This window comes from Enterobacter sp. WCHEn045836, assembly GCF_003965585.1.
Classification (GTDB): domain Bacteria; phylum Pseudomonadota; class Gammaproteobacteria; order Enterobacterales; family Enterobacteriaceae; genus Enterobacter; species Enterobacter dissolvens.
Genome location: NZ_RXPT01000005.1, coordinates 114,085 through 229,427 on the forward strand (window position 1 = coordinate 114,085; position 115,343 = coordinate 229,427).

Below are 115,343 nucleotides of genomic sequence, written 5' to 3' on the forward strand. Positions count from 1 at the left end.
CCTGACCCGGATGTCGAAATTCACTTAGATTACCAGGCACAAGGGCGTGAGGCGCGCATCAGTGCTGTTTCCTCATCAGGCAGTTCCTTACTGGCGCGTTTAGCCGGTTGAGCGTAGGGATGACGGGATGATAAATCGCGTTAAAGGTTGGTTAGTGGCTGCCACAGTGCTGCTGTGCGCGCAGGCTGGTGCGGCAAGCCTCTCGGATATTCAGGTGTCGAACGGGGAGAGTCAGGCCCGGATCACGTTCAGTTTTATGGGCGACCCTGAGTATGCTTTTTCACAACCAGACAGCCGCAGTGTGGCGCTGGATATCAAACAAACCGGTGTGATCCAGGGGTTGCCGTTGCAGTTCAGCGGGAACAACCTGGTCAAAAGTATCCGTTCGGGGACGCCAAAAGACAGCCAGTCATTGCGCCTGGTGGTCGATCTGACCGAAAAGGGTAAAACGCGGGCGGTGAAGCAGCAAAACGGCGCAAATTATACGGTGGTGTTTACCATCAACGCTGACGCGCCTCCACCACCGCCACCGCCGCCGGTTGTGGCGAAGCGCGTGGAAGAGCCGGTTTATACCCCGCGTCCATCTCAACCTGCGCGTAATCCGTTTAAAACCGACAACGATCGCATGACCAGCGTCACCAGCAGTAACACCGTGACGCGCCCGGCAGCCAGCGCGCGTCGTGTGGTCAGCGGTGATAAAGTGATTATCGCCATTGATGCCGGTCACGGCGGGCAGGATCCTGGGGCAATTGGCCCGGGCGGTACGCGCGAGAAAAATGTGACCATCGCCATTGCCCGTAAGCTACGGACCCTGTTGAACGATGACCCGATGTTTAAAGGCGTATTAACCCGTGACGGCGATTACTTTATCTCCGTGATGGGACGCTCAGACGTGGCGCGTAAGCAAAATGCCAATTTCCTGGTCTCCATTCATGCGGATGCCGCGCCAAACCGTAACGCCACGGGGGCATCGGTATGGGTGCTTTCGAACCGTCGGGCGAACAGTGAAATGGCCAACTGGCTTGAAGAGCATGAGAAGCAGTCCGAACTATTAGGTGGTGCGGGCGATGTGCTGGCCAACAGCCAGTCTGACCCGTATCTCAGCCAGGCGGTGCTCGATTTACAGTTCGGTCATTCCCAGCGCGTCGGGTATGATGTCGCCACTAATGTACTGAACCAGTTGCAAGGCATCGGGGCATTGCACAAGCGCCGCCCGGAGCATGCGAGCCTCGGGGTTCTGCGTTCGCCGGACATTCCATCGATCCTCGTGGAAACGGGCTTTATCAGCAATAACAGCGAAGAGCGTTTGCTGGGCAGTGACAGCTACCAGCAGCAAATTGCCGAAGCGATTTATAACGGTCTGCGTAAATACTTTGAGGCACATCCGCTGCAGTCTGCGCCGCAGGGCGGTGCAGCCCAGACGGCCAGTGCCGTGCTGCCGGGTGAGATGACCGCGACCAACTAAGGAGAATTCATGCCGATTCAGGTTCTACCGCCGCAGCTTGCGAACCAAATCGCCGCCGGTGAGGTGGTGGAGCGCCCTGCGTCGGTGGTGAAGGAGCTGGTCGAAAACAGTCTCGATGCGGGAGCCACCCGCATCGACATTGATATCGAACGTGGTGGCGCAAAGCTGATTCGCATTCGTGACAACGGGTGTGGCATCAAAAAAGACGAGCTGGCGCTGGCGCTGGCGCGTCACGCCACCAGTAAAATCGCCTCTCTGGACGACCTTGAAGCGATCATCAGCCTCGGATTTCGCGGCGAGGCGCTGGCCAGTATCAGCTCGGTTTCCCGTTTAACGCTGACCTCCCGTACGGCCGAACAGCAGGAAGCCTGGCAGGCCTACGCCGAAGGGCGTGATATGGACGTTACGGTCAAGCCTGCGGCGCATCCTGTCGGCACGACGCTCGAAGTACTGGATCTCTTCTACAATACTCCCGCCCGCCGTAAGTTTATGCGCACCGAGAAGACCGAATTCGGTCATATCGATGAGATTATCCGCCGTATCGCGCTGGCGCGTTTCGATGTCACCATCAACCTCAGCCATAATGGCAAGGTGATGCGTCAGTACCGCGCGGTAGCGGAAGGTGGGCAGAAAGAGCGTCGTCTGGGCGCTATCTGCGGTACGCCGTTTCTGGAACAAGCGCTGGCCATTGAATGGCAGCACGGCGATCTGGCCCTGCGCGGTTGGGTTGCCGACCCGAACGCCAGCAGTGCCGCCTTCGCGGAGATCCAGTATTGTTACGTGAATGGTCGTATGATGCGCGACCGTCTGATCAACCACGCCATTCGTCAGGCCTGCGAGGATAAGCTTGGCGCGGATCAGCAGCCTGCGTTTGTGCTTTATCTGGAAATCGACCCGCATCAGGTTGATGTTAACGTCCATCCCGCCAAGCATGAAGTTCGGTTCCATCAGTCGCGACTGGTGCACGATTTTATCTATCAGGGCGTGCTGAGCGTCCTGCAGCAGCAGGTTGAACCCACTCTGCCGCTGCAAAACGAAGAGCCCGCTCCGCGTCCGATACCGGAAAACCGTGTTGCGGCGGGGCGCAACCACTTTGCCGAGCCTGCCGTCGCGCGTGAAGCGGAAGCGCCGCGTTTCTCATCGGCGGGGAGCGCGCCGCGACCCACCGGCGCGAACTATCCTAACGCCCAGCCCGGCTATCAAAAGCAGCAGGGGGCGTTGTACCGTAAATTGCTGGAAACCCCCGCAGTTACGCGTAAAGAGCACATTGAGGTGCAAACGCCTTCGCTGGAAGGGCATAGCCAGAGCTTTGGCCGGGTGCTGACGATTATCGCCCCGGATATGGCGTTACTCGAACGTGAGGGCAAGCTTATGCTGCTGGCTCTGCCGGTTGCGGAACGCTGGCTTAAACAGGTGCAACTGACCCCGGGTGAAAACGCGGCTTGCGCTCAGCCGTTACTGATCCCGGTTCGGCTAAAAATATCCGCTGACGAAACAAGGGTATTGCAGCGCGCAGAGGCCCAACTGGCGCAGATGGGGATAGAAATGGTACTGGAATCACAGCATGTGACAATTCGTGCAGTGCCTTTACCCTTACGCCAACAAAATTTACAAAACTTGATTCCTGAACTGATAGGCTACCTGGCGCAGCAAACGTCGTTTGATGCCGCCAACACCGCGCAGTGGATCGCCCGCCATTTGGCCAGCGAACATACGCCGTGGAGTATGGCGCAGGCGATTAGCGTGCTGGCAGAGGTGGAACGCCTTTGCCCGCATCTGGTGAAAGCACCGCCGGGTGGATTATTACAACCTGTTGATTTACAAACGGCGATGACCGCCCTGAAACATGATTGATATCAGTAAGGCGAGCCTGCCTAAGGCGATTTTTTTGATGGGCCCTACGGCCTCCGGCAAAACGGCGTTAGCTATTGAGCTTCGTAAAGTTTTGCCTGTAGAGTTGATTAGTGTCGATTCTGCCCTCATCTACCGAGGAATGGACATCGGCACAGCGAAGCCAGACGCAGACGAACTGCGCGCGGCACCGCATCGTTTGCTGGATATTCTCGACCCGGCTCAGGCCTACTCCGCAGCGGATTTTCGCCGCGATGCCTTAGCCGAGATGGCCGAGATAACGGCGGCGGGACGTATACCGCTGTTGGTTGGCGGAACCATGCTCTATTTCAAGGCGTTGCTGGAGGGGTTATCTCCTCTGCCATCAGCGGACCCTGAAATAAGAGCAAAAATTGAGCAGCAGGCGGCAGAGCAGGGATGGGACGTTTTGCATCAGCAACTGGCAGAGATTGACCCGGTTGCCGCAGCACGGATCCATCCAAATGATCCGCAAAGGCTTTCCCGGGCACTGGAAGTTTTTTTCATTTCGGGTAAAACTTTAACGGAACTGACGCAAACGTCAGGAGACGCTCTGCCGTATCAGGTGCATCAGTTCGCCATCGCCCCGGCGAGCCGTGAACTGCTCCATCAACGAATTGAGCAGCGTTTTCATCAGATGTTGGCTTCAGATTTTGAAGCAGAAGTGCGGGCGCTATTTGCCCGTGGAGATTTGCATACGGATATGCCTTCCGTTCGTTGTGTGGGATACCGCCAGATGTGGTCATACCTTGAAGGCGAGATTTCATATGATGAAATGGTTTATAGAGGTGTTTGCGCCACGAGACAGTTAGCGAAGCGCCAGATCACCTGGTTGCGCGGTTGGGAAGGAGTTCACTGGTTAGACAGTGAAAAACCGCAACAGGCGTTAAACGAAGTGATTGAGGTTGTTGGTGATATCGCTCACTGAATGTGTACAATTGAGACGTATCGTGCGCAATTTTTCAGAATCGCAAGGTTCTAAGTACAAAACAAGCATATAAGGAAAAGATAGAATGGCTAAGGGGCAATCTTTACAAGATCCGTTCCTGAACGCATTGCGTCGGGAACGTGTTCCAGTTTCTATTTATTTGGTGAATGGTATTAAGCTGCAAGGTCAGATTGAGTCTTTCGATCAGTTCGTGATCCTGTTGAAAAACACGGTCAGCCAGATGGTCTACAAGCACGCTATTTCTACTGTTGTTCCGTCCCGTCCGGTATCCCATCACAGCAATAACGCTGGCGGCGGCACTGGTAGTAACTACCATCATGGCAGCAACGCGCAGGGTTCTTCTGCTCCTGCGCAGGACAGCGACGAAACCGAATAAGGTTTCGCACTGTTATCCACACGGGGAGCCAGGGATCCTGCGTTCCCCGCTGATCTTTTTAGAGGGTTTTACGCTTGTTTGACCGTTATGATGCCGGTGAGCAGGCGGTGCTGGTACACATCTATTTTTCGCAAGACAAAGATATGGAAGACCTCCAGGAGTTTGAATCTCTGGTCTCTTCCGCCGGTGTCGAAGCAATGCAGGTGATTACCGGTAGCCGTAAAGCGCCGCACCCAAAGTATTTTGTTGGTGAAGGTAAAGCAGTAGAAATTGCGGATGCCGTAAAAGCAACCGGTGCGTCAGTCGTGTTGTTTGATCATGCGCTGTCTCCGGCGCAGGAGCGTAACCTGGAAGCGCTTTGCGAATGCCGTGTTATCGATCGCACGGGGTTGATTTTAGATATTTTTGCTCAGCGTGCACGCACCCATGAGGGTAAGCTGCAGGTTGAGCTGGCGCAGCTGCGCCATCTGGCCACGCGTCTTGTACGTGGCTGGACCCACCTTGAACGACAAAAAGGCGGGATTGGTTTGCGCGGTCCGGGTGAAACCCAGCTCGAAACCGACCGCCGTTTGCTGCGTGGCCGTATTACCCAGATCCTCTCACGTCTGGAAAGAGTCGAGAAACAGCGTGAGCAGGGACGTCGGGCGCGCACGAAAGCCGACATCCCGACGGTGTCGCTGGTGGGGTATACCAACGCCGGTAAATCCACCCTGTTTAACCAGATTACCGAGGCCCAGGTCTATGCCGCAGACCAGCTGTTTGCGACCCTGGACCCGACGTTGCGTCGTATAGACGTGGCGGATGTGGGGGAAACCGTGCTGGCGGATACCGTAGGGTTTATCCGCCATCTGCCGCATGACCTGGTGGCCGCGTTTAAAGCCACCCTGCAGGAGACGCGTCAGGCGACCCTGCTGCTGCACGTGATTGATGCTGCAGATGTTCGCGTGCAGGAAAACATCGACGCGGTGAATGTGGTGCTGGAAGAGATCGAGGCCCACGAGATCCCAACGCTGTTGGTGATGAACAAGATCGACATGCTGGATGAATTTGAGCCGCGTATCGATCGTGATGAAGAGAACAAACCGATTCGGGTCTGGCTTTCTGCCCAGACCGGTATTGGTGTGCCACTGCTTTTCCAGGCTTTGACAGAACGTCTTTCCGGTGAGGTAGCCCAGCACACGCTGCGACTGCCGCCACAGGAAGGCAGGCTGCGCAGCCGGTTTTATCAGCTTCAGGCGATAGAAAAAGAGTGGATGGAGGATGACGGCAGCGTGGGGATGCAGGTGCGTATGCCGATCGTTGACTGGCGTCGCCTCTGTAAACAAGAACCTGCGCTGGTCGACTATATCGTCTGATCGGAAAGGGTATGCCTGAATAATTCGCCCTTGCATAACAAATATGGAGCATATACATGGCGTGGAATCAGCCCGGTAATAACGGACAGGACCGCGACCCGTGGGGAAGCAGCAATAATCAAGGCGGCAACTCTGGGGGAAATGGCAACAAAGGTGGTCGCGATCAGGGGCCGCCGGATCTGGATGATATCTTCCGCAAGCTAAGCAAGAAGCTTGGTGGGCTCGGTGGAGGAAAAGGGTCTGGCTCGGGTGGCAATTCTACCCAGGGCCCGCGCCCGCAAATGGGTGGCCGCATTGTGGGCATTGTGGCCGCTGCCGTGGTCATCATCTGGGCTGCCAGCGGGTTCTACACCATTAAAGAAGCCGAGCGCGGCGTGGTCACCCGTTTTGGTAAGTTCAGCCATCTGGTTGAGCCGGGCCTGAACTGGAAACCGACCTTCATTGACGACGTGACCGCAGTGAACGTGGAATCGGTGCGTGAGCTGGCCGCTTCCGGCGTGATGCTGACCTCTGACGAGAACGTGGTGCGCGTTGAGATGAACGTACAGTATCGCGTGACCGATCCAGAACGTTATCTGTTTAGCGTGACCAGCGCAGATGACAGCCTGCGTCAGGCCACCGATAGCGCCCTGCGCGGTGTGATCGGTAAATACACCATGGACCGTATTCTGACCGAAGGTCGTACCGTTATTCGTAGCGATACCCAGCGTGAGCTGGAAGAGACCATTCGTCCGTACAACATGGGGATCACCCTGCTTGACGTCAACTTCCAGGCCGCTCGTCCGCCGGAAGAGGTGAAAGCCGCGTTTGATGATGCGATTGCCGCGCGTGAAAACGAACAGCAGTACATCCGTGAAGCAGAAGCGTACACCAACGAAGTTCAGCCTCGTGCTAACGGTCAGGCGCAGCGTATTCTTGAAGAAGCACGTGCCTATAAGACTCAGACGATCCTGGAAGCACAGGGTGAAGTGGCTCGTTTCGCGCGCATTCTGCCGGAATATAAAGCGGCTCCGGAAATTACCCGTGAGCGTCTCTATATCGAGACCATGGAAAAAGTGCTGAGCCATACACGTAAAGTGCTGGTTAACGACAGCAAAGGTGGAAACCTGATGGTACTGCCGCTGGATCAGATGCTGAAAGGCGGTTCTGCACCGGCAGCGAAAGACAACAGCGGTGCGAATAACCTGCTGCGTCTGCCACCTGCATCGTCCGGTAGCTCAAGCGCAACAACCACGCCTTCTTCGAACGATGGTGACATTATGGACCAACGCCGTGCTAACGCGCAGCGTAACGACTACCAGCGTCAGGGGGAATAAGGATGCGTAAGTCAGTTATTGCGATCATCGTCATCGTACTGGTCGTACTTTATACCTCTATCTTTGTGGTGAAAGAGGGCGAGCGCGGGATTAAGTTCCAGTTCAGCAGCGTCGTCCGTGACAGTGACAAGCGTCCGGTGATTTATGAGCCGGGTCTGCACTTCAAGGTGCCTTTTATCCAGTCTGTGAAGACGCTTGATGCGCGTATCCAGACCATGGATAACCAGGCTGATCGTTTCGTGACCAAAGAGAAGAAAGACCTGATCGTTGACTCCTACATTAAGTGGCGTATCAGTGATTTCAGCCGTTACTTCCTGGCAACAGGCGGTGGTGATGTTTCTCAGGCGGAAGTGCTGTTGAAACGTAAATTCTCTGACCGTCTGCGTTCTGAGATTGGTCGTCTGGATGTGAAAGACATCGTGACCGACTCCCGTGGTCGTCTGACCCTGGAAGTACGCGATGCGCTGAACTCCGGTACTGCAGGTACGGAAGACGAAGTGGAAACGCCAGCGGCGGACGATGCGATTGCCAAGGCGGCTGAACGTGTTCAGGCTGAAACCAATGGCAAGGTACCGGTGATCAACCCGAACAGTATGGCTGCACTGGGTATCGAAGTGGTGGATGTGCGTATTAAGCAGATCAACCTGCCGGCAGAAGTGTCTGAGGCGATCTACAACCGTATGCGTGCAGAACGTGAAGCGGTAGCCCGTCGTCACCGTTCACAGGGTCAGGAAGAGGCTGAGAAACTGCGTGCAGCCGCGGACTACGAAGTGACCAAGACGCTGGCGGAATCTGAGCGTCAGGGCCGTATCCTGCGTGGTGAAGGTGATGCGGAAGCCGCGAAGCTGTTTGCCGATGCGTTTAGCCAGGATCCAGACTTCTACGCCTTTATCCGTAGCCTGCGTGCTTACGAGAATAGCTTTAAGAGCAACCAGGATGTGATGGTGCTCAGCCCGGACAGCGATTTCTTCCGTTATATGAAGACGCCAACTAACGCAACGCGATAAACTCAGGTTAGTTTGAGTATTCAAACCACCGCTCCCAACGGAGCGGTGGTTTTCTTTTATAAGGATTAAAAATGAATTCAACGATCTGGCTGGCCCTGGCGCTGGTTTTAGTCCTGGAAGGCCTGGGGCCGATGCTTTATCCGCGCGCCTGGCGTCGGATGATCGCCACCCTGAGTCAGTTGCCGGATAATATTTTGCGCCGATTCGGTGGCGGTCTTGTGGTTGCTGGCATTGTTATCTACTACATGTTGAGGAAAACGATTGGCTGATCAAAAAGTGATCGGATTTGGCATATTTTGGGGTCAAAAAGTGCTGTATATCTGAAAAAGCGATGGTAGAATCCATTTTTAAGCAAACGGTGATTTTGAAAAAAATGGGTAACAACGTCGTCGTACTGGGCACCCAATGGGGTGACGAAGGTAAAGGGAAGATTGTTGATCTTCTGACTGAACGGGCTAAATATGTTGTGCGCTACCAGGGCGGTCACAACGCAGGCCATACTCTCGTAATCAACGGTGAAAAAACCGTCCTCCATCTTATTCCATCAGGCATTCTCCGCGAAAACGTCACCAGCATCATCGGTAACGGCGTAGTGCTGTCTCCGGCTGCGCTGATGAAAGAGATGAAAGGTCTGGAAGACCGTGGTATCCCGGTTCGCGAGCGTCTGCTGCTCTCCGAAGCCTGCCCGCTGATCCTTGATTATCACGTGGCACTGGACGTTGCGCGTGAAAAAGCGCGTGGCGCGAAAGCGATCGGCACCACCGGTCGTGGTATCGGCCCGGCTTATGAAGACAAAGTAGCTCGTCGCGGTCTGCGCGTGGGCGACCTGTTTGATAAAGCGACCTTCGCTGAAAAACTGAAAGAAGTGATGGAATATCACAACTTCCAGCTGGTGAACTTCTACAAAGCTGACGCTGTTGACTACCAGAAAGTGCTGGATGACGTCATGGCGATTGCTGACATTCTGACCGGTATGGTTGTTGATGTGTCCGATCTGCTTGACCAGGCACGCAAGCGTGGCGATTTCGTCATGTTCGAAGGTGCGCAGGGTACGCTGCTGGACATCGACCACGGTACCTATCCGTACGTAACCTCCTCCAACACCACCGCAGGTGGCGTGGCGACGGGTTCTGGCCTGGGTCCACGTTATGTGGATTACGTTCTGGGTATCATTAAAGCGTACTCCACTCGCGTGGGTGCGGGTCCATTCCCGACCGAGCTGTTTGATGAAACCGGCGAGTTCCTGTGCAAGCAGGGTAACGAGTTTGGCGCGACCACCGGTCGTCGTCGTCGTACCGGCTGGCTGGATGCGGTTGCTGTGCGTCGTGCAGTGCAGATCAACTCCCTGTCTGGTTTCTGCCTGACCAAGCTGGACGTACTGGACGGCCTGAAAGAAGTGAAAATCTGCGTCGGCTACCGCATGCCAGATGGCCGTGAAGTGACCACCACGCCGCTGGCTGCTGACGACTGGGAAGGCATCGAGCCAATCTACGAAACCATGCCAGGCTGGTCTGAGACCACCTTTGGTGTGAAAGAGCGTAGCGGCCTGCCGCAGGCGGCGCTGGATTACATCAAGCGCATTGAAGAACTGACCGAAGTGCCGATCGACATTATCTCTACCGGCCCGGATCGTACTGAAACGATGATCCTGCGCGACCCGTTCGACGCATAATCTTCGTGACTGCTGGCCTGCGGGGAAACCCGTAGGCTGGATAAGCGTAGCGCCATCCGGCGACCGCTCCTGGATCTCCGCTTTTTCGCCCCGTCTGTCAAATAAATTAGCCGCTAACTATCTGGCTGGTTTATCATCATTAATGAATCACTTTGCGGTCTATCCGCGTTTTCCTTTTTTCCTGAGGTTGATGTGCAGTTAACAAGTTTCACCGATTACGGCTTACGTGCGCTGATCTACATGGCGTCGTTACCCGATGGGAAAATGACCAGTATCTCTGAAGTAACAGAGGTCTACGGCGTGTCCCGTAATCATATGGTCAAAATAATCAATCAACTTAGTCGTGCCGGATACGTTGCTGCCGTCCGCGGGAAAAATGGTGGGATCCGTCTCGGTAAACCGGCGCAAAGTATTCGTATCGGGGATGTGGTACGTGAACTGGAGCCATTATCTCTGGTGAACTGCAGCAGCGAGTTCTGCCACATTACGCCCGCTTGTCGCCTGAAACAGGCGCTTTCTCTGGCCGTGCAAAGTTTTCTCAAGGAACTGGATAACTACACGCTGGCCGATTTGGTTGAAGAGAATCAACCGCTTTATAAATTATTGCTGGTGGAATGAAGAAAATTTCCACCGGAGCTGACAACGGAGGAACCGATATGTCACATGATCCTTTCCAGGAACGCGAAGCTGAAAAATACGCGAATCCTATTCCCAGCCGCGAGTTCATCATTGAACACTTAACAAAACGCGAAAAACCCGCCAATCGTGAAGAACTTGCTGTTGAATTAAACATTGAAGGTGAAGAGCAAATTGAAGCCCTTCGCCGCCGACTGCGTGCTATGGAGCGCGACGGGCAACTGGTCTTTACCCGCCGCCAGTGCTATGCGCTACCAGAACGCCTCGACCTGCTGAAAGGGACCGTCATTGGTCACCGCGACGGTTACGGTTTTCTGCGCGTAGAGGGCCGTAAAGACGATCTCTACCTCTCATCCGAACAGATGAAAATGTGTATCCATGGCGACCAGATCCTGGCGCAGCCGCTGGGTGCCGATCGTAAAGGTCGTCGCGAAGCACGTGTGGTTCGTGTGCTGGTGCCAAAAACCAGCCAGATCGTTGGCCGCTACTTTACCGATGCCGGTGTAGGCTTTGTGGTACCGGATGACAGCCGTCTGAGCTTCGATATCCTGATCCCGCCTGAAGAGGTGATGGGCGCGCGCATGGGCTTTGTGGTGGTGGTGGAGCTTACCCAGCGTCCAACGCGTCGCACCAAAGCGGTAGGGAAAATTGTGGAAGTGCTGGGCGATAACATGGGTACCGGCATGGCTGTTGATATGGCCCTGCGTACGCATGAGATCCCTTACATCTGGCCAAAAGCGGTTGAAGAGCAGATTGTGGGCCTGAAGGAAGAGGTTCCGGAAGAGTCCAAAGCGGGACGTGTGGACCTGCGCAGTCTGCCGCTGGTCACCATTGATGGTGAAGACGCCCGCGACTTCGATGACGCCGTATACTGCGAGAAAAAACGCGGTGGCGGCTGGCGTCTGTGGGTTGCTATCGCGGACGTGAGCTATTACGTTCGTCCCCACACGCCACTCGATAACGAAGCGCGCAGCCGTGGTACGTCGGTCTACTTCCCGTCTCAGGTGGTACCGATGCTGCCGGAAGTGCTCTCCAATGGCCTCTGTTCCCTGAACCCGCAGGTTGATCGCCTGTGTATGGTTTGCGAGATGACCATCTCCAGTAAAGGTCGCTTAACCGGTTACAAGTTCTACGAAGCGGTGATGAGTTCCCATGCGCGCCTGACCTATACCAAGGTCTGGCATATGCTGCAGGGGGACCAGGATCTGCGTGAGCAGTATGCGCCGCTGGTCAAACATATCGAAGAGCTGCATAACCTCTACAAAACGCTGGATCAGGCACGCGAAGAGCGCGGCGGGATCTCGTTTGAAAGCGAAGAGGCGAAGTTCATTTTCAACGCTGAACGCCGCATTGAGCGTATCGAACAGACCCAGCGTAATGATGCGCATAAGCTGATCGAGGAGTGTATGATCCTGGCGAACATTTCGGCGGCCCGTTTCGTCGAGAAAGCCAAGGAACCCGCGCTGTTCCGTATCCACGATAAACCGTCGACGGAAGCGATCACCGCGTTCCGCTCCGTACTGGCTGAACTCGGTCTGGAGCTGCCTGGCGGTAACAAGCCAGAGCCGCGCGATTATGCCGAGCTGCTGGAATCCATTGGCGATCGCCCGGATGCAGAAATGCTGCAGACCATGCTGCTGCGCTCCATGAAGCAGGCGATTTACGATCCGGAAAACCGTGGTCACTTCGGTCTGGCGCTGCAGTCTTACGCCCACTTTACATCGCCGATCCGTCGTTATCCGGACCTGTCTTTGCACCGCGCGATCAAGTATCTGCTGGCGCAGGAGCAGGGCCATAAAGGAAACACGACTGAAACCGGCGGGTACCACTATTCCATGGAAGAGATGCTGCAACTGGGTCAGCACTGTTCCATGACCGAGCGCCGTGCCGATGAAGCGACGCGCGAAGTCTCTGACTGGCTGAAATGCGACTTTATGCTGGATCAGGTCGGTAACATTTTCAAAGGCGTCATTGCCAGTGTGACCGGGTTTGGTTTCTTTGTTCGTCTGGACGAGCTGTTTATCGACGGTCTGGTGCATGTCTCCAGTCTGGATAACGACTACTACCGTTTCGACCAGGTCGGGCAGCGTCTGATTGGCGAATCGGGTGGACAGACCTATCGCCTTGGCGATCGGGTGGAAGTGAAGGTCGAAGCCGTCAACATGGACGAGCGTAAGATTGACTTCAGCCTGATCTCCAGCGAGCGCGCGCCGCGTAACGTAGGGAAAACCGCGCGTGAGAAGGCGAAAAAAGGCGGTAACGGCAACGCGAGTGGCAAACGGCGTCAGGCGGGCAAGAAAGTAAACTTCGAGCCAGACAGCGCATTCCGCGGTGAGAAAAAGCAGAAGCCAAAAGCGGCGAAGAAAGAGGCTCGCAAGGCGAAAAAGCCGTCCGCGAAAACGCAGAAAATTGCTGCTGCGACCAAAGCGAAGCGCGCAGCGAAGAAACAGCAGGCGGAGTAAATCCTCCCCTCACCCTGACCCTCTCCCCAACGGGGAGAGGGGGAATTACCTATTATGAGAATCATCAATGAGTGAAATGATTTACGGCATCCACGCGGTGCAGGCCCTGCTGGAGCGCGCACCGGAGCGTTTTCAGGAAGTGTTTATTCTGAAAGGGCGTGAAGACAAACGTCTGATGCCGCTGATCCACGCACTGGAAGCGCAGGGCGTGGTGATCCAGCTGGCCAATCGCCAGTTCCTGGATGAGAAAAGTGAAGGTGCGGTTCACCAGGGAATTATTGCCCGCGTGAAGCCAGGTCGTCAGTATCAGGAAAACGATCTGCCGGATCTGATCGCTGCACTGGATAACCCGTTCTTCCTGATCCTTGATGGCGTGACCGATCCGCATAACCTCGGCGCGTGTCTGCGTAGTGCTGATGCGGCAGGCGTTCATGCGGTGATCGTGCCGAAAGATCGTTCTGCACAGCTGAACGCGACGGCGAAGAAAGTGGCCTGTGGTGCAGCGGAAAACGTTCCACTGATCCGCGTCACCAACCTGGCGCGCACCATGCGTCTGCTGCAGGAAGAGAATATCTGGATCGTCGGTACCGCCGGTGAAGCGGATCATACTCTGTATCAGAGCAAAATGACCGGCCGACTGGCGCTGGTGATGGGGGCGGAAGGTGAAGGCATGCGTCGCCTGACGCGCGAGCACTGCGATGAGCTGATCAGCATCCCGATGGCGGGCAGCGTGTCGTCCCTGAACGTTTCTGTTGCAACGGGTATTTGCCTGTTTGAAGCGGTACGTCAGCGCGCAGAATAAACAGCAAGGCCGTCCTGTGGACGGCCTTTTGTGTTTTCTCCCTCTCCCGGTGGGAGAGGGCCGGGGTGAGGGCACCAGACGGTGACAACCTCACTCCTCCAGCGCCCGCAAATGGTCATCCTTCCTGAGCGTCATCAGCGCCACAATACTCACTACCGCCGTCGCCATGACGTAATATGCCGGAATATCGAGGTTTCCCGTCTCTTTAATCAGCCCGGTAATGATCAGCCCCGCACACCCCGAGAAAATGGCATTCGACAAGGAATACGCCAGCCCAAGTCCCGTATAGCGCACGCGCGTCGGGAACATCTCTGAGAGCATTGCCGGCCCTGGACCTGCGAGCATGCCCACCAGACCGCCCGCAATCAACACCATGATCGCTTTCACCGCCAGGGTACTCGACTCCGCCTGCAGAATTTTCAGCAGCGGCAGGGCGAGGATCAGCAGTAACGCGGTGGCGATAATCATTACCGTGCGGCGGCCGATCCTGTCGCTCAGGATCCCCGACGGAATAATGGTGAGCGCAAAGCCGATATTCGAAATCACGGCTATTAACAGTGCCTGGTTAAATCCGGTGTGCAGTGCCGATTGCAGATAGGTCGGCATAATCACCAGATAGGTATAACCCGCCGCCGACCAGACCATCACCCGGCCAATTCCCATCACGATCGCTTTAATTGTGGCGACGGTACTGGCCTGTGCGATGAGCGGTTTTTCCTGCTGCTGCACGAAGCTCGGCGTCTCTTCCATACTCACCCGCAACCAGAGCGCCACCACACCCATGGGTAACGCCAGGAAAAATGGAATGCGCCAGCCCCAGTCATGCAGGGCTTCCGGTGTCAGTAATGCAGAAAGCAAGGCGACAATACCCGCGCCCGCTAACAACCCCAGCGCCACCGTGAACGACTGCCATGCGCCATACAGACCGCGTTTACCGCGGGGTGCAAATTCCGTCATCAAGGAAACGGCACCACCGTACTCACCTCCCGCAAACAATCCCTGCAGGATGCGCAGCAGCGTGACGATCAGTGGGGCGGCGATACCGATGCTGGCATAGACCGGCACAATGCCGATGGCGGCGGTGGCGAGCGTCATCAGCACCAGCACAATGATCAGCGTCGGTTTACGGCCAATACGGTCACCAATACGGCCAAATACCACCGCCCCCAGCGGACGGAAAAAGAAAGCGATGGCAAACGAGGCATAGGTGAGGATCAGGCTGGTCAGCCCTGACTCACCTTCAAGCTGGAAGAAGTTTTTCGCAATCACGGTGGCCAGAAAGCCGTAGACCGCAAACTCATACCACTCGATGAAATTACCAATGGAGCCTGCAATTAACGCACGCTTATGCGCATTCGGTTGCATAACTTTCCTCACTGAAAGGGGTAAGAATAAATTATTCAATAAAAGTGAAGTGATGAAATAGTTTATTCTTATGTTCTGTGAGCTATTTCACGAATGATATCAGCGGGATCGCTACCGTGTGACCTTACTCCCATGCAGCGTGCACGCGGTCTGTCCATACTTATCTTCATTGCCACTGAAGGAGGGAGACAGCATGCACTGGCAAACACATACCGTTTTTAACCAACCCGCACCGCTTTCGAACAGCAACCTTTTTCTCTCTGATTGTGCCCTGCGTGACGCGGTGGCTCGCGAAGGCGCGGAGTGGGATAGCGAGCTGCTGGCCAGTATCGGCCAGCAGTTAGGTACGGCGGAGTCACTGGAGCTTGGCAGGCTGGCGAACGTCAATCCGCCGGAGTTACTCCGCTATGACCCCACCGGTGAGCGGCTGGATGATGTCCGTTTTCACCCCGCCTGGCATCTTCTGATGCAGGGGCTGTGTGCTAACCGGGTGCATAACCTGGCGTGGGAAGAGGAGGCGCGTAAAGGCTCCTTTGTCGCTCGCGCCGCGCGCTTCGTGTTGCATGCTCAGGTTGAGGCCGGAACGCTGTGTCCCGTTACCATGACGTTTGCCGCCACGCCGCTGCTGCAACAGGCGCTGCCTGAATCTTTCCAGAACTGGCTCACGCCGCTACTGAGCGATCGTTATGATCCTCACCTTGCCCCTGGAGCCCAAAAGCGCGGCCTGCTGATCGGCATGGGGATGACGGAAAAACAGGGCGGCTCGGACGTGCTCAGCAACACCACCAAAGCGGAAAAGTGCAGCGACGGCAGCTACCGGCTGGTGGGTCATAAGTGGTTTTTCTCCGTGCCACAAAGCGATGCGCATCTGGTGCTGGCGCAGGCGAAAGGCGGGTTGTCCTGCTTTTTTGTTCCTCGCTTTTTGCCTGACGGGCAGCGCAACGCCGTGCGCCTGGAGCGGCTGAAAGACAAGCTCGGTAACCGCGCTAACGCCAGCAGTGAAGCGGAGTTTCTGGATGCGTCCGGTTGGTTGTTAGGGGAAGAGGGGGAAGGGGTACGACAGATCCTGCGCATGGGCGGGTTAACGCGTTTTGACTGCGCTCTGGGCAGCCATGGGTTGATGCGTCGGGCATTATCCGTGGCGCTGTACCACGCCCATCAGCTACAGACGTTCGGGAAAAACCTCATCGATCAGCCGCTGATGCGCGACGTTCTGAGCCGCATGGCGCTGGTGCTGGAGGGGCAAACGGCACTGCTGTTTCGCCTTGCCCGGGCGTGGGATAAACGCGCCGATCCGCAAGAGGCGGCCTGGGCGCGGCTTTTCACACCAGCCGCGAAATACAGCGTCTGCAAAGCGGGTATCCCGTTTGTGGCAGAGGCGATGGAGGTGTTGGGCGGCATCGGGTACTGCGAGGAGAGTGAACTCCCCCGCCTGTATCGCGAGATGCCGGTGAACAGCATCTGGGAAGGCTCAGGGAACATCATGTGTCTGGATGTTCTGCGCGTTCTGGCGAAGCAGCCGGGTATGTTCGATCTGCTGGCAGAGGATTTTGCGCAGGTAAAAGGCCAGGACAGGCACTTCGATCGCAGCTGGCGACAGTTACAGCAAAAGCTGCGTAAACCGCAGGAGGCGCAGGGCCGGGAGATTGCGCATCAGCTATTCCTGCTGGGCGCCGGAAGCCAGATGCTGCGGCACGCATCCCCACCTGTCGCGCAGGCCTGGTGCCGTATGATGCTGGATACCCGTGGCGGCACACTGATGACAGAGCAGGTTCAAAGTGATCTGCTGCTGCGCGCCACGGGCAGAGTGGGCTAGTTTTTAAGCTGGAACAGGCTCACCAGCTGGGTCAGGTGCGACCCTTTCTCGCGCAGCGATTGTGCCGTTTGCTCGCTGCGCGAGACGCGATCGGCGTTGATGTGGGAGGCTTCACCAATATGGGTCATGGCCAGATTCACCTGACGGATCCCCGCCGACTGTTCGCGGGATGCATGGTTGATCCCGGTCACCAGTTGGTTGATGTTATCGATGTGCGCGATGATGGCATCCATCGCCAGACGCGTCTGCTCTGAGAGCGCATGGCCTTCACTCACCTTGTTCAGCGTGTCGCCAATTAGCTGCTCAATTTCTTTCACGGCGTTAGCGCTGCGTGCCGCCAGGGCGCGCACTTCCTGCGCGACCACAGCAAACCCTTTTCCGTGCTCGCCGGCGCGTGCAGCTTCAACCGCTGCATTAAGCGCCAGAATATTGGTCTGGAAAGCAATCGACTCAATCACGCGCGTGATGTCCTCGATGCGCTTTGAGGCGTCGCGAATAGCATCCATGGTGGAGACTGCGTTCGTCACCGTCTCGCCCCCCTGATGCACCGCGCGTGAGGTTTCCCCCACCAGCTGCTGCGTTTGTTCCATATTGGCCGCGTTTTGCTGCACGGTTGCGGCGAGTTGTTCCATACTCGCGGAGGTCTCTTCAACGCTGCTGGCCTGTTTGTTGATCTGCTCTGAGATCTCACCGGTATCAGAGGCCAGGGCGTTAGTCCCCAGATGGATCTCGCCTGCGGCCTCGCGTACCTGCAGGACAATTTTTTCCAGACCGCCGCCGATCCCGTTGATGGCGTCGATAAGTTGGCCAACCTCGTCCTGACGGGTAACGGCCAGGCTGGCACGCAGATCGCCCGCAGCATACTGCCGGGCAAGGTGAATGACGTTACGCAGCGGGCGCGTCAGCATGCGACGAATGATGATGACAAACAGCGCGGCAAACAGGACTGACAGCGCCACGCCTGCCAGCAGGAAGCGATCCCGCATCGTGGTGACGCTTGAGAGCAGGACCGATTTATCCACTTCCCCCACAATGGTCCAGTTCCAGCCCGGCAGCGGCGTGTAGGCCATTTTCACGATACGACCGTCCTCACTTACGCGTTCCAGCGTACCCGGGGTATTGCTCAGCAACTGCTGCTGGGTGGCGCTGTCCCACTCAGGCAACTGGCCTTCTCTGCTCGTGTGGAACAGTAACTGTCCGCGCGTTTTACCGTTGCTGCGATCCAGCACGAAGAAGTGTCCACTGTCACCTAAACGGCGATTGAGGATTTTTTCGCGCATTACGTTCCAGGAGTGAGTGATATCCACACCAACAAAAATGATCCCAATGACCTGGCCGTCTGCGTTTTTGAACGGCTGATACTGGGTGATATAGCGCTTGCCGAACAGCAGCGCCAGACCGCGATAGACCTCGCCTTTAGTGACGGCCGCATAGGCCGGGCTGGCAGTGTCCAGAACGGTACCCATTGCCCGATCGCCATTCTCTTTGCGCAGGGAGGTGGCGACACGGACAAAATCATTACCGCTACGCACAAACAGGGTCGAGATTGCCCCTGTACGCTTGAGGAAATCGTCAGAAAGGGCATTGTTTTCATGCAGGCCCGTTTCTCCCCCTTTCAGAAGGGGCACGCTAAGCCCGTTAATGGTCTGGAGTTGACTACTGTCGACGCTCAAAGGTTGCGGTAAAAAGGTGGTGAACAGCCGGGTATAGCTCTCGACCTCTTCGCTCAGACTGGTGTTAAACATCTGTACCATATCAACCATACCGGTGGACTGGTTATGCAGGTCTTCTACCGCAAGGGCTTCAAGCTGCTGGCTGGCTTTATGGCTGAGCAGAAAAGTGAAAAGCAGAAACAGCGTGGCGACACTCACACCGGTAAGAAGCGATAACTTTGCGCCCAGACCCGCACGGCGAAAAAAGGTGATCATAAATTGCTCATTATTGAAAAGGTATGGCTTTTCAACGGCAGGGCAGAGCTAACATTTACTTAAAAAATGTAACAAAATCTTATCAAGTTGTTTTTTATGGCTTTGAAGGGAGATAAAAAATTTGCAAAAACGAAAAGCCACTAAAAATAAGTGGCTTTTATCGGAGATGATTAGACATAGAGAATAGCTTGTACGCGCCAATGATCGCTACGGTTATCTTCCTGCATCTGTACAATGCGATACCAGGAAGCGCCCTGTTCATCGGCTTTTAATGCCACGACACGTTCAACATCTTGCGGGCTCCCCGAAATGTTATTGACGGAGATCTGGCCAATTTCATTAAGGCCAGTGACGCAATCAGCACTGGCGAATTCTGCTGACTGTGCAGTCGTGCTCACAAGGCCTGCCGAGAGCAACAGAGAGGTCAAAGCAAGAGTTCGTTTCATTGTCAGCTCCATTTCACATTTCTCCGGTATCCGCCGGGCACTCCTTCGCAAATAAACTCACTTCCATTGTCGCGGGCATGGAGTTTATTGTGGACAGGAAAATGTCTATGGACGCAAAGCAGTGTAAATGTCGTTCAAATGAAGATCGTTATTTACGGTACAAAATAGCCTGTGAGTACCACTGGCCCGTAATGATGGTTTCATCGATCATAATGATGACGTAATAATCTGCTTTAGCGGCGGCAGCTTGCGCCTTTATTGACTCCTCTGCGTCATCCGGGGATCCGCGAACCAGCGCGGAGACGGTACCCATTCGTTGTAATCCTTCCGTCTGATTACGACGAATCTCCTGCGGATGATCGGCGACCGGGGGAGCGGGTTGCGGTGTCCCCTGTAGCGCACTACAGCCACTGAGCAGAACCAGCAACAATAAAGTAGCAAACCTGCGCATAACCATATCTCGTTTCCTGATAGCCATAGTGTAGTTGTCTGCGAATTTAGTTTTGGGGGAATGTTCCCGAAGTGTTATCTGGTACGTATATTTCGAATGAAAATATCGTGAAAGCGTAATCCAGTTCTCAACATTATGAATCATTCATCAGCACAGGGTCGACAATGATTGAAATTGAAACTCGCCGCCTCGGCAATCATGAAATATTACACGCTATCCCTGCGGGGAAACATGCGCAACCGCTGCCTGTTGTGGTTTTTTATCATGGCTTTACCTCATCAAAGCTGGTTTACAGCTACTTTGCGGTGGCGCTGGCGCAGGCCGGTTTTCGGGTAGTGATGCCGGATGCGCCCGATCACGGTGCACGTTTTACCGGTGATGAACAGGTGCGACTGGGGCAGTTCTGGCAGATTTTACACGGTAGCCTGAGCGAATTTGCCGGGCTGCGCGATGCGCTTTACCAGGCGGGGCTGGTGGCGGATCAACGGCTGGCGGTGGCCGGCGCATCAATGGGGGGAATGACGGCGCTCGGGATCATGGCCCGTCACCCTGAGGTGAGCTCTGTGGCGTGCCTGATGGGCTCGGGCTATTTTACGTCATTGTCAAAAACGCTGTTTCCACCGCAAGACGCGACGGAGATTGACGCGTTGCTGGCCGAATGGGAAGTGACCCGGGCGTTACCGCGTCTGGCCGATCGCCCGTTGCTGTTGTGGCATGGTGACGCGGATGATGTGGTGCCCCCTGGCGAAACCTTCCGTCTCCAGCAGGCACTACAGCGCGAAGGGCTGGACGGCAACCTGACCTGCCTGTGGGAAGCGGGGGTTCGCCACCGTATCACGCCAGCGGCGCTGGACGCGACGGTGGATTTTTTCCGCCAGCATCTTTAAACGCGCAGAATTTTGACGCCCTGATCTTCCAGCTTCTGGAGGATCTCTGGATTGGCATGTTTGCCGGTGATCACCATGTCAATCTGCTCGGCGCGGCTGAACAACATCCCTGCACGCTCGCCGACTTTGCTGCTGTCGACCAGTACGACGAGCTTGCCCACGACGTTAAGCATATTTTGCTCTGCCATCGCAGTTAACATGTCGGTTTTGTAGAGCCCATCCGCTGTCAGGCCTTTGCCGCTGGTAAACATCCAGTGCCCCGCATAGAGGCTGTTTTCGCTATCCTGGGGACTGAGGGTAATGGACTGGCTCTTATTATACTGGCCGCCCATGATCACCACGCTTTCATGTTCCTGATCGATGAGATAGTTAGCCAGCGGCAGATAGTTGGTGATGATTTGCACCGGTTTACCGCACATCTCGCGGCCCAGCAGAAATGCCGTGGAGCCGCAGTTGATCACCACACTCTCACCCGGGTTGACCAGCTGCGATGCGGCTCTGGCAATGCGCACTTTTTCATCGTGGTTTTGTGCCTGATGGATATTCATCGGCGTCCAGCGAGGGCGCTGCTGGCTGATGGCTTCCGCGCCGTTACGGACTTTTTTCAGCTTACCGCTCTCATCCAGCTTATTGATGTCTCGTCGCGCCGTCGCGGGGGAAATCCCTAAACGTTCGATCACTTTCTCGACGGTGATAAACCCTGTTTGCGCCAGGAGTTCCAGTAATATTTGATGCCGTTGCGCTTCCGTCATGAGCTATTCCGATAAGAATTGATTTGAAAAGATGATATTTGAAATAGCGTGAAATTACTAAAATAAATATGAAATCGCCAGACGCAAGGTCTGGCGATGGGGTTTCACAATCAGAGGAATGACTTGAACGGCAGGTCTGGCTCAATGGTGAAGCAATCATCGAAACCGCGTGGGTAGTGATACTCGAAATTATCTTTGTCCAGCGGCCAGGTGAACTTACCGCCTACCTGCCAGATAAATGGCTTGAAGCCATACTTCAGACGGTCTTTTTTCATCTCCCACAGTACGCGGATTTCCTGCGGATCGGCCTGGAAGTTTGACCAGATATCGTGGTGGAAAGGAATCACCACTTTGGTGTTCAGTGCTTCCGCCATGCGCAGCATATCGGCGCTGGTCATTTTGTCGGTAATGCCGCGCGGGTTCTCGCCGTAGGAGCCCAGCGCCACGTCAATCTGATGCTCGTTACCATGCTTCGCATAGTAGTTGGAGTAGTGAGAATCACCACTGTGGTACAGGGAACCGCCAGGGGTTTTAAACAGATAGTTTACTGCTCGCTCATCCATGCCGTCTGGCAGGACGCCAGCGGCTTTCTGGTCAGCGGGCAGGGTGATCAGCGCGGTGCGGTCAAAGGCGTCCAGCGCGTGGATTTCAATGTCTTTAATTTTCACCACGTCGCCTGGCTTCACGACGATGCAGCGCTCTTTCGGCACGCCCCAGCCAATCCAGAGATCCACGCAGGTCTGCGGCCCGATAAACGGCACGTCCTCCGCACAGTTTTGCATCACCGCTGCCGCCACGTTTACATCGATGTGATCGTTATGATCGTGGGTGGAAAGGACGGCGTCGATCTGGCGAATGGCAAAAGGATCAAGAACAAACGGCGTGGTACGCAGGTTTGGCTGCAATTTTTCTACACCTGCCATGCGCTGCATCTGATGACCTTTTTTCATCAGCGGATTGCCGTGGCTCTGCTTGCCGGTACCGCACCAGAAATCAACGCAAATATTGGCGCCACCCTCGGATTTCAACCAGATGCCGGTGCAACCCAGCCACCACATTGCAAACGTACCAGGAGCAACCTGTTCCTGCTCAATCTCTTCATTCAGCCAGCTGCCCCATTCCGGGAAGGTGCTCAGAATCCATGATTCACGGGTGATGGTGTTCACTTTACTCATCGTTTTGACTCCTGGTTTAATCAAAAGTAATCATTTGGTGATTTGTTGTGATTAATGCTGGCACTCTTTGAATCGGTTTGCAACGAGTAAATTGAGGAAATTTATCTTCTCCATGTCACAGGACATCCATTTTTACGTTGTTAGAATATCCGCTATCAATGATTAATTGTATGAATTGTAAGAAATAATTTATTCGTCAGAATCGGTAGTGAAAATCATTACTAACAGCATGGAAATAATTTGCGTGATACGTCACAAATAATCAAATGCAATCTTGTGGTGATTATTTGTGATTAATAGAGTGATGACACCAACCGAACAGGGATTACCCCTCGTGTTCTCATTTCTGGAGAGAGTTATGGAGATCCTCTACAACGTCTTTACCGTGTTCTTTAATCAGGTAATGACTAACGCCCCGCTTTTGCTGGGTATCGTGACGTGCCTGGGCTACATCCTTCTGCGCAAAAGCGTCAGCGTCATCATCAAAGGCACAATCAAAACCATCATTGGTTTCATGCTGTTGCAGGCGGGTTCAGGCATTCTGACCAGTACCTTTAAACCCGTTGTTGCCAAAATGTCTGAAGTGTATGGCATCAACGGTGCCATCTCTGACACCTACGCGTCGATGATGGCCACCATTGACCGCATGGGAGATGCCTACAGTTGGGTGGGCTACGCGGTACTGCTCGCGCTGGCGTTAAACATCATTTACGTTCTGCTGCGCCGCATTACCGGCATCCGCACCATCATGCTGACTGGTCACATTATGTTCCAGCAGGCCGGGCTGATTGCGGTGTCTCTCTATATCTTCGGCTACCCCATGTGGACCACGATTATCTGCACCGCTGTGCTGGTATCGCTTTACTGGGGTATCACCTCCAACATGATGTACAAGCCGACGCAGGAAGTGACTGACGGCTGCGGTTTCTCCATCGGCCATCAGCAACAGTTCGCCTCGTGGATCGCTTACAAGGTTGCGCCATATCTGGGCAAAAAAGAGGACAGCGTTGAAGACCTCAAGCTGCCGGGCTGGCTGAATATTTTCCACGACAACATCGTCTCCACGGCGATCGTAATGACCATTTTCTTCGGCGCCATTCTGCTCTCCTTCGGGATTGACGTAGTACAGGCGATGGCGGGTAAAACGCACTGGACGGTCTATATCCTGCAGACCGGTTTCTCCTTCGCGGTGGCGATTTTCATCATTACCCAGGGCGTGCGCATGTTTGTTGCCGAGCTCTCTGAAGCCTTCAACGGGATCTCTCAACGCCTGATTCCTGGTGCGGTACTGGCCATTGACTGTGCGGCTATCTACAGCTTTGCGCCAAACGCGGTGGTATGGGGCTTTATGTGGGGCACCATCGGCCAACTGATTGCGGTAGGCATTCTGGTCGGCTGCGGCTCATCCATTCTGATTATTCCTGGCTTTATCCCGATGTTCTTCTCCAACGCCACCATTGGCGTCTTTGCTAACCACTTTGGCGGCTGGCGTGCAGCGCTCAAGATCTGTCTGGTGATGGGCATGGTGGAGATCTTCGGTTGCGTGTGGGCGGTCAAGCTCACCGGTATGAGCGCCTGGATGGGCATGGCGGACTGGTCAATCCTGGCCCCGCCAATGATGCAGGGCTTTGCGTCCGTCGGGCTGGCCTTTATGGCCGTCATTATCGTGATTGCCCTGGCTTATATGTTCTTCGCTGGCCGTTCTCTGCGAGCTGAAGAAGATGCGGAAAAACAAACAGCAGAAGTTTCTGCTCACTAAGGAGTTTCGATTATGACCGTACGTATCCTGGCTGTGTGTGGCAATGGGCAAGGTAGCTCCATGATCATGAAGATGAAAGTGGACCAGTTTTTAACCCAGTCAAACATTGACCACACGGTGAACAGCTGCGCGGTGGGTGAATACAAAAGTGAACTGAACGGCGCCGATATCATCATCGCGTCTACCCATATCGCCGGTGAAATTAGCGTTTCTGGCAACAAGTATGTCGTGGGGGTACGCAATATGCTCTCCCCTGCGGATTTTGGCCCAAAACTGCTGGAAGTGATCAAAGCGCACTTCCCGCAAGATGTGAAGTAAGGACGCCACATGAAACTACGTGATTCGCTGGCTGAGAATAACTCCATCCTTTTACAGGCCGAGGCCAGCACCTGGCAGGAGGCGGTGAAGCTGAGCGTGGATCTGCTGGTTAAGGCCGATGTTGTCGAGCCGCGTTATTACCAGGCCATTCTTGATGGTGTGGCGCAGCATGGTCCTTATTTTGTGATTGCGCCAGGACTAGCGATGCCGCACGGCCGCCCGGAAGAGGGCGTGAAGAAAACCGGCTTCGCGCTGGTAACGCTGAAAACGCCTTTGGTGTTTAACCATGAAGATAACGACCCGGTCGACATCCTGATCACCATGGCGGCCGTCGATGCCAATACCCATCAGGAGGTTGGCATCATGCAGATCGTTAACCTGTTTGATGACGAAGCGAATTTTGATCGTTTACGCGCCTGCCGCACCGAGCAGGAAGTGCTGGATTTAATTGATAACGCCACAGCGGCGGCAGTTTAAGAAGGAATTGAAAATGTCATTACCAATGTTGCAGGTCGCGCTGGATAACCAGACTCTGTCCGATGCGTATGAAACCACCCGCTTGATTGCGGAAGAGGTGGATATTATCGAAGTTGGCACCATTCTGTGCGTAGGTGAAGGCGTGCGCGCCGTTCGCGATCTGAAAGCGCTCTACCCGCATAAAATCGTGCTGGCCGATGCCAAGATTGCCGATGCAGGCAAAATTCTCTCCCGCATGTGTTTTGAAGCTAATGCCGACTGGGTCACCGTGATCTGCTGTGCAGATATCAACACTGCGAAAGGTGCGCTGGATGTGGCGAAAGAGTTCAACGGCGATGTGCAGATTGAACTGACCGGTTTCTGGACCTGGGAACAGGCCCAGGCGTGGCGCGATGCTGGCATTCAGCAGGTCGTTTATCACCGCAGCCGTGATGCGCAGGCCGCCGGCGTGGCGTGGGGAGACGCAGATATCAGCGCCATTAAACGTCTTGCTGACATGGGCTTTAAAGTGACCGTTACCGGTGGCCTGGCGCTGGAAGATCTGCCGCTGTTTAAAGGTATCCCTATTCACGTCTTTATCGCGGGTCGCAGCATTCGTGATGCCGCGTCTCCGGTGGAAGCGGCACGTCAGTTCAAACGTTCAATCGCTCAGCTTTGGGGCTAAGGAGCGGGTATGTTGTCTAAACAGGTCCCGCTTGGCATTTATGAAAAGGCACTCCCCGCGGGGGAGTGCTGGCTGGAGCGGCTGAAACTGGCGAAACAGTTGGGCTTCGATTTTGTCGAAATGTCCGTGGATGAGACCGATGAACGTCTTTCTCGCCTCGACTGGAGCCAGGAGCAGCGTCTGGCGCTGGTGAGTGCGGTCGCCGAAACGGGCGTGCGCGTGCCGTCCATGTGCCTTAGTGCCCACCGTCGTTTTCCGCTTGGCAGTGAAGATGATACGGTGCGTGCGCAGGGGCTGAATATCATGCGTAAAGCCATTCGTTTTGCGCAGGATGTGGGTATTCGCGTGATACAGCTTGCCGGGTATGACGTTTACTATCAGGAAGCCAATGACGAAACGCGTCGTCGTTTTCGTGACGGCCTGAAAGAGAGCGTTGAGATGGCCAGCCGCGCGCAGGTGACGCTGGCGATGGAGATCATGGACTATCCGTTAATGAACTCGATCAGCAAGGCGCTGGGCTACGCGCATTACCTGAACAATCCGTGGTTCCAGCTCTATCCTGATATCGGCAACCTGTCGGCGTGGGATAATGACGTACAAATGGAACTGCTGGCGGGGATGGGCCATATCGTCGCGGTTCATGTCAAAGATACGCGTCCTGGGGTATTCAAAAACGTTCCGTTCGGCACCGGGGTGGTGGATTTCGAACGGTGCTTCCAGACGCTCAAACAGGCGGGGTATTGCGGGCCTTACCTGATTGAGATGTGGAGCGAAACGTCAGATGACCCTGCAGGTGAAGTGGCTAACGCTCGCGACTGGGTACGGGAACGTATGGCACGGGCCGGCTTACTGGAGGCTGAACATGCGTAACCTTAAGCAGCAGGTCTTTGACGCTAATATGGATCTTCCGCGCTATGGACTGGTGACCTTCACCTGGGGAAACGTCAGCGCCATCGACCGTGAGCAAGGGCTCGTGGTGATTAAGCCCAGCGGCGTGGCATATGACGCCATGAGCCCTGACGATATGGTGGTGGTTGATCTTGAGGGTAACGTTGTCGACGGCAAATGGCGCCCTTCTTCAGATACAGCCACCCATCTGGCGCTCTACCGGCGTTACCCTTCTCTTGGCGGCGTAGTGCATACCCACTCTACGCATGCCACAGCCTGGGCACAGGCGGGGCGGGCAATTCCGGCTCTGGGAACCACGCATGCGGACTACTTCTTTGGTGACATTCCCTGCACGCGGGCACTCACGCAGACAGAAGTGGAAGGCGAGTACGAGCTCAACACGGGTAAGGTCATTATCGAAACGCTGGGTGAGAGCGAACCGCTGCACACGCCGGGCATTGTGGTCTATCAGCACGGTCCGTTCGCCTGGGGAAAAGATGCGCATGACGCCGTCCATAACGCGGTAGTCATGGAGGAGGTGGCCCGTATGGCGTGGATTGCTTGCGACATCAACCCACAGCTTCAGGGCATTGATGATTACCTGATGAACAAACACTTCATGCGCAAGCATGGGCCTAGTGCTTATTACGGGCAGAAGTGAGTCAGAACCAAAAAAAAAGCCCCCGGGCAGGGGGCAAGTCAAACTATGGCTATGTTCTCTTTGTTGGCTTTCCTGGTGCTAGCGTTAAAAGGTTATCGGTAAATATCTGCACTGGCATGCATATTGCCGTTGCTGCCGGGCTCACGCATCAGTATGACGTGATAGTAATTTGCCCCCTGAGCATCGGTTTCTTTATTAAGAGCCTGATCTGCTTCGCTCTCTGTGGCGAAATTATGATTGATGTAAATTACGCCTAAGCTCTGCACATCATCCATGTTTCTGGCCTGTCGGCTGTCTATCTTGATGGCTGCCATCGCGTTTGCACTGAGCAAAAGCGCAGCCATTACGGCAATTGCGATTTTTTTCATGATATGCGCTCCACGACTGCGTGCTGTGAGACGGTTGATTGCTCTCCTTCGGTGTTTAAATGGTCTCTGATTAAAGTGTAATCACTTATCCGGCGAGGATGCGTGACCATTTCTGATGCAGTTGTTCAAAAAAACAACGCTTCCTGATGCGATTAATTTTAAATCACCCACTTAGACCAGCTTTGCGGTTTGTGCGAATTATTTGTGCAATCAGCTTGAGTTTCCAGGGGCGCGCAAGTATTATGACGCGTCAATTTTTCAGCCGACCTTTAACACGTTCCTTGCCTCCCCGGGCCTCGGCTGACCCAGACAGGAGGCTGAATAATCCGTAAGGAGCAATTCGATGCGTCATTACGAAATCGTTTTTATGGTCCATCCTGACCAGAGCGAACAGGTTCCGGGTATGATCGAGCGCTACACTGGTGCAATCACTGCAGCAGCGGGCACGATCCACCGTCTGGAAGACTGGGGCCGCCGTCAGCTGGCTTACCCGATCAACAAACTGCACAAAGCACACTACGTTCTGCTGAACGTTGAAGCTCCGCAGGAAGTGATCGATGAGCTGGAAACTAACTTCCGCTTCAACGATGCCGTTATCCGCAGCATGGTTATGCGTACTAAACACGCAGTTACCGAAGCATCTCCGATGGTTAAAGCGAAAGACGAGCGCCGTGAGCGTCGCGATGATTTCGCAAACGAAACCGCAGATGATTCTGATGCTGGGGATTCTGAAGAGTAATTTCTGATGACCAACCGTCTGGCGTTGTCCGGCATCGTATGCAGGGCTCCCCTTCGAAAGGTCAGTCCATCAGGAATTCCGCATTGCCAGTTCGTGCTTGAGCATCGTTCTGTGCAAGAGGAAGCCGGGTTTCACCGGCAGGCGTGGTGCCAAATGCCCGTTATCATTAGCGGACACGAAAACCAGGCCATTACTCACAGTTTAACGGTCGGTAGTGCAGTAATCGTTCAGGGGTTCATCTCTTGCCACAAGGCAAAGAACGGTCTGAGCAAAATGGTTCTGCATGCCGAGCAGATTGATTTGATAGATTCTGGAGACTAGCCATATGGCACGTTATTTCCGTCGTCGCAAGTTCTGCCGTTTCACCGCGGAAGGCGTTCAAGAGATCGACTATAAAGATATCGCAACGCTGAAAAACTACATCACCGAAAGCGGTAAGATTGTCCCAAGCCGTATCACCGGTACTCGTGCAAAATACCAGCGTCAGCTGGCTCGCGCTATCAAACGCGCTCGCTACCTGTCTCTGCTGCCGTACACTGATCGTCATCAGTAATCGGGCACGGTCCATTAATACGACTTTAAGAGGATAAGGTAATGCAAGTTATTCTGCTTGATAAAGTAGCAAACCTGGGCAGCCTGGGTGATCAGGTAAACGTTAAAGCGGGCTACGCTCGTAACTTCCTGGTTCCACAGGGCAAAGCTGTTCCTGCTACCAAGAAAAACGTAGAGTTTTTCGAAGCACGTCGTGCTGAACTGGAAGCCAAACTGGCTGACGTTCTGGCGGCTGCTAACGCTCGCGCTGAAGCAATCAACGCACTGGGCACTGTTACCATCGCTTCCAAAGCTGGCGACGAAGGTAAACTGTTCGGTTCCATCGGTACCCGCGATATCGCTGATGCAGTTTCTGCAGCAGGCGTTAAAGTGGCTAAGAGCGAAGTTCGTCTGCCGAACGGTGTTCTGCGTACCACTGGTGAGCACGAAGTTGACTTCCAGGTTCACAGCGAAGTGTTCGCTAAACTGGTTGTTAACGTTGTAGCTGAGTAATTTTTTACTCTGCTCGCGTCAAAGCGCCGGCCTTGTGCCGGCGTTTTGCTTTTTAAAGCCTGCTGAACGTCACTTTACATCTTGTATGGTAGCTATTCCTGACGCATTCTCTGATAATAAAATGAAACGCAATTTTATCTTTGAGATTTGCCATGGATACTGCTCTGCCCACGCCCGTCTTTGCCCGTCGCAATGTAGCCTACGCCTGCGCCACGCTCTGCTGTCTGCTCTGGGGTAGCTCTTACCCGGCCATTAAAAGTGGCTATGAACTCTTTCAGATCGCAACCGATGATATTCCGTCAAAAGTCGTCTTTGCCGGGTACCGTTTTCTGTTCGCCGGGGCATTGCTGCTGCTGTTTGCGCTGGCTCAGCGTAAACCCATCGCCAGGCTCACGCCCACGCAGTTTGGTCAGCTTACGATCCTGGGGCTGACGCAGACCACCATTCAGTACACCTTCTTTTATATCGGGCTGGCGTACACCACGGGCGTTAATGGCTCGATCATGAACGCCACCGGCACCTTCTTCAGCGTACTGCTGGCGCATTTTATCTACCTCAACGATAAGCTCAGCTATAACAAAACGCTGGGCTGTATTCTGGGGTTTGCCGGGGTGATGCTGGTGAACTTCCACAGTGGTCTCAGTGATTTCCGTTTTGTCTGGAATGGTGACGGGTTTGTGGTGCTGGCGGCGTTCATCCTCTCCGCCGCCACGCTGTACGGAAAACGTATCTCCCAGACGGTCGATCCGACGGTGATGACCGGCTGGCAACTGGGTATTGGTGGTCTTGCCCTGGTGGCAGGGGGATATGCCACGGGTGGGACGCTGGAAGTGCATAGCCTCACCGCGGTGGCGGTATTGGGGTATCTGACGTTGCTCTCATCCGTCGCCTTCGCTCTGTGGAGCGCCCTGCTGAAAGTGAACCGCGTCAGTATGATTGCCCCGTTCAACTTTGTGATCCCCGTCGCCGGGACGGTACTGTCCGCTATTTTCCTGGGGGAAAACATCCTGGAGATTAAATACGCGATTGCGCTGGTGCTGGTCTGCTCGGGGATCTGGTGGGTGAATAAACGGAGTGCCTGAGAACAAAAGTGCCGGGTGGCGGCTTCGCCTTACCCGGCTTACGCCATTACCGTGCTCTGATAAAACTGCCGTCTGGCTGGCGGGTAAACAGCACCTGTTGGCCATTACCCGTATCAATCGTTAGCCCGGTGACCACGCCGCTGGCATTCTGACGGATCTGCACCATCTGGCCGTTCTGCAGGTTACTGAGCGGCTTGCCCGCACCTTCTACCTGGGCCATCGCATAGACATCGGTTGGTGGCAGGTTGTGGTCGCGGAACAGCTGAGCAAGCGTTTTGCCCGGCTCTACGCGGTAGGAACGCCACTGCTGCTCAATACCGGTGGGCTGCTGTGTCTGTGGTTCAGACGGGGTGACGGCCTGCTCCTGCGGTTGTTCTTCCTGAATCGGCTCTGGCTCAACCGGAGCAACCTGACCCGGATCGTTAGACGGCGTCACAAGCTGTGTCTGCATAGGCTGCGCGTCAGGTTGCGGACGCGTTTGCGACTGAAGATCCAGTTGCGCATTGCGGGTGACTGGCGCGGTGTCCACATCATCGCCGCCAGAAGGGAGCAGGAAACCGACGATCACCAGCAGCGCACCAATGATGATCCCTCTGCGATGCAGGGGAGGTAGCGGGTCCATAATGCGAAAATTGTCCGGCGCCTGCCAGATTTTCGCCAGGGTAGGTTTCAGTTCAAATCGCCCGGGCATGGCTCTCCTCCTGCTCCGCGTCTTTTTTATCCTGTGCTCAGAAGTATAGTTCGCTAACTGCCTGAACGGCGTAGCAAACCCGACATCCGTGACATCCGTTCGGGATTAATCCTGGTTACCTCTATTGTTTCTGTTTCGTCGCAGTTTGTCACCTTAACTTCAGACAAAGTTTTACCCATAAGGGCATGGCTGCTATGCTGCCCGCTACTTTAAATGTGATGGAAGGAAAACCCATGACCACCCCGACTTTTGACACTATCGAAGCGCAGGCAAGTTACGGTATCGGCTTGCAGGTAGGACAGCAACTGAGCGAATCCGGCCTGGAAGGTCTGTTACCAGAAGCGCTGGTGGCGGGTATCGCTGACGCGCTGGAAGGCAAACAGCCAGCCGTTCCGGTTGATGTTGTCCACCGTGCGCTGCGTGAAATCCACGAACGTGCTGACGCAGTGCGTCGCGCGCGCTTCGAAGAGATGGCGGCAGAAGGCGTGAAATATCTGGAAGAGAACCGTGAGCGTGAAGGCGTGAACAGCACCGAGTCTGGCCTGCAGTTCCGCGTAATCAACCAGGGCGACGGCGCTATCCCGGCACGCACTGACCACGTTCGCGTGCACTACACTGGTAAACTGATCGACGGTACGGTGTTCGACAGCTCTGTTGCACGCGGTGAACCGGCTGAATTCCCGGTTAACGGCGTTATCGCAGGCTGGATTGAAGCCCTGACCCTGATGCCAGTCGGCTCCAAATGGGAACTGACTATCCCGCACAACCTGGCGTACGGTGAGCGTGGCGCTGGCGCGTCCATCCCGCCATTCAGCACCCTGGTGTTTGAAGTCGAGCTGCTGGAAATCCTGTAATCGGCTTTTCTTATTTCCTCTCTCCGTCCGGGGAGAGGAAAATAGTGTTAAAACCTATAGTTACGGCGGAATCAATATTTTATCTTGCAAACGAAACTGTTGCGTGTATTTTTGTGAGCTGTTTCGCGCTGTATGAGTGATATGACACTCACTTCCAACATATTATTAACATAATATCTAAATCATAGTATTCATCCCGCCGATTCTTACCTAATATCGATAAACCCTTACAGAGGGACCGTCATTTATTTGACGTTTTAAAGGCCAGAAGAGCCTTAACAACACAGACAGGCATAAACAGGAAAATTACATGGTAGATCAGGTCAAAGTCGCCACGACAGAAGAGGCGACGTCTGAACAGTCGCTACGGCGCAATCTCACAAACCGTCATATTCAGCTTATCGCCATCGGGGGTGCCATCGGTACCGGGCTGTTTATGGGCTCAGGCAAAACCATCAGTCTTGCCGGGCCGTCGATCATTTTCGTTTATATGATCATCGGTTTTATGCTCTTTTTCGTGATGCGTGCAATGGGTGAATTGCTGCTCTCCAACCTCGAATACAAATCTTTCAGCGATTTTGCTTCCGACCTGCTCGGCCCCTGGGCGGGTTATTTCACCGGCTGGACCTACTGGTTCTGCTGGGTCGTGACCGGCATGGCGGATGTCGTCGCCATTACCGCCTATGCGCAGTTCTGGTTCCCCGGTCTGTCGGACTGGGTCGCCTCGCTGGCGGTGATTGTTCTGCTGCTGAGCCTCAACCTCGCTACCGTTAAGATGTTCGGTGAGATGGAGTTCTGGTTCGCGATGATCAAGATTGTCGCTATTGTGGCGCTGATTGTGGTGGGCCTGGTAATGGTGTTGACGCATTTCCAGTCGCCAACCGGCGTACAGGCTTCGTTTACCCATTTGTGGAATGACGGCGGCTGGTTCCCGAAAGGCATCAGCGGCTTCTTTGCCGGCTTTCAGATTGCGGTGTTTGCCTTTGTGGGAATTGAGCTTGTCGGAACCACCGCCGCGGAAACCAAAGACCCGGAAAAATCCCTGCCGCGTGCAATCAACTCCATCCCGGTTCGTATCATCATGTTCTACGTCTTCGCGTTGATCATTATTATGTCCGTGACGCCGTGGAGCTCCGTTGTGCCAAGCAAGAGCCCGTTCGTTGAGCTGTTCGTGCTGGTGGGGCTGCCTGCGGCAGCGAGCCTGATTAACTTCGTGGTGCTAACGTCGGCTGCGTCGTCGGCGAACAGCGGTGTGTTCTCAACCAGCCGCATGCTGTTTGGCCTGGCGCAGGAAGGCGTTGCGCCGAGCGCGTTTGCCAAACTCTCTAAGCGTGCCGTACCGGCGAAAGGGCTGACCTTCTCCTGCATGTGCCTGCTGGGTGGTGTGGTAATGCTCTACGTGAACCCGAGCGTCATCGGTGCGTTCACCATGATCACCACCGTCTCGGCGATCCTGTTTATGTTCGTCTGGACGATCATCCTCTGTTCCTACCTGGTGTATCGTAAACAGCGCCCACACCTGCACGAGAAATCAATCTACAAGATGCCATTGGGCAAGCTGATGTGCTGGGTGTGTATGGCATTCTTCGCGTTCGTGCTGGTTCTGCTGACGCTGGAAGATGACACCCGTCAGGCGCTGATCGTCACGCCGCTGTGGTTCATTGCGCTTGGATTGGGCTGGCTGTTCATTGGTAAGAAACGAATGGCAGGCGTAAGGTAAAAGCAAAACGGCAACTTCGGTTGCCGTTTTTAGTTTTTGCACCCTCTCCCTGTCATCAGGCTTCAGTGGCCTTTTTTATTCCCCTGCCAATGCTCGCGGGAACAGAACGTTGTTCTCAAGACTGATGTGTTCCATCAGGTCGTCGATCATCTCGTTAATACCGTTGTACATCGCTTTCCATGTGGTGCAGGCTTCTGGCGGCGGCGTGACGTTATTGGTGGTGTGTTTGATGACTTCCAGCAGCTCACCCGCGTCGTCATGTTCGCTTTCCATCACGCTAATTGGCCCCATCGCCTGGCTGCCCATTCCCTGTTTGACCATCGGGAAGAGGATCTGCTCTTCTTTCATCATGTGGCTGGTGAGTTCTTCATGCAGCATGGTCAGGTATTTCGCCAGGCCGCGCGGCACGGAAGGTTTGTCGGCGTGTACGCGCTCCACTTTGGTCGCCTGCAGGATCAGCTCCGGCAGCTGTTCACGGTGGCGGTCGTGGTAACGCACGATAATGTGGTCGATGATTTCGGCAAGCGGGGCCGTGCGCCAGTCTTTGTCGATGGGCTGCTCTGCCAGCTGCGCCAGTTCCGCTTCAATGAGCCCGACATCCAGTTCTTTGCGCGAGGCCGCACGTGCCAGGGTTTGCTTACCGCCGCAGCAGTAATCCATGTCGTATTTACGAAACAGCGCAGAAGCGCGAGGGATGGAGAGCGCCAGCTCGCCGAGGGGTTGGTCGCGGAAGGCCATAGCAGTTACCTCATCATCAAGAATATAAGATGCATATTAAATGCATCTTTATGGCAGTGCTATAACCCTTTAGAGGCAAGGGTGAAAATGCGATGTGGATCACAAAAAAATTCCCGCGTTTAACTCACTGAATGAACGCAGAAAATGACTTTAGAAACTTTTTTACAGTGGAGAAACAGTAAACAACCCGCCGCGCCTGCCGATATATCCACGTCAGACAACCTGCATATAACAAAGGCAACGCATGTTTAAACGTATAAAAGTCATTACCCTTTTGATTTCGGTGCTGCTTGTGCTCGGCATCATGCAACTCGTCTCCGCCGGTATCTTTATTAACGCGCTGAATAACGACAAAGATAACTTCACCGTGTCGCAGCTATCCAGCAAGAATGTGGCGGAGTTTACCGATGCATGGATTAGCCTGAACCAGGCACGCGTCACCCTGAACCGCGGCATGCTGCGTCTGCAAAGTAGCATGGCTTCGCAGATTAACGGCGGGCAGCTCAACGAGCTGGTGAACACGGCGAAAAACCTGCTGGCCAATGCCCAGTCTCATTACGACAAATACTATGCCTTACCGAATACCCCAGGGCTGGATCCCAACCTGGCGAACCGCCTGGAAGAGCAGTATCGCAATTACTCCGCGACGCTGACCCAAATGAACGTTTTGCTCTCTCAGGGCAATCTGGAAGAGATGTTCAAGCAGAATGCGGAGCAGAAACAGACCGCGATGCAAAACGTGTACCGGGAATGGCGTGAAGCCCAGGCCGTGCTTACGGACAAAGGGATCAAAGATAACGAAAGCGATTACAAGCGTATCCTGTGGATCCTCTCTGCGGTCATGCTGCTGGTGATTATCGTGATTATCTCCAGCTGGATTGCCATGCGCCGCGTGCTGCTGTTGCCGCTGCAGGATGTGATAAGCCATATCCGCGCCATTGCCGCCGGTGATTTAACCCAGCCGATCCATGCTGAGGGTAAAAACGAGATGGCCGTGCTGGCGCAAAACGTCCAGGAGATGCAAACCGCGCTGGCAAACACCGTGGGCGTGGTGCGTGAAGGTGCGGATACCATTTACACCGGTGCGGGGGAAATCTCTGCGGGCAGTAACGATCTCTCTTCCCGTACCGAACAGCAGGCTGCCTCGCTGGAAGAGACGGCTGCCAGTATGGAGCAGCTGACGGCAACGGTGAAACAAAACGCCGACAATGCCCGTCAGGCTTCCCGTCTGGCGCTTGATGCCTCCTCAACGGCGAAGAAGGGCGGTAACGTTGTGGAAGGCGTCGTCCGTACCATGGACGAAATCGCCACCAGCTCCAGCAAAATTGCTCAAATTACCAATGTCATTGACGGCATTGCCTTCCAGACGAACATTCTGGCCCTGAACGCGGCGGTTGAAGCGGCGCGCGCCGGTGAGCAGGGGCGTGGCTTTGCGGTGGTTGCGGGTGAAGTGCGTACGCTCGCTCAGCGCAGCGCCCAGGCGGCGAAAGAGATCAAAGCGCTGATTGATGACTCTGGTGAGCGGGTTAACGCAGGCTCGCAGCTGGTGAACGAGGCCGGGGCCACTATGGCGGAGATTGTTAACGCCGTGACTCGCGTCACTGACATTATGGGCGAAATCGCCTCTGCGTCTGATGAGCAGAGCCGCGGGATCGATCAGGTGGGCCAGGCGGTAGCAGAGATGGATCGTGTTACCCAACAGAACGCCTCGCTGGTGGAAGAATCTGCGGCCGCAGCGGCCGCGCTGGAAGACCAGGCGGCACGCCTGAACGAAGCGGTAGCGGTGTTTAAAATTGCCCGCAGCCAGGCGGTTAAGGCGGCTCAGGTGAAAACCTATACGCCAAAGGCGCAGCCCGTCGCTTCTGCGTCTGAAGCTAACTGGGAAACGTTTTAAAAGCTTGCCCGGTGGCGGCTACGCCTTACCGGGCCTATGTTTTTGCAGGCCCTGCAAACGCCTCACATCTCCGACGCCGGAACGACCATCGGTTTTTCCGGCTTCGCTCTTACCGCCATCACTACCCCCATCACCAGCAGCACTATTCCGCAGGCCGTTAACAGCGGCGGTACGCTCTGGCGCATCAGGAAGGTGTACAGCAGCCCGGCCAGCGTTTCGAAGACAATCAGCGGCCCTAAGATCACCGTTGGCAGTTTCTGGCTGGCGATATTCCAGCACAGTGCCCCCACCCAGGAACAGAGCACAGCGATAGCGATCATCAGCCCGACAAAGACCCACGGCCGCGGCCCGAAGGGCAGGGCGAAGTCCGGCTGTTGCTGAGCAGACCAGATACAGGCCCCGGCATAACCCACCAGCGAGACTGGCAGCGTCACCAGCGCCTGCGCCGTTGCCCACATCATTGGATGTTTATCCGGATTCTCCCGCAACCAGCGCGCATTACGCAGGGCATACCAGGCCCAGCAGGCGACGGAAATAAACGCTAAACCGATCCCCGAGCCATAACGCCAGACGCTGAAATCAGTGAGCCCGTGGCGAAGCTCAGCAATGTTCACACAGACCAGCCCGACCCCCGTGCAGATCAACGCGGGCACCATTTTTGACCATGCCAGTTTGCCATCGCGCTGGCTGTACAGCAGGTTTGCAAAGACGGGGATGACGACGGGCAGCGTGCCGATAATCATGGTCGACACCGGGGCACCGGTACGCTGAATGGCGCTCGCCAGACAGACGTAATAGATAAGGTTGCCCATCATGGTCAGCGCCAGCGCGGTCATCCAGTCCTGGCGGCTGAGCTGACGTAAACGCGTACGACCCAGCCAGGCCAGCGGCAGGGCAATCAGCCCCAGCGCCAGATAGCGGCCGGTCGATTGCAGGGCTGCCGGATACTCGGGCACAATCAGCGGGCCAACAAAAATCAGCCCCCACATCAGCCCTGCCAGCAGGGCATACAACACGCCACTAATCATTTTTCCATCCACATCGGTTTACTTTGTACTCAGTGTAGAAGGGGGGATTGCACGCGTATTGTATGAGATTGCGCATCAGCGCCGGGTGACCTGCTTCTGGTAGCGGACGGGGGTGATGCCGTAGCGGCGGGTAAACGCGCGGGTTAAATGCGACTGATCGGTCAGCCCGGTCGCGGCGGCCACTTCAGCGGCAGGCATGCCGTGCGTAAGAAACACTTTGGCGCGCCACAGGCGAATAGCCATCAGCATCTGGTGCGGCGTAACGTGGAAATGGGCTTTGAACTGGCGCTGAAAATGGTAAGGGCTGAGGGAAACCACGTTGGCCAGCTCGTCCAGCGTCAGGGCGTGCATATAGTTGTCGTGCAGATACTCGCGCACTCGTTCGAACCGGTGCGCGCCTTCCTTAATTATTGGGGCGTGATGGGCCAGCGGCTGGAAGGTCTCAATCAGATCCAGCAGCAGTCCTTTTTGCGCAAGCGGGTCCTGGGTATGCCACAGGCCGTAGATCAGCTGGCCGATTTGCTGTGAACGCAGCGGGTCGTGGCGGGTCACGTCGCTAAACCACCAGTGACGCAGGCCAGTCACCTCTTCCAGTAAAGCGGGTTCGATGTAGACCATCCGGTAGCGCCAGCCATCCTCGGTTGCCGACTCTCCGGTGTGGATCTCGTCCGGGTTCATGGTGACAACGGATTTTTCAGCGGCCAGGTGCTGGGTACCGCGATAGCGAAAGCGCTCGGCACCGGTTTCGATGGTGCCGATGCCGAAGGCTTCGTGCGTGTGAGGCTCAAAGGCGTAGTCAGCGATATGCGCGTGATAAAGTTCCAGACCCGGCAACTGCGCCAGATGGCGAAAGCGCGCGCTGTCTCTCTCATCGCTAAATTGTTCCGGTACGCCTTGCACGCTGATTCTCCTCGGGGGCAATCTTGTGATTATCAGAGATGATCCGGGATTATGCACTAAACATCTTTGCGCGAACGGTCTTACGATAATCCCCCGGTGAAACTGTGGTTTTATGTTTAAACTGGCGATTAAAGTGCGCGATATCCTGATACCCAACCGCGTTGGCGATTTCCTGAATACAGAGGTTGGTTGATTGCAACATATTCATGGCTAACTCAATTCTGGCGGTTAATAAATATTGCAGAGGGGACATGTCAGTGGCGTTTTTAAAACGACGATTAAAGTTGCGCAAACTCATGCCAGCCATATCTGCAAGATTTTGCATTGATATATCTGAGGCGCAGTTGGCTTTAATCCAGGTCTGAATTTGCACAATATCTTCATCGGGATGGGGTTTGTTTTCTTCGCTGTAGCACTGGCGATCAAACTGGCTACGAATTTCATGGAAAAATGTCCGTTGAGTATGTGTGGCTATCCGTTTTCCATATATCGTTTCAATAAAATGAATTGTCAGATCTGACAAGGCCTTAACGCTGGCGGCGCAGTAAATATTTTCGGCCTGGGTGAGAAAATGTTTGGTTTGTAATTTAACGCTGGGGTAATCGCGTGAGAATTGCCGGAAGTAGTGCCAGTGAGTGGTGGCGGGTTTCCCGTTAAGCAACCCTGATTCCGCCAGAAAACAACAGCCGGTTCCGACGGCAGCGATGCGGGTGCCTCGTGCGGCCTGCTCAGAAAGCCACGCCAGCAGCTCAGGCTGCTGTCTGACCACCGCGCGAGGGTTGCGCCACAGGGCCGGAATATAAATAACATCGTAGTGTCTGTCGTCGGCAAGCGTGGTGTCGGCAGTAATACTGAAGCCACTGTGCGTGCGGATCGGCAAACTGTTTATGCCGATGGTATTGACCTTCAAAATGCTTTCGGGTCGACAGAGCCTGAAACGCGATCGCTTTGCCAGGGGCGTATCTGTGTTGGCGTTTGTTTTTTGCTCAGCTAAATAGCTACTGGCCGCTGATTTCCACATTTCAATCGGTAGACTGAGGCCGGAACTTAGCATGCGTTCACATAACACAAATCCTATTTGTGTATTTGTCATTTTTGATTAATACCTGTTTTGACTATTATTTTTGGTAGCTCATCTTTAACCTGGCCAAAAAAGTCAGCATTTTGGCTGGATTTTCATATTAGCTTTTGTTGGCGATTTGTAAACTAATATCTGTAAATTGTCTTAGCTTGATAACAAAATAAATTCACGACCAATACAGGATGGATTATGGTGAAATTACCCGTAATAACAGCATTTGGTGGCTATGGTCCGGCTGGTCGTAGTTCTTCACATCATGCATTTCGCCGAATGGTTATTGAGTCATTATCCGAAGAGGAACGGCAGCAGACGTTATTATCGCTCGCTATCCTGATGGGCATTCTTAAATATGATGAAGGCGGATATTGTGACATTTCCGGTAAAAGATTCACGCCCGATCAGGCTGCCGCGACGATAAAGAACGAGGCGCTTGAAGGATCCCTTATCAGAAAAATCACGGACGATTATTTTGATGTTGATGGCATCGTTAGTCATGCAAAATTGAATATGGCTTCGGACGAAAACGGTTTTAGTTTTAATATCTCTTCCAGACAATTACCTCAACCCTTACCGCAGGGATGGCATGCTGAGGAATTAACGGATCAGCGCGTGCGCATTACCGTCCGGGGTGATATGGACTGTAGAATTGAGACGCTGTTGCGAACGGAAGTTCAGGCCGCAGGTTTGCTGCCGCAAGGATTCCGGCCGGGTGACTATTACAATTCACAGTTTCACCCGCGGGCGTTGCAAATGGCCGTTGTCGGGGCGTCAGATGCGATCAACGCTCTGGGGATCCCGTGGCGGGAGATACAGGCGAAAATTTCGCCGGATCAGCTGGGTATCTACTCGGGCAATATTATGGGACAGCTCGACGAGTATGGCTTTGGCGGAATGTTGCAGTCGCGTCTCAAGGGCCATCGCGTCAGCGCCAGGCAGTGTCCGCTGGGCCTGAACAGCATGTGCGCCGATTTTCTCAATGCCTATGTGCTGGGTAGCGTGGGCCACACCAGCGCCACGCTGGGAGCATGCGCCACGTTTCTTTATAACCTGAACGCGGCCGTCGAAGACATAAAAGCAGGGCGCATTCGCGTGGCCGTGGTAGGCAGCGCAGAAGCACCGGTTACGTCAGAGGTGATTGAAGGTTTTGATGCCATGGGTGCGCTGGCGACAGAGAGCAAACTCAGGCATATCGATCAGACGGAGACGGCCGACTGGCGCAACAGCAGCCGTCCGTTTGGCAACAGCTGTGGGTTTGTGATCGCCGAGTCCAGCCAGTATATCGTGTTGATGGACGACGAACTGGCGATGCAGTTCGGCGCAGAGATCCACGGTTCTGTGGGAAACGTCTTTATCAATGCTGATGGCTATAAGCGTTCGATTGCTTCGCCGGGGCCGGGGAATTACATCACTATGGCGAAAGCTGTCGCCTCTGCAGTGTCGATGGTTGGACTGGAGACGGTGCAAAAGGGATCGTTTATCCAGGCTCATGGTTCAAGCACGCCGAAAAATTGTGTCTCGGAAGCGGATATTTTTGACCGTGTTGCGCAAGCCTTTTCGATTCACGACTGGCCGGTGACGGCAGTGAAATCTTACCTGGGGCACTCCCTGGGGCCTGCCAGCGGGGACCAGTTGATAAGCTGTCTCGGTGTCTTCCGCTATGGCATTTTACCGGGCATTAAAAGCGTGCCGCACATCGCGCCGCAGGTGAATAACGCGCGTTTACACATCCCTGTTCAGGACTGCAAATTAGAGGATGAACAGGGGCAAATTGCGTTTATTAATTCAAAAGGCTTCGGCGGTAATAATGCCACGGGGGTGGTTTACTCGCCGAAGCTTACCCAACAATGGTTGCGCAAACGCTATGGCGAACCGGCCTTTGCAGATTATCAGCAGCGTAACCGCCAGGTGCAACGACAAGCCCGTGCTTACGATGAAGCTGCCTCTCACGGCGAATTAAACGTTATTTATCTGTTTGGACAGCAGGGGATAAATGAAGACGATATCAATATTGATATGAATGGCATCACTATTCCCGGCTTTGAAAAGCCTATTTCGTTTGCGAGGGAAAAAGAATATAGCGATTTTTAAACGTCATATTCGGACTAACAAGTAATAAACCAGGGTGCCTGACGTTCTTCAGGTGCCTTATATTTGTGCACAAAAATCAGGAGAAAAAGAGTGGCTAATCTCAGTGCAATACTGATTGCCTTTGGCTGGAGTGGTATTGTTGTCGGTATATTAATGGGTGGATTAATGGGAATGTATGCCTTTAAGGGACCTTTCCGCGCTCCTAAAGGCCATGAAAATTATACTGATTTAAATCGCCGGATGTTAAGGTTGGCACATATCGCGTTTATTATGTTGCCCTTAATATCCATGCTCTATGGAATGTGTATTGATAGCCTCGCGGTTCCTTATCTCTATAAATATTACGCGGTTATTTGCATGATGATACTTTCGGTGGGTATTCCGGTACTGTTGATTGCATCATGTTTTTATCTACCGTTTAAGTATGTGCAAGTTATCCCGTTTAGTTGTGGAATGTATGCGTTAGTTGTAATGGCAATTGGCAGAGTCTCTGCCCTGTAAATTTTCACTCATCTGAGATATTAAAATGACATCATTACTGAATACCCGCCAGTTGGGCCGGGACGCTATTGTCTCGACGGTTGATCAGCGCGTTTACCGCGAGAATCGTGCATTTGCCAACCGGCTTATCGACAGGGTTGAATCTCATCCGCTGATGCGCAACCCCATTCTCTCAAAAATGACCAGCGGCGAATTTGATATTCAACAGATGCGTGTATTTCATCTGGAGTTTTATCACGCGTTTGCACAGGTCTTCACCGATGCTGTGATTGAAGCCTTGAGCGCGACGAAACAACTGGAAGCACCGCTGGGTGCACAAGCGAAAATGGCAGCGCGTTTTCTGCTGCAAATCAACCTGCTGGATGAGCTCGGCTTCCATCCGGGTGAAGACAACGAAGGTAATTACAACGGCCAGCCTGCGCTGGCGCACTACGTACAGTTCTTTAATACCATCCAGCAACTGGGGATGACTGAGCAGGAGGTGAAAGCCTGGCTGCCGATGTCCAGCTCACTGGCCTGCCGCGCGACGTTTGAGAACGCATATGGCGATTATACCCGGTTGGTTGGGCTGCTGGCCGTGGCAGAGACGGTATTCCATGACTTCGCCACGCCGTGGGCAAAAGGCGTGGATAAAGCGACGGATATTGACGTCACACAGGGCTATCACAGCATTCATGTGGAAAGCGAGACGGGAGAGTCCATTGAAGATGGTCACTCTGAGGATGCATGGATCCTGTTCTGTCAGGCAATTACGGAAGACCGCTATCGCGAAATGGAACAGCACGTCGATCTGTGGCTGAAAGTCTGGAACGACTTCTGCAACGACCTGCTGGCAGGCCGCGCCGGAAAATAATCTTCTCACCTTCATTATCTTTAAAAATATAGAGCGAATTATGATGCCGTCTCTTCAGTTGTTTAACAGGGGATATCATTCCTTCAACCAGCTATTGCCCGAACTTGCTGTTCAACAGACTTCGCAGACGGCATTTGAATTCGTACGCAGCGCCAGAGATATTCACAGTCAAAATTATCAGCAATTACATCAGCGTGCCGCATCGCTTGCCGATGCATTAATGCAGTACGGGCAGCGTGGTGACCGGGTAATATTGCTTTACCCTGATGGTGAAGATTTTATTGGCGCTTTTTTTGGCTGCCTTTATGCCGGAATGGTAGCCGTCCCCGTCCCGATGCCCGCCAAATCGTCGGGAAGTGCGTGGGAGCGTTTCGTTGGCGTATTGCGCAATGCGCAAACGGAATTTATTGTTACGACCGCCAAAGGGGCTGAGACGTTAATCCAACTGGCGTTGCCGCTTTCCCCACTTATTTTTACCTTCGATCTGACTGATAACATCGCACTGCCTTCCGGTTATCGCCTGCATTATCTGGAGCGTCATTTCTCCGGGGCATTTCACCCGGTTTCGGTCACTGAAAACGATCTCGCCTTTTTACAGTACACCTCAGGGTCGACGGGCGCGCCAAAAGGGGTGATGGTGACACATGGCAACCTGTGGTCGAACTCGCTCGCCATCCACCACTTTTTCGGTCATCACAGCGAAAGCCGGGGCATGATTTGGCTGCCGCATTTTCATGATATGGGGCTGATCGGCGGATTATTGCAGCCCGTGTTTGGGGCGTTCCCCTGCCGGGTGATGTCACCCATGATGTTAATGAAGAACCCTTTTAACTGGCTTAAGCAAATTTCTGATTACCAGGCGACAACCTCCGGCGGGCCAAATTTCGCCTACGATTTGTGCGTACGTAAGATCAGCAGAGATCAGGTTGAGGCGTTAGATCTCTCGCGCTGGGATGTCGCGTTTTGTGGTGCAGAGCCCATTCGTCCCGCCACGCTGCAACAGTTCAGCGAGCACTTTGCACCTGCCGGATTCCGTTCTGGATCGTTCCTGCCGTGCTATGGCATGGCAGAAACCACGCTCATTGTCACCGGTATGGAAAAAGGGCGGGGACTGCGCGTGGCTGACGATGCCGGGGTGGTTTGTTGTGGGCACGCCCTGTCCGACACCAGTGTTTGCATCGTGGATCCTGAGCTCCACCAGCCGCTGGCTGAAGGGGAAAGTGGCGAGATCTGGTTACGTGGACCGGGTGTGGCCGCTGGGTACTGGAATAATAATACCGCCACGCGTGAAGCATTCCAGGCGCGTCTGGCTGATAATCCGCATCCGTGGTTGCGCAGCGGCGATATGGGGTTTCTCCAGGGCAGCCATCTGTTTGTCACCGGGCGGCTTAAAGAGTTGCTGATAGTGAATGGTCAGAATCACTATCCCACGGATATAGAAGAGACGATACGCCAGTCCGACCCTGTTCTGGCGGAAGCGACGGTCTGTGTCTTCGCCAGCGAAGCCGAACGCCCGGTTGCGCTACTTGAGGTGATGACACGCACTAAAAATAGTCTTGATATGCCGACGTTGGCACCGCGCATTCATGCCGCTGTGGCGGAGCGTCACGGCATCACGCTGGATGAGTTACTCCTCGTCGGACGCAGGGCGATACCCCGTACTACCAGCGGAAAGTTACAGCGTACCCGCGCAAAAGCGATGTACCAGCAGGAGATGCTCGAAGTGGAGTGGCGCAGCCGCCAGGCATCTATGACACCCGCCACGGCAGAAAGCACGCAGGGGTTGGCGGCGCTGATCGCCGGGATAATCAGCACTGCGACGAATGCCACAATCAGCGAATCTCAATGGGATGAGGCGTTTATCGGCTTTGGCATGAGCTCGCTTCAGGCGGTCGGCGTGATTGGCGAACTGGAGCAGCATTTGGGGCGCGAGCTCTCTCCGGCGTTGATCTATGACTATCCCACCATCAATCAGCTGGCCACTGCGTTGGGACAATCCGCAACAGCACAGCCTGTCCAGACGGCTGGCGCAGACAGCGCCATTGCGGTGATCGGTATCGGCGTCGAACTGCCCGGACATAGCGGCGTGGAGGCACTGTGGACGCTGCTGCAGCAAGGTCACAGCACCACCGGTGAAATCCCGGCACACCGCTGGCCGGACTCCATGCTTGAGGGATTCAACCGCAAAGGCAGCTTCTTTGAACATGTCGACGAGTTCGACGCTGGCTATTTTGGTATTTCGCCACGTGAAGCGGTGTATATCGATCCGCAGCATCGCCTGCTGTTAGAAACGGTACAACAGGCGCTCACCGATGCCGGGCTTAAAGCCTCCTCCCTGCGCGGCAGCGATACAGCGGTTTATGTCGGGATCAGCGCCAGCGATTACGCTCTGGCCTGCGGCGATAACGTCTCGGCGTACAGTGGTTTAGGGAACGCGCACAGTATCGCGGCCAACCGAATTTCCTATCTTTATGATTTAAAAGGTCCAAGTGTTGCGCTCGACACGGCCTGTTCGTCGTCGTTAGTGGCGATAGAGGGGGCAATGCAAAGTCTGCGGACTGGACGTTGTTCACTGGCGATTGCCGGGGGCGTCAATCTGGCGCTGACGCCGCATCTGCAAAAAGTCTTTACCGAAGCCCAGATGCTGGCCCCCGACGGTCGCTGTAAAACCTTTGACGCCCGTGCTGATGGCTATGTTCGTGGTGAAGGGTGTGGCGTCGTAGTGCTCAAACCGTTGACGCAGGCGCTGGCGGATGGCGATCGCGTATATGCCACGCTGGTGGCGAGCGCCGTGAATCAGGATGGCCGCAGTAACGGTATTACCGCACCGAATGGCCCGTCGCAGCAGGCTGTCATCCGGCGGGCGATGGCAGAGGCCGGGGTCGATAGCGACAGCATCGACTATATCGAAGCCCACGGTACGGGGACGGCACTCGGCGATCTGATCGAGTATCAGGCGCTGGAAACGGTATTCACCGATCGCAAGACTTCGGTTCCGGTGCAGGTGGGGTCAATTAAAACCAACATTGGCCATCTGGAGGCGGCGGCGGGTGTGCTGGGCGTGGTGAAAACCTCGTTGATGTTGTATTACCAGCAATATGTGCCGCACCTCAATTTTGCACAGAAAAACCCACATATCGCTGCAATTAGCCGCCATGTCGACGTTTGCGGGGGGCAAACCATCCCTTGGCACTCCGCTTCCGGTGTGCGCTACGCGGGCGTCAGCAGCTTCGGTTTTGGTGGCACAAACGGGCATGTGATATTGCGCAGCGCGCCGGCGGTTAAAAAATGCCAACAGCCCGCGACTCCACATACCGTGCTGCTGATCAGTTCGCATGATGAAAAGGGATTTTACCTTCAACGGGAGGCCATTCAGGCCGGATTATCCGCCCGTCAGGAGAGCGAGACTGCCACCTGGTGTCGTCTGGTGAACACCCGCTACGATGCCGCGCGGTATCGCGGCGTGGCGTTTGGCACGGATCGCACACAGCTGACGGAGAGCCTTGCACAGCTTGCTGCCAACGAGGCAGGTAAAGCTCAACCTCAGGTCTGGCTCTTTCCGGGGCAGGGCACCCAGCAAATCGGTATGGGGGCGGAGCTGTATCACCACCTGCCAGGCTATCGCGAGCGTTTTGATGCGCTGGCGGCGACCATTCAGCAGCGTTATCGGATTGATATCACCCAGGCGTTGTTCGCCCGTGACGAGGGCTGGCAGCGCTGCGCCAGGACCTGCCAGCTCTCACTCTTTGCCTGCAGTTACGTGCTGGCACAGAGCGTAATGCACTTTGGTCTGCGCCCGGCTGCGGTCATGGGTCACAGTCTGGGAGAGTATTGCGCAGCGGTCATCGCCGGTCATCTCTCGCTGGATGACGGGCTGGCCATGGTTCATCAGCGTGCGTGTCTGATGTCGGCCCTGACGCAGGAAGGGGCGATGGCGGTGGTGTTCAGCGGAGAAGCCGATGTGCGCCAGGCGATTGCACCCTGGGCGGGCGATATTGATATTGCCGCCTTCAACACGCCGACGCTCACAACCATTGCAGGAAGTACGGCCGCGATTGATGCCTGTCTTCATGCCCTCTCAACCCAGGGCGGCCATGCGCGAAAAATTAAAACCACCAGCGCATTTCACTCTTCCATGATGGATCCGATCCTCGGAGCCTGGCGCGAGTGGCTGGTCAATAACGTCACCTTCTCCAGTGGAAATATTCCGTTTTACAGCAACCTGAACGGGAAGATGTGTGAACGAACTGATGCCGATTACTGGTGCCAGCAAATTCGCCAGCCCGTGCATTTCCTGCAGAGTGTGCAAAACCTGCTGGCGCAAGGTGAGTTCACCTTTATCGATCTGAGTGCGGACAGTTCGCTGGGCAAATTTGTGAGTGCAACCGACCGTCGTCACCGGGTGCTGGCCGCAGGCGACCGACGACATGAGTACAAATCACTGCTGACGCTGCTGGGTACGTTGTGGCAGCAAGGGCACGACATCGACTGGAACAGGCTCTATTGCGCGACCACGCGGGAGACATTACCCCTGCCTGCTATCCAGTTCTGCCGCAAACGTTACTGGCTGGCGGGTAAGACGCCAGCGCAGACCCCATCTGCAAAAGAGGACGCTATGTCACATCAACACCATTTAGCCGCTGAAATAAAAGCGATTATCGCTGGTTTTCTTGAGGCGGATCCCGCCACGCTTGACGATTCACTGCCCTTCCTGGAAATGGGGGCAGATTCGCTGGTTTTGCTGGATGCCATCAATACCATTAAAGACCGCTACGGGGTTGCGATCCCGGTTCGTGCGCTGTTTGAAGAGCTCAATACGCTGGAGGCGGTGATCGCCTTTGTGGTGGAGCATGCACAGACAGAGACGGCTGCGGTGCCGGTCAGTGTCACGCACACCGCCAGCCCTCCGCCGCAGCCCAGCGGGGCGATGCCAGTGCAGGCCAGCAAGCCGGAGGCGGAGCATGTTCAGGCGCTGATCGCCCGCCAGCTGGAGCTTATGTCGCATCAGCTCCAGCTGCTGAACGGTACGCCGCACCCTGTCCCGCAGACTGCAGCCACAACAATGTCGGTTGTCACGCCACCTGCGCCAGTTGTGGCTCCGACCGCACCGGCAAAAGCCAGTGCGCACAGCAGCTGGTTTAAAAAAGAGACCAAAAAAGTTTCTCTGGGCAGCGAGCGCGATCGTCATCTGACGCAGCTCACCCAACAGTTCGTCGACAAAACGGGCGGTTCGAAACGTAATGCCCAGCAATACCGTGCCGTACTGGCGGATAACCGGGCCTCTGCCGGCTTTCGTTTATCCACCAAAGAGATGCTTTATCCCTTAGTGGGAGAGCGCTCTGAAGGTTCTCGCATCTGGGACGTCGATGGCAACGAATATATCGATTTTACGATGGGGTTTGGCGCCAACCTGCTGGGGCATGCTCCGGCGTGCGTGCAGCAGGCCGTTGCCGACCAGCTGGCGCAGGGGATGCAGATTGGCCCTCAAAGTGCATTGGCAGGCGAGGTGGCAACCCTTATCAGCGAGCTAACGGGACAGCCGCGCGTGGCGTTTTGTAACTCCGGATCTGAAGCGGTAATGAGCGCGGTGCGCCTGGCGCGCGCCGTGACGGGAAAAAATAAGGTCGCACTGTTTGGCGGCTCGTACCACGGTGTATTTGACGGCATTCTCGGACGTCAGCAGGGCGGCAAAACTCCTGAGCGCGCTACACCGATCGCCGCAGGTACGCCGCAATCGCTGGTGGATGACCTGTTGGTACTTGAGTACGGCAGCGAAGAGAGCCTGGCACTGATCGCCCGCTACGCGGCTGAACTGGCGGTGGTCATTGTCGAACCGGTGCAGAGCCGTTATCCCGATCATCAGCCACGGGAGTATCTGCATACCCTGCGTGAACTCACGGCGACCCATAATATTGCGCTGATGTTTGACGAAGTGATCACCGGTTTTCGTCTCGCGACGGGCGGGGCGCAAGCCTATTACGGTGTTCAGGCGGATATCGCCTCTTACGGGAAGATCGTTGGCGGTGGGCTGCCGATTGGTGTCATTGCAGGATCCCGACGCTTTATGGACAGTATCGACGGCGGGTTCTGGCAGTATGGCGATGACTCCTGGCCACAGGCGGAACTGATCTTCTTTGCCGGGACCTTCTCCAAGCATCCGCTGACCATGGCGGCAAGCAAAGCGGTGCTGGAGTACATCAAAGCGCACCCGGCGTTGTATGACGACATCAACCAAAAAACCGCACGTCTTACCCGGTCGCTCAATACCTGGTTCGCCGTGACCGGTACGCCGATTGAGATCGTGTCAGCCGGGAGTCTGTTCCGTTTTAAATTTAACGGCAACTACGACATCCTGTTCCACCATCTGATGCTGCGCGGCATCTTTATCTGGGAAGGACGTAACTGTTTTGTCTCGGTGGCGCATTCTGACGAGGATATCGACCGGTTTATCACGGCAGTAAAAGAGAGCGTAAACGCCATGCGCGTGGATGGCTTCTTTGGTCTGGAGGGGATACGTCCTGACACGCCGTATGCCGCGACCGACAGCCAGCTGCGTTTCCTGCAACTGGCGGCGCAGGATGAAAGCGGACTGTTGGCGGGGAATATTGGCGGTGTTATTGAGACCGCGCGCGACGTAGACAGCAATATTATGCGCGAAGCCTGGCACCTGCTGAGTGCGCGACATGAGGCATTGCGTATGCAGTTTACTGATGCCGGTGAACTGCGGGTGTCGTCGGAGACTGAGGTTGATTTCCGTGAGGAAAACGCGGTGCCTGCGACTTGTCTCGCAGATTTTGCCGCACAGCCTTTTAACCTCGCCACCGCACCGCTGGCTCGCCTTTTGCTCATCCGTCATGAGGGTAAGACTACGCTTGCTATTGCGGCACATCACACGGTGGCCGATGGCTGGTCGTTTATGGTGATGCTGCGCGAGTTGCTGCATCTTTACGATGCGCTGGCGGCGGGCAAACGTCCTGAGTTGACGGCGGCGGTAAGCTATCTGCAGGTGATCCGCGCGCAGAAGAGGGTAGATGAGGCGGCACTCACACAGCGTCTGGCAGCCTTCCCTGCGAGACGGTTAACGCCTGACGCGCTTACTGTGCTGGAGCCTTCTCTGACGTATCAGGGACAGCGTCTGATGCAGCGTCTGACCTATCCGGGTCTTGCCGGACAACTGCGCAAAGCCTCCGCTGAACTGCGGGTGACCCGTTTCGCCATGCTCAATGCGCTCTTTATCCTCACCCTTGAGAAAACGCTCGGCCATGGCCGGGTACCTGTCGCTGTGCCGGATGCGGGGCGCGATTTCGAACAGAGTGACGCGATTGTCGGACAGTGTGTCAGGCTGCTGCCGCTGTGCATTGACAGCGCGGCCTGTGCGTCGTTGCACGAGATGGCCGGGGCGATACATAACATGATTGTTGCGCAGCGCGACGAAGTTGCACTGCCGTCTCGCTGTTTCCAGGGACCGACTGCGGCACTGCCGTTACTGGCAACCTTCAATGTCGAGCCGCATGCTCCGCTGGCAGAAATGCGACAGTGGCAGGCCAGTTTGTCCCTGTTACCGGTGAGCGCCGTAGAGTTCCCGTTAATGATCAATATTCTGGAGATGAAAGAAGGGTTGTCGGTCGAGCTGGACTACCAGTTGCGCTATTTCACCCGGGAGCATGCAAATGCGCTGCTTGAGCAGTTCCTGAGGGCGATAACCGTACTGGCAGAACACGGACCTGACGCTGCCGGAGCTTTATTCTCTTCGTCAGAGGTGCTGGCAGCTTCATGAAAAAACTGATGATTCTCATCCTGGTGGGCGCCATTCTGGCGTTCATCATAAATCTGCTCATTGATGCCGGACTGTTTTATCAGGTGCAGGAGAGTGGCGGGAAGCTGTGTCAAAAAATAAACGGTATTGAGGGGGCGGAAGATATCGCCCCCTTACAGGAAGGGGATGCGATAGCCAGCAGTCTCAACCGTCACGGTACCGCGCCCGGCGCGCTCTATTATCTCAACGGCGGTGATACGCCACGGCGGTTACCGGGCGATTATCCGCAGGCCTTTTTCCCGCATGGGATTGATGTCTGGCAACAGGAGGGTGAGACGTGGGTCTATGTGGTGAACCACCGCCCTCAGCAGGACAGCATTGATGTGTTTCGCTTTAACCGCGCGCAGATGCGCCTGGAATACCAGCCTTTTCTGTCTCAGCGCGTCGGGAAAAATATCAATGATATCAGCGTGATTGATAAAACCCGCTGGCTACTAACGCGCGATCACCGCTGGTCAGGGTTTGCCGGCAGGATGGAAGACTATTTGCGTCTGCCGCTGTCCAGTGTGCTTCTGATCGATAACGGGAAATTGCATACCCTGATTGATGGCCTGCACTTTGCCAATGGCCTCTACTACAACCGCCAGCAGGGACGACTGTACGTGGCGGAAACCACCCATGGTGAAGTGAGCAGCTGGGAATGGCGGCCTCACGATTATGTTCCCGTCCTGCTGGGACGTTTTAGCGGGCTGCATGGGGTCGACAACATCATGCCTGATGGTGAGGGATTGCTGGTGGCGGCTCATCCGCAGCTTCTGAAGTTGGCTGCTTATCAAAAGGATGCGCAGGCGCGTTCGCCGTCGATGGTGTGGCGGCTGACAACCGGCACCGAAGGTGCGGTGAAGCAGGCCACTGTCCTCTATCAGAGCCACGGCGAGGCACTGGCCGCGATAAGCGTCGCTGCGCCAGTGGGGAGAAAGGTGATGATGGGTAGCGTTTTCGATGACGGCGTACTGCTGTGCGGAGGGCAATAAGATGTTGAAGAGATGTTTTTTCCGGCGTAGGGACTTTCAGGGGGTGCTGGAAGGACGGGCCTTCCCGCTGATATCCGGCCATACGCTACTGGAAAGCGCGCTCAATGCCGGGGTGCAGTTGCCGTATCACTGCCAGGTTGGAACCTGCAAATCCTGCCTGTGCCGGGTGGTCAGTGGCAAGACCCGTTCGCTTGTCGAGCTGGGGCATCTTCTCAGTCAGGAGGAGATTGCCACGGGCCACGTGCTGGCCTGTCAGTGCCTGCCGCAATCGGATCTGACGCTGGCTACCGCGTCCACCGCCTGCACCTCTGCGCGTGTCACCCAGGTTGAGCCGCTCTCGTCAACCGTATGGCGCGTCACGCTCCTGACCGCACGGGCGTTGTCCTTTCAGCCCGGACAATCCGTGCAGATCGGCCTCGAAAAGGAGCGGGATATCCGCCACTTTTCCGTGAGCTGGCCGAGCCAGGGGCGGGAAATGGTTGTGGATATCACGCGCCGCGAACAGGGCGGTCTTTCTCCGGTGTTGTGCGATGCGCGCAACATTGGTCGGACGGTCTGGATCTCAGATTGTCAGGGGCAGTTCGGCCAGAAGGATGACGGGAAAGGCCCGCTGCTGGCCATCGCCAGCGGCTCGGGGCTCGGCACGACCCTGGGGCTGGTTCGCGCCGCGTTAGCACGTAATCCCCGGCGTGAAGTCATGTTCATTCACGCGGTTCGCCAGCGGCAGGACAAATTCGATCTGCATGAACTGCAGCGCCTGCGCCAGCACTACCCCGGTTTTCATTTTCTGCATGCGCTGTCGCAGGAGAGTGCGGCGCAGGAGCATGAGCTGGCGGGCCGTGTGACACGTTGGCTTGAAGACTGGCGCGCCCTCTATCCCGCCCCGACGCAGGCGGCTGACTGGCGAGTGATGATTTGCGGCAATCCTGAGCTGGCGCAGGCGTGCCAGCAGAGACTGCTTGCCGGGGGCGTTAAAAGCCACTTGCTTGAAATGGACTGCTTTTCGCCGCCGGTCGGGGCGAAAAGCAACGATAAAAATAAGGAGCCAGTATGTTGAGCTATCTGAGATTTGCCCTTGTGCCCTGTCTGTTTTTACCGCTAACCGCACTGACGACCCTGCTCGGCGGCGGGTGGATAGGGGTGTCGATGCTTTGCGTGACGTTGAGCTATGTCTTCTTCGACAACGTGATGAAGCATGACACCGCCGACCATCACTACCGGCTCCCGGCGTTACTGGCGCTGATCCCCTATTTACAGCTTCCGGCGGCGGCGCTGGCGTTATTTGCTGTGATCTGGCAAGCCGCACCGGGCGATCTGCTCGGGTTTGGCGCATGGCTTAGCGCCCTGACGGATCACAACATTATGGCGCTGCATGACCTTGCGATGCCGGAGTTGCTGCTGGCGGCAGTGTCCACCGGCTATACCATGAGCACCAATACCGTAGTGGCCCATGAGCTTATCCATAAAACCCACAGTCTGGTGGCGATGATTGCCGGGCGCTGGCTTCTGGCGCTGGTGGGCGATGCGCAATTTTCGATTTCCCATGTTTATTCGCATCACCCTAACGTGGCGACCCCGGCCGATGGCGCAACGGCCCGCCGTGGAGAGAGTGTGTATCGCTTCTTTATTCGTTCGTCTCTGGCGCAGTATGCCGAATCCTGGCAGGTGGAAACGCAGCGCCTGTCGCTGCTGAAATCGCGCAGCGTCCTGCTGGCGAATCGGGTGACGCGCGGGGTGCTGATGAGTCTTTTGGTGGTTGCCGCCTGCGTGATGGCGGCGGGCGTCAGGGGCGGGCTCGCCTGTCTTGTGACCATGCTGGTGTCCAAATTCCTGTTCGAAACGGTGAATTACATCCAGCATTACGGACTGGTACGCGTTCCCGGTACGCACGTGGAGCCGCGTCACAGCTGGGATTGTCATAACCGGGCCTCATCCGCTGGCCTGTTAAACCTGACACGCCATTCCGATCATCACACTCATCCGCGTCGCGAATACTGGAATTTACAGGCGCACAGCTATGCGGTGGGGATCGAAAAGGGTTACGTCGCACACATTTTCTACGCGCTGATACCGCCGATGTGGTTCAAACGCATGGAGGCAAAGCTCGCGTACTGGGATGAGCACGTCGCCACCGATGCGGAACGCGCATTGATCCGTCAGTGCGAATTACCTGCGGGTAATTCAAACGTTCCTTGTGTTTCTGGAGAGTCCCATGAGTGAGCAATTTGATCAGCTTATCGAGCAAGCCTACCAACAATACCGTGGACCGGCGTACCTGCGCTCCCCGCTGATTGCGTGTGTTAAAACCGGGATCCGTTTGATGGATCGGGTTGTACCGGGGCCGACGGCCGACTGGCTGGGGAATCGCTTTTTTACCCCGCGCCGGATGCCATCGCGAGTGAGTGATAAAGAGATGAACGGCCTGGCGAGCCGCATTGAGCACCTTACCCTGAGTAATCATAAGCATGCGGTGGTGTATTACTGGGGAGTTGAGGGGCCAAAGGTATTACTGGCGCACGGATGGGAGTCGAGGGCATCTCATTTTGCGCAGCTTATCAAAACGCTGGTTGAACAGGGTTTTCAGGTGGTGGGCTTTGACGCTCCCGGACATGGTGACGCGGAAGGAAACCAGAGCAGTATCGTTGAATTTATTGAAATTATTGAGCGGCTGGCGCACCAGGAAGGGGGCTTTGACGGCATCGTGGCACACTCGTTTGGCGGTTTATCGGTTATTAACGCCGTCAAAGCGGGGTTGCGAACCCGTGCGTTGGTTATCGTGGGCGCCCCCACCCACTTCAGTGGGCTGGTGACGAAATATTCCGCGATCCTCAATCTCCCGGACCGTCAGCAGCAGCGGCTACGCCGATATATTGAACGCTACTTTGGCATTGGCGAGGCGGTCTGGCGGCGTTTTAACGCGTATGAGGGATTGCAGGATATCGATCAAGGCGTGCTGGTCATTCACGATAGCAGCGATGACATCGTACTGCGGATCGAAGCAGAGTGTCTGGTGAAAGCATGGCCCGGTGCGCGTCTGGCCGAAACGCACGGTCAGGGGCACAATCCGTTGCGCCGCCCGGGGGAAGGCATCGACAGGGTAATGGCCTGGCTGGCCCCCTTGCGGGAGCCTTCAGGCCATGAGCGTGATAACCCGGTTGTCTGAAAGGTGATAATAGCCCTGGATCTGGCTGCCTTTAACGTGACGCGCTGAAAGCGTCCGGGTCAGTTCAAGGGTGATCCTCTGGTGTACAGGCTCTATTTTGCATACGCGGGCTGCGTCAAAGTCTAAGACGTGGCCAACGACAGGATAGAGCGCTTTATACAGACTCTCCTTCGCCGAAAAAGTGATGAGCTGTGCTCTGCCAGCCTCCATCGGGCAGGTTGCAAGGTATGCCTGCTCCTCAGAGGTGGTAAAGAGATGTGCGGTTCGCTGCATTATCTCCGGTGCAGAAAACTCAATATCAATGCCTGGCGTCAGGCCTGAATCTTCAGGTACAACTACCGCCAGAGCCCATTCATGTGAGTGTGAGAGACTACCTCGCCACCCGGCAGGCCAAAGCGGAGAGCGGTCCGGGGCGGTGCCCGGCGTGCCGTCACAGCCACAGGATTGCAGTATTCTCTGCGCGGCATAACGTGCGGCAAGGTATTCCGCTTTGCGTTTTACCACGGCGCTGTGGAGCTTTGCGGGAAAGGGGATGCCCCATTCAGCAAATAGTCCGTCGTGATAATCAGACATGACGAACGAGACCATGCAATAGCGCAGCGCGGGGAGAGGCACGATGTGTCCCATCTCAGCGGTATAGATAAAAAGGGGCGCTGAATCCGTGTTTATGGCTGTCAACATAGCAGAGGCACTGGCAACGAAAGTGGGGGACAGAATGCCATATAAGTGCAGGCCGGGTAAGGAGAATTACCCGGCATCGCGAAAAAATGGTGTTCCCGTTACAAAATGGTTTTAACGCTTTCAGCCAGCGACGTGGTTGGTCGCCCAATCAGTTTGCTCAGCGTGTGGCTATCGTCAAAGAGCCCGCCTTTAGATGCGCCCACATCAGAGTCCGCCAGCATATCCGCCAGCCCGGCAGGCAGGCCGACACTCTTCAGCGCAGCGGCGAAATCCGCTTCGCTCATGTTTTGATAAACCACCGGTTTACCGCTCTGCTTGCTCAGTTCAGCCGCCAGTTCGCTCAGCGTCCACGCGCTGTCGCCTGCCAGTTCATAGACCTTGCCCGCGTGGCCCTCTTCCGAAACCACTTTTGCCGCTGCCGCCGCGTAATCCGCTCGGGTGGCTGAGGCGATTTTGCCTTCACCTGCGGCACCGATAAACACGCCGTGTTCCAGCGCAGGCGGCGCGCTCGCCAGGTAGTTTTCGGTATACCAGCCGTTGCGCAGCAGGGCATAAGGAATGCCGGATGCCGCCAGCGCTTTTTCAGTGGCAACGTGCTCAACGTGCAGGCCCAGCGGTGAGTTATCCGCATGCAGCAGGCTGGTGTAGGCGATAAATGTCACGCCAGTCGCTTTGGCAGCGTTGATGACGTTCTGGTGCTGCGTGGCGCGCTGACCCACTTCGCTGGATGAGATCAGCAGAAGTTTCTCCACACCCTTCAGTGCCGTGGTCAACGCGGCCTGGTCGGTGTAATCGCCCTGACGAACCACAATACCCTGCTGGCTCAGAGCTTCCGCTTTCGCCGGGTTACGCACAATAGCCACAATCTGGTTTGCCGGGACGGTTTTTAACAGCTGTTCGATAACGAGGCGGCCAAGCTGGCCGGTAGCGCCGGTAATCGCGATCATGATCAATCTCCTTCGTGTTTGTCTGGTGTTGTGGCACACTAGCACCATAACTAACTTTTAGTAAGTACGTACAAAAAGGTAAGTATTAAATGACGATACCGACACTCAGCGAACAAATGCGCGATGGTAATCTCTTCGCGGAGCAGTGCCCGTCCAGAGAGGTGCTCAAACATGTCACCAGCCGCTGGGGGGTTCTGATCCTGGTGGCGCTACGTGAGGGAACGCACCGCTTCAGCGATCTGCGCCGTAAAATGGGCGGCGTGAGCGAGAAGATGCTGGCCCAGTCGCTGCAGGCACTGGAGCATGACGGTTTTGTCGATCGCGTTTCGTATCCTGTTGTACCGCCGCACGTTGAGTATAGCCTGACGCCGCTTGGCGTAGAGGTGAGCGAGAAAGTGGCCGCGCTGGCGGACTGGATAGAGGTGAATACGCCGAAGGTGATGGCGAGCCGGGATGAGCGGGCAGCGTAAAAGCCGGGAATGTGCGGTCTGATACCCTCACCCTAACCCTCTCCCACAGGGAGAGGGAATAAACACTAAAAACGGCAACGTGCGTTGCCGTTTTGCTTTTACTTACTTAAATCCACCTGATAAATGGCGAACCCGATATCATCCGTCGCCACCTTCTTCATCGGATACTGCGCCTTCTCCTTAATAAACGCCGCAGCCTTATCCGACGGGGACGTTTCAATGCGAATATCCAGTGGGGTATCGCTGTGGATCGGGGCCAGACGCCAGTTGTTATCGACCGCCGGATGAATCTCTCCCGCCTTTTTCGACTCTGCGCTGATCCAGGCGGCCAGCACCGAGCGGTTCTCATCCGGGGATGCAAAGGCAATGTGGCTATCGCCGGTGCCGGCAAATTTGCCGCCATACGCGCGATAGTTATTGGTCACCACCAGGAAGGTGGCCGCCGGATCGACAGGCTTGCCCTTGAAGGTCAGGTTTTTGATGCGCTCTGCCTGCGGATGAATGGCCTGACACTCGCCGTCATATTTCGCGGGCTGGGTGACATCAATCTGATAATCCACCCCGTCGATAACGTCGAAGTTATAGGTGCGGAACCCGTCCCAGTTAATCAGCGACTGCGGCTTGCTGCTCTTCGGATCGATCTGGTTAAACTGCCCGGCGGAGCATTCCAGCCACTCTTTCACCTCTTTACCCGTTGCTTTAACCACGACCAGCGTGTTCGGATAGAGATAGAGATCGGCGGCGTTACGGAACGTCAGCTGGCCTTTTTCCACTTCAACGTAGCTGGCCGGGTCATTCTTACGTCCGCCCACTTTGAACGGTGCGGCGGCGGAAAGCACCGGCAGGTTGGCTAAATCCGGATCGCCCTGAACAAAATGTTCGGCATAGGCTTTCTGCGCCATATTGACCACCTGAACGGTTGGGTCATCCTGTACCAGCGCCAGATAGCTGTACATGTTGTCGGCGGATTTGCCGATCGGCTTGCTGACGAATTCGCGGGTGGCGTCGTGGTCATGTTTGAGCACGTCGAGAAGTTTTTGGTCTTCAGCCGCCAGTGATTTTTTGGCGGCAGCATCGTAAATGGGGCGCGCTTCGGCTTTGGATCCGGTCACCTTCCAGCTGCCGCTGTCGTTATTGAGCACCAGATCCACCACGCCAAGATGGTCGCCCCACATGCCGGGCATTACCGCCGGCACGCCGTTGAGCGTTCCCTTGTCGATGTCTGCCCCTTTGATGCTGGCAAAATCCTTACCCGGGAAGACCGCATGAGCGTGGCCGAAGAGGATCGCGTCCACGCCCGGCACTTCGCTCAGGTAGTAAACTGAGTTTTCCGCCATCACCTGGTACGGATCGGCCGAGAGGCCCGAGTGGGCGACAACGACCACAACATCCGCCCCTTTTTCACGCATCTCCGGTACGTATTTACGCGCCGTTTCGGTGATGTCGTTAACGGTGACTTTGCCGGTGAGATTGGCTTTATCCCAGGTCATGATCTGGGGCGGTACAAAGCCGATGTAGCCAATTTTCAGCGTCTGCTTTTTACCGTCCTGATCAACAACCTCGGTCTCTTTAATCAGATAAGGGGTGAAAAGCGGCTTTTTGGTCTTAACGTCGATGATATTGGCATTAACGTACGGGAATTTTGCGCCTGCCAGCGCATCGTGCAGGTATTTCAGACCATAGTTGAATTCGTGGTTCCCGAGGTTGCCGACGGTATAATCCAGGGTGTTCATCGCTTTATACACCGGGTGGATCTCGCCTTTTTTCAGCCCCTTTGCCGCCATGTAGTCACCCAGCGGACTCCCCTGAATCAAATCACCGTTGTCGACCAGCACGCTATTTTTCACTTCATCGCGGGCGGCATTGATCAAACTTGCCGTGCGTACCAGTCCGAATTTTTCCGTAGGGGTATCTTTGTAGTAATCGAAGTCCATCATATTGCTGTGCAGGTCGGTGGTTTCCAGAATACGGAGATCGACCGTCGCCGCCTGTACGCTCGCTGCAATCAGCGTCGCCAGGAGCGTTGCGCTAAACTTAATCATCAGAGGAGTCCTTTTTTCGATCCAGGCCACAAAAGAATATGTATCTATCGTTTGTTGCTTACAGAAGTGTGAATCCTGCCAGAAAAAAGGGCGATGAAACCGGAATTGCTTCACAGATAGCGGAATTGTTCACATTACGATATAAATAAAACAACGAGTTATGCCCACTGCGTTAACGAAGAGGTGGAGAATGTTAGATAAAATTTGTCAGCTCGCACGGGATGCGGGTGATGCCATTATGCAGGTGTATGATGGCGCACAACCGATGAATGTCGTCAGCAAGGCGGATGATTCCCCGGTCACAGCGGCGGATATCGCGGCGCATGGCGTGATCATGAAAGGGCTACAGGCACTCACGCCAGAGATCCCCGTGCTTTCCGAAGAAGCGCCGCAGAGCTGGGATGAGCGCCAGCACTGGCAGCGTTACTGGCTGGTCGATCCTCTTGACGGCACCAAAGAGTTTATCAAGCGTAACGGTGAATTCACCGTGAATATCGCCCTGATCGACAAGGGTAAAGCGGTGCTTGGGGTGGTCTACGCGCCGGTAATGAAAGTCATGTACAGCGCTGCGGAAGGCAAAGCCTGGAAGGAAGAGTGCGGCGTGCGTAAGCCAATCCAGGTGCGCGATGCGCGTCCTCCACTGGTGGTTATCAGCCGCTCGCACAGCGATAGCGAGCTGGAGGAGTACCTGCAACAGCTGGGTGAGCACCAGACAACGTCGATTGGCTCATCGCTCAAATTCTGCCTGGTGGCGGAAGGGCAGGCGCAGCTCTACCCGCGTTTCGGGCCGACGAACGTCTGGGACACGGCAGCCGGCCACGCGGTAGCCGCGGCCGCGGGTGCGCATGTTCATGACTGGCAGGGCAAGCCGCTGGACTACACCCCGCGCGAATCATTCCTCAATCCAGGCTTCCGGGTCTCTCTTTACTGAGCCAGTAGCTTGTGCAGCAGATCAACCACCTGCTGCACCTCTTCCTGGGTCAACGCCCCGTCTTTTACCCACTGCACCTGGCCATTTTTATCCAGCACGATAATCGCGGAACTCTCTTCCTCAAGCTGCCAGGCTTTGCGCGTCACGCCGTTGCTGTCGACAATAAACTGCGACCACGGGTAGAGCTTTTTGTTGCTCTCAAGGCTTGAGCGCACAAACATCCCGGAGCCAGGGATGGCATCGTCGGTGTTCACAATGGTGGTGGTCTGATAGCGGTCATGCGGGAATTTTGCGGCCTTGATCGCTTCCACCAGGTTTGCGTTTTTCTCTTTTGCAGATGTACGACCGGCAATATGTTGTACAACTCTCACTTTGCCCGCGAGCTGCGCGCTATTCCACGGTTTGTAGCTAAACTTATCGTTGTCGAGAATCAATTCTCCCCGGTCAGCAATGCCGACTGGCGGTACGCGTTGTCCTTTTTCAATGTTGTGGGCACTCGCCCACAGGGGCAGGAGCAGGCATGCGGCTGCAAGAATGTTACGTAGGGTCATGGTGTTTCCTTATTGTATGCAGGTGATCCGACCACTTGGTCTTACGCTTTTAATCATAAGTGCGATCAATGGGCTTTTCCCGCAATCCCGATGCCAGTTTGCGGGCGAACGCACATATCCATAAAAAAACGACGGCTTATACTGCCTGTAGTCACAGTTTGAAAAGATTATTCTGAATAATTGTAATCAAACGGTAAATAAACTTATGCACACTGGGTAACAACGTAGTTCTGGTCTATAGTCATTGGGCAACAAAATTTGCGCTCAGAACAGTCGGGCCGATTGTGGCGCCGCAAGAGCGTATGATTCGCAGGAGATACAAGAATGAAAATTTTCCAACGCTACAACCCGCTTCAGGTGGCGAAGTACGTGAAGATCCTGTTCCGTGGACGGTTGTATATCAAGGATGTTGGCGCTTTTGAGTTTGATAAGGGCAAGATCCTTGTCCCAAAAGTGAAGGACAAACAGCACTTGTCTGTGATGTCCGAAGTCAACCGTCAGGTTATGCGTCTGCAAACTGAGATGGCTTAACCAACGTGCTATGCAGTAGTTAAAAAAACGGCTCCCGATGGGAGCCGTTGATGTTTGTGGGGGGAAGTATAATTCTGACTCTGTTGTATCGGTAAATTTCTGGTTGCCGCTTTCCAGAGGAAGTATGAGTTTGTGTAGTTATTCTTAAACGCTCTTTCAGTGCTCTCGCTTTGATATAAAACAATAAAAAATTGATTCTCTATTGGCCTTATTGAATAACGCATAAAGAATGCTCATCTCATTAACGAAAAGGAGTTATAAGGATGGCTATTCCTGCTTATTTATGGCTGAAGGATGACGGTGGTGCGTTAATAAAAGGTGCTGTTGACGTACAAGATAGAGAGTCAAGTATAGAGGTAAATGGGTTTTCACATAATGTATCTATTCCAACAGATCCATTGACAGGAAAAATTACCGGAACAAGGAAGCACTCAAGTATCCTCTTTATGAAAGAATTTGATTGTTCATCTCCCTATCTGTTCAAGGCGGTTTGTAGCGGTCAAACGTTAATAAGCGCAGAGTTTAAATGGTATCGTATTAACGATGCGGGTCAGGAAGTTGAGTATAACAACATGTTTCTTGAAAACGTAAAAATTGTCGGTGTTTCGCCTGTCATGCATGATACGAAAGATGCTTCGAAAGAGAAACATAATCACCTTGAATGTGTTGAGATGCGATATGAAAAAATAACATGGAAACACTGTGATGGGAATTTGCTCTTTTCCGATAGCTGGAACGAAAGGGCATAACATGAGACGTCCAGCGATCGCTGTTAAGCCTCAACCTCCTTATGATATTTCTTCATTTTCTCCACCTGGCGTTTCGTTATCAAACAACATGATGATTGCGCGGTTCCATTATGGCCCGTCAGCGCTGACCTACTTATGGTTTTATAAGCAAGTAAGAGGGCACGGCCCTTGGGATTATAAAAACATATTAGGCAGGCAATACGAAAATTTTGGGAATTTTCATTTCGGAGCGGTAGGCATTGCCGCCGGAATTCAACCCGAGATATTATTGCGGGCAGCTGGACTTGCTCAAATTCTTGCAGGGACCAGCAACCCTGGTTTTAAAAATTATCAAGGGCCAGATTCACATGGGGATGATCCAACCGATCAGACATGGATTAGAACAGGAATAGACTATGCTCAACGCTCTGGTTTTTAAAAAGAAGTGGCTATATATAATCGTCATGATTATTTTGTTAGGGTGTGGCATATGGCGTGTAGTTGATGAGTTTCTTTACCTTGAACAGGATATTATACGTCGAGAAAAAGTTGGTGACTTGTCAACTTTAATTATTACTGAAAGTAGTGCTGGAGCAACCACTCCATATGTATACCAATATTACCTATACTCTGCGAAAAAATCGGATGCGGATTTTTTAAATGATCTAAGAAGTGGCTATGAACCTTTCCTGGTGACTACCGCCTCAGATGTGTATGTAAAAATTGAAGATAATTCTATCCATCTTAAGGTTAGTGGTGACATCTTTAAATTTAATAACGTTGCAGGCTATAGTTTTATATATATGGATTCATCACCGTTCTAAATTTTTTTATCAATGTCAGATACGTACTGCATATGAGTGAAAAAAGAAAGGGCAGTTAATCACTGCCCTTTTGTTATCACGCTGACACCTTCTCTTCCGCATCCGGCAGTTTCGGCACCAGCACGGTCGGTTTGTTATCAATACGCGTCACCAGCAACTGGTCGATGCGGTAGTTATCAATATCCACCACTTCAAACTTGTAGCCGGAGAACTTCACCGAGTCGGTGCGCTTTGGGATTTTACGCAGCATAAACATCATAAAGCCGCCGATGGTCTCGTAGTTGCCTGACTGCGGGAACTCGTCGATATCTAGCACGCGCATCACGTCGTCGATTGGCGTTGCGCCGTCAATCAGCCATGAGTTTTCATCACGCGCCACAATCTGCTCTTCCAGACCCTGGCCGACCAGGTCACCCATCAGCGTGGTCATGACGTCGTTGAGGGTAATGATGCCCACCACCAACGCGTATTCGTTCATGATAACGGCGAAGTCTTCACCGGCGGTTTTGAAACTTTCCAGCGCTTCAGAGAGCGTCAACGTGTCCGGTACAATCAGGGTATTGCGGATCTGCACGCCGCTGTTGAGCGCCAGGCTTTGGTTCGCCAGCACGCGGTTCAGCAGATCTTTGGAATCCACATAGCCGATGATGTGGTCGATATCTTCATTACAGACCAGGAATTTAGAGTGCGGGTGCTCCGCGACTTTATTCTTCAGGCTCTGCTCGTCTTCATGCAGATCGAACCAAATCACGCTTTCACGGCCCGTCATGGAAGAGGGCACGGTACGGGATTCCAGCTCGAACACATTTTCGATCAGCTCATGCTCCTGCTTACGCAGCACCCCGGCCAGCGCACCGGCTTCTACAACGGCGTAAATGTCGTCGGAGGTGATGTCATCTTTACGCACCATCGGCAGTTTAAAGATGCGGAAGATGACGTTCGCCAGGCCGTTGAAGAACCACACCAGCGGACGGAACACGAACAGGCAGAAGCGCATCGGGTTGATGATACGCAAAGCCACAGCTTCTGGCGCAATCATACCGATGCGTTTCGGGGTCAGGTCAGCGAACAGGATGAACATCCCGGTGACCAGCGAGAAGGAGAGAATAAAGCTCATCTGCTCGGCAAGTTCGGCGGACATGTACTGGACGAAAAGGCTGTAAAAGGCCGGAGAAAACGCTGCATCCCCCACGATACCGCCGAGAATAGCGACCGCGTTCAGGCCAATTTGTACCACGGTGAAGAACGTTCCAGGATTTTCCTGCATCTTCAGGATACGGGAAGCATTGATGTTGCCTTCGTCGGCAAGCAGCTTAAGTTTGATTTTACGGGACGCGGCCAGCGAGATCTCGGATATCGAGAAAAATGCGCTGACGGCTATCAGACAAAGTATTACTAAAATACTGTTTAACATAGTTTATCCGGCTTCTCGCCAGATCCTCGGAAGGGAAGTTGATACCATTTGTGTGGAAACACATTGAACGTCAGCTCGTAGCGTTGAGCTGATTATTTCAGCGGGTAGTATAGCGTAAAGAGATGTAAACCTGCCAGAGGTCACATTTTGATGTACTCATGTGAAATCCGCGGGAGCAGGTCACAACAATCGTTTGTTTTCAATACGTTGTGGTTATAAAATGTGCAGATCGTTACCAAAAGGAGTTGGTATGAGTTTTAGCTTACCGGGATTTAACGTGTTTTACCTGTCCAGGGATAACCTTGAACCAGAGAAGTATGAGTTGATTACTCGCCCTTCTGTCACATGGGATTACATCAGACAGGAGTATGAATTCGATGACAGGTACCGTGATCATTATCATGTCGAAGGGCTCAGGCCACGACCATCCTGTTCACGTAGCTACGCTTATCAGAACAATCATTCTTATGGATTCAACACAGAAAGGCGGCTGAGATACCTTGTCTTCAGAGGTGAAGTTGTGATGTTAAACCGTTACGGTTCCCCTGGAGAACTTTTCTATATTGATGAAGAAGGCCAGCTTATCTGCAGGAATGACCATGTGTTTGAAATGAATGGGGCTGAACAGATCCTGAGAGAGTACAGGAATTCTGTAGGGTGCAGATACTACCGTTCAGGAAAGCCCCGCCCAACTTCGTTTGCTTTATCTTTCTCAGGTGGCATATCAGCCCCCGCTTCTGAGCCGACATACCAGGCAATTAACAGCAAGGCCGCAGTACGTCTACTTGCGGCTGGCGGTGTCTACAATGGTAACGTTGAAGGTTTCAGGAAAACAGCTGAGCAGTTAGGTGGAGATGCTGTTAAGGGATATGATCAAGTATTGAATGAACAGACAGCAGGTACAGCTATTGCGGCGGCTTCAATTCTGTTAGCGAAACGACCTATTGAGCTTGGTGAAGTCCAGGATATAACCAAATTTGTAGGCAAAGTTCGTGGGGATTCTGTATTACTACAGAGTGTTGAAATAACACAGATTAACTATTTTAAAAGAACGGTAGAAGAGACGGCAATATTGAGAAAAGAATTCAATAGTACTGTAAGGAAGTCTTTTCTTAAAGAGTTATCTAATACCCCTGAAGCAATGAATAAATTCTCTCCCGAAATGCTTGAACGTATGAGTACTGGTAGAAATCCAGATGGATGGCAAGTACATCATAAGCTACCTTTAGATGATAGTGGCACAAATGATTTTGATAATTTGATACTGATGAAAAATGATCCATATCATCAAGCATTGACTAATTATCAATTTAGTATAACAAGAAACATGGTTGTTGGTGAAACCAAAATAGTTCCGTGGGTTAAACCTCAAGGTACAATTTATCCAAAGTGAGGATGACATAATGGAAAAAGATATCGACATGATGGTAAATGAGCTTTCTGCATTAATGGAAGATAATGGATATAGAATCCATCCGCCAGTTAGCTCAAATTTTTTGGAGTCAATGATTAAAGCTAATTCTTCAAGCGCTGATTTATCACCTGTTCTTGAAGGTATAAATAATGATATTTTGATTTTTTTGAAAAACCAACCTGACTATTTGTATTTTCTGACAAAAATGGATGGCTTTGAGTTTGATGGAGTAATGCTTTATAGTTTTGCGCTTCAGTTTGAAGAGGGTAATGTTCCTGTCAATAATATCTTTCTTTATAACGATAATTTTAGGAATAACGACATATATGTTAATGCTGATTTATCTAAGCGCGTTGTAATAGGTCAGGATAGCATTTCTTTTTTCACGTATGATCTTGAGGAGAATGTGTATCAAATTAGAGATAATGTGGGAACGGAAAAGATATTTGGTTCCTTTGATAACTTAAGTGATTTTTTAAAGGAAATACTTGAAACAGTCAGTTAAGTAGTCTTTCTGCAAATAACATCCCCTATAATTTAAATATACCAGGGGATTTCTTTCTCGCTAATAATAAAGTTCTCACACTTCCCTTTATTGCGTTTCAAAAAGATGCCCACCAAAAAGTTCAAGCATAGTGAAAAGAGGCCGGGCAGGCGGTGAACCGGCCCGGCGAGACGCTCTATTTTGCGGCTGATAACCCGACGTTGTTCACCGCACGACGGGCAGCATCGCCTCCCCACACCTGATCGTACTCATAGCCTGTGAGCTGTTTTATCACCACACGGGTATTGGCATCACAGTCGCGGTAATCACCGCCCAGTTTACGGCGGGCAATCTCCTTGAGAAGCAGTTTATGCGTCTCGCGGGTAAGCTTGAACTTATAGGTAGTGAAGAAGCTCACCGCCAGCAGGGCTGCCGTCGCGAAGATCATCAGCCCTATAATCGCCCCCAGCGCGCTTTCAGGCTGTGCGCCGCCGCCCTTCACAAAGCCGGACTCCTGCAGGACCAGGCCAATAATCATGATGGCGATCGCCACGGTGCTTTTGCGGGTCAGGACCATCACCCCGGCAAAAATCCCTTCGCGGCGCTGCTGCGTCACCATCTCGTCAATATCAGGAATGAAGCTGTAGATGTTCCACGGTATGTAATAGAGGCCAGAGCGCGCGGCACCGAGCAGGATAAAGACCGCCGAGAACAGCAGTGTGGGCACCTGGGTTTTGGTCAGGTAGACCGTAAACAGGAACGCCAGGACCAGGAAAATACAGCTGTAGGAGAGACGCAGGGCGCCAGACGGCGTCATGTTCAGCCGGTTCAGGAGCAGCATAAATCCATACGTGCCAGGTACCGAGGCGAAAGCCGCAACGCTCAGCCAGCCCGACACGGCTGCCGCGTCCTGGCTCAGGCAATACACGACATAATACGTAAACACCGAACCGAATACGTCCATCGCCGTAAACGAAAAGATATAAATAATAATATGCAGGCGAAACGCACGAATACGGAAAGAGGAAAAGAGATCCAGCACCAGATATTTCAGGTGATTAACGATTCCGCTGCTGCGCTGATTATCCACTTTAAACGTGGACTCCTGTTGCACATCTTTCGCTTCCCAGGTGGTGTACCAGGTAATAAATACCGCAATACAGAAGACGCAGGAGAATATCAGCCCGGTAAGCGTATAGGTAAACGGATTATCTTTCCCCGTGAACTGCATAATGACGCCGGGTACGGAAACCGCAAGAAAGCCGCCGAGCTGGGAGCAGATCATGCGCACGCCGGAGAGACGGCTACGCTCTTCATACCGGTTAGTCATTTCTGCGGCCAGGGTTTCCCAGGGCACCAGCACCATCGCTGACAATAGCTCAATAGAGAGGTAAGTGCCCAGGTAATACCAGTAACCCATGTCTGTCAGCCACAGCAGGGCATACAGAAACATTAAGGGCGAACTGAGTAATAAAAAGAAGCGGCGACGGCCAAATTTACGCCCGAGCCAGGTATCACCGAAATTATCAGTAATATAACCCATAATCGGGCTTAATAACGCATCAATGACGCGGGCAATAGCAAATATCGAACCCGCTTCGACGACAGAGAGCCCGCAATAGGTGGTGTAAAAAAATAAAAGCCAGGTGCCGATAATGGCGAAAGCGCCTCCGCCAAACAGATCGGTTATACCGTAGCCGAGCGCCACGCCATAACCCACTCTACGTTCAGTTGGTTTGACCATAATAATATCCAGTGTAGGGTAATGATTAACCCGTTCTGCCGGGTCGTTTTTTATTTACTGCTGGAATACAAATTACGTTCTATTTAGTGATTTCTATCCATTGCCGTAATTGAGATGATCGATAAATAGCCTCCACAAGGGTGAGTGATTTCCCGGCTTCACCGATATCGGTGTAATCCGTGTAACCGGGGTGGGTGATAGCCTGATAAAAACGACGGATCGCCTGCTGGTGGCCCAGGCCCCAGTAGCTTTTGACCGAACCGTCCGGGGAGTCGTCGCAGGTGAGCCGGACGCGCTCGCCCGGCGTCACGCGCCAGAGCGTGTTGTCGTTCAGCAGCAGCGAGCCCTGCTCGCAGTGGATCTCCATCAGAAGCGGGGAATCGGTGGTATTGCAGTTGCTGGCGTAAAACAGGCCGCGGGCGCCGTTAGCAAAGTGCAGCGTGGCCATCGCGCTGTCTTCGCCTTCCGTCACGTCCGCCAGCTCACCGCTATCCACCACGCCTTTCACACGCGTCACGCCGCCGGCGAACCACTGCATCAGGTCGAGAGTATGAATGGCCTGGTTGATCAGCAGGCTGCCCCCTTCCGTAGCCAGTCGTCCACGCCACGGACTTTGGGTGTAGTACGCGCCCGAGCGTGACCACGTCAGCACCGCTTTGATGCTGAGCATTTTTCCCAGCTCGCCTTCGTCCAGCGCCTGACGAATGCGCAGGCTGGTGGGGTTGAGCCGGTTCTGATAACACACGCCGAGCAGACCCGACGCCTGGTCAGCGGCGCGGGAGATATCCACCAGTTCGCTGCTGTTCATGCCCACCGGTTTTTCGCAAAAAACATGCTTTCCGGCGGCGAGGGCCGCCAGAACCATGCTTTTATGCTCAAAGTGCGGCGTGCAGATATGGACCACGTCGATGGCATCATCCAGCAGCATTTCCCGGTAATCCTGGTAGAAGCGGCACTGATAGCCCAATGCCAGCTTCAGACCTTTGACGCTGTCGATATCTGCCAGCGCGCGCAGCGCAACGTTGGGGAGCTGGCGCAGCGCATTCACGTGGCAACCGTGAATCGCTCCGGCGCCGATCACCGCCGTGTTCAGGAGCTTCATTGTCGCCTCCTGTTAGTTCGTGGCGTTGGCCAGCATCTGTGCCTTCACGCAGAGCTCCGCCGCCTTAAAGGCGTGAGCCTGGGTCATGGCATGTTCAGTACGATGCAAACAGTCGAGGATCAGTTCGCCAAAGAACGGGAAACCGACCTGGCCGGCGACCGGATAACGGAACTCTCCCTCTTTATTGACGAGATACACCACGTCCTGTTCGCCACGAGTAAGATCGACATACTTGCGGATCTCGATATAGCCTTCGGTGCCGAGCAACGTCAGGCGGCCATCGCCCCAGGTCGAGAGCCCGTCAGGAGTAAACCAGTCGCAGCGGAAATAGCCGCTGGCGCCGTTTTCCCCTTTCAGCATGGCATCGCCAAAATCTTCGAAGGCGGGATACTGCGGGTGTTTAACGTTCCGTACCTGGCTTGCCACCACAGAGGCGTCGCTGTTGCCGGTGTAAAACAGGAACTGCTCAATCTGGTGGCTGCCGATATCGCACAGAATGCCGCCGAAATAGCGCCGATCGTAGAACCAGTCCGGGCGGCCGGTCCCTTCCCGGTGCGGGCCCGTCCCCAGCGTTTGTACGACGCGGCCAATGGCCCCTTGCTGCACCAGTTGTCCGGCAAAGACCGCGCTCTCAACGTGCAGGCGCTCGCTGTAGTACACGGCGTATTTCCGGCCCGTTTTTTCCACCATGGCTTTGGCATCCGCCAGTTGTTCAAGGGTGGTAAGGGGCGCTTTATCGGTGAAGTAGTCTTTGCCTGCGGCCATCGCTTTCAGCCCCAGCGCGCAGCGCTCCGCGGGAATGGCGGCGCCAGCCACCAGACGCACCTCGTCGTCGGCGAGTATGACATCCAGGGAGTCTGCAACCCTGGCCTGCGGATACTGCTGAATGAATTTGTCCACTTTTGCCGGATCGGGGTCGTAGACCCATTTCAGCGTGGCGCCCGCTTCAATCAGGCCGTTGCTCATGCCGTAGATATGACCGTGGTCGAGCGCGGCAGCGGCAAAGACAAACTCTCCTTCCCTGACAACGGGCTGAGGTTTACCCACCGGCGCGTAGTTCATGCCGTCATTTTTGTTCATGGTGTTACTCCTTCATCCAGATTTTTGCCCAGGGGAATCGCCCCGACTTCGCTGAAGTTGGCGACGCTTGCGGATTTTTCATAAAAACGGGGGGCGAGGGCGTTGGTCCCACCGGTACGGTAAAACGGGTCATCGCGTTGAATCGGCAGCGAAACCACGGAGCGGGTGATGGCGGATTTATAGATCGCGGTTATCAACTCCAGCGAGCGTTTACCCTGCAGGCCATCCACTAACGGCGCCGTGCCGTGCTCAATGGCATAAAGCAGGTCGTTAATCTGCCCGGTGTGTAACGTCCATTCGAGCTTCGGTGTCTCGTGAAAAACGGCGTTAAGCTGCGCTTCCCGCTCCAGGTCCCGATCCTCCTGGGGGAAGCCGTTATCAGCGCTGACGCTGGCAAAGGCCTGCCACGGGGCGGAGATGCGCGCCTTTTCACCCTGGATAATGATTTTCTGATCTTCCCCGTGGTGCACGACCGAGGCGGTTAGCTGGGTGAGTGCACCGCTGGGGTATTTAAAAATTGCGGCGCTGAGATCTTCGACTTCAGCGTTGTCGTGCGCCACGTTGGTCATCATAGCCACCACCTCGGACGGAAAGCCCAGCATCCACTGAATGGCGTCGATGTGGTGCACCGCGTGGTTAAGGGTGCAGCCGCCACCCTCTTTTTCCCAGGTGCCGCGCCACCACAGGTCGTAGTAGCAGTGTCCGCGCCACCAGAACGAGTCCACCTGGGCATGGCACACGTTGCCCGCAAGGCCCGAATCCAGCGCCGCTTTTAAACGCCAGAAGGCATCGGTAAAGCGATTTTGAGCGATGATGGCGAGCAATTTCCCGCTGGCCTGTTGTGCGGCGATCATGGCGTCGCACTCCTCCAGCGAGGCGGCCATCGGTTTTTCGCACAGCACATGGCAACCCGCATTGAGGGCATTAATGCTTATCTCTGCATGAACGTAGGGCGGCGTGCAGACATCGACGATATCGATATCTGGCTCTGCCGTCAGCATCTGCTGATGGCTTTCATACACCCGTGCGTCCGTCAGGTTGTAGCGTGCTTTTTTCTCGTGGGCTTTTTCCGGGTAAATATCGACCAGCGCGACGATCCGGCAGCGTTGGCCAAACTGCAAATAACCCTGAATATGGTTATGCGAGATATTTCCTGTTCCCACGATAGCGACATTTAACATCGTTTCTTCTCCTGAGTTACCAGGTGCCGGAGGCATCCAGCGTGACGCTGGCGGTCTCTTTAGCCACTGAGGTGCTGATACGCTGTTGAAGCAAGCGCAGATACTGTTTCTCGTTGAGCGGGAGGTCGACCCAGTCGTCGGTCCAGGTGGAGAGGTGCATGGCGTTGGAGAGCGTTAACCCGTGGATCCCTTCCAGCCCCGGGGCAATGAGTGGCTCGCCGCGCAGGATGGCGCCGCAGAAATTGGCGGTAATGACGTGGTGTTCGCTGCATTCCGGGCCGACGGGAAGCGTGACCTCCCAGCATTCCGGTTCACCAAAGCCGTTTTGCCAGCGGGCGTTGAAGGCGGTTTCGGATTCCCGCAGCCGCCAGTAGCGCAGTTTCCCTTCTTCGACGACCACCTTGCCGCGATCGCCGACGATCTCCAGTCGGTTGGTCCCCGGTGTTTCTGCCACGGTCGTGATAAACACGCCCGTCGCACCGTTGGCATACTCGGCGTAGGCGGTGACCTCGTCTTCCACTTCAATGTCGCGGTGCTTACCAAACTGGCAAAACGCGCGCAGACGGACCGGCATGCCAACCAGCCACTGCCAGAGATCGAGCTGATGCGGGTCCTGGTTGAGCAGTACGCCGCCGCCTTCTCCTTTCCAGGTAGCGCGCCAGCCGCCGGAGTTGTAGTAGCTCTGCGAGCGATACCAGTTGGTAATGATCCAGTTGGAGCGGCGGATCTCACCCAGCTCGCCGCTGTCGATCAGATCTTTCACCTTCTGGTAGAGCGGGTTCGGGCGCTGGTTGTACATGATGCCGAACACCACATCACACTCCCGGGCGCAGGCGTTCATCTCCTGAACCTGGGCGGTATACACGCCCGCCGGTTTTTCACACAGGGTGTGGATGCCGTGGCGCATCGCCAGCATCGACAGACGCGGATGCTCGTAGTGCGGCGTCGCGACAATCACCGCGTCGATAAGCCCGCTCTGGAGCATCTCCTGCGCGTCGCTGAAGAGGGGGAGGGAGCCGACCAGCTGGCGAATGGCCGGGTGCTTTTCCGGTGCATTATCACAAACCGCCGCCAGGCAGGCGTCACTGACCGTCCCCGCCAGTAAATAACGCGCGTGGACCGTACCGATATTACCTATTCCGATAATGCCAAAACGTACCTTCTCCATGTCACACCTTAATTTCAGTTGAAATGAGGGATGACCGGAAAATAGGAAAGGGGAGCCGCAGCGACAATGTGTTTTTGTGAGAATACTCGCAAGCTGTTTAAGTAATCTCCAGGCTCTCTGAAATTTGGTTTTAAAATCAAAGCGCTGTTTCTGCAAATATTTGCAAAAACTGATTGAGAGCGAGGTCACACTATGCCGGGCAGGTTAAAAATGGAGGAGATTGCGACCCTGACGGGGTATTCCGTCAGCACGGTTTCGCGGGTATTAAGCGGCAAGTCTTATGCCAGCGATAAAGCCCGTGACGCGATCGTTCGCACCGCGCGTGAATTAGGTGTACTGGAGGCAATGGCAAGCGGACGGCTGTTAATTAACGGTATCGCTGTTTTTGCCCCGGAAAGAACCTTTCAGGGACGTGGAGACATTTTTTATCTGGAAGTGACCAAAGGCATTGCAGAAGCGTGCGCCCCGCATAACGTGTGGGTCAGTTGCTGTGGCTTAGAAGAGCAGCACGCGGACGTGAAATTATTTATGGAAAAGGCCAGCCATAAGAATATCAACGCGATAATTATTATTGGGACTGATGATTCCACCATCTTTAAACTGGCGAGCACGCTGAATAAGCCCTGCGTATTGATTAACTCCGTTGATCGGGATCGGGTGCTGGACGCCGTGTCACCCGATCACCGGGCGATTGGTTTCACCGCCATGCAGTACCTTTTTGAGCAGGGGCACCGCCGTGTGCTCACGCTCACCTGCCTGCGGCGTGAGACGCTGTATGCGCGTCTGGACGGCATTAAAGAGGCGTACCGCCATTTTCACGTGGCCTTTGATCCCCAGCGTGATTTGCTGGTAACAGAGTGGTTTACGGCAGAGGAGGCCGAGCGGGCGCTGGATGCATGGCTGTTAAGTCATGACAGATCGCAGTGGCCAGAGGTGATTTTCCCGAACAGTACCAGCATGACGGAGGGGGTGATCAGGGCGCTAACGCGCCACGGGCTGCGCATTCCGGAAGACATTTCGCTCATTACGACCGATTTTGCATGGAATTTAGCGCACCGTCTGGAAAAGCCGATCACGGGCGTCACGGTGCCCTGCCGTGAACTGGGGATAGAGGCCGTACACCTGCTGCAAACGCGGCTCAACCGACCACAGGCGCCGGTCTATAACCTGCTGTTGCAGGGCAAAGTCATGGATTACGGCTCAGTCAGTAATGCCACGCGCCACGCGGCTCGCGTGGCGCTGGATCAGTAATCAGGCAAGCTGCGGCGGCAGGCACACGCCGATGCCACCAATTCCGCAGTAGCCGTACGGATTTTTGTGCAGATACTGCTGGTGGTCATCCTCGGCATAGTAGAACGGTTTCGCGGTGGTGATTTCCGTTGTCACCTCGCGCGTATCACCTGCGTCGCGCATGGCCTGCTGGAAACGCTCCTTACTGGCGAGTGCGGCGGCTTCCTGCTCAGGCGTGAGCGGATAAATCGCCGAACGATACTGGGTGCCATGGTCATTGCCCTGACGCATACCCTGCGCCGGGTCGTGGTTTTCCCAGAACACCTGCAGCAGCTGTTCATAGCTGATGACGGACGGGTCGTATACCACGCGTACGGCTTCAGCATGACCGGTCTCGCCGGAGCAAACTTCGCGGTAGGTGGGGTTTGGCGTATATCCGCCCGTGTAGCCCGCCGCGGTGCTGTAGACGCCAGGCAACTGCCAGTAGAGGCGTTCCACGCCCCAGAAGCAGCCCATGGCAAACAGGGCGATTTCCATGCCTTCAGGTACGTTGGTCATGGAATGGCCATTCACGGCATGTAAGGTTGCGACTGGCATAGGGGTGTTGCGTCCCGGTAATGCATCTGCTTGTGAAACCAGATGCTTTTTGTCGAATAAACTCACGATGGGGCCTCCCGGGGTGCGATGTTTCGGTTAAGGTTGTCACGAAGCGTTTAATTGAACACAATAAATGCGCTGAATGAGTCTAGATTTAATCATAAGAAATATTTGGGTGTTACACCCTTTTTCAACCCGAGAATTGGGTTTTTTGGCTAACAGGCCGTCTTTTGCCGCGGAGCGGCACTTCATTTGCTTCCAGGGTGGAAACAGGGATATTCAGGAGAGAACGTGACAAAAATCCGCCAGTTATGTTTGGTCAGTGTGTTGCTGACAAGCGGGGTTGCCAGCGCGGCGAATGTCCGTTTGCAGGTTGAGGGGTTATCCGGGGCGCTGGAAAAAAACGTGCGCGCACAGCTGTCGACGATTGAAAGTGACGAAGTGACGCCAGACCGGCGTTTTCGCGCGCGCGTGGATGATGCTATCCGCGAAGGGCTAAAAGCGCTGGGATATTACGAACCTACCATCGATTTCGATCTCCGCCCGCCGCCAAAGAAGGGGCGGCAGGTGCTTATTGCCCGCGTTTCACCGGGGGAGCCGGTGTTGATTGGTGGCACCAATGTGGTGTTACGCGGCGGCGCGCGTACCGATCGCGATTACCTGGATCTGCTCAGCACGCGACCTAAAATCGGTACCGTACTGAATCACGGTGATTACGACAGTTTCAAAAAATCGCTAACCAGCGTCTCCTTACGTAAGGGCTACTTCGACAGCCAGTTCAATAAAAGCCAGCTGGGCATTGCGCTGGACCGACGCCAGGCCTTCTGGGATATCGACTACGACAGCGGCGAACGCTACCGCTTTGGCGATGTGACGTTCGAAGGCTCGCAAATTCGTGAAGAGTATCTGCAAAACCTCGTGCCGTTCAAAAAGGGTGACTACTACCAGTCGCGCGATCTGGCCGAGCTGAACCGCCGCCTGTCGGCAACCGGGTGGTTTAATTCGGTGGTTGTCGCACCAGAGTTTGAAAAATCACGCAAAACCAAGGTATTACCACTGCACGGCGTGGTTTCACCCCGCACCGAAAACACCATTGAGACCGGGGCTGGCTATTCGACGGACGTGGGGCCGCGCGTGAGGGCGACCTGGAAAAAGCCGTGGATGAACTCGTACGGCCATAGCCTGACCACCAGCGCCAGTATCTCTTCGCCGGAACAGCAGCTCGACTTCAGCTACAAAATACCGCTGCTGAAAAACCCGCTTGAGCAGTACTACCTGGTTCAGGGGGGCTTTAAGCGTACCGATCTGAACGATACTGAGTCTGATTCCACCACGCTTGCTGTATCCCGCTTCTGGGATCTCTCCAGCGGCTGGCAGCGCGCCATTAACCTGCGCTGGAGTCTTGACCACTTTACCCAGGCCAACGTCACCAACACCACCATGCTGCTCTATCCGGGGGTGATGATCAGCCGTACCCGCTCACGCGGTGGCCTGATGCCGACCTGGGGGGATTCCCAGCGTTACTCTATCGATTACTCCAACACCATGTGGGGTTCCGATGTGGATTTCTCGGTGATTCAGGCGCAAAACGTCTGGATCCGCACGCTGTATGACAAACACCGCTTTGTGATGCGCGGCAACCTCGGCTGGATTGAAACCGGCGACTTCGACAAAGTCCCGCCTGACCTGCGCTTCTTCGCCGGGGGCGACCGCAGTATCCGCGGCTATAAATACAAATCCATCGCGCCTAAAGATGATGACGGTAAGCTGATCGGGGCCTCCAAGCTGGCGACCGGCTCGCTGGAGTACCAGTACAACGTCAGCGGAAAATGGTGGGGCGCGATGTTTGTGGACGGCGGCGAAGCGGTAAGCGATATCCGCCGCAGCGATTTCAAAACCGGCGCGGGCGTAGGCGTGCGCTGGCAGTCACCCGTCGGGCCCATCAAGCTCGACTTCGCCGTGCCGGTGGGTGACAAAGAAGAACACGGTTTACAGTTTTACATCGGTCTGGGGCCTGAATTATGAGTTTATGGAAGAAGATAAGCCTCGGAGTACTGATTTTTATCGTGCTGCTGCTCGGTACGGTGGCGTTTCTGGTGGGAACGACAACCGGCCTGCATCTGCTGTTTAACGCGGCGAACCGCTGGGTACCCGGGCTGGAAATCGGCCAGGTCACGGGCGGCTGGCGCGATCTACATCTGAAGAATATTCGCTACGAGCAGCCTGGCGTTGCGGTCAACGCGGGCGAGTTTCACCTTGCCGTCAGGCTGGGTTGCCTGCGGGACAGTAAGCTCTGCGTCAACGATCTGTCGCTAAAAGATGTGAACGTGGCGATTGATTCGAAGAAAATGCCGAAATCAGCGCCGGTTGAAGAAGAGGACAGCGGCCCGCTGAATCTCTCTACACCGTACCCCATCGCCCTTTATCGGGTGGCGCTGGACAACGTGAATATCAAAATCGACGACACCACCGTGTCGGTGATGGATTTCACCTCCGGCCTGCGCTGGCAGGAGAAAAACCTCACCCTGACGCCAACCTCCTTGCAGGGATTGCTGATCGCGCTGCCGAAGGTAGCGGACGTGGCGCAGGAAGAGATTGTCGAGCCGAAGATCCAGAACCCACAGCCGGAAGAGAAACCGCTGGGTGAAACGCTGAAAGATCTGTTCTCGAAGCCCGTCCTGCCGGAGATGACGGACGTGCATCTGCCGCTGAACCTGAATATCGAAGCGTTCAAGGGCGAGCAGCTGCGTCTGACCGGTGACACCGATCTCACGGTCTATAACATGTTGCTGAAGGTCAGCAGCATCGACGGCAACATGAAGCTCGATGCGCTGGATATCGACACCAACCAGGGCTCTGTCAATGCCTCGGGTCATGCCCTGCTGCGTGACAACTGGCCGGTGGATATTACCCTGAACAGCGCGCTCAACATCGACCCGCTGAAAGGCGAAAAGGTGAAGGTTAAGGTGGGCGGCGCGCTACGCGACAAGCTGGATGTCGGGGTGAATCTCTCCGGCCCGGTGGACATGGTCCTGCGGGCGCAAACCCAGCTGGCGGAAGCCGGATTGCCGCTTAATCTTGAGGTGGTCAGCAAGCAGCTGTACTGGCCGTTCACCGGCGAAAAACAGTTCCAGGCCGATGACCTGAAGCTGAAGCTGAGCGGCAAGATGACCGATTACACCCTGTCGTTCCGCACCGCCGTGAAGGGGCAAGGTGTGCCGCCAGCCACGATCACGCTGGATGCAAAAGGCAATGAACAGCAGGTTAATCTCGACAAACTGACCGTAGCGGCGCTGGAAGGCAAAACCGAGCTGACCGCGCTGCTCGACTGGCAGCAGGCGATCAGCTGGCGCGGTGAGCTGAAGCTCTCGGGGATTAACACGGCGAAAGAGGTGCCGGACTGGCCGTCAAAACTGGATGGTCTCATCAAAACCCGTGGCAGCCTGTACGGCGGCACGTGGCAGATGGATGTCCCGGAAATTAAGCTCACCGGTAACGTGAAGCAGAACAAGGTTAACGTTGAAGGTTCTCTCAAAGGCAACAGCTACCTGCAGTGGATGATCCCGGGTCTGCACGTGGCGCTGGGGCGCAACACGGCGGATATCAAAGGCGAGCTGGGGGTGAAAGAGCTCAACCTCGACGCCACTATCGATGCGCCGAATCTGGATAACGCCCTGCCGGGCCTTGGTGGTACGGCGAAGGGGCTGCTTAAGGTGCGCGGCACGGTGGATGCGCCGCAGCTGCTGGCGGATATCACCGCCAGTAACCTGCGCTGGCAGGAGCTGTCCGTCGCCCGGGTTCGCGTTGACGGGGATGTGAAATCCACCGACCAGATCGGCGGTAACCTGAACCTGCGCGTGGAGCGCATTTCTCAGCCGGACGTGAACATTAATCTGGTGACCCTGGATGCCAAAGGCAACGAGAAGCAGCACGACCTCCAGCTGCGCGTGCAGGGCGAGCCGGTTTCCGGGCAGCTTCACCTGACGGGGAGCTTCGACCGCAAAGCGGAGCGCTGGAAAGGGACGCTCGACAACACCCGTTTCAATACCCCGGTTGGGCCACTGGTGCTGTCACGCGCGATTGCCCTGGACTACCGCAATGCCGAACAAAAAATCAGTATCGGGCCGCACTGCTGGACTAACCCGAATGCGGAACTGTGTGTGCCGCAAACCATTGACGCCGGGGCAGAAGGGCGTGCGCAGATCACCCTCAATCGTTTTGATCTGGCGATGTTAAAACCGTTCATGCCGGATACCACCCAGGCGAGCGGCGTCTTTAGCGGGAAGGCCGATGTGGCCTGGGATACCACCAAAGAGGGGCTGCCACAGGGCAGCGTGACGCTTTCTGGCCGCAACGTGAAGGTGACACAGGATGTCAACAACGCGCCGCTGCCGGTGGCGTTTGATACCCTGAACCTGAGCGCCGATCTGCACAACAACCGGGCAGAGTTGGGGTGGCTTATCCGCCTGACCAACAACGGTCAGTTTGACGGTAAGGTGCAGATTACCGACCCACAAGGGCGACGTAATCTGGGCGGGAACGTCACTATCCGCAACTTCAACCTGGCGATGGTTAACCCGATTTTCTCGCGCGGTGAAAAAGCGGCGGGGCTGCTCAACGCGAACCTGCGGCTGGCGGGGGACGCGCAAAGCCCGCAGCTGTTCGGCCAGATGCAACTCAACGGCGTGGATATCGACGGTAACTTTATGCCGTTCGATATGCAGCCAAGCCAGATTACGATGAACTTCAACGGGATGAGCTCAACGCTGAACGGTTCGGTGCTGACCCAGCAGGGGCAAATCAACCTCAGCGGCGACGCCGACTGGAGCCAGCTTGATAACTGGCGCGCCCGTATCGCCGCGAAAGGCAGCAAGGTGAGGATCACCGTGCCGCCAATGGTACGCCTGGACGTGTCGCCGGATATCGTCTTTGAAGCGACGCCAAGCCTCTTTACCCTCGACGGTAACGTTGACGTGCCGTGGGCGCGCATCGTGGTCCACGAGGTGCCGGAAAGCGCGGTAGGTGTCTCCAGTGATGAGGTGATGCTCGACAACAACCTCAAGCCGGTTGATCAGAAGAGCGCGGGCATCCCGATTAACAGCAATCTTACCGTGCACGTGGGGAACAACGTTCGTCTGAACGCGTTTGGGCTGAAGGCACGTCTGACGGGCGACCTGAAAGTGGCGCAGGATAAACAGGGGCTTGGCCTGAACGGGCAGATCAATATTCCTGAGGGGCGCTTCCATGCCTATGGTCAGGATCTGATTGTGCGTAAAGGTGAACTGCTGTTCTCCGGTCCACCGGATCAGCCGCTGCTGAATATCGAAGCGATTCGTAACCCGGAAGCGACTGAAAACGACGTGATTGCGGGCGTGCGCGTCACCGGTTCGGCCGACGAGCCGAAGGCGGAGATCTTCTCCGACCCGGCGATGTCACAGCAGGAAGCGCTCTCTTATCTGCTGCGTGGCCAGGGCCTGGATAGCGGCCAAAGCGACAGTGCAGCGATGACCTCGATGTTAGTGGGCCTGGGGGTTGCACAAAGTGGCCAGGTTGTGGGTAAAATCGGTGAGACGTTTGGCGTAAGTAATCTGGCGCTGGACACCCAGGGCGTGGGTGACTCCTCGCAGGTAGTGGTCAGCGGTTATGTACTGCCGGGTCTGCAGGTAAAATATGGCGTGGGGATCTTTGACTCGCTGGCAACTCTCACGTTACGCTATCGCCTGATGCCTAAGCTATATCTGGAAGCAGTGTCCGGCGTAGACCAGGCACTTGATCTGCTCTATCAGTTTGAGTTTTAGCAATGCGAATATTTGTCTACGGCAGTTTACGAACCAAGCAAGGCAACAGTCACTGGATGACCAATGCCCTGCTGCTGGGGAATTACAATATCGAGAACTACCAGTTGTACAGCCTGGGCCACTATCCAGGCGCGGTTCCCGGCGAAGGAACAGTACAGGGTGAAGTTTATCGTATTGATAACGCGACACTTGCCGAACTTGATGCCTTGCGCACCAGGGGCGGTGAATACGCGCGCCAGTTGATCCAGACGCCGTACGGAAGTGCGTGGATGTACGTCTACCAGCGTCCGGTCGAAGGGTTAACGCGGATTGTAAGCGGTAACTGGTTAGACAGAGACCAGTACTGAGAAAAACAACGCCACCGAAAGGTGGCGTTGTTTTTTTGTTCCTTCAACTCTCTGCTGTATCCCGGCGACGGGTTAAAAACAGAGGAACAAACAGCATGATGTACGGGGCAATAAGCCATAACAGGCACAAGGCGCGTGAACGGCCATAGTAGTTTATGCACCGCGTATTGCTTGAAATGACGGGCAGGAAAAACAGTAAAAACAGCAGAATCGCATAATCACTTCGATAAGGAATCCATAAGTACCCCAAAAACCAGGCAAGCTGGAATGCCAGGATGCAGAGATACTGCCATTTACTGTCTTCGCCGTAACAGTCAAACGCCTTTATGTAGCCCATCTTTATGCTTTGAAGAAAGAAACTTAGCATGTATAACGCTCACGATCGCGACGGTCAGAAGTGCTTTTGTTTTTCAATGGCAAAAAAAAGCCCCGACCAGCGGGGCTTTATCGATTTGCAGTGAGAATTACTTCTTAGCAGCGCGTTCGAAAGAGGCGATGATTTCAGCTTTCGCCGCTTCTGCGTTGTCCCAGCCGTCAACTTTAACCCACTTGCCTTTTTCGAGGTCTTTGTAGTGCTCGAAGAAGTGAGTGATCTGCGCTTTCAGCAGTTCTGGCAGGTCGTTCACATCTTTGATGTGATCGTACTCTTTGCTCAGCTTGGTGTGCGGTACCGCAACCAGTTTCGCATCTTCGCCGGATTCGTCGGTCATTTTCAGCACGCCAACTGGACGGCAGCGAATGACTGCGCCTGGCTGCAGTGGGTATGGCGTTGGAACCAGCACGTCAACCGGGTCACCGTCCAGAGACAGGGTGTGGTTGATGTAACCGTAGTTGCATGGGTAGAACATCGCGGTAGACATGAAACGGTCTACAAACAGCGCACCGCTCTCTTTGTCCACTTCGTATTTGATAGGATCTGCGTTAGCCGGGATTTCGATAACAACGTAGATGTCTTCTGGCAGTTCTTTACCCGCAGGGACGTTGAGTAAGCTCATGTCTGTGTCCTTTAAAATGGATGGTAAACAAGTGGCAGGTATTATAGCCAACTGGCGCTGAATGTCTCCGCCTGTTTTCGTCTTCTCTCCGCGTTCGTCTCACTTTTCAGACCGATTCCATGACAGAAAAATCCATAAACTCAGCCGCATTTTTCATGGAGAAATGAAAGCGATTACAAACTTGTGATTAACGTTTTATTCACTTTTCTGAAGTGTGATGTAACGCAATTCGTTACATATTTCATTGGCTATAGTCATTTCGCAGAACATCTTTTAACCAACAATAACTCACCCTACGAGGACGTTCATATGTGGAAGCGCTTACTTCTTGTCACAGCAGTTTCGGCAGCCATGTCGTCTATGGCGATGGCCGCACCTTTAACCGTAGGATTTTCGCAGGTCGGCTCTGAATCAGGCTGGCGTGCGGCAGAAACCAACGTTGCGAAAAGCGAGGCCCAGAAACGCGGCATTACGCTGAAGATCGCCGATGGTCAGCAAAAACAGGAAAACCAGATTAAAGCCGTGCGTTCGTTTATTGCGCAGGGTGTGGATGCCATCTTTATTGCGCCCGTTGTGGCGACCGGCTGGGAGCCTGTCCTGAAGGAAGCGAAAGACGCTGAGATCCCGGTCTTCCTGCTCGATCGTTCCATCGATGTAAAAGACAAATCTCTCTATATGACCACCGTAACCGCCAACAACGTTCTTGAAGGGCAATTAATTGGTGACTGGCTGGTAAAACAGGTGGATGGCAAGCCGTGTAACGTCGTTGAGCTGCAGGGGACGGTCGGCGCGAGCGTGGCCATCGACCGTAAGAAGGGGTTTGCTGAGGCCATCGCCAAAGCGCCAAACATTAAAATTATCCGTTCTCAGTCCGGCGACTTTACCCGCAGTAAAGGTAAAGAGGTCATGGAGAGCTTTATCAAGGCTGAAAACAACGGCAAGAACATCTGCATGGTTTACGCCCACAACGATGACATGGTGATCGGGGCGATTCAGGCGATTAAAGAAGCGGGCCTGAAACCGGGCAAAGATATCCTCACCGGCTCTATCGACGGCGTGCCAGACATCTACAAAGCGATGATCGACGGCGAAGCCAACGCCAGCGTGGAGCTCACGCCAAACATGGCCGGTCCGGCATTCGATGCGCTGGAGAAATTCAAGAAGGACGGCACGCTGCCTGAGAAGGTGACGGTCACCAAATCCACCCTCTACCTGCCGGATACCGCCAAAGAAGAGTTAGAGAAGAAGAAAAATATGGGCTACTAAGCCTCTCGCCCCTCACCCCAGCCCTCTCCCTGAAGGGAGAGGGAGAAAGGCAGGGCGGAGCTGGAAATTAACAATTGGCACGATCAATCCCCTCTCCCCTCCGGGGAGAGGGTCAGGGTGAGGGGGAACCATGACCACTGAACAACACCAGGAAATCCTCCGCACAGAGGGCTTGAGTAAATTCTTTCCCGGCGTAAAAGCGCTGGATAACGTTGATTTTAGCCTGCGACGCGGCGAGATCATGGCGTTGCTGGGCGAGAACGGTGCGGGGAAATCGACGCTGATTAAAGCCCTGACCGGGGTTTATCACGCCGATCGCGGCACCATCTGGCTGGAAGGTAATGCCATATCACCCAAGAATACCGCCCATGCGCAACAGCTGGGGATCGGGACGGTGTACCAGGAAGTGAACCTGCTGCCGAATATGTCGGTGGCGGATAACCTGTTTATTGGCCGGGAGCCACGACGCTTTGGTCTGCTTCGCCGCAAGGAGATGGAAGCGCGGGCGACAAAACTGATGGCGTCTTACGGCTTCTCTCTCGACGTACGCGAGCCGCTGAACCGTTTTTCCGTCGCCATGCAGCAGATTGTCGCGATTTGTCGCGCTATCGACCTCTCGGCAAAAGTGCTGATCCTTGATGAGCCCACCGCCAGCCTCGATACCCAGGAAGTGGAGATGCTCTTTACCCTGATGCGTCAGCTGCGCAATCAGGGCGTGAGCCTGATCTTCGTCACTCACTTCCTCGATCAGGTGTATGAGGTGAGCGATCGCATTACGGTGCTGCGCAATGGCAGCTTTGTCGGTTGCCGCGAAACGCGCGAGCTACCGCAGATTGAACTGGTCAAAATGATGCTCGGCCGCGAGCTGGATACCAATGCACTCCAGCGCGCCGGGCGTACGCTGCTGAGTGAGAAACCGGTCGCCGCGTTCAGCGATTTCGGTAAGAAAGGGGTCATCTCACCGTTTAACCTGGAGGTGCGCCCCGGTGAAATTGTCGGTCTGGCGGGGCTGTTAGGCTCGGGTCGTACCGAAACCGCCGAGGTGATCTTCGGGATCAAGCCAGCAGACAGCGGCACCGCGCTGATCAAAGGTAAACCGCAAGCCCTGCGCTCGCCGCATCAGGCTTCCTGCCTGGGGGTGGGCTTCTGCCCGGAAGACAGAAAAACGGATGGCATTATTGCCGCCGCCTCGGTGCGGGAAAATATCATTCTGGCCCTGCAGGCACAGCGTGGCTGGCTGCGTCCGATCCCACGGAAAGAGCAAAACGCCATTGCCGAGCGCTTTATCCGCCAGCTCGGTATCCGTACCCCGAGCGCGGAACAGCCAATAGAGTTTCTCTCCGGTGGCAACCAGCAGAAGGTGCTGCTTTCCCGCTGGCTGCTGACCAAACCTCAGTTCCTGATCCTCGATGAACCGACCCGTGGCATTGACGTGGGGGCGCACGCCGAAATTATCCGCCTTATCGAAACCCTGTGCGCGGACGGGCTGGCGCTGCTGGTCATCTCGTCTGAACTTGAGGAGCTGGTGGGCTATGCCGATCGCGTCATCATCATGCGCGATCGCAAGCAGGTGGCAGAGATCCCGCTGGATAAACTGTCCGTTCCGGCAATCATGAATGCCATCGCGGCGTAAGGAGTGAATCGTGATGTCTCGTTCGCTTTCGCAAACTGGCGAAACAAAGCGCCGCTTCAACTGGCCAACCGGCACGCCGCAAATCGCCGCGCTGCTGGTGGTGTTGCTGGTCGATAGCCTGGTCGCACCGCATTTCTTCCAGATAATCGTGCAGGATGGCCGTCTGTTCGGCAGTCCGATAGACATTCTAAACCGTGCTGCGCCCGTGGCGCTGCTGGCCATTGGCATGACGCTGGTGATCGCCACCGGCGGGATCGACCTTTCTGTTGGCGCGGTGATGGCCATTGCCGGGGCGACGGCGGCCTCGATGACCGTCGCCGGGCACAGCCTGCCGGTGGTATTGCTGGCGGCGTTAGGCACCGGCGTGCTGGCCGGGCTGTGGAACGGCATTCTGGTGGCGGTGCTGAAAATTCAGCCCTTTGTTGCCACCCTGATCCTGATGGTGGCCGGGCGCGGTGTGGCGCAGCTTATCACCTCGGGGCAGATTGTGACTTTTAACTCGCCGAACCTGGCGTGGCTCGGGAGCGGTAAGCTGCTCTTCTTCCCCACGCCGGTCATCATTGCGCTGGTGACGCTGGTGGTGTTCTGGCTCTTCACCCGCAAAACGGCGCTCGGCATGTTCATTGAAGCGGTGGGGATTAATATTCGCGCCGCGCGCAACGCAGGCGTCAACACCCGGCTGATGGTGATGCTGACCTACGTGCTGAGCGGCGTGTGCGCCGCCATTGCCGGGGTGATCGTCGCGGCAGATATTCGTGGGGCCGATGCCAACAACGCCGGGCTGTGGCTGGAGCTGGATGCGATCCTGGCGGTGGTGATTGGCGGCGGGTCGCTGATGGGCGGGCGTTTTAACCTGCTGCTCTCGGTGATTGGCGCGCTGATCATTCAGGGGATGAACACCGGGATCCTGCTTTCCGGGTTCCAGCCGGAGCTCAACCAGGTGGTGAAAGCGGTGGTCGTGCTCTGCGTGCTGATCGTTCAGTCACCGCGCTTTGTCAGCATCATTAAGGGGATCCGTGGCCATGATAAAACGTAATTTACCGTTAATGATCACGCTGGGCGTGTTTGTGCTGGGTTATCTCTACTGCCTGACCCAGTTCCCGGGGTTCGCCTCGACGCGTGTAATTTGCAACATTCTGACGGATAACGCCTTTTTAGGCATCATCGCGGTCGGTATGACCTTTGTGATCCTCTCCGGGGGGATTGATCTCTCTGTCGGGTCGGTGATCGCCTTTACCGGCGTGTTCCTCGCCAAAGCGATCGGTTTCTGGGGCATCTCGCCGCTGGTGGCCTTCCCGCTGGTGCTGGTGATGGGCTGTGCGTTTGGCGCCTTTATGGGGCTTCTGATTGACGCACTCAAGATCCCGGCCTTTATCATTACCCTTGCCGGGATGTTCTTCCTGCGCGGCGTGAGCTACCTGGTATCAGAGGAGTCGATCCCGATCAACCATCCGGTGTACGACACGCTCTCCAGCCTGGCGTGGAAAATCCCCGGCGGTGGCCGCCTGAGCGCGATGGGGCTGCTGATGCTGGGCGTGGTGGTGATTGGGATCTTCCTTGCCCATCGCACCCGGTTTGGTAATCAGGTTTATGCCATTGGCGGCAACGCGACCTCGGCCAACCTGATGGGGATCTCCACCCGCAGCACCACCATTCGCATCTATATGCTCTCCACCGGGCTGGCGACGCTGGCGGGGATTGTCTTCTCCATTTACACCCAGGCGGGTTACGCGCTGGCCGGGGTTGGCGTTGAACTGGATGCGATTGCCTCTGTGGTGATTGGCGGCACGCTGCTCAGCGGCGGGGTGGGGACGGTGCTGGGAACACTGTTTGGCGTGGCAATCCAGGGGCTGATCCAGACCTATATCAACTTTGACGGCACGCTCAGCTCGTGGTGGACGAAAATCGCCATCGGCATTTTACTGTTTATTTTTATTGCCCTGCAGCGCGGTCTGACGGTGCTCTGGGAGAACCGCCAGAGCTCGCCTGTTACCCGCGTGAACACATCAGTAACAGAGCGATAATATGCTGAATTTGCTTAAAGTCTATACACTAAATCATTCAAGTTGCATCAAGGCGGCAAGTCTGCGAATCCCCGGGAGCTTACTCAAGTAAGTGACTGGGGTGAGCTGACGCAGCCAACGCAGAGGCAGCTTGAAGGATGACGTGTATAAACATTTTCCGGTAGCGGCCGATACTTTTTGTTTATGCCCAGAAATATCTCGCTACCGGAAATAACATCATGCTTAAAACGCTATCGATTCGTACCGGCTTGCTCTCTTTACTGGCCGTTATGACCCTTCTGCTGCTGATTGTCAGCGGCATTGGCATTTATGCCCTCACACAGAGTTCTTCGTCACTTCAGCGCATCAACCACCTTCAGGGTGAGCAGATGGTGCAGCTCAATTCTGGCTATACGCTGATCCTTCGTGCGCGCAACGAGGCGGGCCAGGCCGTCAGAATGATGGAAATTGGTCTGCTGGACGATGCCGCGAAATCGGTGAAAAGCATTAATCAGGAGATCGCCCTGGCGCAAAAAACGCTGAAAGGCGTGATCGACGCAGGCGTGGCCGATCCCCAGGGACAGCAGTTGCTGGATAAGGTGGCGGCCAGTCTGGCGGCTTATAACCAGCAGGGGATCAACCCAATGCTGAAAGCGCTGAACGAACAGAGCGCAGAGAGCTATTACGATCTGCTGGAGAGTAAGCTCATTCCGGTGGCAAAGCAGTTTGATAACGATATGCAGGCGTTCCAGATGTGGAGCGACGCGCGCGGGAAAGCGGAAGTCAGCGCCGTGCAGTCGAGCAAAACGCGGGTTCTGATCCTGATCGTTGTCGCGGCGCTGCTGACGGCAGGCATCATTGTGCTGGCCTGGCTGGTGTTGCGCCACATGCTGCTCAAGCCGCTGTCGGCGTCGATTGCGCAGCTGGAAAACGTCGCCGCGGGGGATTTAACCCACACGCTGAATGCCCCGGCGAGCCAGGAGTTTAACCGTCTGAACGCTGCTATCGAAGGGATGCGTCAGTCGCTGATGCACTCGGTGCTGCGGGTCCGCGATGCCAGCTCGCAAATTGATACCGGCAGCCGCGAGCTGACGGCGGGAAACAGGGATCTTGCCGAGCGCACGGAATCCACCGCCACCTCGCTGGAGCAGACCGCCGCCAGCATGGAACAGATCACCGCCACGGTGAAACTCAACGCGGATAACGCCGAGCAGGCGCACCAGCTGGCGAAATCTGTCTCGGATACTGCCGATCACGGCAGCGAAATGGTCTGCTACGTGATTGAGAAAATGCGTGATATCTCCGGCAGCTCGGCGCGCATTGCTGACATACTGAGCGTTATTGACGGTATTGCCTTCCAGACCAATATTCTGGCGCTGAACGCCTCCGTGGAAGCGGCGCGTGCGGGCGAGCAGGGGCGCGGTTTTGCCGTCGTTGCGGGCGAGGTGCGCAATCTTGCCAGCCGCAGCGCTGATGCGGCAAAAGAGATCCGCTCGCTTATCAGCGACTCGCAGACTCACGTCAATGAGGGCAGTGAGCTGGCGCAGCAGGCAGGCGAAACGATGGATGAGATCGCCACCGAAGTGCTGCGCATGACCAAACTGATGCGCGAAATTGCTACCGCGTCTCAGGAACAGAGCCGTGGCATTGAACAGGTGAATATTGCGGTGAATCAGATGGATGAAACCGCGCAGCAGAATGCGGCGCTGGTGCAGCAATCCTCTGCCGCGACGCGCTCGCTGGAGGAGCAGTCGCGCCAGCTGATGGAAGCCATGTCATCATTCAAACTGACGACGCAGACTGCCGCATAATATTTCCCGGCCCTGGTGCACTCTGCGCCAGGGTATTATTCTCCGGCGAATTAATTGCGCTAATATTTTCGTGAATATTCCCAAGTAATATTTCCAGCGAGCGGGTTAAGGTTAACGCTTTTTCAGTCGGTTCAAGATATAACCCTTTGCGGAAAAATAGCGGCTCAGCAAAAAGCTGGCTAAAGCGCTTTAACGCCAGGCTCACGGCCGGGCGCGACATCTCCAGACGGACAGAGGCCTTCGCCATGCTGCCGCAGCGGACCACTTCAATAAAGACAGGAATAAGATTTAAATCAATGCCGGTATTGGCACGGGAATAGTTTTTCATCACGATTACGCTCCAGGAAATATCCGTCAAACTGTTATGGAAATAATGCAGGAGCGAATCTGAATATTAAAGCGTGTTTTTTATAAACACTTATACGGTAAAATATATAAATGGGTTGGGGAGCCAGACGGGCTCCCCGGGAGAGTGGTATTACGCGTCCGGATACTCACGGATAAAACGTTCAACGTCTTCAACCATATGGTTGTTGCCGACGAAGAAGGAACGACGCTGGTGCAGACTTTCTGGCACGATGTCCAGAATACGCTCTTTACCATCGCTCGCCTTGCCGCCCGCCTGTTCCGCCAGGAACGCCATCGGGTTGCATTCATACAGCAGACGCAGCTTGCCGTCCGGGTGGCTTGCTGTGCTTGGGTAGAGGTAGATGCCGCCTTTCAGCAGGTTGCGGTGGAAGTCAGCGACCAGAGAACCGATATAGCGGGAGGTGTAAGGGCGCTGCGTCGCTTTATCTTCTTCCTGGCAGAATTTGATGTACTTCTTCACGCCAGTCGGGAACTTGATGTAGTTGCCTTCGTTGATGGAGTAGGTGTTGCCCTTCTCCGGGAAGCGCATACGTTCCTGACACAGGCAGAAGACGCCCAGCGACGGATCGTAAGTAAAGGCATGAACGCCACAGCCGGTGGTATAGACCAGCATGGTGGAGGAGCCATACACGACATAACCGGCAGCAACCTGCTGACTGCCAGGCTGCAGGAAATCTTCTTCTGTCACCGGCGTGCCAACAGGCGTGACGCGGCGGTAGATGGAGAAAATGGTACCGACAGAAACGTTAACGTCGATGTTGGAGGAGCCGTCCAGCGGATCCATCAGAACAACGTATTTCGCGTGTTCACACCCTTCGAATACGACAATTTCATCTTCTTCTTCAGAGGCGATACCCGCAACGATGTCGCGCGCGCGCAGTGCAGCTTTCAGTTTTTCATTTGCGAACAGATCGAGTTTCTGTTGAACCTCGCCCTGAACGTTCTCGGCACCGCTGGCACCCAGGATATCGACCAGACCGGCCTTGTTGATATCACGGTGGATGATCTTAGCGCCCAGCTTTATTGCCGACAGTAAAGCAGTGAGTTCACCGGTAGCATGAGAAAACTCGTGCTGCTTTTCGACAATAAATTCACCTAACGTTTTCATAACACTTTCCCTGCATCTTTGTGAGTAGAGCGATTGTATGTTCACTAAAACGACTAATGCCCAACAATCTTAACAAATATTCAAATAGTAGCGCAGTGGTGAATCGCGCCAGCAATATACGGATTTACCTGAAATGCGTTTCACACCCGCTAACATGTGAGTAAAATGTGCGCCACATTGAAGAAGGATAGTGACGTATGCGCATTCATATATTGGGGATTTGTGGCACTTTCATGGGCGGACTGGCAATGCTGGCGCGCTCGCTGGGCCATGAAGTGACAGGTTCGGACGCCAATGTGTATCCGCCGATGAGCACGCTTCTGGAGAAACAGGGCATCTCTCTGATTCAGGGTTATGATGCCAGCCAGCTGGATCCCGCGCCGGATCTGGTGATCATTGGCAACGCCATGACGCGAGGTAATCCGTGCGTTGAGGCGGTACTGGAACGCAATATTCCGTTCATGTCTGGCCCACAGTGGCTGCATGATTTCGTCCTGCGCGACCGTTGGGTTGTCGCCGTGGCCGGTACGCACGGCAAAACCACCACCGCCGGTATGGCGACCTGGATCCTCGAAGCCTGTGGTTACAAGCCGGGCTTTGTGATCGGCGGCGTTCCGGGTAACTTCGACGTGTCTGCGCGTCTGGGGGACAGTCCGTTCTTTGTGATCGAAGCCGATGAGTACGACTGTGCGTTCTTCGACAAGCGCTCCAAGTTTGTACACTACTGCCCGCGCACGCTGATCCTCAACAACCTTGAGTTCGATCATGCGGATATCTTTGACGACCTGAAAGCCATTCAGAAACAGTTCCACCACCTGGTGCGCATCGTTCCGGGCCAGGGCCGTATTATCCTGCCGGAGAACGACATCAATCTTAAGCAGACCATGGCGATGGGCTGCTGGAGCGAGCAGGAACTGGTGGGCGAGCAGGGCCACTGGCAGGCGAAAAAACGCAACGTGGATGCCTCGGAGTGGGAAGTGTGGCTCGACGGCGAGAAAGTGGGTGAGGTGAAGTGGGGCCTGGTTGGCGAACACAACATGCACAACGGCCTGATGGCGATCGCGGCCGCACGCCATGTGGGTGTTCAGCCTGCGGACGCGGCGAATGCACTGGGCTCGTTTATTAATGCCCGTCGCCGTCTGGAGTTGCGCGGTGAAGCCCACGGCGTGACGGTGTATGACGATTTCGCACATCACCCAACCGCTATTCTGGCAACACTTGCAGCGTTACGCGGCAAGGTCGGCGGTACCGCGCGCATTCTGGCGGTGCTGGAGCCACGCTCTAACACCATGAAAATGGGCATCTGCAAAGACGATCTCGCGCCTTCCTTAGGACGTGCTGACGAAGTCTTCCTGCTGCAGCCACAGCATATTCCATGGCAGGTAGCTGAAGTGGCCGATGCCTGCATTCAGCCTGCGCACTGGAGTGCGGATGTTGATGCTCTGGCGGATATGGTGGTGAAAGCCGCTCAGCCGGGTGACCATATTCTGGTGATGAGTAACGGCGGTTTTGGTGGGATCCATCAGAAGCTGCTGGACGGTCTGGCGAAAAAGGCCGAGGCTGCAGAGTAAAAAAAGCCCGGTGGCGCTAGCGCTTACCGGGCCTCCATTCTCTCTTCTCCCTCTCCCCTTTGGGGAGAGGGTCAGGGTGAGGGGAAAGGATTACTCTTCGTTCTCAGACAGCTCACGCAGATACTGGAAAATCAGGCGCGCGGACTTCGGCGGCTTATTCCCTTCTTTCTCTTTCTTCGCGTTACGGATCAAGGAACGCAGCTGCTGGCGGTCGGCATCCGGCCACAGGTTCAGGACTTCCGGTACCGCATCATCACCCTGTTCAATCAGACGATCGCGGATCTGCTCCAGCTTGTGGAACAGCGCAACCTGCTGGTTGTGGCGGTTTTTCAGTTTATCCAGCGCCTGGCGGATCGGATCGACGTCGCGCTGACGCAGCATTTTACCGATAAGCTGAAGCTGGCGACGACGGCCTTCTTTTTTGATTTTCTGTGCCAGTTCAATGGCATCACGCAGATCCTGGTCGAGCGGGATCTTATCCAGCGCGTTTTTACCCAGTTCCACCATTTCTGCGCCAAGCTGTTTTAACTCTTCGGCGTCGCGTTTAATTTCACTTTTACTGACCCAGATGATCTCATCATCTTCGTCTTCGATGTCATCACCGGGAACGTCGTCGAGCCAGTCTTCGGGCTGCTTAGTCATGTCAGGCTCCTTAAAAAAAGAGGCTAATGTTACCAGTTAAGACGCGCACTGAAAAACGGTTCTCTGTTAGACTTCAGTTAACTCTCTCTTACAGTATGGCATTTGCGATGAAAGTAACCTCACAAGTTGAAGCGCAGCGTAAGATTCTGGAAGAAGCCGTCTCCACCGCGCTGACGCTCGCTTCAGGTAAATCAGATGGCGCCGAAGTGGCGGTCAGCAAAACCACCGGCATTAGCGTGAGCACCCGCTATGGCGAAGTGGAGAATGTAGAATTTAACAGCGATGGGGCGCTGGGGATCACGGTCTATCACCAGAATCGCAAAGGTAGCGCCTCCTCAACCGACCTCAGCCCGGATGCCATTGCCCGTACGGTGCAGGCGGCGCTGGATATTGCGCGTTACACCTCCCCGGATCCTTACGCTGGCGTGGCGGATAAAGATCTGCTGGCGTTTGACGCCCCGGATCTCGATCTTTTCCACCCGGCGGAAGTCACCCCGGATGAAGCCATCGAGCTGGCCGCGCGTGCCGAACAGGCGTCTTTGCAGGCGGATAAACGCATCACCAATACCGAAGGCGGCAGTTTCAATAGCCATTACGGCATCAAAGTCTTCGGCAACTCGCATGGCATGCTGCAGGGCTACTGTTCAACCCGTCACTCGCTCTCAAGCTGCGTGATTGCCGAAGAGAACGGCGATATGGAGCGGGATTACGCGTACACCATCGGCCGTGCGCTGGGCGATTTGCAGTCGCCGGAGTGGGTGGGTAAAGCGTGTGCCGAGCGTACGCTGTCTCGCCTGTCGCCGCGTAAGCTCTCCACCATGAAAGCCCCGGTCATTTTTGCCAATGAAGTGGCGACCGGTCTGTTTGGTCATCTGGTGGGGGCGATTGCCGGGGGATCGGTTTACCGTAAATCGACGTTCCTGCTCGACTCACTGGGCAAACAGATCCTGCCCGAATGGCTGACCATTGAAGAGCACCCGCATCTGCTGAAAGGGCTGGCCTCTACGCCATTCGACAGCGAAGGCGTGCGCACGGAACGCCGTGATATCGTCAAAGACGGTGTGCTGACCCAGTGGCTGCTGACCAACTACTCCGCGCGCAAGCTTGGGCTGAAAAGTACCGGGCATGCAGGCGGCATTCATAACTGGCGGATTGCCGGACAGGGCCTGAACTTTGAGCAGATGCTTAAAGAGATGGGCACCGGTCTGGTCGTCACAGAACTGATGGGCCAGGGCGTGAGCGGCATCACCGGGGATTACTCTCGCGGGGCGGCAGGCTTCTGGGTCGAAAACGGCGAAATTCAGTATCCGGTAAGCGAAATTACCATTGCCGGCAACCTGAAGGATATGTGGCGCAATATCGTTACGGTCGGTAACGATATTGAAACACGTAGCAATATACAGTGTGGTTCTGTATTACTGCCGGAAATGAAAATCGCCGGCCAGTAATACCCGAAAAGCGTTTTAATAATAAAAAAGGAAGTGAGCAATGCGTAAACATCTGTTAGCGATCGTCGCGGCTTCAACGCTGGTTCTTGGCTCTTCCGCGTTTGCTGCCGATCTTGAAGATAACATGGATATCCTCAGTGAAAACCTGAAGGTTGTTCAGAAGACGGACAATGCGGCGGAAATGAAAGGCGCTTTGACCAAAATGCGTGAAGCGGCGCTGGACGCGCAAAAAGCGACACCGCCAAAGCTGGAAAGCAAAGCGGCAGACAGCGCAGAGATGAAAGACTACCGCCACGGTTTTGACGTGCTGGTCGGTCAGATTGACGGCGCGCTGAAGCTCGCTAACGAAGGCAAAGTGAAGGAAGCCCAGGCGGCAGCCGACCAGTTTGTCGCGACGCGCAACACCTATCACAAAAAGTATCGTTAATTGGGTGCCTGAGCTGTACGTCCTTTCCCGTATGCGGGGGCGCAGTTAGCGCCCCCGCATCTTTGCTCCCTACTGGCCGGAGCGACACTCCATCCGCGCGGTCACTTCAAGCGAGCCGTTTCGAAAACGGATCTCGCACAGTGTTTTCCTCGTCACCAGCGTTAAGATGATTATCGTCAAAGAAATAATCATCAAAACCCTGATACTTGGGGATTGGCGTTTCATGGATGCCTCCTTGCTGTAAAGCGGGCGAGGTAGCGAACTCCACGGTCCGACGTGTCGTTTCGAGCCCCCGCCCTGATTTTTTATCAGGCGGGGCTTTCCACTTTCCGTCCCATGCCTGAGACGGTCAGTCTCAAGCACCCGCCGCCACTCTAGCGAATCCCCATAAGAAAACCTTATCCACGTCACATTTCTACGAGTCGGCTCGTAATCTTTTCCGCTTCGCTCTCCCCATATTTGCCGTCAGATAACGTGATATTCATCACGTAAATACAGCGATTTATCCAGATTCAGCCTATTTATGTGGCACAGATCACTGCTGCGGCTCGCCTTTCCACTTCGAAGTGGAAAACAACTCGCTACAAACCCGCCATCGCCAACGTTAGTTTTATTCCAGAGCCATTAACGGGGTAAGACCAGTGAGTAACGGAGCGGTAATGAACGACGTTGGGGATCAGGCGGAGCAAACAGAAAAGCTCGCGAACACCATGCTGCAGCAGGTTTATGCCCTGCTGGCCCGGCACAACATCATCCCCAATGCAGTACAGGAACAGATGCTCACCTCCCATGTCCGCGCGATGGCGCACCGGTCCGTGACCGGCGAGCCGCTACCGGAAGTGGAGGCAGAGCTGTTCGACGAAATTTCACCGGATTCAATGCGACTCGCCCGTGAAGTGGTAGCGCAGTTTGGCAACCTTCCTGATGAAGAAGCCTGGCTGCTCTCCGTTCACTTTGAAGTCGCGAAAGACAACCTTTAAGGAGCAACACATGGAACAGATTACAGTCGTGATTGGCGATCGCCTGGGTAAAGGCCAGAAAGTGGCTGCCGGTGTGGAAAAAGCGGGTGGACGTGCGGTTGTCGTGCCGGGTATGGCGGCAGATATGAAACTCGGCGACGTCATGAAAGCGGAAAACGCCACCTTCGGCATCTCCTTCTGCGGCAGCGGCGGCGCGGGTGCCATCACGGCGCAAACCAAATATGGCTACAAAGCGAAATACGGCATGCGCTCCGTGGATGAGGGGGTGACCGCCATCAACGAAGGCTGCAACGTGCTGGGCTTTGGCTTTATGGATAAAGAAGAGCTGGGTGAGCGTCTGGTGCAGGCGTGGCAGAAGAAGCACGGCGCATAAGCATGAAAGAACAGTTCACAACCACGGTGAGAGTGAAGGGGAAGGGCGACGCCAAAGCGCGCGCCTTTGCCGACGCGCTCAACCACGTTCAGGCCGCGGTGATGAAAGCCTCACCGCATATCTTACTGCGTATTGAGCCACAGGATGTGCAGGTCGTTCAGGCGCAAGAAGCGGTGCGTAAAGAAGCGTTTCTGTTCTTCTTTTTGCGCCGGGAAAGACGCACCTACAGCGTGGAGCTGGATGTGACCGTCAACGTGACCGCCATCAATCTCGACCAGGTGGATTTCGTCACGCAACGCTGATTATTCATAAAAGGGCAGACTGATGTTCTTAATTATATTAATAAAATCGCTCATCATTGGCGGCCTGGTGGGCGTCGGTGTGGGGGCCGGGGCTGCACGCATGTTTCATGCGCCTACCACTCAGGGGATGGGCGCGTTTCGTACGTTGGGGGAACTGAACTCCTGTGAAGGGGATCCAGCGTCCCACTTCTCCTTTGGGTTAGGCTTCTTCTTTAACGCCTGGGCCTCTTCCGTGGCCGCAGGTGCCTTCACACAGGACGTAGACCACCGCATCATCCCAAACTGGGGTGCCGCAGCATTGATGATCAAAAACCGTAACGTCGGCGAAACGCTGCACGATCCCCGCAAAATGGCGATTGCCTGCGGCATCATCGGCATGATTGTCGTCACCTTCCTTAACCTGACTGCCTCTTCTGTTCCGGCCGCGCTGCAGGTCACCGCCGTGAAGGTACTGGTACCGGCGGCGAACCTGCTGGTGAACACCGTGATGCCGGTGATCTTCTGGCTGGCGGCCATCGACGCGGGTAAAAAATCCGGCTTCTGGGCCACCATTTTCGGCGGCGCGGCGCAGTTGATTATGGGCAACGCCGTACCGGGCCTGGTACTGGGGATCCTGATCGGTAAAGGCGTGGAAGAGAGCGGCTGGAACCACGTCACCAAAGTGATGATGGCGGCCATCGTTCTGCTGTTCGTGCTGAGCGGCTTCTTCCGCGGCTTCGACATGAAGATGATCGAATCCTTCCATCTGACCGTGCCGAACTGGCTCGACATGATCCACAACTCGCTCAGCGGTAAATAACAGGAGCCTCTGAATGGAACAGAATAAAGGTTTTTGGTATGCCGACTGGTCGTTCCCGATCTTCGTTGGCCTGCTCTCCTCCGGCGTATTTGCCGGGACGCACATGTACTACCTCTACGGCATCGGCGCGTTTAACGAAGTGGCCTTCGTGGCGATGCTGAAGGCGGGAATTGATACCGGCGTGTACGGCGCGGTGGCGGCGTTCGGCGCGAGCTTCCTGTTCGCCCGCATCATCGAAGGATCGCTGGTAGGGATCCTCGACATCGGCGGGGCGATCCAGACCGGCGTGGGTCTTGGTGTGCCGGCACTGCTGTTGGGCGCGGGGATCATGTTCCCGGTGACCAACTTCATTGCCGCGCTCATTACCGGCCTGGTGATTGGTCTGGCGATCGGCTACGTCATCATCCTGGCGCGTAAGTTCACCATCAACCAGAGCAACTCCACCTACGGGGCGGACGTGATGATGGGCGCGGGCAATGCCTCCGGTCGTTTTCTGGGGCCGTTGATTATCCTCAGCGCCATGACCGCTTCCATTCCGATTGGCGTCGGTTCCCTGCTGGGCGCGCTGCTGTTCTACATCTGGCAGAAGCCGATCACCGGCGGTGCCATCCTTGGTGCCATGATTTTAGGCTGGCTGTTCCCGGTCGCCCTTTAATACCTGCGGGCGCGCTGGCGCCCGCCTTATCAGGAGAACCCCATGTTTGATTTACTCCTGCGCCGTGCGCGCCTTAGCGACGATACCCTGACCGATATCGCCATTCAGGACGGGAAAATTGCCGCAACAGGCGACATAGACGCTCCCGCCCGCAAAACGGTGGAGCTGAACGGTGACGTGTTCGTCAGCGCAGGCTGGATCGACTCCCACGTCCACTGCTACCCGAACTCCCCCATTTACCACGACGAACCGGACAGCGTGGGTATCGCTACCGGCGTCACCACCGTAGTGGATGCGGGCAGTACCGGTGCCGATGACGTGGATGATTTCTATGACATCACCCGCAAGGCTTCAACCGAGGTCTTTGCCCTGCTGAATATCTCCCGCGTGGGGCTGATTGCCCAGAACGAGCTGGCCAATATGGTGAATATTGATGCCGATGCCGTGAAGCAGGCGGTGAAACGCCATCCTGACTTTATCGTCGGGCTGAAAGCGCGCATGAGCAGCAGCGTGGTGGGTGAAAACGGTATTACGCCGCTGGAGCGCGCCAAAGCCATTCAGAAAGAGAACGGCGACCTGCCGCTGATGGTGCACATTGGCAATAACCCGCCGAATCTGGATGAAATTGCCGAGCTGCTGAGCTCGGGCGACATCATTACCCACTGCTACAACGGCAAGCCAAACCGCATTCTGACGCCCTCCGGCGAACTGCGCGCCTCTATTGCCTCTGCCCTGAAACGCGGCGTGCGGCTGGACGTGGGCCACGGTACGGCGAGCTTCAGCTTTGAAGTGGCGAAACGCGCTATCGCGATGGGCATTCTGCCGCACACCATCAGCTCGGATATCTACTGCCGCAACCGCATCAATGGCCCGGTGGGCTCGCTGGCAAGCGTGATGTCGAAATTCCTCGCCATCGGCATGTCATTGCCGCAGGTGATTGACTGCGTCACCGCCAACGCCGCCGACGGCCTGCGCCTGTCGCGCAAAGGGCGTATCGAACCCGGCCTCGACGCCGACCTGACGCTGTTCACCCTTAAACGTCAGCCGACGGTGCTGACGGATGCTGAAAACGACAGCCTGCAGGCTGAACACATTCTGGTGCCGCTTGCCGCGATCCGCGCGGGCAAGGGCTACATGACCGAACAAGGGAGCACGGAACATGCCTTCGATTTATGAGAAGTACCACTTAAAGCAAGTCATCAACACCTCTGGCCGCATGACGGCGCTGGGTGTCTCCACGCCACGCCCGGAAGTGGTGCAGGCGGCGATGGACGGCATGAATCACTATTTCGAGATGAAGGATCTGGTCAACAAAACCGGGGAATACATCGCGAAGCTGCTGGAGGTGGAAGGGGCAACGGTGGTCTCCTGTGCGTCGGCGGGCATTGCCCAGTCCGTGGCGGCGGTGCTGGTGAAAGACAGCGACTGGCTGCTGGAAAACCTGCACGTCACCCCGATTGAGAACAACGAGATCGTGCTGCCGAAAGGCCACAACGTTAACTTTGGCGCGCCCGTGGGCACCATGGTGGCGCTGGGCGGCGGCAAGCTGGTGGAAGCGGGTTACGCCAACGAATGCTCAGCCGATCAGCTGGCGGCGGCGATCACCCCGCGCACGGCGGCGATCCTCTATATCAAATCACACCACTGCGTGCAGAAAAGCATGCTCAGCGTTGAGCAGGCAGCGGTTGTGGCGCGCAAACACGATTTGCCCCTGATCGTCGATGCCGCAGCGGAAGAAGATCTGCATACCTATTACCGCTCCGGTGCCGACCTGGTGATCTACAGCGGCGCGAAGGCAATTGAAGGGCCAACCAGCGGGCTGGTGATCGGCAAAACCCAGTACGTTGAGTGGGTGAAGCGCCAGACGGCGGGCATTGGCCGCGCCATGAAGGTGGGTAAAGAGGGGATCCTCGGCCTGACCTGCGCCATCGAACACTACCTGACGGCGACCAAAGAGAGCGGGGCGGAGATGGTGGCGAAGATGACGCCGTTTATCGATGCGCTCAACACCCTTAACGGCGTCACCGCGCGCGTGGTCTGGGACAGTGCCGGTCGCGATATCGCGCGTACCGAGATTAAGTTTGACGAAGCCGTAACCGGCATCGGCACCGGCGAGCTGGTGAATGCCCTGAAGCAGGGCGAATACGCCATTTATTTCCGCGGCTACAAGGCCAACGAAGGGATTATCGAAGCGGACGTGCGCAGCGTGAACGCTGACCAGCTGAACATTGTGTACCGCCGCATAAGCGAAGTGTTAGGACAGGAGAAAAAGGCATGAAACTGACCCCCAACTTTTACCGTGACCGCGTCTGCCTGAACGTGCTGGCAGGCTCAAAAGCGAACGCCAGCGCCATTTACGAGGCGGCGGAAGGTCATGTGCTGGTGGGCGTGCTCTCCAAAAATTACCCGGACGTGGCCAGTGCGGTTGCTGATATGCGTGAGTACGCGGCGCTGATTGATAACGCGCTCTCGGTAGGCCTGGGGGCGGGCGACCCGAACCAGTCGGCGATGGTGAGCGAAATCTCCCGTCAGGTGCAGCCGCAGCACGTTAACCAGGTTTTCACCGGCGTGGCCACCAGCCGTGCGCTGCTGGGGCAGAATGAATCGGTGGTCAACGGTCTGGTCTCCCCAACCGGCACCGTCGGGATGGTGAAAATCTCCACCGGCCCGCTGAGCAGCGCGGCACCGGACGGCATCGTGCCGGTTGAAACGGCGATCGCCCTGCTGAAAGACTTTGGCGGCAGTTCAGTCAAATACTTCCCGATGGGCGGTCTGAAGTGCCGTGACGAATACCAGGCCGTGGCGGAAGCCTGCGCCCGTCACGACTTCTGGCTGGAGCCGACCGGGGGTATCGATCTGGAAAACTACGAGGCGATCCTGCAGATCGCCCTGGACGCGGGCGTGAGCAAAATCATTCCGCATATTTACAGCTCGATTATCGACAAAGCCAGCGGCGATACGCGTCCGGATGATGTGCGTACGCTGCTTGCGATGACGAAGACGCTGGTGAAGTAAAAACTGCCCCTCACCCCGGCCCTCTCCCAAAGGGAGAGGGTTAGGGTGAGGGGAAACACACCGCACCAACCTGAAGGAGCCACCATGCACACCCGTACCTTGCTTGTCGCTTCACTCTCTTTACTGGCTAACGCCGCTATCGCCCAGACGCAGTACGTCTGGGTCGGCACCTACAACCCCAACGGGGAAGGGCTGTACCGCTTTACTGTGGACCCGCACACCGGTGCGCTCAGCGATAAAATGCTGGTCAGCACGCTGCCGAACGCCGCGCAACTGACCGTCTCTCACGATGGCAAAATGCTGTATCTGGCAAGCGAAGTGGAGCAGGGCGTAGTGCAGGCGCTGCGTATTGGTGCCAGCGGCGAACTGAGCGAGATGAATCAGATCTCCTCCGGTGGTGCGGGACCGGTGTATCTGTCGCTCACGCCGAACGGGCGTCATCTGCTGGTGGCAAACTACGTAAGTGGATCGATCGCCGTGCTGCCGATCAAAGCCGATGGCAGCCTGGGTGACGCCACGGACAAACGTCAGGATCAGGGCGAACCGGGGGCGGCAAAACCGGAAGCCGCTGTGGAGGGCAGTTTTGCCATCAGCGATCATAATGGCCCCCATGCGCACATGATCGCCGCCGATCCGAGCGGGAAATATGTGTTTTCCACCGATCTGGGGCTGGATCGTATCTACCAGTACCGCTTTGACGATCGAACCGGCAAGCTGACGCCGAACGATCCGCCGTTTATCAGCGCCTCCTCAAAAGGGGCCGGGCCGCGGCACTTTGTCTTTACGCCGAAGGGGGATGCGCTGTGGCTGATTAATGAAGAGGCGTCAACGCTCACCCATTATACGCTGGACAGCAACGGCAGGCTGAAAGAGGGCAAAACGCTCTCCGCGCTGCCAGAAGGTTACAAAGGCACCAGTTTTGCGGCCGGGCTGGTGCTGAGCTCAGATGGTAAACAGCTGTATGTGGCTAACCGTTTGCATAACAGCATCGGGCACTTTACCGTAACAGCGGAGGGCACGCTGACGCATCAGGACGATGTCTGGACGCGTGGCGACTACCCGCGCACCCTGACGCTCGATAAACAGGGGCGCTGGCTGTACGTCATGAACCAGCGCAGCGACAACATTACCCGTTTCCGCGTCGGTCAGGACGGCAAGCTAAGCTTTGAGTCAGACTATACCCCGGTCGGCAGCCCATCCCAGATGGTCATTTCACCCTGAGCAGTAAGAGGACAACGACGTGCGATTTCCGAACCAACGTTTAGCGCAACTTTTCGATCTGTTGCAAAACGAGACGCTGCCGCAGGACGAGCTGGCGCAGCGGCTGTCGGTCTCCACGCGAACCGTCCGGGCGGATATTTCCGCCCTGAACGCGCTGCTGGCAAGCCACGGCGCGCAGTTTATCCTGAGCCGCGGCAATGGCTACCAGCTCAAAATTGACGATGCGGCGCGGTACCAAGAGCTGCAGGCCTCCCACCCGCGCGCGCTGCGTATCCCCCGCACCGGGCCGGAGCGCGTGCATTATCTGGTGGTACGTTTTCTCACCTCGGCGTTTTCACTCAAGCTGGAAGACCTGGCCGATGAGTGGTTCGTCAGCCGCGCCACGCTGCAGAGCGACATGGTGGAGGTACGGGAGTGGTTCCACCGCTACAACCTGACGCTGGAAACGCGTCCACGCCACGGCATGAAGCTGTTTGGCAGTGAGATGGCGACCCGCGCCTGTCTGACCGATCTGCTCTGGGAGCTGGCCCAGCAGGACAGCCTGAACCCGCTGGTGACCGACGTGGCGCTCAATGCCGGAGTAGCAGAGCAGATGGTGCCCGTACTGCACGAGGCGCTGACGCGGCATCACATCCGCCTGACCGACGAAGGCGAGCTGTTCCTGCGACTCTACTGCGCGGTGTCGGTGCGCCGCATCAGTGAAGGTTACCCGCTGCCGGAATTCCACGCCGAAGATGTGGAAGAGAACGTGCGTGACGCGGCGAAAGATATCGCGGTGACCATCCAGCAACTGGCGGGCAAAGCGCTTTCCCCTTCGGAAGAGAGCTGGCTGTGCGTGCATATCGCCGCGCGGCAAATCCAGGATATCGCGCCGAGCGCCATCAATGCGGATGACGACGAAGCGCTGGTCAACTACATCCTGCGCTATATCAACACCCACTATAACTACAACCTGCTCAGCGACGAGCAGCTGCATGCGGATCTGCTTACCCATATCAAAACCATGATCACCCGCGTGCGGTATCAAATCATGATCCCGAATCCGCTGCTGGATAACATCAAGCAGCACTATCCGATGGCGTGGGATATGACGCTGGCGGCAGTCTCAAGCTGGGGAAAATACACGCCGTATGTGATCAGCGAAAACGAGATTGGCTTCCTGGTGCTGCATATTGGCGTCGGGCTGGAGCGCCACTATAACATTGGCTACCAGCGCCAGCCGCGCGTGCTGCTGGTGTGCGATGCCGGTAATGCCATGGTGCGCATGATTGAGGCGGTGCTGCAGCGCAAATACCCGCAGATTGAGGTCACACGCACGCTTACGCTTCGCGAGTACGAGCAGACGGAATCCATTAGCGAAGACTTTGTGATCTCAACTGCCCGCGTCAGTGAAAAGTCAAAGCCGGTGGTAATGATCGCCCCGTTCCCGACGGACTACCAGCTGGAGCAGATTGGCAAGCTGGTGCTGGTGGACAGAACCCGTCCGTGGATGCTGGATAAATACTTCGACGCCGCGCATTTCCGCATTCTCAACGCCCCTGTGGACCAGCAAACGCTGTTCCGCGAACTCTGCGTTCAGCTTGAAGAAGAGGGCTTTGTCGGGGCGGAGTTCCTCGACTCGGTCGTTGAACGTGAAGCCATCGTCAGTACCATGCTCGGCGACGGTATCGCGCTGCCGCACTCCCTTGGCCTGCTGGCGCAGAAAACGGTGGTCTATACCGTGCTCGCCCCGCACGGCGTCCAGTGGGGCGACGAAACCGCACATGTCATTTTCCTGCTCGCCATCAGCAAAAGCGAATACGAAGAGGCGATGGCGATTTACGATATTTTCGTCACCTTCCTGCGCGAGCGTGCGATGTCACGGCTCTGTAGCTGCGGTGATTTTGCCGGGTTTAAGGCGGTGGCGATGGAGAGTTTGAGCCGGTTTTGAAAAGAGGGCGGATAGAGGATATCCGCCGTCGATCACCGTAGATGATGCACAACCTGATTACTGCTGCCGCGCCAGATAAGCGCCGGGTCTTTTAAATCCTGTACAAATTTGCCGTCGACCAGCACGTTAATCAGATCCACCACTTCCCTTTGCTGCGCGTTCAGCTCGTCCAGCTTATAGCCCGTCCAGACCCAGATATCTTTTCCTGCGCACTCGCGGCGAATGCGTTTCACCAGCTTCAGGATCTCCGGCACGTTTTGCGGATGCAGCGGATCGCCGCCGGAGAGCGAAATCCCCTGGCGTTTGATGCGGGTGTCGTTGAGATCGTTAATGATCCGGTCTTCCATCCCGGCGGTAAACGGCATGCCGGAATTGAGGCGCCAGGTACTTTTGTTGTAGCAACCAGGGCATTCGTGCACGCAGCCTGAGACAAAAAGAGTGCAGCGGGTGCCGGGGCCGTTAACGATGTCGACGGGGTAGTACTGGTGATAGTTCATAGTGTTAACCTGATGTGATGCCTTTAACCCTCACCCCGGCCCTCTCCCACGGGGAGAGGGGGAAGAGTTCCCTCTCCCTTGAGGGAGAGGGCCAGGGTGAGGGGGAGAACACGGAACTTACCTGATCTGCCCATTCCCTAAATGCTTCACGCGGCGTTTCACCTCTTCCTGCTTGCCGGCGTTGAACGGACGCGCATCCGGGCTGCCAAGATAGCCGCATACGCGGCGGGTCACCGATACGCGGGCCGCATCGTGGTTGCCGCATTTCGGGCAGGTAAAGCCTTTACTGGTACACTCAAACTCGCCGGTAAAGCCGCACTCGTAGCACTCGTCGATAGGCGTGTTGGTGCCGTAATACGGCACGTGCTGATAGCTATAATCCCACACGTCTTCCAGCGCCTTCAGGTTATGCTGGATGTTCGGGTACTCGCCGTAGCAGATAAAGCCGCCGCTGGCGATAGGGGGATAGGCCGCTTCAAAGTCAATCTTGTCGTACGGGTTCACCTTTTTCTCCACGTCCAGGTGGAAGCTGTTGGTGTAGTAACCTTTGTCGGTCACCCCTTCCACAATACCGAACTCGGCGGTGTCCAGACGGCAGAATCGGTCGCACAGGTTTTCGCTCGGCGTGCTGTACAGGCTAAAGCCGTAGCCGGTCTCTTCTTTCCACTGGTCAACGGCATCGCGCAGACGCTGAACAATGGCGATGCCTTTCTCGCGCAGGGCGTCGCTGTCATACATATGCGTGTTACCAAACAGCGCGTTGATGGTTTCGTGAATGCCGATATAGCCCAGCGAGATCGACGCACGACCGTTTTTGAAGATCTCAGACACGTCGTCGTCCGCTTTCAGACGCACGCCGCAGGCCCCTTCCATATAGAGGATCGGCGCCACGCGCGCCTTGACTCCTTCCAGACGGGCGATGCGGGTCATCAGCGCTTTACGCGCCAGCTGTAAACGCTCATCCAGCAGCGTCCAGAAGGCCGCTTCATTCCCTTTGGCTTCCAGCGCGATGCGCGGCAGGTTCAGGCTGATCACACCCAGGTTGTTGCGGCCGTCATGCACCTGCTCACCGTTTTCGTCCTCATACACGCCGAGGAAGCTGCGGCAGCCCATCGGGGTTTTAAACGAACCGGTGACTTTCACCACCTGGTCGTAGTTCAGAATGTCCGGATACATGCGCTTGCTCGCGCACTCCAGCGCCAGCTGTTTAATGTCGTAGTTCGGGTCACCAAACTTATGGTTCAGGCCGTCGCGGATGGCGAACACCAGTTTCGGGAACACTGCCGTTTTGCGGTTTTTGCCAAGACCGGAGATACGGTTACGCAGAATAGACTGCTGAATCAGGCGCGATTCCCAGCTGGTTCCCAGACCAAAGCCGAACGTGACGAATGGCGTCTGACCATTAGCGGTATGCAGCGTGTTCACCTCGTACTCCAGCGACTGGAACGCGTCATAGCACTCTTTCTCGGTGCGGGAATGGGCGTAGCCGTCGGCATCGGGGATCTGCCACTCTTCCGCCGTTTTACGGTGCTTTTTAAAGCTGGCGGTGACAAACGGGGCCAGCACTTCATCAATGCGGTTAATGGTGGTGCCGCCGTAAATGTGGCTCGCGACCTGGGCGATAATCTGCGCCGTGACGGCCGTCGCCGTGGAGATGGACTTCGGTGGCTCAATCTCGGCGTTACCCATTTTAAAACCGTGGGTCAGCATGCCTTTCAGGTCGATCAGCATGCAGTTGAACATCGGGAAGAACGGCGAGTAATCAAGATCGTGGTAGTGGATCTCACCGCGCTCGTGCGCCGATACCACGTCACGCGGCAGCAGATGCTGACGGGCGTAGTGTTTGGCGACAATACCGGCCAGCAGATCGCGCTGGGTCGGGATCACCTTGCTGTCTTTATTGGCGTTTTCATTGAGCAGGGCGGAGTTGGTCTGTTCGACCAGGCCCCGGATCTCCTGATTCAGGCGGCCGCGCTTCTCACGCTGGACGTCGCGGTCGTGGCGGTACTCAATATAAGCGCGCGCTAACTGCTTGTAAGGACCAGACATCAGCTGGTTCTCAACCGCAGTCTGGATCTCGCTGATATCCACCTGGCTGCGTTCGTTCATCTGGCGGCTAACGACGTCTGCGACGGTGGCGCAGTAATCTGCGTCATCGACTCCCGCTGCTTTCGCTGCACGCAGAATGGCTTCCTGAATGCGCTCTGATTTAAACGGCACTTTACAGCCATCACGTTTCATCACATGCGGTGTCATGATCACTCCATTTTAAAAACAGGTTATCCACAGAGGTGGGGAAGTATGCACCGGATGGATTATCAGCCAGCCCAATGACTTCCCGCGTTCCCGACCCTTGTTATCCACAATTCCGGAGAGCGGAGTCGCCGTCTTGTTGTTGGAATAGTAGACGATAAATACAAGATGTTGGGTCGGCCAGCATTTTAAGTTCTATATATAGTGATTTGCATCAAACATGTTTGCGATTTTTTTGATTCAGAACAAAGTAAAAAGACGAGAGTACACACGACGGGCGCTGGAGCGAATGTAAATCCGCAAAGGAAAAATCTGATTAATTATTCAACAAAAACAGTAAAGTACACCGGGCGCTGCTGTCGCGCCCGGCGGGAGATTACGCCTGTAGCCACCAGACGGCTTCAAACGGACGTAGCGTGGTGGGGTGGGGGGCCGGGTAGTTACTCATGAGGGCTTGCCACTCACCGCTGAGAACGTCTGATTCCCATTCATGAGACTGATGGCTGAGGTTAGCCACCACCACCAGGGTTTGCCCCTGCCACTGGCGGCGATAACACCACAGGGACGGATGTTCCGGCAGCAGATCCTGATAATCGCCCCACGTCAGCACCGGCAGGGTTTTGCGCAGGCGAATCAGCGACTGGTAGGAATAAAACACCGAATCAGGATCGTCCAGCGCCGCGCGGGCGTTGATCGTCTCGTAGTTGTCGCAGACGCCAATCCACGGCTCACCTTCGGTAAAGCCCGCATTGTGCGAGGCATCCCACTGCATCGGCGTGCGCCCGTTATCACGCGACTTACTCGCCAGAATCGCCAGTAATTCGTTCGGATCGCGGCCGTTAGCCCGCAGTTCGGCGAACATGTTCAGGCTTTCCACGTCGCGGTAATCGGTGATGCGGCTGAAGTGCGGGTTGGTCATGCCAAGCTCTTCACCCTGATAGATATACGGCGTGCCCTGCATCCCGTGCAGCACCATGCCGAGCATCTTCGCTGCCGGTACGCGGTGTTCGCCTTCATCGCCAAAGCGCGACACAATGCGCGGCTGATCGTGGTTACACCAGAACAGCGCGTTCCACGCTTTGTTATGCATCCCCTGTTGCCAGTGGTTGAAGAGCGTTTTTAGCGCCACGAAATCCGGTTTTGCCAGCGTCCATTTTTCGCCGCCGGGGTAATCCACCTTCAGATGATGGAAGTTAAAGGTCATCGACAGTTCGCGCCCGTCGAGAGACGCATACTGCTGGCAGTTCTCCAGCGAGGTGGAGGACATCTCGCCCACCGTCATCAGATTACGCGGCGTAAAGACGTCGCGGCTCATCTCCTGGAGATATTCATGAATGCGCGGCCCGTCAGTGTAGAAGCGGCGACCGTCGCCAGTATCGTCATTCGGGAAAGCCTGATCTTTCGAAATCAGGTTAATCACATCCAGACGCAGGCCGTCCACGCCGCGATCGGCCCAGAACTCGCACACCTTTTTCAGCTCGGCGCGCACGGCCGGATTCTCCCAGTTGAGATCCGCCTGCTCCGGGGCGAAGAGGTGCAGATAATACTGCTCGCTCTCGGCGTGCCAGCGCCAGGCGTTGCCGCCGAATTTGGAGCGCCAGTTGTTGGGAAGCTGCTCCGGCGTGCCGTCGCGCCAGATATAAAACTGGCGGTACGGGCTGGCTTTATTCAGTGATTCACGGAACCAGGCGTGCTGGGTTGACGTGTGGTTAAACACCATATCCAGCACGATGCGAATGCCGCGTTCATGCGCCCGGGCGACCAGCTCGTCAAAGTCATCCAGCGTGCCGTACGCCGGGTCGATGGCGGTGTAATTCGCCACGTCGTAGCCGTTATCCACCTGCGGGGAGATGTAAAACGGCGTCAGCCAGATGGCGTCAATACCGAGGGTTTTCAGGTAGTCCAGCCGCTGCGTCACGCCGCGCAAATCGCCGGTGCCGCTGCCGGTCGTGTCCTGAAAACTTTTTGGGTAAATCTGATAGATGACGCCGTTCTGCCACCAGTGAGGAAGGGTATTCATAATGCGTTCCTGCAAATGCGAAGGGGCGCAACTGCGCCCCGAAAGATGAAGTTAAACAATCTGCAGCGCGCCCTGACGGAACTTACGCTGGTAAACCACGGTGGTGAGCGCCATAGGGACGATGATCGCAATGGCCATCGCCAGGGCAAACACCTGCCAGAAGGCGGGCTGAATGGAGAGAATACCCGGCAGGCCACCGACGCCGATGCCGTTCGCCATCACGCCGTTGAGACCACACACGAGACCCGCCAGACCCGAGCCGATCATGGCGCAGAGCATCGGGAAGCGGTATTTCAGGTTGATACCGTACATCGCCGGTTCGGTAACGCCGAGATACGCGGAGATGGCGGCCGGAACGGAAATTTCACGCTCGTTATGCTTACGGCTGACCAGAATAATGCCCGTTACGGCAGATGCCTGAGCGATGTTAGACAGCGCGATAATCGGCCAGACCGGCGTGCCGCCAAGGCTCTGGATCATCTGCATATCAATCGCCAGCGTGGTCTGGTGTACGCCGGTGATCACCAGCGGGGCGTACAGGAAGCCGAACAGCGCGGCACCAATCGGCGCGAAGCTGCCGGTCATCAGGTGACGGACGGCAAAGGCCACGCCGTCGCCGATCATGCGGCCAAACGGACCGATAAAGGCGTGCGCCAGGAACACCGCCAGGATCAGCGAGCAGACCGGCACCACCACCAGATAGAGGTAATCCGGCACAATGCGTTTCAGGCGCGTCTCAATAAAGCCCAGCGCCAGACCCGCCAGCAGTGCCGGGATCACCTGCGCCTGATAGCCCACTTTGGCGATGGTGAACAGGCCAAAGTTCCACACTTCCGGCGCCTGCTGACCAAGTAAGTAAGCGTTCATTAACTGTGGAGAGACCAGCGTTACGCCGAGTACGATACCCAGAATCGGGGTACCGCCCATTTTGCGTACGGCGGACCAGCAAATCCCCACCGGCAGATAGAAGAAGATCGCTTCGCCAATCAGCCACAGGAAGTCGTAAATGGTTTTCAGCGCCGGGTACATCTGCGCCAGGGTTTTGCCGTCGCTCATCGGCACATCACCGATGACGTTACGGAAGCCTAAAATTAAGCCCCCGCTGATCAACGCCGGCAGCAGCGGGAAGAAGATCTCTGCGAAGTGGGAGATAAGCTGCTCGTGCCATTTCATATTCTGGCGCGCGGCCTTTTTAGCCTGCTCTTTATCTGCCGCGTTGTGCCCGGTAGTGGCGAGCAGAGCCTGATAGTAATCGCCCACTTCGGTACCAATAACCACCTGGAACTGCCCGGCGTTGGTGAAGCAGCCTTTCACCATCGAAAGCGCTTCAATCGCTTTCGGATCGGCTTTAGCCGGATCGTTCAGCACGAAGCGCAGGCGGGTAATGCAATGGCTGACCGTCGCGATGTTTTCGCGACCGCCCACCAGGACGATCAGCTGATCGATATCTGCTTGTTTGACTTTACTCATCATGAAACCTCATGACAGATGGGAAGGGTGTAATGACCTGAGCGCAAGCCTACTCCTTCAGCGGGACGGCGAAAATGGGAACGTTCCCGAAATCGGGCGAAGATCACAATAAACCGATTTATGGCGGTTATGAAAGGTGGGCGGGAATAACGATCTGACGCGGCTCTGCGCGCCCGTTGATCTGCTCAATCAGCTGTGCGGCGGCCTGACGGCCGGACTCGGCGTAGCCCGGATCGACGGTGATGATCTCCGGGTGCAGGAACTTCATCAGCGGGGTACTGCCTACGCTGGCGACCTGCAGTTCGTCGATGCGCTGTTCCTGTAAATATTTACTCGCACCCAACGCCAGGGTATCGGTCGCGCACACCAGCGCGGTGGTCTGTGGGGTCAGCACGCTGGCGACCTGCTCATAGCCCTGCTTCATGCCAAGCCCGGGCAGGGAGGCCACGGCAGAGAGGTTGTGCTTTTTGCAAAACGCCAGATAGGCTTCATGACGGCGTTTGCCGGTGGTGACGTCCGCGTGCGGTACGCCAAGATAGCTGATATGGCGATGGCCTTTTTCGTACAGGCGCTGCATCAGGGTAATAATCGCCCCTTCATCGTCATAGCAGACGGACGCAAAGCCGTGGGCATCGCGTGCCAGCAAGACCAGCGAGGGTTGCCAGGGTTTGAGCATCTCCTCTTTAATGCCGGTAAAGCCAAACAGCACCACGCCGTCGATGTTGCGTCGCTCAAGCATCCCCAGATGCTCTTCCACCAGCTGTGGCGAGAACTGGCTCTCCATCATGATCGGATCGTAACCCTGCTCATAGAAGGCGGGCAGCATGGTCTGTACGGCGAGGTTTTCAGACAGGGAATCCAGACGCGAGACAATAATGGCGACCACTTTATCGCTCTGTCCGCGCATGGCGCGTGCGGAACGGGAAGGGGAAAACCCGTGCTGATTCATCACCGCCTCGACGCGCTCGCGCGTGCGTTCACTGACACCGCTCTCGTTGTTCAGCACGCGCGATACGGTGGATTTCCCCACGCCGCTTAAACGCGCAATGTCTTTAATCGTAAGGCGGTTTTGCATGCTGTATTCCCTGTAACAACGATAACGGTGTCAAATGAGCCTAATGCTATAGCGCTAATTCGCTATGGGCAAAGTCTGGTTTACGTTCGGTTTATTTGAGGGTGGGTATAATACCGCCCGACGCGCCGCTTAGGGTACGGTTAAATCCTTATACTGCGCGGCGTACCCCTTATTTTTACTTACCGGAGGCGACATGGATCCCGATCCCACACCTCTCCTGACCAGGAGAACCCTTTCTTTCCGGTAAGCCAGCCTTGTGCTGTCTCACCGGTGATGTGAGGCAGCAACGTTCTGAACGTTCCTGCTTGAAAATTTAAGTGCCTGTCAGGTACGGCTTTGCCACGCCTGCAGGAAAGACTGCATCCGCCCAGGCGGATGCGGGGGAATGACTATGTTTAAAAATATCACCCGGCAGCTACAGGCGCTGCTGAGCCGCCACCTGCCACACCGTCTGGTTCAGCGCGATCCGCTGCCAAACGGCAAAAATTTCTCCGGCGCCACTATTCCCGCCAGCCTGACCGAGCGCTGCCTCAACGTGGCGGCGATGGATGAGAACGAAGTCTGGCGCGCCTTTAACGGACACCCGGAAGGGCTGAACGCGGCTGAAGTGCAAAAAATCCGGGCCGTGCATGGCGACAACCTCATCCCGGCGCAAAAGCCAGCGCCGTGGTGGGTTCATCTGTGGATCTGCTACCGCAATCCCTTCAACCTGCTGCTGACCGTGCTGGGCATTATCTCTTACGCCACTGAAGATCTGTTTGCCGCGGGCGTTATCGCCCTGATGGTGGGGATCTCCACGCTGCTGAACTTTATTCAGGAAGCGCGCTCCACCAAAGCGGCGGATGCCCTGAAAGCGATGGTCAGCAACACCGCGACCGTGTCGCGCGTGATTAACGATCTGGGTGAAAACGCCTGGGTCGAACTGCCCATCGACCAGCTGGTGCCGGGCGATCTGGTGAAGCTCGCCGCCGGGGATATGATCCCGGCGGATTTACGCATCATCCAGGCGCGCGATCTGTTCGTGGCCCAGGCCTCGCTCACCGGGGAGTCTCTGCCGGTGGAAAAGGTGGCACGGACCCGCGACCCGCAGCAGATGAACCCGCTTGAGTGCGACACCCTGTGCTTTATGGGCACCACGGTGGTCAGCGGCACGGCGCAAGCGATTGTCACCGCCACCGGCGGCAATACCTGGTTTGGTCAGCTTGCCGGACGTGTGACGGAGCAGGAGAGCGAGCCGAATGCGTTCCAGAAAGGGATTGGCCGCGTCAGCATGCTGCTGATCCGCTTTATGATGGTGATGACGCCGATTGTGCTGCTGATCAACGGCTACACCAAAGGTGACTGGTGGGAAGCCGCGCTGTTTGCGCTCTCCGTTGCCGTGGGCTTAACGCCGGAAATGCTGCCGATGATTGTCACCTCCACCCTGGCGCGCGGGGCGGTGAAGTTGTCAAAACAGAAGGTGATCGTTAAACACCTCGACGCCATTCAGAACTTTGGCGCGATGGACATTCTCTGCACCGACAAAACCGGCACGCTAACGCAGGATAAAATCGTGCTGGAGAACCATACCGATATCGCCGGTAAAACCAGCGAACGCGTGCTGCACAGCGCCTGGCTGAACAGCCACTACCAGACCGGGCTGAAAAACCTGCTCGATGTCGCGGTGCTGGAAGGGGTGGATGAAGAGTCTGCCCGCTCACTCTCTGGCCGCTGGCAGAAGGTGGATGAGATCCCGTTCGATTTTGAGCGCCGCCGGATGTCGGTGGTGGTCAGCGAGCAGCCGGATGTGCACCAGCTGATCTGCAAAGGCGCGTTGCAGGAGATCCTCAATGTTTCCACCCAGGTGCGCTACAACGGCGACATCGTGCCGCTGGACGACACCATGCTGCGCCGCATCAAACGCGTCACGGATAACCTGAACCGTCAGGGGCTGCGGGTGGTGGCGGTGGCGAGCAAATTCCTGCCTGCGCGCGAGGGGGACTATCAGCGTATCGACGAATCCGATCTGATCCTCGAGGGTTATATCGCATTCCTCGATCCGCCGAAAGAGACCACCGCTCCGGCGCTTAAAGCGCTGAAGGCCAGCGGGATCACCGTGAAAATCCTTACCGGCGACAGCGAGCTGGTGGCTGCCAAAGTGTGCCACGACGTGGGGCTGGACGCGGGTGACGTGGTGGTAGGCAGCGATATCGAACACCTCAGTGACGACGAGCTGGCTCAGCTTGCCCGGCACACCACGCTGTTTGCCCGCCTGACGCCGATGCACAAAGAGCGTATTGTCACCCTGCTGCGTCGCGAGGGGCACGTGGTGGGCTTTATGGGCGACGGCATCAACGACGCGCCCGCGCTGCGTGCGGCGGATATCGGTATCTCCGTGGACGGGGCGGTGGACATCGCCCGCGAAGCGGCAGACATCATCCTGCTGGAAAAGAGCCTGATGGTGCTGGAAGAGGGGGTGATCGAAGGGCGTCGGACTTTTGCCAACATGCTGAAATACATCAAAATGACCGCCAGCTCCAACTTCGGTAACGTCTTCAGTGTGCTGGTGGCGAGCGCGTTTCTGCCGTTCCTGCCGATGCTGCCGCTGCATCTGCTGATCCAGAACCTGATGTACGATGTCTCACAGGTCGCCATCCCGTTTGATAACGTCGACGACGAGCAGATCCAGAAGCCGCAGCGCTGGAACCCGGCGGATCTGGGGCGTTTTATGCTCTTCTTTGGCCCGATCAGCTCCATCTTTGACATCCTGACCTTCTGCCTGATGTGGTTTGTGTTCCACGCCAATACGCCGGAACATCAGACCCTGTTCCAGTCCGGCTGGTTCGTGGTGGGGCTGCTGTCGCAAACGCTGATTGTGCATATGATCCGCACCCGTCGTATTCCGTTCATCCAGAGCCGTGCCGCCTGGCCGCTGATTGTGATGACGGGGATTGTGATGGCGCTCGGCATCGCGCTGCCGTTCTCACCGTTGGCCAGCTACCTGCAGCTGCAGGCCTTACCGCTGAGCTACTTCCCGTGGCTGGTGGCGATCCTCGCGGGCTATATGGTGCTGACGCAGATGGTGAAAGGGTTTTATGCGCGTCGGTATGGGTGGCAGTAAAAACATACCCTCTCCCCTTTGGGGAGAGGGGACTGGCTTTCCTCTCAAATTCAACAACCTGTGATCGCCGTCGGCGCATTCGCTTGACGACAAATTGAGCGCATGTTACCAGAATGTTTTGCCTGTATTTGGCCCGTCAGATAAGGAACATTCATGTTACGGTACAGCCTCTTAACCGCCGGGCTGCTGCTCGGCGCGTCAGCGTTTGCCGCCCCGGCAGGCGATCTTCCCCTGATGCCCTGGCCTGCGAAGGTTGAACGCCCGACCACTCAGGGCGCGCTGGTGCTCAATAATCAACTCTCCGTAAGCGTCAGCGGAGACGATCTCGGTGACGCCGTTAACCGCCTGCGCCAGCGCATTGCCCTGCAAACCGGCTGGACGCTGCAGCCGCAGGCCGACAAACCCGAAAAACCGACCATCCGCATTGCCATCGCCAAAAAAGTGAAGCCGCAGCCGCTGCCGGACAGCGACGAAAGCTATAAGCTGACGGTGGATGCCAACGGGGTGGATATCTCCGCCAACACCCGCTTCGGCGCGCTGCGTGCCATGGAAACGCTGCTCCAGCTGGTGCAAAACGGCGCGGAAAACACCTCTGTACCGTGGGTGACCATTGAAGATTCCCCGCGCTTCCCGTGGCGCGGGCTGTTGCTGGACTCGGCGCGCCACTTTATCCCGCTGGCGGATATCAAACGCCAGATCGACGGTATGGCCGCGGCAAAACTCAACGTGCTGCACTGGCATTTAACCGACGATCAGGGCTGGCGTTTCAGCTCAAAGCGCTATCCTAAGCTGACCCAGCTTGCCAGCGACGGGCTGTTCTACACGCCAGAGCAGATGCGCGAGATTGTCCGCTATGCTGCCGATCGCGGTGTCCGCGTCGTGCCGGAGATCGATATGCCAGGCCACGCCTCGGCCATTGCCGTGGCCTACCCGGCGCTGATGAGCGCGCCGGGGCCGTACGAAATGGAGCGCCACTGGGGAGTCTTAAAGCCGGTGCTGGATCCGACCAAAGAGGCCACTTACGCGTTTGCTGACGCGATGGTCAGCGAACTGGCGGCGATCTTCCCCGATCCTTATCTGCACATCGGTGGCGATGAGGTGGACGACAGCCAGTGGAAAGCGAATCCAGCCATTCAGCAGTTTATGCGCGACCACAAGCTGGCGGACAGCCACGCGCTGCAGGCGTATTTCAACCGCAAGCTGGAAACGATCCTTGAAAAACACCACCGGCAGATGGTGGGCTGGGATGAGATCTACCATCCCGATCTGCCCAAAAGCATTCTGATCCAGTCGTGGCAGGGGCAGGACGCGCTGGGACAGGTGGCGCAGAACGGCTACAAAGGGATCCTCTCGACGGGCTTCTATCTCGATCAGCCGCAGTCCACCGCTTACCACTACCGCAATGAGATCGTGCCGCAGGCCTTAAACGGCGTAGACGTGATTGCCGACACCGACAGCGCCCAGAGCTGGGCCTTCTCCATGCCGCGTCTGAAAGGCAAGCCGGTCGAAGGCAGCTTCACGCTGGTGAAAGGGGAGTCCGGCTGGCGCGGATTTATTGATTTTGCCGGCAAGTCCCGCCGCGCGGTGGATAACATTGCGTGGCGCGATGACAATCAGGTGACGTTTACCGTTGATACCTGGATGGGCGAAACGCGCCCGGTGGTGTCGGTTGATAACGATACGCTCACGGGGTATTTCCTGGTGGGGAACGTCCGCTACCCGATCAGCGGCACGCGTCTTGACGAGATCCCCAAGGGCACCCCGCCGGTAGTGCCGGATACCGCAAATCAGGCCAACCTCCTCGGCGGCGAAGCCGCGCTGTGGGCGGAAAACGTGGTCGCGCCGGTGCTGGATATCCGCCTGTGGCCGCGTACCTTTGCGGTGGCGGAGCGCCTGTGGTCCGCGCAGGACGTCAACGATGTCGACAACATGTACACCCGCCTGCAGGCAATGGACAGCTGGTCGATGGTCTCGGTCGGGCTGCAGCAGCACACCCAGCAGCAGGTGCAGTTCACGCGCCTTGCCGGGAATGCCGATACGCTGCCGCTGCAAATCCTCGCCCAGGCGGTGGAGCCTGCGCAGTATT

102 protein-coding genes (2 of these 102 only partly in view) are annotated in these 115,343 nt (G+C 55.6%); 69 read left to right on the plus strand and 33 right to left on the minus strand.

Going from position 1 to position 115,343, the window contains the following annotated elements; all coding sequences use genetic code 11:
- From tsaE to rlmB, 13 genes are all read left to right on the plus strand, one after another.
- Positions 1 to 111, plus strand: the 3' end of a protein-coding gene (gene tsaE / locus EKN38_RS08335; RefSeq protein WP_014830377.1) for a tRNA (adenosine(37)-N6)-threonylcarbamoyltransferase complex ATPase subunit type 1 TsaE. Its footprint begins 351 nt before the window's first position; 111 of the gene's 462 nt are visible here — the last part of the coding sequence; its start codon lies off the left edge, out of view; its stop codon occupies positions 109 to 111.
- Between the two features lie 16 nt (positions 112 to 127).
- On the plus strand, positions 128 to 1,465 hold the full coding sequence (amiB, locus tag EKN38_RS08340; RefSeq protein WP_014830378.1) for an N-acetylmuramoyl-L-alanine amidase AmiB: 1,338 nt from the start codon (positions 128 to 130) through the stop codon (positions 1,463 to 1,465).
- A 9-nt stretch (positions 1,466 to 1,474) separates the two neighbouring features.
- Positions 1,475 to 3,319 (plus strand): DNA mismatch repair endonuclease MutL, encoded by a 1,845-nt coding sequence (gene mutL / locus EKN38_RS08345; RefSeq protein ID WP_014830379.1) that lies wholly within the window; start codon positions 1,475 to 1,477, stop codon positions 3,317 to 3,319.
- Positions 3,312 to 4,262, plus strand: coding sequence for a tRNA (adenosine(37)-N6)-dimethylallyltransferase MiaA (gene miaA / locus EKN38_RS08350; RefSeq protein WP_014830380.1), 951 nt, complete (start codon positions 3,312 to 3,314; stop codon positions 4,260 to 4,262). The genes mutL and miaA overlap by 8 nt, the downstream gene beginning before the upstream one ends.
- A gap of 85 nt (positions 4,263 to 4,347) precedes the next feature.
- A complete protein-coding gene (gene hfq / locus EKN38_RS08355; protein ID WP_013095287.1) occupies positions 4,348 to 4,659 on the plus strand; it encodes an RNA chaperone Hfq in 312 nt (103 codons plus the stop codon).
- A 74-nt stretch (positions 4,660 to 4,733) separates the two neighbouring features.
- Positions 4,734 to 6,014, plus strand: coding sequence for a ribosome rescue GTPase HflX (gene hflX / locus EKN38_RS08360; RefSeq protein WP_014830381.1), 1,281 nt, complete (start codon positions 4,734 to 4,736; stop codon positions 6,012 to 6,014).
- Between the two features lie 56 nt (positions 6,015 to 6,070).
- Entirely contained in the window at positions 6,071 to 7,330 is a 1,260-nt protein-coding gene (gene hflK, locus EKN38_RS08365; protein ID WP_014830382.1) for an FtsH protease activity modulator HflK, read from the plus strand.
- A gap of 2 nt (positions 7,331 to 7,332) precedes the next feature.
- Positions 7,333 to 8,337 carry a protease modulator HflC gene (gene hflC / locus EKN38_RS08370; protein ID WP_014830383.1) on the plus strand — a complete coding sequence of 335 codons (1,005 nt, stop codon included), beginning with the start codon at positions 7,333 to 7,335 and terminating at the stop codon, positions 8,335 to 8,337.
- A gap of 71 nt (positions 8,338 to 8,408) precedes the next feature.
- Positions 8,409 to 8,606, plus strand: a complete 198-nt coding sequence (locus EKN38_RS08375) for a DUF2065 domain-containing protein (protein WP_013095291.1) — start codon at positions 8,409 to 8,411, stop codon at positions 8,604 to 8,606.
- Positions 8,607 to 8,710: 104 nt separating this feature from the next.
- Positions 8,711 to 10,009, plus strand: coding sequence for an adenylosuccinate synthase (locus EKN38_RS08380; RefSeq protein WP_006178975.1), 1,299 nt, complete (start codon positions 8,711 to 8,713; stop codon positions 10,007 to 10,009).
- Positions 10,010 to 10,201: 192 nt separating this feature from the next.
- The gene (nsrR, locus tag EKN38_RS08385) at positions 10,202 to 10,627 is read left to right on the plus strand and encodes a nitric oxide-sensing transcriptional repressor NsrR (protein ID WP_014830384.1); all 426 of its coding nucleotides are present in this window, start codon (positions 10,202 to 10,204) and stop codon (positions 10,625 to 10,627) included.
- A 38-nt stretch (positions 10,628 to 10,665) separates the two neighbouring features.
- Complete coding sequence (gene rnr, locus EKN38_RS08390) at positions 10,666 to 13,107, plus strand: ribonuclease R (protein ID WP_014830385.1); 2,442 nt, start codon at positions 10,666 to 10,668, stop codon at positions 13,105 to 13,107.
- A 67-nt stretch (positions 13,108 to 13,174) separates the two neighbouring features.
- Positions 13,175 to 13,909 (plus strand): 23S rRNA (guanosine(2251)-2'-O)-methyltransferase RlmB, encoded by a 735-nt coding sequence (gene rlmB, locus EKN38_RS08395; RefSeq protein WP_014830386.1) that lies wholly within the window; start codon positions 13,175 to 13,177, stop codon positions 13,907 to 13,909.
- Positions 13,910 to 13,999: 90 nt separating this feature from the next.
- Here rlmB and EKN38_RS08400 read toward each other — a convergent pair whose 3' ends face one another.
- Entirely contained in the window at positions 14,000 to 15,274 is a 1,275-nt protein-coding gene (locus EKN38_RS08400) for an MFS transporter (RefSeq protein WP_014830387.1), read from the minus strand.
- 193 nt (positions 15,275 to 15,467) lie between these two features.
- Between EKN38_RS08400 and EKN38_RS08405 the strand changes: the two genes are divergently transcribed.
- Entirely contained in the window at positions 15,468 to 17,090 is a 1,623-nt protein-coding gene (locus EKN38_RS08405) for an isovaleryl-CoA dehydrogenase (protein ID WP_126521987.1), read from the plus strand.
- Here the strand turns inward: EKN38_RS08405 and EKN38_RS08410 are convergent.
- The 3 genes from EKN38_RS08410 to bsmA all read right to left on the minus strand — a co-directional run bounded on the left by EKN38_RS08410 (position 17,087) and on the right by bsmA (position 19,942).
- Positions 17,087 to 19,018, minus strand: coding sequence for a methyl-accepting chemotaxis protein (locus EKN38_RS08410; RefSeq protein ID WP_014830389.1), 1,932 nt, complete (start codon positions 19,016 to 19,018; stop codon positions 17,087 to 17,089). The genes EKN38_RS08405 and EKN38_RS08410 overlap by 4 nt on opposite strands.
- A 170-nt stretch (positions 19,019 to 19,188) precedes the next feature.
- Positions 19,189 to 19,476 (minus strand): DUF1471 family protease activator YjfN, encoded by a 288-nt coding sequence (yjfN, locus tag EKN38_RS08415; protein ID WP_043951556.1) that lies wholly within the window; start codon positions 19,474 to 19,476, stop codon positions 19,189 to 19,191.
- 136 nt (positions 19,477 to 19,612) lie between these two features.
- Complete coding sequence (gene bsmA, locus EKN38_RS08420) at positions 19,613 to 19,942, minus strand: biofilm peroxide resistance protein BsmA (protein ID WP_071830088.1); 330 nt, start codon at positions 19,940 to 19,942, stop codon at positions 19,613 to 19,615.
- A gap of 137 nt (positions 19,943 to 20,079) precedes the next feature.
- Between bsmA and yjfP the strand changes: the two genes are divergently transcribed.
- Entirely contained in the window at positions 20,080 to 20,802 is a 723-nt protein-coding gene (yjfP, locus tag EKN38_RS08425) for an esterase (RefSeq protein ID WP_014830391.1), read from the plus strand.
- Here yjfP and ulaR read toward each other — a convergent pair.
- Positions 20,799 to 21,554, minus strand: coding sequence for an HTH-type transcriptional regulator UlaR (gene ulaR, locus EKN38_RS08430; protein WP_013095301.1), 756 nt, complete (start codon positions 21,552 to 21,554; stop codon positions 20,799 to 20,801). The two genes, yjfP and ulaR, sit on opposite strands and share 4 nt — an antisense overlap.
- Before the next feature lie 110 nt (positions 21,555 to 21,664).
- Positions 21,665 to 22,729: an L-ascorbate 6-phosphate lactonase gene (gene ulaG / locus EKN38_RS08435; RefSeq protein ID WP_014830392.1), complete on the minus strand. Its 1,065-nt coding sequence runs from the start codon at positions 22,727 to 22,729 to the stop codon at positions 21,665 to 21,667.
- 358 nt (positions 22,730 to 23,087) lie between these two features.
- Between ulaG and ulaA the strand changes: the two genes are divergently transcribed.
- The 6 genes from ulaA to EKN38_RS08465 are packed head-to-tail and all read left to right on the plus strand — an operon-like array spanning position 23,088 to position 27,496.
- Positions 23,088 to 24,488, plus strand: a complete 1,401-nt coding sequence (gene ulaA, locus EKN38_RS08440; RefSeq protein WP_126521989.1) for a PTS ascorbate transporter subunit IIC — start codon at positions 23,088 to 23,090, stop codon at positions 24,486 to 24,488.
- Positions 24,489 to 24,500: 12 nt separating this feature from the next.
- Positions 24,501 to 24,806, plus strand: a complete 306-nt coding sequence (gene ulaB, locus EKN38_RS08445; protein ID WP_004109091.1) for a PTS ascorbate transporter subunit IIB — start codon at positions 24,501 to 24,503, stop codon at positions 24,804 to 24,806.
- 9 nt (positions 24,807 to 24,815) lie between these two features.
- Entirely contained in the window at positions 24,816 to 25,283 is a 468-nt protein-coding gene (gene ulaC / locus EKN38_RS08450) for a PTS ascorbate transporter subunit IIA (RefSeq protein WP_013095304.1), read from the plus strand.
- A gap of 13 nt (positions 25,284 to 25,296) precedes the next feature.
- Positions 25,297 to 25,947 (plus strand): 3-keto-L-gulonate-6-phosphate decarboxylase UlaD, encoded by a 651-nt coding sequence (ulaD, locus tag EKN38_RS08455; RefSeq protein ID WP_013095305.1) that lies wholly within the window; start codon positions 25,297 to 25,299, stop codon positions 25,945 to 25,947.
- Between the two features lie 9 nt (positions 25,948 to 25,956).
- The gene (locus EKN38_RS08460) at positions 25,957 to 26,817 is read left to right on the plus strand and encodes an L-ribulose-5-phosphate 3-epimerase (RefSeq protein ID WP_014830394.1); all 861 of its coding nucleotides are present in this window, start codon (positions 25,957 to 25,959) and stop codon (positions 26,815 to 26,817) included.
- Positions 26,810 to 27,496, plus strand: a complete 687-nt coding sequence (locus tag EKN38_RS08465) for an L-ribulose-5-phosphate 4-epimerase (protein WP_014830395.1) — start codon at positions 26,810 to 26,812, stop codon at positions 27,494 to 27,496. The genes EKN38_RS08460 and EKN38_RS08465 overlap by 8 nt, the downstream gene beginning before the upstream one ends.
- A gap of 92 nt (positions 27,497 to 27,588) precedes the next feature.
- Here the strand turns inward: EKN38_RS08465 and yjfY are convergent, their stop codons facing one another.
- Positions 27,589 to 27,864: a DUF1471 family protein YjfY gene (gene yjfY, locus EKN38_RS08470; protein WP_014830396.1), complete on the minus strand. Its 276-nt coding sequence runs from the start codon at positions 27,862 to 27,864 to the stop codon at positions 27,589 to 27,591.
- Positions 27,865 to 28,207: 343 nt separating this feature from the next.
- Here yjfY and rpsF point away from each other — a divergent pair, with 343 nt between their 5' ends.
- The 5 genes from rpsF (at position 28,208) to EKN38_RS08495 (ending at position 30,729) form a co-directional block, all read left to right on the plus strand.
- Positions 28,208 to 28,603, plus strand: coding sequence for a 30S ribosomal protein S6 (gene rpsF, locus EKN38_RS08475; RefSeq protein ID WP_014830397.1), 396 nt, complete (start codon positions 28,208 to 28,210; stop codon positions 28,601 to 28,603).
- A 6-nt stretch (positions 28,604 to 28,609) separates the two neighbouring features.
- On the plus strand, positions 28,610 to 28,924 hold the full coding sequence (gene priB / locus EKN38_RS08480; RefSeq protein WP_008502895.1) for a primosomal replication protein N: 315 nt from the start codon (positions 28,610 to 28,612) through the stop codon (positions 28,922 to 28,924).
- 4 nt (positions 28,925 to 28,928) lie between these two features.
- Complete coding sequence (gene rpsR / locus EKN38_RS08485) at positions 28,929 to 29,156, plus strand: 30S ribosomal protein S18 (protein WP_000135199.1); 228 nt, start codon at positions 28,929 to 28,931, stop codon at positions 29,154 to 29,156.
- Positions 29,157 to 29,197: 41 nt separating this feature from the next.
- Positions 29,198 to 29,647 (plus strand): 50S ribosomal protein L9, encoded by a 450-nt coding sequence (rplI, locus tag EKN38_RS08490; protein ID WP_008502894.1) that lies wholly within the window; start codon positions 29,198 to 29,200, stop codon positions 29,645 to 29,647.
- A gap of 152 nt (positions 29,648 to 29,799) precedes the next feature.
- Positions 29,800 to 30,729, plus strand: a complete 930-nt coding sequence (locus EKN38_RS08495) for a DMT family transporter (protein WP_014830398.1) — start codon at positions 29,800 to 29,802, stop codon at positions 30,727 to 30,729.
- A 46-nt stretch (positions 30,730 to 30,775) separates the two neighbouring features.
- Here the strand turns inward: EKN38_RS08495 and EKN38_RS08500 are convergent, their stop codons facing one another.
- On the minus strand, positions 30,776 to 31,420 hold the full coding sequence (locus tag EKN38_RS08500; RefSeq protein ID WP_014830399.1) for an OapA family protein: 645 nt from the start codon (positions 31,418 to 31,420) through the stop codon (positions 30,776 to 30,778).
- A gap of 233 nt (positions 31,421 to 31,653) precedes the next feature.
- On the opposite strand from EKN38_RS08500, the gene fklB reads away from it, so the two are divergent.
- Both fklB and cycA read left to right on the plus strand, forming a co-directional pair.
- Entirely contained in the window at positions 31,654 to 32,274 is a 621-nt protein-coding gene (gene fklB / locus EKN38_RS08505) for an FKBP-type peptidyl-prolyl cis-trans isomerase (protein WP_008502892.1), read from the plus strand.
- A gap of 310 nt (positions 32,275 to 32,584) precedes the next feature.
- Positions 32,585 to 33,994: a D-serine/D-alanine/glycine transporter gene (gene cycA / locus EKN38_RS08510; protein WP_014830400.1), complete on the plus strand. Its 1,410-nt coding sequence runs from the start codon at positions 32,585 to 32,587 to the stop codon at positions 33,992 to 33,994.
- 75 nt (positions 33,995 to 34,069) lie between these two features.
- Here the strand turns inward: cycA and ytfE are convergent, their stop codons facing one another.
- The gene (ytfE, locus tag EKN38_RS08515) at positions 34,070 to 34,732 is read right to left on the minus strand and encodes an iron-sulfur cluster repair protein YtfE (RefSeq protein WP_014830401.1); all 663 of its coding nucleotides are present in this window, start codon (positions 34,730 to 34,732) and stop codon (positions 34,070 to 34,072) included.
- Between the two features lie 244 nt (positions 34,733 to 34,976).
- On the opposite strand from ytfE, the gene EKN38_RS08520 reads away from it, so the two are divergent.
- Complete coding sequence (locus EKN38_RS08520) at positions 34,977 to 36,626, plus strand: methyl-accepting chemotaxis protein (protein WP_126521991.1); 1,650 nt, start codon at positions 34,977 to 34,979, stop codon at positions 36,624 to 36,626.
- A 62-nt stretch (positions 36,627 to 36,688) separates the two neighbouring features.
- Here EKN38_RS08520 and EKN38_RS08525 read toward each other — a convergent pair whose 3' ends face one another.
- From EKN38_RS08525 to EKN38_RS08535, 3 genes are all read right to left on the minus strand, one after another.
- Positions 36,689 to 37,654 carry a DMT family transporter gene (locus EKN38_RS08525; RefSeq protein ID WP_014830403.1) on the minus strand — a complete coding sequence of 322 codons (966 nt, stop codon included), beginning with the start codon at positions 37,652 to 37,654 and terminating at the stop codon, positions 36,689 to 36,691.
- 75 nt (positions 37,655 to 37,729) lie between these two features.
- Positions 37,730 to 38,554 carry an AraC family transcriptional regulator gene (locus tag EKN38_RS08530; protein ID WP_014830404.1) on the minus strand — a complete coding sequence of 275 codons (825 nt, stop codon included), beginning with the start codon at positions 38,552 to 38,554 and terminating at the stop codon, positions 37,730 to 37,732.
- A gap of 49 nt (positions 38,555 to 38,603) precedes the next feature.
- On the minus strand, positions 38,604 to 39,647 hold the full coding sequence (locus EKN38_RS08535) for a GlxA family transcriptional regulator (protein ID WP_238540749.1): 1,044 nt from the start codon (positions 39,645 to 39,647) through the stop codon (positions 38,604 to 38,606).
- Between the two features lie 177 nt (positions 39,648 to 39,824).
- Here EKN38_RS08535 and EKN38_RS08540 point away from each other — a divergent pair, with 177 nt between their 5' ends.
- The 8 genes from EKN38_RS08540 (at position 39,825) to EKN38_RS08575 (ending at position 55,030) form a co-directional block, all read left to right on the plus strand.
- Positions 39,825 to 41,723: a beta-ketoacyl synthase gene (locus EKN38_RS08540; RefSeq protein WP_043951557.1), complete on the plus strand. Its 1,899-nt coding sequence runs from the start codon at positions 39,825 to 39,827 to the stop codon at positions 41,721 to 41,723.
- 90 nt (positions 41,724 to 41,813) lie between these two features.
- Complete coding sequence (locus EKN38_RS08545) at positions 41,814 to 42,224, plus strand: membrane protein (protein WP_014830407.1); 411 nt, start codon at positions 41,814 to 41,816, stop codon at positions 42,222 to 42,224.
- A 25-nt stretch (positions 42,225 to 42,249) separates the two neighbouring features.
- The gene (locus EKN38_RS08550; RefSeq protein WP_014830408.1) at positions 42,250 to 43,077 is read left to right on the plus strand and encodes an iron-containing redox enzyme family protein; all 828 of its coding nucleotides are present in this window, start codon (positions 42,250 to 42,252) and stop codon (positions 43,075 to 43,077) included.
- A gap of 40 nt (positions 43,078 to 43,117) precedes the next feature.
- Positions 43,118 to 50,854, plus strand: coding sequence for a type I polyketide synthase (locus EKN38_RS08555; protein WP_238540751.1), 7,737 nt, complete (start codon positions 43,118 to 43,120; stop codon positions 50,852 to 50,854).
- Positions 50,851 to 51,867, plus strand: a complete 1,017-nt coding sequence (locus EKN38_RS08560) for an arylesterase (protein ID WP_014830410.1) — start codon at positions 50,851 to 50,853, stop codon at positions 51,865 to 51,867. Before EKN38_RS08555 ends, EKN38_RS08560 begins: the two co-directional genes overlap by 4 nt.
- Position 51,868: 1 nt before the next feature.
- Complete coding sequence (locus tag EKN38_RS08565) at positions 51,869 to 52,924, plus strand: 2Fe-2S iron-sulfur cluster binding domain-containing protein (RefSeq protein WP_043951558.1); 1,056 nt, start codon at positions 51,869 to 51,871, stop codon at positions 52,922 to 52,924.
- Positions 52,918 to 54,087, plus strand: coding sequence for a fatty acid desaturase (locus EKN38_RS08570; RefSeq protein ID WP_014830412.1), 1,170 nt, complete (start codon positions 52,918 to 52,920; stop codon positions 54,085 to 54,087). Before EKN38_RS08565 ends, EKN38_RS08570 begins: the two co-directional genes overlap by 7 nt.
- Positions 54,080 to 55,030 carry an alpha/beta fold hydrolase gene (locus tag EKN38_RS08575; protein WP_014830413.1) on the plus strand — a complete coding sequence of 317 codons (951 nt, stop codon included), beginning with the start codon at positions 54,080 to 54,082 and terminating at the stop codon, positions 55,028 to 55,030. The genes EKN38_RS08570 and EKN38_RS08575 overlap by 8 nt, the downstream gene beginning before the upstream one ends.
- On the opposite strand, the gene EKN38_RS08580 is transcribed toward EKN38_RS08575, so the two are convergent.
- Together EKN38_RS08580 and EKN38_RS08585 are read right to left on the minus strand one after the other, a co-directional pair.
- Positions 54,998 to 55,645, minus strand: coding sequence for a 4'-phosphopantetheinyl transferase (locus EKN38_RS08580; RefSeq protein ID WP_182381989.1), 648 nt, complete (start codon positions 55,643 to 55,645; stop codon positions 54,998 to 55,000). The two genes, EKN38_RS08575 and EKN38_RS08580, sit on opposite strands and share 33 nt — an antisense overlap.
- A 164-nt stretch (positions 55,646 to 55,809) precedes the next feature.
- Positions 55,810 to 56,658 carry an SDR family oxidoreductase gene (locus tag EKN38_RS08585; protein WP_014830415.1) on the minus strand — a complete coding sequence of 283 codons (849 nt, stop codon included), beginning with the start codon at positions 56,656 to 56,658 and terminating at the stop codon, positions 55,810 to 55,812.
- Positions 56,659 to 56,747: 89 nt separating this feature from the next.
- On the opposite strand from EKN38_RS08585, the gene EKN38_RS08590 reads away from it, so the two are divergent.
- Positions 56,748 to 57,128, plus strand: a complete 381-nt coding sequence (locus EKN38_RS08590) for a winged helix-turn-helix transcriptional regulator (RefSeq protein ID WP_014830416.1) — start codon at positions 56,748 to 56,750, stop codon at positions 57,126 to 57,128.
- Positions 57,129 to 57,226: 98 nt separating this feature from the next.
- Here the strand turns inward: EKN38_RS08590 and EKN38_RS08595 are convergent, their stop codons facing one another.
- Positions 57,227 to 59,170, minus strand: coding sequence for a bifunctional 2',3'-cyclic-nucleotide 2'-phosphodiesterase/3'-nucleotidase (locus EKN38_RS08595; protein ID WP_014830417.1), 1,944 nt, complete (start codon positions 59,168 to 59,170; stop codon positions 57,227 to 57,229).
- 190 nt (positions 59,171 to 59,360) lie between these two features.
- On the opposite strand from EKN38_RS08595, the gene cysQ reads away from it, so the two are divergent.
- Positions 59,361 to 60,101 carry a 3'(2'),5'-bisphosphate nucleotidase CysQ gene (gene cysQ, locus EKN38_RS08600; RefSeq protein ID WP_014830418.1) on the plus strand — a complete coding sequence of 247 codons (741 nt, stop codon included), beginning with the start codon at positions 59,361 to 59,363 and terminating at the stop codon, positions 60,099 to 60,101.
- Here the strand turns inward: cysQ and EKN38_RS08605 are convergent.
- Positions 60,095 to 60,652 (minus strand): YtfJ family protein, encoded by a 558-nt coding sequence (locus EKN38_RS08605; RefSeq protein ID WP_013095323.1) that lies wholly within the window; start codon positions 60,650 to 60,652, stop codon positions 60,095 to 60,097. The genes cysQ and EKN38_RS08605 overlap by 7 nt on opposite strands.
- A 324-nt stretch (positions 60,653 to 60,976) precedes the next feature.
- Here EKN38_RS08605 and EKN38_RS08610 point away from each other — a divergent pair, with 324 nt between their 5' ends.
- From EKN38_RS08610 to EKN38_RS08625, 4 genes are all read left to right on the plus strand, one after another.
- Entirely contained in the window at positions 60,977 to 61,183 is a 207-nt protein-coding gene (locus EKN38_RS08610; protein ID WP_008501430.1) for a DUF1107 domain-containing protein, read from the plus strand.
- Between the two features lie 263 nt (positions 61,184 to 61,446).
- The gene (locus EKN38_RS08615) at positions 61,447 to 61,932 is read left to right on the plus strand and encodes an Hcp family type VI secretion system effector (protein ID WP_014830419.1); all 486 of its coding nucleotides are present in this window, start codon (positions 61,447 to 61,449) and stop codon (positions 61,930 to 61,932) included.
- 1 nt (position 61,933) lies between these two features.
- On the plus strand, positions 61,934 to 62,350 hold the full coding sequence (locus tag EKN38_RS08620) for a polymorphic toxin type 44 domain-containing protein (protein WP_071841824.1): 417 nt from the start codon (positions 61,934 to 61,936) through the stop codon (positions 62,348 to 62,350).
- On the plus strand, positions 62,328 to 62,735 hold the full coding sequence (locus tag EKN38_RS08625; RefSeq protein WP_014830420.1) for a hypothetical protein: 408 nt from the start codon (positions 62,328 to 62,330) through the stop codon (positions 62,733 to 62,735). The genes EKN38_RS08620 and EKN38_RS08625 overlap by 23 nt, the downstream gene beginning before the upstream one ends.
- Before the next feature lie 76 nt (positions 62,736 to 62,811).
- On the opposite strand, the gene EKN38_RS08630 is transcribed toward EKN38_RS08625, so the two are convergent.
- Positions 62,812 to 64,149, minus strand: a complete 1,338-nt coding sequence (locus tag EKN38_RS08630; protein WP_013095324.1) for a hemolysin family protein — start codon at positions 64,147 to 64,149, stop codon at positions 62,812 to 62,814.
- A gap of 523 nt (positions 64,150 to 64,672) precedes the next feature.
- Here EKN38_RS08630 and EKN38_RS08635 point away from each other — a divergent pair.
- Positions 64,673 to 65,542 carry an HNH endonuclease signature motif containing protein gene (locus tag EKN38_RS08635; protein ID WP_185812836.1) on the plus strand — a complete coding sequence of 290 codons (870 nt, stop codon included), beginning with the start codon at positions 64,673 to 64,675 and terminating at the stop codon, positions 65,540 to 65,542.
- 10 nt (positions 65,543 to 65,552) lie between these two features.
- On the plus strand, positions 65,553 to 66,068 hold the full coding sequence (locus tag EKN38_RS08640; RefSeq protein WP_014830422.1) for a YrhA family protein: 516 nt from the start codon (positions 65,553 to 65,555) through the stop codon (positions 66,066 to 66,068).
- A 175-nt stretch (positions 66,069 to 66,243) separates the two neighbouring features.
- Here EKN38_RS08640 and EKN38_RS08645 read toward each other — a convergent pair whose 3' ends face one another.
- From EKN38_RS08645 to EKN38_RS08665, 5 genes are all read right to left on the minus strand, one after another.
- Positions 66,244 to 67,791, minus strand: coding sequence for an MFS transporter (locus EKN38_RS08645; RefSeq protein ID WP_014830423.1), 1,548 nt, complete (start codon positions 67,789 to 67,791; stop codon positions 66,244 to 66,246).
- A 79-nt stretch (positions 67,792 to 67,870) separates the two neighbouring features.
- Positions 67,871 to 68,893: a Gfo/Idh/MocA family protein gene (locus tag EKN38_RS08650; protein ID WP_014830424.1), complete on the minus strand. Its 1,023-nt coding sequence runs from the start codon at positions 68,891 to 68,893 to the stop codon at positions 67,871 to 67,873.
- A gap of 12 nt (positions 68,894 to 68,905) precedes the next feature.
- Positions 68,906 to 69,973, minus strand: coding sequence for a Gfo/Idh/MocA family protein (locus tag EKN38_RS08655; RefSeq protein WP_014830425.1), 1,068 nt, complete (start codon positions 69,971 to 69,973; stop codon positions 68,906 to 68,908).
- Positions 69,970 to 71,154 (minus strand): Gfo/Idh/MocA family protein, encoded by a 1,185-nt coding sequence (locus EKN38_RS08660; RefSeq protein ID WP_014830426.1) that lies wholly within the window; start codon positions 71,152 to 71,154, stop codon positions 69,970 to 69,972. Before EKN38_RS08660 ends, EKN38_RS08655 begins: the two co-directional genes overlap by 4 nt.
- Before the next feature lie 16 nt (positions 71,155 to 71,170).
- Entirely contained in the window at positions 71,171 to 72,322 is a 1,152-nt protein-coding gene (locus EKN38_RS08665) for a Gfo/Idh/MocA family protein (RefSeq protein ID WP_014830427.1), read from the minus strand.
- Between the two features lie 192 nt (positions 72,323 to 72,514).
- Between EKN38_RS08665 and EKN38_RS08670 the strand changes: the two genes are divergently transcribed.
- On the plus strand, positions 72,515 to 73,573 hold the full coding sequence (locus EKN38_RS08670; RefSeq protein ID WP_029882373.1) for a LacI family DNA-binding transcriptional regulator: 1,059 nt from the start codon (positions 72,515 to 72,517) through the stop codon (positions 73,571 to 73,573).
- On the opposite strand, the gene msrA is transcribed toward EKN38_RS08670, so the two are convergent.
- Positions 73,574 to 74,215: a peptide-methionine (S)-S-oxide reductase MsrA gene (gene msrA / locus EKN38_RS08675; RefSeq protein WP_014830428.1), complete on the minus strand. Its 642-nt coding sequence runs from the start codon at positions 74,213 to 74,215 to the stop codon at positions 73,574 to 73,576. It lies immediately after the preceding gene.
- A gap of 225 nt (positions 74,216 to 74,440) precedes the next feature.
- Here msrA and tamA point away from each other — a divergent pair, with 225 nt between their 5' ends.
- The 3 genes from tamA to EKN38_RS08690 are packed head-to-tail and all read left to right on the plus strand — an operon-like array spanning position 74,441 to position 80,294.
- Positions 74,441 to 76,174 (plus strand): autotransporter assembly complex protein TamA, encoded by a 1,734-nt coding sequence (gene tamA, locus EKN38_RS08680; RefSeq protein WP_046887600.1) that lies wholly within the window; start codon positions 74,441 to 74,443, stop codon positions 76,172 to 76,174.
- Complete coding sequence (tamB, locus tag EKN38_RS08685) at positions 76,171 to 79,947, plus strand: autotransporter assembly complex protein TamB (protein ID WP_014830430.1); 3,777 nt, start codon at positions 76,171 to 76,173, stop codon at positions 79,945 to 79,947. The genes tamA and tamB overlap by 4 nt, the downstream gene beginning before the upstream one ends.
- A 2-nt stretch (positions 79,948 to 79,949) precedes the next feature.
- Positions 79,950 to 80,294 (plus strand): gamma-glutamylcyclotransferase, encoded by a 345-nt coding sequence (locus EKN38_RS08690; RefSeq protein ID WP_014830431.1) that lies wholly within the window; start codon positions 79,950 to 79,952, stop codon positions 80,292 to 80,294.
- 464 nt (positions 80,295 to 80,758) lie between these two features.
- On the opposite strand, the gene ppa is transcribed toward EKN38_RS08690, so the two are convergent.
- Complete coding sequence (gene ppa, locus EKN38_RS08700) at positions 80,759 to 81,289, minus strand: inorganic diphosphatase (RefSeq protein WP_008501423.1); 531 nt, start codon at positions 81,287 to 81,289, stop codon at positions 80,759 to 80,761.
- 309 nt (positions 81,290 to 81,598) lie between these two features.
- Between ppa and ytfQ the strand changes: the two genes are divergently transcribed.
- The 5 genes from ytfQ to EKN38_RS08725 all read left to right on the plus strand — a co-directional run bounded on the left by ytfQ (position 81,599) and on the right by EKN38_RS08725 (position 88,002).
- Positions 81,599 to 82,555 carry a galactofuranose ABC transporter substrate-binding protein YtfQ gene (gene ytfQ / locus EKN38_RS08705; RefSeq protein ID WP_014830433.1) on the plus strand — a complete coding sequence of 319 codons (957 nt, stop codon included), beginning with the start codon at positions 81,599 to 81,601 and terminating at the stop codon, positions 82,553 to 82,555.
- Positions 82,556 to 82,685: 130 nt separating this feature from the next.
- Complete coding sequence (gene ytfR, locus EKN38_RS08710) at positions 82,686 to 84,188, plus strand: galactofuranose ABC transporter, ATP-binding protein YtfR (RefSeq protein ID WP_014830434.1); 1,503 nt, start codon at positions 82,686 to 82,688, stop codon at positions 84,186 to 84,188.
- 10 nt (positions 84,189 to 84,198) lie between these two features.
- Positions 84,199 to 85,224, plus strand: a complete 1,026-nt coding sequence (ytfT, locus tag EKN38_RS08715) for a galactofuranose ABC transporter, ATP-binding protein YtfT (protein WP_014830435.1) — start codon at positions 84,199 to 84,201, stop codon at positions 85,222 to 85,224.
- Positions 85,211 to 86,212 carry a galactofuranose ABC transporter, permease protein YjfF gene (gene yjfF / locus EKN38_RS08720; protein ID WP_014830436.1) on the plus strand — a complete coding sequence of 334 codons (1,002 nt, stop codon included), beginning with the start codon at positions 85,211 to 85,213 and terminating at the stop codon, positions 86,210 to 86,212. Before ytfT ends, yjfF begins: the two co-directional genes overlap by 14 nt.
- A 218-nt stretch (positions 86,213 to 86,430) precedes the next feature.
- On the plus strand, positions 86,431 to 88,002 hold the full coding sequence (locus tag EKN38_RS08725) for a methyl-accepting chemotaxis protein (protein WP_014830437.1): 1,572 nt from the start codon (positions 86,431 to 86,433) through the stop codon (positions 88,000 to 88,002).
- Here the strand turns inward: EKN38_RS08725 and EKN38_RS08730 are convergent.
- Complete coding sequence (locus EKN38_RS08730; RefSeq protein WP_014830438.1) at positions 87,974 to 88,330, minus strand: LysR family transcriptional regulator; 357 nt, start codon at positions 88,328 to 88,330, stop codon at positions 87,974 to 87,976. The genes EKN38_RS08725 and EKN38_RS08730 overlap by 29 nt on opposite strands.
- Positions 88,331 to 88,480: 150 nt before the next feature.
- Complete coding sequence (gene fbp / locus EKN38_RS08735; protein ID WP_013095345.1) at positions 88,481 to 89,479, minus strand: class 1 fructose-bisphosphatase; 999 nt, start codon at positions 89,477 to 89,479, stop codon at positions 88,481 to 88,483.
- 197 nt (positions 89,480 to 89,676) lie between these two features.
- On the opposite strand from fbp, the gene mpl reads away from it, so the two are divergent.
- On the plus strand, positions 89,677 to 91,050 hold the full coding sequence (gene mpl, locus EKN38_RS08740; protein ID WP_014830439.1) for a UDP-N-acetylmuramate:L-alanyl-gamma-D-glutamyl-meso-diaminopimelate ligase: 1,374 nt from the start codon (positions 89,677 to 89,679) through the stop codon (positions 91,048 to 91,050).
- A 90-nt stretch (positions 91,051 to 91,140) separates the two neighbouring features.
- On the opposite strand, the gene yjgA is transcribed toward mpl, so the two are convergent.
- On the minus strand, positions 91,141 to 91,692 hold the full coding sequence (gene yjgA / locus EKN38_RS08745; RefSeq protein WP_008501414.1) for a ribosome biogenesis factor YjgA: 552 nt from the start codon (positions 91,690 to 91,692) through the stop codon (positions 91,141 to 91,143).
- Positions 91,693 to 91,787: 95 nt separating this feature from the next.
- Between yjgA and pmbA the strand changes: the two genes are divergently transcribed.
- Together pmbA and cybC are read left to right on the plus strand one after the other, a co-directional pair.
- Positions 91,788 to 93,140, plus strand: a complete 1,353-nt coding sequence (gene pmbA / locus EKN38_RS08750; RefSeq protein WP_043951560.1) for a metalloprotease PmbA — start codon at positions 91,788 to 91,790, stop codon at positions 93,138 to 93,140.
- Between the two features lie 40 nt (positions 93,141 to 93,180).
- The gene (gene cybC / locus EKN38_RS08755) at positions 93,181 to 93,567 is read left to right on the plus strand and encodes a cytochrome b562 (protein WP_014830441.1); all 387 of its coding nucleotides are present in this window, start codon (positions 93,181 to 93,183) and stop codon (positions 93,565 to 93,567) included.
- A gap of 69 nt (positions 93,568 to 93,636) precedes the next feature.
- Here cybC and EKN38_RS08760 read toward each other — a convergent pair whose 3' ends face one another.
- Positions 93,637 to 93,792: a Hok/Gef family protein gene (locus tag EKN38_RS08760; protein WP_014830442.1), complete on the minus strand. Its 156-nt coding sequence runs from the start codon at positions 93,790 to 93,792 to the stop codon at positions 93,637 to 93,639.
- A gap of 416 nt (positions 93,793 to 94,208) precedes the next feature.
- On the opposite strand from EKN38_RS08760, the gene EKN38_RS08765 reads away from it, so the two are divergent.
- The 10 genes from EKN38_RS08765 to EKN38_RS08810 all read left to right on the plus strand — a co-directional run bounded on the left by EKN38_RS08765 (position 94,209) and on the right by EKN38_RS08810 (position 102,842).
- Positions 94,209 to 94,547: a glycine dehydrogenase gene (locus EKN38_RS08765; protein ID WP_028027887.1), complete on the plus strand. Its 339-nt coding sequence runs from the start codon at positions 94,209 to 94,211 to the stop codon at positions 94,545 to 94,547.
- A gap of 10 nt (positions 94,548 to 94,557) precedes the next feature.
- Entirely contained in the window at positions 94,558 to 94,920 is a 363-nt protein-coding gene (locus EKN38_RS08770) for an SFCGS family glycine-rich protein (protein WP_006179053.1), read from the plus strand.
- Positions 94,921 to 94,922: 2 nt separating this feature from the next.
- Positions 94,923 to 95,222, plus strand: a complete 300-nt coding sequence (locus EKN38_RS08775; protein ID WP_006810338.1) for a DUF4312 family protein — start codon at positions 94,923 to 94,925, stop codon at positions 95,220 to 95,222.
- 22 nt (positions 95,223 to 95,244) lie between these two features.
- Entirely contained in the window at positions 95,245 to 96,021 is a 777-nt protein-coding gene (locus tag EKN38_RS08780; RefSeq protein ID WP_006810337.1) for a DUF4311 domain-containing protein, read from the plus strand.
- Positions 96,022 to 96,034: 13 nt separating this feature from the next.
- Positions 96,035 to 96,676 carry a DUF4310 family protein gene (locus tag EKN38_RS08785; protein WP_008501407.1) on the plus strand — a complete coding sequence of 214 codons (642 nt, stop codon included), beginning with the start codon at positions 96,035 to 96,037 and terminating at the stop codon, positions 96,674 to 96,676.
- 42 nt (positions 96,677 to 96,718) lie between these two features.
- Positions 96,719 to 97,852 carry an amidohydrolase/deacetylase family metallohydrolase gene (locus tag EKN38_RS08790; RefSeq protein WP_014830444.1) on the plus strand — a complete coding sequence of 378 codons (1,134 nt, stop codon included), beginning with the start codon at positions 96,719 to 96,721 and terminating at the stop codon, positions 97,850 to 97,852.
- Positions 97,836 to 98,954 (plus strand): DgaE family pyridoxal phosphate-dependent ammonia lyase, encoded by a 1,119-nt coding sequence (locus tag EKN38_RS08795; protein WP_014830445.1) that lies wholly within the window; start codon positions 97,836 to 97,838, stop codon positions 98,952 to 98,954. The genes EKN38_RS08790 and EKN38_RS08795 overlap by 17 nt, the downstream gene beginning before the upstream one ends.
- Positions 98,951 to 99,691 (plus strand): 2-dehydro-3-deoxy-phosphogluconate aldolase, encoded by a 741-nt coding sequence (gene dagF / locus EKN38_RS08800; protein ID WP_014830446.1) that lies wholly within the window; start codon positions 98,951 to 98,953, stop codon positions 99,689 to 99,691. Before EKN38_RS08795 ends, dagF begins: the two co-directional genes overlap by 4 nt.
- A gap of 84 nt (positions 99,692 to 99,775) precedes the next feature.
- On the plus strand, positions 99,776 to 100,912 hold the full coding sequence (locus EKN38_RS08805; protein WP_014830447.1) for a lactonase family protein: 1,137 nt from the start codon (positions 99,776 to 99,778) through the stop codon (positions 100,910 to 100,912).
- Between the two features lie 19 nt (positions 100,913 to 100,931).
- Positions 100,932 to 102,842: a BglG family transcription antiterminator gene (locus tag EKN38_RS08810; RefSeq protein ID WP_014830448.1), complete on the plus strand. Its 1,911-nt coding sequence runs from the start codon at positions 100,932 to 100,934 to the stop codon at positions 102,840 to 102,842.
- 32 nt (positions 102,843 to 102,874) lie between these two features.
- Here the strand turns inward: EKN38_RS08810 and nrdG are convergent, their stop codons facing one another.
- The 5 genes from nrdG to treR all read right to left on the minus strand — a co-directional run bounded on the left by nrdG (position 102,875) and on the right by treR (position 110,157).
- The gene (gene nrdG, locus EKN38_RS08815; RefSeq protein ID WP_014830449.1) at positions 102,875 to 103,339 is read right to left on the minus strand and encodes an anaerobic ribonucleoside-triphosphate reductase-activating protein; all 465 of its coding nucleotides are present in this window, start codon (positions 103,337 to 103,339) and stop codon (positions 102,875 to 102,877) included.
- Between the two features lie 117 nt (positions 103,340 to 103,456).
- Entirely contained in the window at positions 103,457 to 105,595 is a 2,139-nt protein-coding gene (nrdD, locus tag EKN38_RS08820) for an anaerobic ribonucleoside-triphosphate reductase (protein WP_126521995.1), read from the minus strand.
- Between the two features lie 373 nt (positions 105,596 to 105,968).
- Positions 105,969 to 107,612 carry an alpha,alpha-phosphotrehalase gene (gene treC, locus EKN38_RS08830; protein WP_014830451.1) on the minus strand — a complete coding sequence of 548 codons (1,644 nt, stop codon included), beginning with the start codon at positions 107,610 to 107,612 and terminating at the stop codon, positions 105,969 to 105,971.
- Positions 107,613 to 107,663: 51 nt separating this feature from the next.
- Positions 107,664 to 109,082 (minus strand): PTS trehalose transporter subunit IIBC, encoded by a 1,419-nt coding sequence (gene treB / locus EKN38_RS08835; RefSeq protein WP_014830452.1) that lies wholly within the window; start codon positions 109,080 to 109,082, stop codon positions 107,664 to 107,666.
- A 127-nt stretch (positions 109,083 to 109,209) separates the two neighbouring features.
- The gene (gene treR / locus EKN38_RS08840; RefSeq protein ID WP_014830453.1) at positions 109,210 to 110,157 is read right to left on the minus strand and encodes a trehalose operon repressor TreR; all 948 of its coding nucleotides are present in this window, start codon (positions 110,155 to 110,157) and stop codon (positions 109,210 to 109,212) included.
- Positions 110,158 to 110,548: 391 nt separating this feature from the next.
- On the opposite strand from treR, the gene mgtA reads away from it, so the two are divergent.
- Positions 110,549 to 113,257 (plus strand): magnesium-translocating P-type ATPase, encoded by a 2,709-nt coding sequence (mgtA, locus tag EKN38_RS08845; RefSeq protein ID WP_014830454.1) that lies wholly within the window; start codon positions 110,549 to 110,551, stop codon positions 113,255 to 113,257.
- Positions 113,258 to 113,410: 153 nt separating this feature from the next.
- Positions 113,411 to 115,343 carry the 5' portion of a beta-N-acetylhexosaminidase gene (locus tag EKN38_RS08850; RefSeq protein ID WP_014830455.1) on the plus strand. 452 nt of this gene lie beyond the right edge of the window, so the window shows 1,933 of its 2,385 coding nt (coding positions 1–1,933); the start codon lies at positions 113,411 to 113,413; its stop codon lies off the right edge, out of view.

Excerpts from the sequence above, each read along its gene's own strand:
- amiB (WP_014830378.1), top strand. The coding sequence starts at position 128 with ATGATAAATCGCGTTAAAGGTTGGTTAGTGGCTGCCACAGTGCTGCTG.
- mutL (WP_014830379.1), top strand. The coding sequence starts at position 1,475 with ATGCCGATTCAGGTTCTACCGCCGCAGCTTGCGAACCAAATCGCCGCC.
- miaA (WP_014830380.1), top strand. The coding sequence starts at position 3,312 with ATGATTGATATCAGTAAGGCGAGCCTGCCTAAGGCGATTTTTTTGATG.
- hfq (WP_013095287.1), top strand. The coding sequence starts at position 4,348 with ATGGCTAAGGGGCAATCTTTACAAGATCCGTTCCTGAACGCATTGCGT.
- hflK (WP_014830382.1), top strand. The coding sequence starts at position 6,071 with ATGGCGTGGAATCAGCCCGGTAATAACGGACAGGACCGCGACCCGTGG.
- hflC (WP_014830383.1), top strand. The coding sequence starts at position 7,333 with ATGCGTAAGTCAGTTATTGCGATCATCGTCATCGTACTGGTCGTACTT.
- EKN38_RS08375 (WP_013095291.1), top strand. The coding sequence starts at position 8,409 with ATGAATTCAACGATCTGGCTGGCCCTGGCGCTGGTTTTAGTCCTGGAA.
- EKN38_RS08380 (WP_006178975.1), top strand. The coding sequence starts at position 8,711 with ATGGGTAACAACGTCGTCGTACTGGGCACCCAATGGGGTGACGAAGGT.
- rnr (WP_014830385.1), top strand. The coding sequence starts at position 10,666 with ATGTCACATGATCCTTTCCAGGAACGCGAAGCTGAAAAATACGCGAAT.
- rlmB (WP_014830386.1), top strand. The coding sequence starts at position 13,175 with ATGAGTGAAATGATTTACGGCATCCACGCGGTGCAGGCCCTGCTGGAG.
- EKN38_RS08400 (WP_014830387.1), bottom strand. The coding sequence starts at position 15,274 with ATGCAACCGAATGCGCATAAGCGTGCGTTAATTGCAGGCTCCATTGGT.
- EKN38_RS08405 (WP_126521987.1), top strand. The coding sequence starts at position 15,468 with ATGCACTGGCAAACACATACCGTTTTTAACCAACCCGCACCGCTTTCG.
- EKN38_RS08410 (WP_014830389.1), bottom strand. The coding sequence starts at position 19,018 with ATGATCACCTTTTTTCGCCGTGCGGGTCTGGGCGCAAAGTTATCGCTT.
- yjfN (WP_043951556.1), bottom strand. The coding sequence starts at position 19,476 with ATGGAGCTGACAATGAAACGAACTCTTGCTTTGACCTCTCTGTTGCTC.
- bsmA (WP_071830088.1), bottom strand. The coding sequence starts at position 19,942 with ATGGCTATCAGGAAACGAGATATGGTTATGCGCAGGTTTGCTACTTTA.
- yjfP (WP_014830391.1), top strand. The coding sequence starts at position 20,080 with ATGATTGAAATTGAAACTCGCCGCCTCGGCAATCATGAAATATTACAC.
- ulaR (WP_013095301.1), bottom strand. The coding sequence starts at position 21,554 with ATGACGGAAGCGCAACGGCATCAAATATTACTGGAACTCCTGGCGCAA.
- ulaG (WP_014830392.1), bottom strand. The coding sequence starts at position 22,729 with ATGAGTAAAGTGAACACCATCACCCGTGAATCATGGATTCTGAGCACC.
- ulaA (WP_126521989.1), top strand. The coding sequence starts at position 23,088 with ATGGAGATCCTCTACAACGTCTTTACCGTGTTCTTTAATCAGGTAATG.
- ulaB (WP_004109091.1), top strand. The coding sequence starts at position 24,501 with ATGACCGTACGTATCCTGGCTGTGTGTGGCAATGGGCAAGGTAGCTCC.
- ulaC (WP_013095304.1), top strand. The coding sequence starts at position 24,816 with ATGAAACTACGTGATTCGCTGGCTGAGAATAACTCCATCCTTTTACAG.
- ulaD (WP_013095305.1), top strand. The coding sequence starts at position 25,297 with ATGTCATTACCAATGTTGCAGGTCGCGCTGGATAACCAGACTCTGTCC.
- EKN38_RS08460 (WP_014830394.1), top strand. The coding sequence starts at position 25,957 with ATGTTGTCTAAACAGGTCCCGCTTGGCATTTATGAAAAGGCACTCCCC.
- EKN38_RS08465 (WP_014830395.1), top strand. The coding sequence starts at position 26,810 with ATGCGTAACCTTAAGCAGCAGGTCTTTGACGCTAATATGGATCTTCCG.
- yjfY (WP_014830396.1), bottom strand. The coding sequence starts at position 27,864 with ATGAAAAAAATCGCAATTGCCGTAATGGCTGCGCTTTTGCTCAGTGCA.
- rpsF (WP_014830397.1), top strand. The coding sequence starts at position 28,208 with ATGCGTCATTACGAAATCGTTTTTATGGTCCATCCTGACCAGAGCGAA.
- priB (WP_008502895.1), top strand. The coding sequence starts at position 28,610 with ATGACCAACCGTCTGGCGTTGTCCGGCATCGTATGCAGGGCTCCCCTT.
- rpsR (WP_000135199.1), top strand. The coding sequence starts at position 28,929 with ATGGCACGTTATTTCCGTCGTCGCAAGTTCTGCCGTTTCACCGCGGAA.
- rplI (WP_008502894.1), top strand. The coding sequence starts at position 29,198 with ATGCAAGTTATTCTGCTTGATAAAGTAGCAAACCTGGGCAGCCTGGGT.
- EKN38_RS08495 (WP_014830398.1), top strand. The coding sequence starts at position 29,800 with ATGGATACTGCTCTGCCCACGCCCGTCTTTGCCCGTCGCAATGTAGCC.
- EKN38_RS08500 (WP_014830399.1), bottom strand. The coding sequence starts at position 31,420 with ATGCCCGGGCGATTTGAACTGAAACCTACCCTGGCGAAAATCTGGCAG.
- fklB (WP_008502892.1), top strand. The coding sequence starts at position 31,654 with ATGACCACCCCGACTTTTGACACTATCGAAGCGCAGGCAAGTTACGGT.
- cycA (WP_014830400.1), top strand. The coding sequence starts at position 32,585 with ATGGTAGATCAGGTCAAAGTCGCCACGACAGAAGAGGCGACGTCTGAA.
- ytfE (WP_014830401.1), bottom strand. The coding sequence starts at position 34,732 with ATGGCCTTCCGCGACCAACCCCTCGGCGAGCTGGCGCTCTCCATCCCT.
- EKN38_RS08520 (WP_126521991.1), top strand. The coding sequence starts at position 34,977 with ATGTTTAAACGTATAAAAGTCATTACCCTTTTGATTTCGGTGCTGCTT.
- EKN38_RS08525 (WP_014830403.1), bottom strand. The coding sequence starts at position 37,654 with ATGATTAGTGGCGTGTTGTATGCCCTGCTGGCAGGGCTGATGTGGGGG.
- EKN38_RS08535 (WP_238540749.1), bottom strand. The coding sequence starts at position 39,647 with ATGACAAATACACAAATAGGATTTGTGTTATGTGAACGCATGCTAAGT.
- EKN38_RS08540 (WP_043951557.1), top strand. The coding sequence starts at position 39,825 with ATGGTGAAATTACCCGTAATAACAGCATTTGGTGGCTATGGTCCGGCT.
- EKN38_RS08550 (WP_014830408.1), top strand. The coding sequence starts at position 42,250 with ATGACATCATTACTGAATACCCGCCAGTTGGGCCGGGACGCTATTGTC.
- EKN38_RS08555 (WP_238540751.1), top strand. The coding sequence starts at position 43,118 with ATGATGCCGTCTCTTCAGTTGTTTAACAGGGGATATCATTCCTTCAAC.
- EKN38_RS08560 (WP_014830410.1), top strand. The coding sequence starts at position 50,851 with ATGAAAAAACTGATGATTCTCATCCTGGTGGGCGCCATTCTGGCGTTC.
- EKN38_RS08565 (WP_043951558.1), top strand. The coding sequence starts at position 51,869 with ATGTTGAAGAGATGTTTTTTCCGGCGTAGGGACTTTCAGGGGGTGCTG.
- EKN38_RS08570 (WP_014830412.1), top strand. The coding sequence starts at position 52,918 with ATGTTGAGCTATCTGAGATTTGCCCTTGTGCCCTGTCTGTTTTTACCG.
- EKN38_RS08575 (WP_014830413.1), top strand. The coding sequence starts at position 54,080 with ATGAGTGAGCAATTTGATCAGCTTATCGAGCAAGCCTACCAACAATAC.
- EKN38_RS08585 (WP_014830415.1), bottom strand. The coding sequence starts at position 56,658 with ATGATCGCGATTACCGGCGCTACCGGCCAGCTTGGCCGCCTCGTTATC.
- EKN38_RS08590 (WP_014830416.1), top strand. The coding sequence starts at position 56,748 with ATGACGATACCGACACTCAGCGAACAAATGCGCGATGGTAATCTCTTC.
- EKN38_RS08595 (WP_014830417.1), bottom strand. The coding sequence starts at position 59,170 with ATGATTAAGTTTAGCGCAACGCTCCTGGCGACGCTGATTGCAGCGAGC.
- cysQ (WP_014830418.1), top strand. The coding sequence starts at position 59,361 with ATGTTAGATAAAATTTGTCAGCTCGCACGGGATGCGGGTGATGCCATT.
- EKN38_RS08605 (WP_013095323.1), bottom strand. The coding sequence starts at position 60,652 with ATGACCCTACGTAACATTCTTGCAGCCGCATGCCTGCTCCTGCCCCTG.
- EKN38_RS08610 (WP_008501430.1), top strand. The coding sequence starts at position 60,977 with ATGAAAATTTTCCAACGCTACAACCCGCTTCAGGTGGCGAAGTACGTG.
- EKN38_RS08615 (WP_014830419.1), top strand. The coding sequence starts at position 61,447 with ATGGCTATTCCTGCTTATTTATGGCTGAAGGATGACGGTGGTGCGTTA.
- EKN38_RS08620 (WP_071841824.1), top strand. The coding sequence starts at position 61,934 with ATGAGACGTCCAGCGATCGCTGTTAAGCCTCAACCTCCTTATGATATT.
- EKN38_RS08625 (WP_014830420.1), top strand. The coding sequence starts at position 62,328 with ATGCTCAACGCTCTGGTTTTTAAAAAGAAGTGGCTATATATAATCGTC.
- EKN38_RS08630 (WP_013095324.1), bottom strand. The coding sequence starts at position 64,149 with ATGTTAAACAGTATTTTAGTAATACTTTGTCTGATAGCCGTCAGCGCA.
- EKN38_RS08635 (WP_185812836.1), top strand. The coding sequence starts at position 64,673 with ATGTTAAACCGTTACGGTTCCCCTGGAGAACTTTTCTATATTGATGAA.
- EKN38_RS08640 (WP_014830422.1), top strand. The coding sequence starts at position 65,553 with ATGGAAAAAGATATCGACATGATGGTAAATGAGCTTTCTGCATTAATG.
- EKN38_RS08645 (WP_014830423.1), bottom strand. The coding sequence starts at position 67,791 with ATGGTCAAACCAACTGAACGTAGAGTGGGTTATGGCGTGGCGCTCGGC.
- EKN38_RS08650 (WP_014830424.1), bottom strand. The coding sequence starts at position 68,893 with ATGAAGCTCCTGAACACGGCGGTGATCGGCGCCGGAGCGATTCACGGT.
- EKN38_RS08655 (WP_014830425.1), bottom strand. The coding sequence starts at position 69,973 with ATGAACAAAAATGACGGCATGAACTACGCGCCGGTGGGTAAACCTCAG.
- EKN38_RS08660 (WP_014830426.1), bottom strand. The coding sequence starts at position 71,154 with ATGTTAAATGTCGCTATCGTGGGAACAGGAAATATCTCGCATAACCAT.
- EKN38_RS08665 (WP_014830427.1), bottom strand. The coding sequence starts at position 72,322 with ATGGAGAAGGTACGTTTTGGCATTATCGGAATAGGTAATATCGGTACG.
- EKN38_RS08670 (WP_029882373.1), top strand. The coding sequence starts at position 72,515 with ATGCCGGGCAGGTTAAAAATGGAGGAGATTGCGACCCTGACGGGGTAT.
- tamB (WP_014830430.1), top strand. The coding sequence starts at position 76,171 with ATGAGTTTATGGAAGAAGATAAGCCTCGGAGTACTGATTTTTATCGTG.
- EKN38_RS08690 (WP_014830431.1), top strand. The coding sequence starts at position 79,950 with ATGCGAATATTTGTCTACGGCAGTTTACGAACCAAGCAAGGCAACAGT.
- ppa (WP_008501423.1), bottom strand. The coding sequence starts at position 81,289 with ATGAGCTTACTCAACGTCCCTGCGGGTAAAGAACTGCCAGAAGACATC.
- ytfQ (WP_014830433.1), top strand. The coding sequence starts at position 81,599 with ATGTGGAAGCGCTTACTTCTTGTCACAGCAGTTTCGGCAGCCATGTCG.
- ytfR (WP_014830434.1), top strand. The coding sequence starts at position 82,686 with ATGACCACTGAACAACACCAGGAAATCCTCCGCACAGAGGGCTTGAGT.
- yjfF (WP_014830436.1), top strand. The coding sequence starts at position 85,211 with ATGATAAAACGTAATTTACCGTTAATGATCACGCTGGGCGTGTTTGTG.
- EKN38_RS08725 (WP_014830437.1), top strand. The coding sequence starts at position 86,431 with ATGCTTAAAACGCTATCGATTCGTACCGGCTTGCTCTCTTTACTGGCC.
- EKN38_RS08730 (WP_014830438.1), bottom strand. The coding sequence starts at position 88,330 with ATGAAAAACTATTCCCGTGCCAATACCGGCATTGATTTAAATCTTATT.
- fbp (WP_013095345.1), bottom strand. The coding sequence starts at position 89,479 with ATGAAAACGTTAGGTGAATTTATTGTCGAAAAGCAGCACGAGTTTTCT.
- mpl (WP_014830439.1), top strand. The coding sequence starts at position 89,677 with ATGCGCATTCATATATTGGGGATTTGTGGCACTTTCATGGGCGGACTG.
- yjgA (WP_008501414.1), bottom strand. The coding sequence starts at position 91,692 with ATGACTAAGCAGCCCGAAGACTGGCTCGACGACGTTCCCGGTGATGAC.
- pmbA (WP_043951560.1), top strand. The coding sequence starts at position 91,788 with ATGGCATTTGCGATGAAAGTAACCTCACAAGTTGAAGCGCAGCGTAAG.
- cybC (WP_014830441.1), top strand. The coding sequence starts at position 93,181 with ATGCGTAAACATCTGTTAGCGATCGTCGCGGCTTCAACGCTGGTTCTT.
- EKN38_RS08760 (WP_014830442.1), bottom strand. The coding sequence starts at position 93,792 with ATGAAACGCCAATCCCCAAGTATCAGGGTTTTGATGATTATTTCTTTG.
- EKN38_RS08770 (WP_006179053.1), top strand. The coding sequence starts at position 94,558 with ATGGAACAGATTACAGTCGTGATTGGCGATCGCCTGGGTAAAGGCCAG.
- EKN38_RS08775 (WP_006810338.1), top strand. The coding sequence starts at position 94,923 with ATGAAAGAACAGTTCACAACCACGGTGAGAGTGAAGGGGAAGGGCGAC.
- EKN38_RS08780 (WP_006810337.1), top strand. The coding sequence starts at position 95,245 with ATGTTCTTAATTATATTAATAAAATCGCTCATCATTGGCGGCCTGGTG.
- EKN38_RS08785 (WP_008501407.1), top strand. The coding sequence starts at position 96,035 with ATGGAACAGAATAAAGGTTTTTGGTATGCCGACTGGTCGTTCCCGATC.
- EKN38_RS08790 (WP_014830444.1), top strand. The coding sequence starts at position 96,719 with ATGTTTGATTTACTCCTGCGCCGTGCGCGCCTTAGCGACGATACCCTG.
- EKN38_RS08795 (WP_014830445.1), top strand. The coding sequence starts at position 97,836 with ATGCCTTCGATTTATGAGAAGTACCACTTAAAGCAAGTCATCAACACC.
- dagF (WP_014830446.1), top strand. The coding sequence starts at position 98,951 with ATGAAACTGACCCCCAACTTTTACCGTGACCGCGTCTGCCTGAACGTG.
- EKN38_RS08805 (WP_014830447.1), top strand. The coding sequence starts at position 99,776 with ATGCACACCCGTACCTTGCTTGTCGCTTCACTCTCTTTACTGGCTAAC.
- nrdG (WP_014830449.1), bottom strand. The coding sequence starts at position 103,339 with ATGAACTATCACCAGTACTACCCCGTCGACATCGTTAACGGCCCCGGC.
- nrdD (WP_126521995.1), bottom strand. The coding sequence starts at position 105,595 with ATGACACCGCATGTGATGAAACGTGATGGCTGTAAAGTGCCGTTTAAA.
- treC (WP_014830451.1), bottom strand. The coding sequence starts at position 107,612 with ATGAATACCCTTCCTCACTGGTGGCAGAACGGCGTCATCTATCAGATT.
- treB (WP_014830452.1), bottom strand. The coding sequence starts at position 109,082 with ATGAGTAAAGTCAAACAAGCAGATATCGATCAGCTGATCGTCCTGGTG.
- treR (WP_014830453.1), bottom strand. The coding sequence starts at position 110,157 with ATGCAAAACCGCCTTACGATTAAAGACATTGCGCGTTTAAGCGGCGTG.
- mgtA (WP_014830454.1), top strand. The coding sequence starts at position 110,549 with ATGTTTAAAAATATCACCCGGCAGCTACAGGCGCTGCTGAGCCGCCAC.